We start from the raw sequence: 111687 nt of genomic DNA, 5'->3' as shown, positions 1-111687 counted from the left end.
GGCCCGACATCGCCTCGAAATAGGCATCCGTCAGGTCCAGATGCGGCGCGCCCAGCATCATCGGCAGTGCGCCAAACAGTGGCAGCGTCAGCCAGACTGCCGTCGTGAGAACAAAGCTTTGCTGAATATTGAGCGTGCTGCGCAGCGCATCGCGTGAGGCCAATGACAGCACCGCACCGGCGCTGACCGTCAGAATGGCGCTTTCGACAAAAACCATCCAATGGGGCGATCCATACCCCCAATCCACCGCCGCCGGGATCAGCATCGTTAGCCCCAGCACGGAGAGTAGCATACCGATGATATAGCCTACTGGGCGCAGATCGATCATCCGCCCACCTTGCCCAGCAAACGGGGCTAGTCAATAGTCGGAATCCGACTTTGCAAACTCGCCGCGCATTGCCTGTAAATTTGCCGCGCTTTGCAGATAGGTCTTGCGCTGCGGCGCGGCAACGCTACCGTTTGCGGCGTTCTGGTAGATCGGGAGAGACCCATGTTCAACAAGATCCTTGTGGCTAACCGCGGTGAAATCGCCATTCGCGTGATGCGCGCAGCCAATGAGCTGGGCAAGAAAACCGTCGCCGTTTACGCCGAAGAGGACAAGTTGGGTCTGCACCGTTTCAAAGCTGACGAAGCTTATCGCATCGGTGAGGGGTTATCTCCTGTAGGGGCCTATCTTAGCATTGAGGAAATTATTCGCGTGGCCAAGGAATCGGGCGCGGATGCGATCCATCCGGGCTACGGCCTGCTGTCAGAAAATCCCGATTTCGTCGAGGCTTGCGCCAATGCTGGCATCACTTTCATAGGCCCTAAGGCCGAAACGATGCGCGCATTGGGCGACAAGGCGTCTGCCCGTCAGGTCGCGATCAAGGCCAATGTGCCGGTGATCCCCGCGACCGATGTTCTGGGCGATGATTTCGACGCGATCAAGAAAGAGGCTGCCAAGGTTGGCTATCCGCTCATGCTCAAGGCGTCATGGGGTGGCGGCGGGCGTGGGATGCGCCCGATCAATTCCGAGGACGAGCTGGTCGAAAAAGTTCGCGAAGGCCGTCGTGAAGCCGAAGCCGCCTTTGGCAATGGCGAGGGCTATCTCGAAAAGATGATCATCCGCGCGCGCCATGTCGAGGTGCAGCTTTTGGGCGATACCCACGGCGGACTTTATCATCTGTATGAGCGCGACTGCACCGTGCAGCGGCGCAACCAAAAAGTGGTTGAGCGCGCCCCTGCCCCCTACCTGAGTGACGCGCAACGCGCCGAGGTTTGCGCATTGGCGCTGAAAATCGGCAATGCGGTGGGCTATCAAAACGCAGGCACCGTTGAATTCCTGATGGATATGGACACTGACCAGTTCTATTTCATCGAGGTCAACCCGCGCGTGCAGGTGGAACACACCGTCACCGAGGAAGTGACCGGCATCGACATCGTGCAGGCCCAGATTAAGATCGCCGAGGGCGCGACCCTGACCGAGGCGACCGGCGCTGCCGCGCAATCGGACATCCAGCTTTCGGGCCACGCGTTGCAATGCCGCGTGACCACGGAAGACCCGCAAAACAACTTTATCCCCGATTATGGCCGTCTGACCGCCTATCGCAGCGCCACCGGCATGGGGATTCGCCTTGATGGCGGCACCGCTTATGCGGGCGGCGTCATCACGCGCTATTACGATTCGCTTCTGGTGAAGGTCACGGCTTGGGCGCAGACGCCCGATCAGGCGATCCGCCGAATGGACCGGGCCTTGCGCGAGTTTCGTATTCGCGGCGTGTCCACGAATATTGATTTCGTCATCAATCTGCTCAAGCACCCGACCTTTCTGGATATGAGCTATTCGACGAAATTCATCGACACCACGCCCGCGCTGTTCGATTTCAAACTGCGCCGCGACCGGGGTACGAAAATCCTGACTTATATCGCAGATATTACCGTGAACGGTCATCCTGAAACCGCCGGCCGCCCGAAACCCCATGCCGAGGCGAGAGCGCCCCGCCTGCCCGACCTCAAGGGCACGCCGCAGCCGGGCACGCGTAACCTGCTGGAAGCCGAAGGCCCGCAAGCGGTCGCGGATTGGATGAAGGCGCAAAGCAAGCTGTTGCTGACGGATACGACGATGCGCGACGGGCATCAGTCGCTGCTTGCGACTCGGATGCGCTCGATCGACATGATCAAGGCCGCGCCCGCCTATGCGTCTAACTTAAGTGATCTGTTCTCGGTGGAATGTTGGGGCGGCGCGACGTTCGACGTGGCCTATCGCTTCTTGCAAGAATGCCCTTGGCAGCGGTTGCGCGACATTCGTACCCATCTGCCCAACGTGATGACACAAATGCTGCTGCGCGCCTCAAACGGTGTGGGCTACACGAACTATCCCGATAACGTGGTGGAGTTCTTCGTTAAGCGCGCCGCCGCGACCGGGGTGGATGTGTTTCGCGTCTTCGATTCGCTGAACTGGGTCGAGAACATGCGCGTCGCGATGGATGCGGTAATTGAAAGCGGCAAGGTCTGCGAAGGCACGATCTGCTACACAGGTGATATTCTTGACCCCGATCGCGCGAAATACGATCTGAAGTATTACGTCGGCATGGCCAAAGAGCTTGAGGCGGCGGGCGCGCATGTGCTTGGCCTCAAGGATATGGCGGGGCTGTTGAAACCCGCCGCCGCGCGCCAGTTGATTGCCGCGCTGAAATCCGAGGTCGGCTTGCCAATCCATTTCCACACCCATGACACCAGCGGCATCGCGGGCGCGACCGTTCTGGCGGCCGCCGATGCGGGCGTGGATGCGGTCGATGCGGCGATGGATGCGTTTTCGGGTGGCACGTCGCAGCCCTGTCTTGGCTCCATCGTGGAGGCGCTGGCCCATACCGAACGCGACACCGGGCTTGATATCGCCGCGATCCGGCGGATGTCGAACTATTGGGAGGCCGTGCGCCATCAATATGCCGCCTTTGAGAGCGGGCTGGAGGCCCCGGCCTCAGAGGTCTACCTGCACGAAATGCCCGGCGGCCAGTTTACCAATCTCAAAAGTCAGGCGCGCTCGTTGGGCCTTGAAGAACGCTGGCACGAGGTGGCCCAGGCCTATGCCGATGCCAACCAGATTTTCGGCGATATCGTCAAGGTCACGCCCAGTTCCAAAGTGGTCGGGGACATGGCGCTGATGATGGTGGCGCAGGGGCTGAGCAAGGAAGACGTGCTCAACCCGGCCAAGGATGTCTCCTTCCCCGATTCCGTGATCGACATGATGCGCGGCAATCTGGGCCAACCCCCCGGAGGCTGGCCCGAAGGGATCTCGAAAAAGGTGCTCAAGGGCGAAGTGGCGTCAACAGAACGCCCCGGCAAAAACCTGCCCCCCGTCGATCTGGAAAAGACGCGCAAGGATCTGTCCGAACAGCTTGGCATCGCGATCGATGACGAGGATCTGGCGGGATATCTGATGTATCCCAAGGTCTTCACCGATTACGCCACGCGCCACGACACCTACGGCCCCGTGCGCACCCTGCCCACGCCCACGTTCTTTTACGGGCTGGAACCGCAGACCGAAATCTCGGCGGAAATCGACCCCGGCAAGACGTTGGAAATCCGTTTCCTCACGCAAGGCGATACGGATGAGCTGGGCGAGGTGAAGGTCTATTTTGAACTCAACGGCCAGCCCCGCGCCGTGCGTGTGCCCAACCGTGCGGTCAAAGCCACGACGGCTGCCAAACCCAAGGCCGATCCCGCCAACCCCAACCATATCGGCGCGCCAATGCCCGGCTCTGTGGCGAGTGTGGTGGTTAGCGTGGGCCAATCCGTCAAGCCCGGCGATCTGCTGTTAACGATTGAGGCGATGAAGATGGAAACCGGCATCCACGCCGAGCGCGAGACCACGATCAAGGCGCTCCATGTCACGCCGGGCGCGCAAATCGACGCCAAGGACCTGCTTGTGGAGTTGGAATAAGGGGTCGGCGCTTTTGGTGGCCCGCGACGAAAGCATAGCGTCGAGATCGACAGGATCTCGGCGCGGATCTTATCATCGGTGATAGGGCCTCGCGTGGGTATCCTGCCCTATCGGCTTTGTGCAACAAGCCAGCCCTAAGCGCGCTCACGCCTCCAGCTCGGTATCCCAATACAGGAAATCCATCCAGCTTTCGTGCAAGTGCCCGGGCGGGAAACGCCGCCCCGTGCGCTGCATTTCCTCGGGACTCGGGCGGCGCGCGGGTTTTTGCAATGTCAGCCCCGAGCGCGCCAGTGGCTTGTTGGCCTTGCGCAGATTGCAGGGCGAGCAGGCGGCAACGACGTTCTCCCAGCTCGTCACCCCCCCGCGCGAGCGTGGGATCACATGATCAAAGGTCAGATCGCCCTTGGCCCCGCAATACTGGCATTTGAATTCGTCGCGCAGGAAAAGATTGAAGCGCGTGAATGCCACGCGCTTCTGGGGTCGAACATAGTCCTTGAGCACCACAACAGAGGGGATTTTTATGGCTTGGCGCTGAGAGCGCACCACCTCATCATATTCGGCGAGTATCGTGACCCGATCCAGACACACCGCCTTGATCGCCTCTTGCCAAGGCCAAAGCGAGAGCGGGTAATAGGAAAGTGGCCTGAAATCGGCGTTCAACACCAGCGCGGGATGGCGCCGTAAGGCCGCAGGATCGCGGGTGAATTGCGTTCGAAAATCGCTCCTGTCGCAGTGATCCAGCATGGATTCAATCGTCCTCGCCCTGTTGCCGCTTCTGGCCCAGGGGCGGGGTCCGCCCCTGCCTTGTCACCGACTATATATGGCGTTCGCGATCTGGCAAGCCTCTTGATGTCGCGAATTTCTGCCCTGCGGCATGAATATCAGCGCAAGGTGACAGGCTTATGACGATACGCGCCTTAGTCCGCCAGCTTGTCACGTAAAAACGCCAGCGCCACTTGCAACCCATCGGGCGCGATGCCGTGGCCCGTGCCCTCCATGACATGGCCATAGGTTTCAAACCCCGCCGCGACCAGCGCGTTGCCCGCTTTGGACATGTCCTCGAACGGCACAACCGGATCTTGATCGCCATGCACCAACAGCACGGGCGGTTTTGAAATCGCCTCGGATTCCAGCGCTTCGGGACGCAGCAAACGGCCCGAAAACGCCACTAACGCCGCCACCGGCTCGGCGCGACGCGGCAGTACCTCTAGCGCCAGCATTGTGCCTTGCGAAAAACCGATCACGGCGAGTTTCTTTGCCGCAAGACCGTGTTCCTTTAGCAGGTTATCGAGAAATGCGTTCACATCCGCAGCCGCCATTTGCAGCCCCTGCGCGGCGGCTTCCTCAGAGGAATTATCAATCCACGGGATCGGGAACCACTGCCGCCCCATCGGGCTGCCGTTGCACGGCTCGGGCGCGTCAGGGGCCACGAACAACGTATCAGGTAGATGCGGCCCGAGCGGATCGGCCAGCCCCAACAGGTCCGCGCCATCCGCGCCATAGCCGTGCAGCAGCACGACGATGGATTTCACTTTGCCAGATTGCGGCGCCTTGCGGCCGGCTTGCAGTTTGCGTGTCATGGCGCCACTCCTTCGCGATTTTTGCACGCTGCGTAATAGGCCCAAAGGCCGCGCGCTGCAACCGCGCGCCACGGCGACCAAGCCGCGGACAATGCATTGAATTCCTTGCGCTTGGGGCGCTCGGCTAGATCGAAAAGCAAGCGCGCCGCTTCGGCCAGCGCCAGATCGTCGACCGCGAATACATCCGCCCGACCCAGCGCAAATATCAGATACATCTCGACCGTCCAGCGCCCGATGCCGGGGATTGGCAAAAGCTGCGCGATCACCTCTTCATCGGGCAGGCTACGCAAGGCGTCGAAATCCAAGCCAGAGCCCGCAAGCGCTTGCAAATAGCGCACCTTTTGACGCGACAGGCCACAGGCGCGCAAGTCCTCCTCTGTGCCACCCGCAATCGCATTCGGCGCGCCAAAGCCCGCCTCGATCACCCGGCTCTTGATGGCACTGGCCGCCGCGACCGAAACCTGCTGGCCAATGATCGCATCGCGCAACGCGGCGAACCCGTCTTCACGCCGACGCAGCGGCCAAGGCCCGGTCTGCGCGCAAACCTGCGCAAAGCGCGGCTCGCAGGCGCACAGCCATGCCGTGCCCTCGGCAATGTCGTCGTCACAAGTGATGATGCGGCCAACCATGCCGCACCCTGCCCGATCATAACGGCGCTTGCCAGCCCCCCGCTTGCCCATTCTCTCGCGCCGCGCTAGCAAGCGGTTATGAGCGATATCACCTCCCCCCCCGCCTCGCGCCAAAAGCGCAACACCATTGTGCTGGTTCTGGCTCAGGCGCTTTTGGGCGCGCAGATGCCGATGATCTTCACAATCGGCGGGCTGGCGGGGCAGATGCTGGCCTCCAACCCCTGTTTCGCGACGCTACCTTTGTCGCTGATCGTGCTGGGTTCAGTTTTTAGCGCGCAGCCGATGTCGGAGTTCATGGCAGCTTATGGGCGCCGCGCAGGGTTTATTCTGGCCAATGCGGCGGGCGCGGCAGGGGCGGCAGTGGCGGCCTATGCGCTGTATATAGGGTCATTTCCGGTGTTTATGATGGGGTCCTTCCTGACCGGTATCTATATGTCGGCGCAGGGGTTCTACCGCTTTGCCGCGACCGATACCGCCACGCCGGAATTCCAACCCAAGGCGATTTCCTATGTGATGGCGGGTGGTCTGGTGTCCGCAATTATCGGCCCGCAACTGGTCAAGGCCACCAGTCAGGCGATGCTGGTGCCGTTCATGGCGACCTATCTGGTGATCATTGCGATCAACGCGCTTGGGCCGTTCCTGTTTGCCTTTCTCGACATTCCCGCGCCGGGGTGGCGCAAGAAACACGAGCATCACGAGGGCCGCACGCGGCGCGAATTGCTGCGCGATCCGGTGATCGTAGTGGCGATGATCTGCGGCATGGTGTCCTACGCGCTGATGAATCTGGTGATGACCTCGACTCCCTTGGCCGTGGTCGGCTGTGGCTTTGAGCAGGGCGACGCGGCCAATATCGTCTCGGCGCATGTGCTGGCGATGTATCTGCCCAGCTTCTTCACCGGCTATCTGATTTCGTGGTTTGGCAAAGAGGTGATCGTCGGCGTCGGGCTGGTAATTCTGGCGGCCTCGGGGGCGGTGGCGCTGACCGGGGTGGAGCTGGACAAGTTCTATCTGGCGCTGATGCTATTGGGGGTGGGTTGGAATTTCGGCTTCATCGGATCGACTGCGATGCTGGCCTCAGCCCATGCCCCGTCCGAGCGCGGCCATGTGCAGGGGATGAATGATTTCATCGTCTTTGGTGGAGTGTTTCTGGCCTCGCTATCCTCGGGCGGGCTGATGAACTGCTCGGGCGCGGGCAATACGCAAGCGGGCTGGCAAGCGGTCAATCTAGCGATGCTGCCCTTCCTGACGCTGGCGGGTGCGGCCCTGATCTGGCTGGTGATGCGGCCCAAGGAAACGCGCTAAGGGGGCGCTGCCCCCCGCCCGTTCCGGGCTCCCCCGGGATATTTAAGCAAGAGCGAAGTTCAGTCGCGGATCACCAGATCGGCGGGGCGGCCCTCGCGGGCAATCACGCGGCCATTGGGCAAATCGTTTTCCTCAACTCGACAGGTGATTTCGGCAGGGTCGAGACCGACATCCTGCCAACGTTGCACGAGGCGCTCGCGCAAGGTGGCCTCGGGCGTATCAATTCGGATCGAGAGATAAAAGAGCGGGAAAAAATCGCGCCAACCGGGCTGTGTAAGCAGCAGGTAATTGCCCTCGACCAGCACGAAACGCGCGGTTGCGGGCACGGTGGCGCCGCCCTCGACAACGCCGTCGAGATCTCGATCAAAGACCGGCACGGGCGTATCGGTTTGAGCGGTTTTTAACTGTGCGAGCAGAGTGGCCAATCCCTCGGTATCAAAGGTTTGCGGCGCACCTTTGATCGCGCGCAGGTCGTACGCATCCAGCCAGTCATTATCGCGATGAAACCCGTCCATCGCGACAATCGCAGCATCGGAACCAAGCGCTGCCGCCAACTCGCGCGCCAGATGCGACTTGCCAGATCCCGGCGCGCCGACAATCGCGATCAGGTTGCGCGCGCCGTCAAGCTGGCGGATATGGGCGGCCAGATCGGCGCGCGGCACGCGAAGTTCGGGATGCATGAACGCGCCGTGATCGCCCATCGGCCCGTCGCTATCGCCCAGCCAGCCGGTCATCGGTTTTGCCTCAGCCCATCGCGGAGATATAGCGGCCCAGCGCAGCGACCGGATCGTCTTCGCGCCAGATTTCCTCGCCCAAGGCAAACCAATCGGTGACAGGGGCGTATTGCGCGATCAACTCTTCGTTCAACGCGCCTTCGGCCACCACCGGCACTTCGATCACTTCGGACCACCATTCAAACAAATCGAACTCGACGCGATCCGCCGTGCCAAGCGCGGTTTCCCCGACCGGGCCGAAACAGACGTAATCCGCCCCCGCCTCACCTGCGTTCAGCCCCTCGTGGCGTGAGGCCCCGCAAAAACTACCAACGATCGCCTCTTCGCCCAAGGTCTTGCGCGCATAGCGAATTTGACGCGCGCCATCGAGCAGATGCACCCCGTCCAGCCCGTGACGCTCGGCCAGTTGCACATGGCTTTCGATCACCAGCGCCACATCGCGCGCATGGGCCACCTCGCGCAGCGCATCGGCGGCGCGCCCGATCTCGTGCTCATCCTTGAGCGCGATCGAAAGGCGGATACAGGCCACCTCATGGGCGTCCAGCACCGAGGCGAGTTTCGGGGCGAACTCCGCGACGTCAAACGCGGGCGGGGTAATCAGGTAAATCTGCGGGCGATCTTCGGCCATGGCGCGGCTCCTTTAACGGCTTGCACGCCTCATAGCGCAAGCGCCGCGCCCTTGCCAGAGGCCACGCGCCCCCCTATTGAGCCGCCAGACAAGGAGAGACCATGCCCGATCCCATCCCATCCGCGCCGACCCAGCCCGTCTTTGTTCTTGTGCGTCCGCAGATGGGTGAAAATATCGGGGCGGCGGCGCGCGCGATGCTGAACTTTTCGCTCAGCAAGATGCGGCTGGTCGCCCCTCGCGATGGCTGGCCCAACCCCAAGGCAGAGGCGATGGCCTCGGGGGCGGCGGATAAGGTGCTCAATTACGCAGGCGTGTTTGACGATGTGGCAGGCGCGGTGGCCGACTGCGATTTCGTCTTTGCCACCACCGCGCGCGGGCGCGAATTGGCCAAGCCGATCTACACCCCTGAGGCCGCGATGCTAGAGGCGCGCCAACGCATTCTGGCGGGGCAAAAAGTGGCGATCCTGTTTGGCCCCGAGCGCACGGGTCTGGAAAATGACGACATCACGCGCGCCAACGCGATCATCACGGTGCCGGTGAACCCGGAGTTTTTCTCGCTCAATCTGGCGCAGGCCGTGCTGCTGAGCGCCTATGAATATTCGCGCCACAGCTTGCAGGCGACGCCGCGCGATCCGGGGCTGGCCGCCCATATCCCCGCCACCGCGCAGGATGTCGAGAAACTGGGCGACCATTTCGAAACCCGCCTTGACGAGACCGGGTTTTTCACTCCACCCGAGAAGGCCCCGATGATGAAGCGTAATCTGCGCAACATGTGGACCCGATTTGCCATGACGCGCTCCGAAGTGCAGATGCTCCACGGCGCGCTGCGACAAATTTTCCGCGCCCGCGACTAGGGCTTTGCCAATTGGCGCGCTTGGCCCATCATGCCCGCTATGTGGCGTGCGGTTCGAGTATCATTTCTAGCGATTTGCGCAGGTGGCGTGCTGGGTGTGGGCGCGCTTTTGTGGTTTTATCCGGTGCTGGCGGGCGGAATTTGTCCGCATTGTTTCGGGTTGGAACACGTCACTCCGACGTTATATGTCGAAGCCGAAATGTCGCCAGCCGCGCGGCAGGCGTTGATTGCCATGACCACGAAGGCGCAAGAGCAGGTGGCGCAGTTCTACCCCAAACGCCGCGCCCATATCCGCATCCTTGCGTGCGTAACGACCGCCTGCAATCGCAGGTTAGGCGGGCGTGGCGCTGCTGCGGTGACCTATTCGCTCGGGCCGCTTGCCATCGTGCGCGTGGCCCCGCGCGGGCTGAATGAGACCATCCTCGCCCATGAACTGGCCCATACCGAGACCCACGCAAGGCTTGGCGCGCTTGGCCAGATCCGCGACCAAATGCCCGCGTGGTTCGATGAGGGGCTGTCGGTGCTGATCTCTGATGATCCGCGCTATCTCAACCCCGGCATCGGCGTGGACCGCTGCAAGGCCCTGCCCGCCTCCGACCTGCCCGCCTCGCCGTTTGAGTGGGCCCCACGCGCGGCGCGCGACAACGGGCTTTACGCGCAGGCTGCTTGCGCCGTGCTGATCTGGGCCGCGCATAAGGGCGGCACGGACGCCATCACCGCGCGTTTGAAGACAGGCGCGCGGTTTCCGTGATGCTTTGGGCTTGACCTCAGGCCGCGCGCGCAGAAAAAGAAGTCATGGCAAGTGCATCACTCAAAATCGACCTCGACGCTTTGGCTGCGAATTGGACTGCGCTGGATGCGCGCTCGGGCGCGGGCACCCGCACAGCTGCGGTGGTTAAGGCGGACAGCTACGGGCTGGGCGCTGCACGCGTCGCACAAGCCCTTTACCGCGCTGGCGCGCGCACGTTCTTTGTCGCAATCGCCGAGGAAGGCGCAAGATTACGTCCCTATCTTGCGCCGGATGCGCAGATTTTTGTGCTTTCTGGCCATATGGCCGAAGATTCCGAAACCCTGCGCGATGCCAATTTGACGCCCGTGTTGAATTCGCTCGATCAAATCACGCGCCAGTTTGACACCCTGCCCGATGCGCCCTTTGGCGTGCAACTCGACACGGGCATGAACCGGCTTGGTCTTGAACCCGAGGATTGGGCGCAGGCCGCCCCTGCCCTGTTAGCGCGTAACCCTGCCCTGATCATGAGCCATCTTGCCTGCGCAGACGAACCCGATCACGCGATGAACGCACAACAACTCGCCGCTTTCAAACACATGAGCGATGGCACGGGCGTGACGCGCTCGCTCTCGGCGACGGGCGGGATTTTGCTGGGGCCGGACTATCATTTCGAGCTCACGCGCCCCGGCATCGGACTATACGGCGGGCACCCGTTCGACGCAGCGTTGCCGGTCGCCACGCTCTCGCTGCCCGTGATCCAGACCCGCGAGGTCCAACCGGGCGAGACCGTGGGCTATGGCAACCTCTGGCAGGCTGAGCGCGTGACAAAGATCGCCACCGTCTCGGCGGGCTATGCCGATGGTATTCACCGCGTGTTGTCCAATATCTCCGATCTCTGGGCGGGCGATGCGCCCTGTCCGGTGCGCGGGCGGGTGTCGATGGATCTGATCACCGCCGATGTCACTGATCTGGATGACGTGCCCGATACGCTTGATCTGATCTGCCCCGCGCAGGGGATCGACGCGCTGGCCGAACTGGCAGGCACGATTGGCTATGAAATCCTGACCGCGCTGGGGCCGCGCTACACCCGCAACTACATTGAGCGCGGCGCATGAGTAGCGCAAGCCTGACCACCCCGCTTGCCGCGCTGGGGCGCGCAACCTTGGGGTTGATGGCAGCGGCGGGACGTCTGGCGATGTTTGCCGGATCGGCGATCAGCCACCTGTTCCGCCCGCCGTTCTACATCGCGGAGTTCTGGCGCGCTTGCCTCAATATCGGCTGGCTGTCGCTCCCCGTGGTTGGGCTGACGGCGCTGTTCACGGGGGCCGCACTGGCGCTGCAAATCTATGCGGGCAGCGCGCGGTTTTCGGCCGAACAAGTCGTGCCCTCAATCACCGCGATCGGCATGGTGCGCGAACTGGGGCCGGTGCTGGGCGGGCTAATGGTGGCGGCGCGCGTCACCAGTTCCATCGCCGCCGAGGTCGGCACGATGAAAGTCACCGAGCAGATCGACGCGCTCACCACGCTCTCGACCGATCCGATGAAATATCTCACCGTCCCGCGGATGCTGGCTGCGACGCTTTGCGTGCCGGTTCTGGTGGGCGTGGGCGATGTGATCGGGATCATGGGCGGTTGGATGCTGGGCACCTCGCGGCTGGGGTTTAATTCAACCACTTATCTCAAGGTTACTTGGGATTTCCTGCAATTCTGGGATGTCGGCTCGGGGCTCGTCAAAGGTGCGGCGTTCGGCTTTATCGTCGCGATCATGGGCTGCTATTACGGGATGAATTCGCAGCGCGGCGCGCAGGGCGTGGGGCGGGCGACGAAATCGGCTGTGGTCGCGGCCTCGGTCGCAATCCTGACGGTGAATTATCTTCTCACCGAAGCGTTCTTTTCCGCATGATCGAGATCTCCGCCCTGACCAAATCCTTCGGCCCGAAACAGGTGCTGCGCGGCGTCGATCTGGTCGTGCCGTCTGGCAAATCCACCGTCATCATCGGCGGTTCGGGCACGGGCAAATCGGTGCTGCTGAAATGCATCCTTGGGCTGGTGCATCCCGATGGCGGCAAAATCACACTGGATGGCCAAGACGTCACCAAGGGCGAGCGCGAGGCGTTTCTGACCCGGTTTGGGATGCTGTTTCAGGGCGGCGCGCTGTTTGACAGTCTGCCGGTGTGGCAAAACGTGGCCTTCCGCCTGCTGCGCGGATCATTGGCGCGCCCCAAGGACGAAGCCCGCGCCATCGCCATCGAAAAGCTGCGCCGCGTCGGGCTGGATGCAGATGTCGCCGACCTTTACCCCGCCGAACTTTCGGGCGGGATGCAAAAGCGCGTTGGCCTAGCCCGCGCCATCGCCGCCGAGCCCGAGATCATCTTTTTCGACGAACCCACGACCGGGCTCGACCCGATCATGGCCGGCGTTATCAACGAACTGATCCGCGAAATCGTCACCGAGATGGGGGCGACCGCGATCACCATCACCCATGACATGACCTCGGTGCGCGCGATTGCCGACCGGGTGGCGATGATTCACGCAGGTAAAATCCGCTGGGAGGGGCCAATCGCGGAATTGGACGTGACACCCGACCCTTACGTCCAGCAATTCATCAATGGTCGTGCCGAGGGGCCGATCGAAACTTTGCGCTGAAACGCCCACACAATCGCACCAATATCCCCCCGGAACCCCTTGTTCCTTAATCAAGAGTTGATTTTGAGCGGATTTTCGCCGAGACTCGCCTTATAGGGGCCTGGGGGTTGCTAACATGACAGAGAATTTGGGCGGCAGTGCAGCCGTGACGCGCCTTCACGCGCTGATGGGTAAGGCGCTAAGCGCGGCGGTGTTCGTCTTTGCGCTGACAGCCCTGCTTTGGGTGGCGAGTTCGGCGTTGGGCCTTGCCCCGTGGCTGAGTGTTGAGGCGCAAATCGGCACTGTGCCCATCGCGCATTTCGGGATGTGGGTGCAACTGGCGCTGGCGGCTTTGGGCCTGATCCTGATGCTGTATCTGCCCAGCGCCGCGCGCGTTTCGCGCCTTGAGGGCAGTCATCGAAAATTCCACGTCGCGATGGAGGATGTCACGCAGGCCTATCGCGCCGCGCATGAGATCGACCGCAGCGGGGCCTTTGCGCTGTCAGGCGAGTTTGACGCGATGCGCGAACGCATCACTAATCTGCGCCGCCACCCCGATCTGGGCGGGCTGGAACCCGAATTGCTGGAACTCGCCGCGCAAATGAGCCTGCAAAGCCGCGACCTTGCGCGGGTCTATTCCGACAAGAAACTTAGCCGCGCCAAGACATTTCTGGAACAGCGCCAACAAGAGGCCGACAAGCTGGCCGAGCAGATCAAACTGGCGCGCACTACCTGCGACGAGCTGCGCACATGGCTGACAGATGTCGAGACCGAAGAGCGCAACGTCAACGAGCAATTCCACCTGCTCGAACGCGATCTGCGTGACATCCTGCCCGCGCTCGGCTACGAGTTGGAAGATAACACGCAGCCCAACGTCGTGCCGATGCCCAAGAAATAACGGCGTTTACCGTTCACGGATCGGCCCTAAATCCAGCCCTCAGACGCGGCCTAAACCATGCTGAAAATCGCCAATCTGGCGCTGTTGATCTTGTTTCCCATCGCTTGGGCCGCGCCGCTGCTACGCGCGGGCTGGCTGCCGTTTTTCGATCTCGACACGATCTCGGTGCTATCGGGGCTGCAAAGCCTGTGGCGCACGGATGTATTCCTAGCCGTGACAGTCACGTTTCTGGCGCTGTTTGCGCCCTATTTGAAGGTGATCGGGCTGGCACTAGTGCAGTTTGATTTGGCCTCAGAGCGACTGCGCCCTGCGCTTGGCGTGCTGGGCAAGCTCGCAATGGCTGACATCTTTCTGATCGCGATCTACATCGTCGTCGCCAAGGGCATGGGTCTGGGACGGATCGAAACCGGCTGGGGGCTATATCTGTTCACGCTATGCGTGGCCGCCTCTTTCGCGATCTCGATGTTGGACGCGCGCCGCAGCGCACGCCCTGTCGTATCTTAATGCACCCAAACCGGGGCGAGGTCATTCTCGCGCGCGACCATGAAGGCCACCTTGCGATCCTTGACCAGTGCAAGGCGCTCGCCATCCTCGTTGTGGACGGCGTAAAGATGGTCGATCCCGACCAACTCATCCTGCAATTCCTTCGGCAAGTCGATCACCGCCACTTCGCGGATATAGACGATGCGATCGTCGCGCTCGCCGCCAAAGTCGAATTTCGTTTCCATAGCTGCGTCCTCCTGCCTCATTCGCGTTTTATCGGGATGGTTTGCACAATCCGGTCTGGCGCGGAGCGCATCAGATCAATGTGCAGCAACCCGTTTTCCATCGCCGCGCCTGCCACATCGACCCCATCGGCCAGCACGAAGCTGCGTTGAAAGGCCCGTGCGGCAATCCCGCGATGCAGATAGGCTTTATCGCCTGCCTCTTCGGATTGACGCCCGCGGATCACCAGCGCGTGGTGTTCAAGCGTGATCGACAGATCTCCCTCGCTAAACCCAGCAACCGCAAGCGTAACGCGAAACGCATCCTCGCCGGATTGTTCTATGTTATAGGGCGGATAGGCGTCAGACCCTGCTTTCGCGGTCCGCTCTACCAAACGCTCCAACTGGTCGAATCCCAGCAGATAGGGATGCGCCCCAAAGCTTAATTTTGTCATCAGGCAAGCCCTTATCCAAGCGACATTGCAATTCTACGGACCCCGCGCGTCGGCAGCCCTGTTGCTAGAAATATGGGCAGCCCGGCATGTTACCGCAAGTGGCAGGCCCCCATCGTTCATGTTGATTTTTTACCGCAGAGGCAGGAATTTGGTATAAGACTCCCCTGTCCGCCCAAGTTGAGTCGGGCCTTTTGTCAGTCACAAGCGGATTTACGCATATGAACGCTCGTATCGAGATGGAGCACGATGAGGTGCTACGCGTGGAACTCGAGGTTCTTAAACGCGAACACCGCGATCTGGATGAGGCAATCCACGCCCTGACCGCCACCGTGCATTCCGATCAACTGCGCCTCGTGCGGCTGAAAAAACAGAAGCTGGCGTTGAAAGATCAGATCGCGCGGATCGAAGACCAGCTGACCCCCGATATCATCGCCTAAGCGCCCCGAAACGCCCGCCGCAGGGCTTGCCGCCACGCCCCAGCTTTCTATAGTGCGCTCCTGATCTGCAAGGGGGCGTTTTATGGGCGTGAAAGTGGGAATCATCATGGGAAGCCAGTCCGACTGGCCCACGATGAAAGAGGCAGCAACCGTTCTCGATGAACTCGGCGTGGTCTATGAAAGCCGCATCGTCTCGGCCCATCGCACCCCGGATCGGCTTTGGGAGTATGGCAAAACTGCCGTGGATCGCGGCTTGCAGGTGATTATCGCAGGCGCTGGTGGGGCGGCCCATCTGCCGGGCATGATGGCGTCAAAAACCCGCGTGCCGGTGATTGGCGTGCCGGTTCAAACCCGCGCGCTCTCCGGTGTCGACAGTCTTTATTCGATCGTGCAGATGCCCAAGGGCTTCCCCGTTGCCACGATGGCGATTGGCGCGGCGGGGGCTGCCAATGCCGGGCTGATGGCGGCGGGCATTTTGGCGCTGAACGACCCCGATCTGGCGCAGCGCCTTGATGCGTGGCGCAAGGCCCTTTCCGCCTCGATCCCGCAGGAGCCGCAAGATGACTGAGGTGCTCGCGCAAGGCGCCGTGATCGGCGTTCTCGGCGGTGGCCAGTTGGGGCGGATGCTGTCGGTTGCGGCCTCTCGACTGGGCTTTAAGACCCACATTTTTGAGCCTGGCGCGAACCCGCCCGCCGCCGATGTCGCCCATGCCGTGACCACCGCTGCTTATGAGGACGAGGACGCGCTGCGCACCTTTGCCGCCAGCGTCGATGTGATTACTTACGAGTTTGAAAACGTCCCGACCTCGGCGCTGGACCTGCTGGAAACGCTGAAACCCATCCGGCCCAACCGCCGCGCTTTGGCCATCAGTCAGGATCGTCTGCGCGAAAAGGCGTTTCTGAGCGATCTAGGGCTCAGAACTGCGCCGTATGGTGCCGTCGATGACAGCACCGATCTGGCCGAGGCCATCGCGGAAATCGGCTGCCCGGCGATCCTGAAAACCCGCCGTTTCGGCTATGACGGCAAGGGCCAAGCGGTGATCCGTAGTCCCGAAGATGGCGAAGCCGCGCTGGCGTCGCTGGCCGGGGCACCCGCTGTTTACGAGGGCTTCGTCGCGTTCCAAAGCGAGATCTCAGTGATCGGTGCGCGCGGTTTGGATGGCGCGATTGCCTGTTTCGATCCGGGGCAGAACGTGCATACCGATGGCATCTTGCACACCACCACCGTGCCCGCCGCGATCACGCCCAGTCAGCGCACCGATGCGGTGCTGATCGCCGCCAAGATATTGAACAAGCTGGATTATGTCGGGGTGATCGGGGTCGAGCTATTCGTCACCAAAGACGCGCTGATCGTCAACGAATTCGCCCCGCGCGTGCACAATTCCGGCCATTGGACGCAGGCGGGCTGCGCCGTGGATCAGTTCGAGCAGCATATCCGCGCGATCACCGGCTGGCCCTTAGGCGACGGGTCGCGCCATGTCGACGTCGAGATGGAAAACCTGATCGGGGACGATATGGATCGCGTGCCCGACCTCGCCAGCAAGCCGCGCACCCAAATCCATCTTTACGGGAAGGCCGAGGTCAAGCCGGGTCGCAAGATGGGCCATATTAACCGCATCTTGTAACGCGCCCAGACGTGCATGGCCGGGGGGATAAGCCCCCCGACTCGCCAGCTTACTTAGCTGCGATTTTTGCGCACTATGTCCAGAATTTCCCGCGCCGCCAGCGGGATATTCGTGCCCGGCCCGAAGATTGCCTTCACCCCGGCCTTTTTCAAGAAATCGTAATCCTGCTGCGGGATCACTCCGCCGCAAATCACGATGATATCGCCGGCCCCTTTGGCCCGCAGCGCCTCAATCAGCTTAGGCGCAAGCGTCTTGTGACCCGCCGCCTGCGAGGAAATCCCCACCACATGCACGTCATTGTCGATCGCGTCCTGCGCTGCCTCATCGGGCGTCTGGAACAGCGGCCCCACATCGACGTCAAAGCCGATATCGGCGAATGCGGTCGCGATCACCTTGGCGCCGCGATCATGGCCGTCCTGACCCATCTTGACCACCAACATACGCGGGCGACGGCCCTCTTCCTCGGCGAACGCCTCGACATCTTTCTGGATCTGGGCAAAGCCCTCATCACCGTCATAAGCCGCGCCATAGACGCCCGAAAGCGTTTTGACCTCGGCGCGGTGGCGGCCGAATTCTTTCTCCATCGCCATCGAAATCTCTCCTACGCTGGCACGCGCACGCGCGGCATCCACGGCCGCCTCCAGCAGATTGCCGCCCTCTTTCGTGCGCCGCGTGATTTCATCCAAAGCGGCCTGACAGGCAGCCTCGTCACGGGTGGCCCGCATCTTTTCAAGCCGCGCAATCTGGCCGTCGCGCACCATGACATTATCGATATCAAGAATGTCGAGATCGTCTTCCTTGGCCAAACGATACTTGTTCACGCCCACGATCACCTCTTCGCCCCGGTCGATCATTGCCTGACGCTTGGCCGCGGATTCTTCGATGCGCAGCTTGGGCATGCCGCTGGCGACGGCCTTGGTCATACCGCCCATTTCCTCGACTTCTTCCATCAACGCCCAAGCCTTATCGGCCAGTTCCGCCGTCAGGGTTTCGACGTAATAGCTGCCCGCGAGCGGGTCGACGACATGGGTGATCCCGGTCTCTTCTTGCAAGATCAGCTGGGTGTTGCGCGCAATACGGGCGCTGAATTCGGTCGGCAGCGCGATTGCCTCATCCAAAGCGTTGGTATGCAGAGATTGCGTCCCCCCAAGCGCCGCCGCCATCGCCTCATAGGCGGTGCGCACCACGTTGTTATAGGGGTCTTGCTCGGCCAAGCTGACGCCCGAAGTCTGGCAGTGCGTGCGCAGCATACTTGATCCCGGCTTTTGCGGGTTGAACTCGCTCATCACGCGGGTCCACAGCAGACGCGCAGCGCGCAGTTTCGCCGCCTCCATGAAGAAATTCATCCCGATCGCAAAGAAAAAGCTTAGCCGACCGGCGAATTTATCAACATCCATGCCCGCATTAATAGCGGTGCGCACATATTCGCGCCCGTCCGCCAGCGTGAACGCCAGCTCTTGCACAAGGTTCGCGCCCGCCTCTTGCATGTGATAGCCCGAGATCGAAATCGAGTTGAATTTCGGCATCTCGTCGGCGGTATATTCGATGATATCGGCGATGATGCGCATGCTCGGCTCGGGCGGGTAGATATAGGTGTTGCGCACCATGAACTCTTTGAGAACGTCATTCTGGATCGTGCCCGACAGGACCGAGCGATCCACGCCCTGCTCCTCGCCCGTGACGATGAAATTCGCCAGAATCGGAATGACCGCGCCGTTCATCGTCATGGAAACGCTGACTTTATCCAGCGGGATACCGTCAAACAAGATCTTCATATCCTCGACGCTATCAATCGCCACGCCAGCCTTGCCAACGTCCCCCTCGACGCGGGGATGGTCGCTGTCATAGCCGCGGTGCGTTGCCAGATCGAAGGCCACCGACACGCCCTGCTGCCCCGCCGCCAGCGCCTTGCGATAAAACGCGTTGCTTTCCTCAGCGGTCGAGAAACCCGCATATTGGCGGATCGTCCACGGGCGGCCCGCATACATCGTCGCGCGCGGGCCACGGGTGAAGGGCGCGATGCCGGGCATCGTTCCCAGATGATCAAGGCCCGCAGTATCCGCCTCGGTGTAAAGCGGCTTGACCTCGATCCCTTCCAGCGTCTCCCAGTTGAGATCCTCAATCGCGCGCCCGCGCAATTCCTTCTCGGCGAGCTTACGCCAGTCGGCTTGCTTGTCGGTCATGATAATGTCCTTCTTCCTCTGTCGGCGCGCCGGGGTTGGGCCCCGTGACTTGCGCTGAAACGTCCATCCAGTCGATGCCGGGCGGCGCAGCGCGCAGCCAAGCGAGATCCTCTAGGTAATGCGCCACCATCGCGGCGCGCTGCTCCCCCTCAAAAGGCATCCAGCGCGTCTGATGGGGCTGCGCGGGCCTGTGCCCCGCTGCAATCAGGCGCGTGTGTAAATCGCCCAAACGCGGGGCGGTATTATCTCGCCGCCCCGGCTCATACAGGCCCGCAGGCAGGCCCGCACGCGGCATCATTGCGCCAAGCTGCGCACGGTGATCTGCGCCCATGCCCTCATGGCTCCAGACCGAGACTGGCAAACCCAGCGTGTTCCACACCCCGCCAATCACCTGACGCCAGCCGCGCGGATGGCCCGCCAGCCGCGCCAGCGCGCGCGCATCGGGCACCCGCGCGCCGCGCGCCACAGACACGGCCATCACCGAGGCCCACCACATATCATAGCGCCGGATCGAGACCGCAACCCGGCGTAACTGCGGCCCGATGGCACGCGCCACGCGTTCGATGCGCCCCGCCATATCAGGATACAGCGTCAGCATATCCACGCATTGCGGCATCGCGCCAATCACGTTTTCTTCCGAGATAATCAGCCGTTTCATGCCCTGATCGGACAGCCGGTCCAGCTCCATCGCGATAGCCATGCGAATGCGGCCCGCGTTTTGTCCGTCTTGCGGCGTCACCAGATCGGGGCGCTTGATCAGCCCCGAAAACAGTCCCGCGCGCGTGCGGTCCGGCCCCCAATAAGCCGTGCCACTGACCGCCAAAGCATCGGCATTTTGCAACATCCACGCCTGCATCGCCGTCGTTCCGGTGCGATGCGCCCCGATATGCAGAATGACTTCCATTCCACGCCCCCGATTTTTGCGGCAAGGCGCGTGACGCGCCAAACCCGTTTCACCCGGGGATAAGCTTGCGCAGAAAGGTCTTGCGACGTGCTTAAAGTGCGAATTTTGCGAAAATTGGCGCGATGGGGCGTGGTGCGGGCGCCCCTGTGCCCCTATATCTGGGGCAGGAGAGCAGCGCATGACCCCAAGACGACCCTTTGTAATGACGGCCCTTTTGGCGCTGTGCCTTGGCGGCGCGGGTTTTGCGCAAGACGCACCGGTGTCGGCTACGCCCGCCGCCACAGTGCCCCTGCCCGCCCCCGAAACCGTGGCGCAGGACGAAACCGGATTTGCCCCGATTGCGGGGGCGGATGCCTCGCTTGAGGCGCTGATCTGGCAAAAGCGGCCCATCGTGGTGTTTGCCGACAGCCCGTTCGATCCCGCGTTCAAGGACCAGATGCGTCTGCTAGAGGCGCGCTGGCCGGAACTGGCAGCGCGTGATGTTGTGGTGATCGCCGACACCACGCCAAACCCGCCATCGGACGTGCGCCTGAAGTTGCGCCCGCGCGGGTTCTCGCTGGTGATTATCGCCAAGGATGGCACCGTCAATCTGCGCAAACCCCGACCTTGGGACGCGCGCGAAATCATCCGCTCGATCGACAAAATGCCGATCCGACGCGAAGAGATTCGCAACGGCGCGCAGCAATAAGCGGGGCTATCAGACATCAGCCCCTCCACTGCTTCGCCCCGTCAAAACGCGCGCCGCCACAGCGGTTAGGACGAACTGGCCCCACCCCGACTGTCGCGACGCAACGCTCATCTTATTCGAACTCCATGATGATCTCGTCGACCGCAAGGCTTGCGCCTGCCTCACATTTGATCGACTTGACGCGGCCCTTACGCTCGGCGCGCAGGATGTTTTCCATCTTCATCGCCTCGACGGTGGCCAGCGCCTGGCCGTCTTGCACCTCGTCGCCTTCGCCCACGCTGATTTTCACGACCAGACCGGGCATCGGGCAGAGCAGGAATTTCGAGGTATCGGGCGGCAATTTTACCGGCATCAACTGCGCCAGTTCAGCCTGACGTGGCGTGCGCACATGCACCTTCAGATCCGCGCCACGCAGACGAATACGGAACCCCATCGGGATTTTACCGACCTTAAGCACCAGCGGCGCGCCATCGACCATTAGCTTGGCCAGCGGATCGCCCGGCGTCCAGTCGCTTTCAACGCGCATTTCGGAGCCGTCCTCAAACACAATGGTCGAGCCTTGCTTGTCCGCCTTGACCACCAGTTTGAAGTCCTCGCCTTGCAGCGAAACGACCCAGTCTTTGCCAACCTTGCGTTCGTGATTGCCCAGGGTCCCCGAGATCTTCGTGCGCCGTATTTCCGCCACCCGCTCCATCGCCGCCGTGGCCGCCGCCACGCGACACAGAATATCCTGCGACAGCGTCACACCCTCAAAGCCATCGGGATATTCCTCTTCGATAAAGGCGGTAGTGATGTTGCCGGTCTCGAAACGCTCGTGATCCATCACGGCGGCGCAGAACGGCAGGTTGTGACCGATGCCCTCAACTTCAAACGTATCAAGCGCCAGACGCATCTCCTCAATCGCCTCGGCCCGCGTCGGTGCCCAAGTGCACAGCTTGGCGATCATCGGGTCGTAAAACATCGAAATCTCACCGCCCTCATAAACGCCGGTATCGTTGCGCACGATGCCGCCAGCCTGTGTCTTACCCTCAACAGGCGGACGATAGCGGGTCAGGCGGCCAATCGAGGGCAAAAAGCCGCGATAGGGATCTTCGGCGTAAAGGCGGCTTTCGATCGCCCAGCCATTTATGCCGACATCGCTTTGTTTCATCGGCAGTTTCTCTCCGTCAGCGACGCGGATCATCTGCTCGACCAGATCAACGCCCGTGATCAACTCGGTCACCGGGTGTTCCACCTGAAGGCGGGTGTTCATTTCGAGGAAATAGAAATTGCGCTCGCCATCAACGATGAATTCCACGGTGCCTGCGCTGGTGTAATCCACAGCCTTCGCCAGCGCGACGGATTGCTCGCCCATCGCTTTGCGCGTCGCCTCATCCAGAAACGGGCTCGGCGCTTCTTCAATGACCTTCTGGTTGCGCCGCTGGATCGAGCATTCGCGCTCGTTCAGATAGACACAATTGCCATGCTTGTCAGCGAGCACCTGAATTTCAATGTGACGCGGCTGGGTGACGAATTTCTCGATGAAAATGCGGTCATCGCCAAACGAGTTCGCCGCCTCGTTTTTCGACGACTGAAAGCCCTCGCGCGCCTCTTCATCGTTCCACGCGATCCGCATCCCCTTGCCGCCGCCGCCCGCGCTGGCCTTTAGCATCACTGGATAACCAACCTCGCGGCTGATTTTCACCGCCTCATCTGCGTCCTCGATCAGCCCCATGTAACCGGGCACAGTGGACACGCCCGCCTCTTGGGCCAGTTTTTTCGAGGTAATCTTGTCGCCCATCTTCTCAATGGCACCCGAAGGCGGCCCGATAAAGACGACGCCCTCTTTCTCAAGCGCCTCGGCGAATTTCATGTTTTCCGACAGAAACCCATAGCCCGGATGCACGGCCTCAGCGCCGGTCTGGCGGATCGCGTCCATGATCTTGTCGATCACGATATAAGACTGGTTGGCCGGCGCGGGACCAATATGCACCGCCTCATCGGCCATCTGCACATGCAGCGCGTGACGGTCGGCATCGGAATAGACGGCAACCGTCTTGATGCCCATCTTCTGCGCGGATTTTATGACCCGGCAAGCAATCTCGCCGCGGTTTGCAATCAGGATTTTCTTGAACATTTCCGGTCCTTCCCCTCGGGGCGCGCATGGCCCCGTCTGTCGTGATCTTGAGGTGAGAAATAAGAAAAACCGCCACCGGGGCAATTGACCCCAATGACGGCTTTAACGAAATCCTGCGCGCCCGAAGGCTGCGTCAGGTCTATCTTAGTAGCTGCGCGTACACACGCCCGCGTCGTCGCAATAGGTGCCCGCAAGCGCACCAAGCGCCGCGCCCGCGACGATGTTGTTATCGGTTGCGTCTGCGATGACAGCGCCACCTGCGGCGCCTGCCAGCGCGCGCTGACCGTCGGTTTGCATGCAACCTGCAAGCGCAAGGCCTGCGATGAGGATAAGGATAGGGGATTTGCGCATAGGACACTGCCTCCGTGAGCGGTTATTGTTGCTCGCGAATTTATCGCAAAGTCGTGAAAAGCCAATGCAAATCTTGAATGTGTGTCCCGATCGGCAAAGCACCGCCGATTCGCCCTGCTCCTGACCCGCCCTGAAAAAGAAAGCTGCGACCTGACCCGAAGATCAGGCCGCAGAGAAAGGGAAGGGGTAGGGATAGTAAGTCGTGACCCGCAGGGGTTGGGGACTACGCGAGCCACATCCCCAACCTGAACGTCGCACGCCCCGATTGCAAAGCCGAAATTGCGCACTCCCTCAGGTTCGGCGATTTGCCGCCATTTGGGTGGGGTGAGCGGCGAAATCATGCCCAATCCTCATCATCTTCATCCTCAAAGACAAAGCTGGCAGGATCGGCGAACACCTCAGGAAAGGCCGCCTCGGCGCGCTTTGAGTCAATGCGCAACAGCGCCTCATAGCTTTCGGGGTCAAACGGGTCTTCAGCGGGCACCACCTCGCGGCCGAACAACCAACTGATGCGCCCCGCATCCAGATTGCCCCGCTCGAACGGCTCCTCGCCAAAATGCGTCCAAAGCGCTGCCATAAACCCGGCATCGGCCTTGCGATCAGCTGGGGCGCGATCAGCATAGCGCTCACGCTTGATGATCTTCGTCGCGCCTTTCTTATTGGCGCGCCGAATCGTGAATTGATAATCGGTCGAGGGCAAACGCCCAGGAAAACCGCGATGTTTCAGCATGTTGCGCGCCCCCCGATGTAACGTCGAGGATGGCGTATACTCAGGGTCGCGTCAGGGTTGCTGCGCGCCGGTCGGGTTATTTGGAGTAGTGCCGTTTCCGCCACCACCGGGCCCCCTGTAGGGATCGGGTATACACATGGCTGGCGTCTGCGATGTTGACGCCGCTCCAACCTCACCGGGGCCGCAGTCAAGCGGGCAATCAGGCACGCTAGCGGGGTATTGCGAATCGATGTAGCGCCCCGTGGGACGACAGTCACCAACGGCACCGCCGTATTTACCTGTGTAGACAGGCTCAATCGTGACGGGCTCGGGCTCGGGCTTGGGTGCGCAGCCGAAAAGCGCGACGGATGCGGCAAGCATGAGAATGGTTTTCTGTGCCATGGTCCAACGTCCCTCTGTTCAAAGTACCTCTGTTCAAGAAACCGTGAGGAAGCGTAAGCGCCGTAACCCACTCTCGCTAGGCTATCAATTGATATAGACCGTTCGGCTAGGGCGAGGCGCACGCCCCCCCGCCCCAAGCCGGTCTTACTTGTATTTGCCGGTATAGACCGGCTCTTCTGTGACCGGTGCGGGCATTGGCTCGGGCTTGGGCGCGCAAGCTGCGACAAAGCCAACCAGTGACAGTGCAATGAGAAGTTTCGACATGTCGTTCTCCTGTCCAAGGACACGGTCTGACCCGTTCGGGCAGCACCAGCCGCATCCGGTTTCGTTTGGGAGAAAAGATTCTCTTTCCCCAACGACAGGTTAGCCCGCAATACGGGATCACGAAAGCGCGATTTGTGCGTGATCGCCGCGCCCTGCCCCATTGCTGTTAAAAGAACTGCCATTCGCATTTTCCTTCATCGACAGAAAACGTGTCGAAATATTGTGTTGCCGCGTGATCGACCTCGCCAAAGGGCACGATTCGATCCGACAGGCTGATGACCACTTCCGCGGGCTCTGGCGCAGGGCGCGCAATGCGCGGGGCGACCCAAGTATCGCACAGCGCCGCGATATCGGCCAAAGCGATGTCGGGGCTAAGCGGACTGCGCCCGCCAATCTGCGGCGCGAGAAAGCGAAACCGATAGGTCAATCCTTGCGTCCCCTGAGCCGTATGAATCACGTCAATCCACCAAATCTTTTGCCCTGATGGCACCGCAATCACCTTGCCTTGCGTGCCTTTTGGCCCATCTCCGGGCTCCAGATCATCGGGATGCATCACCACCCCGTAATCCGGCATAGGGCTGACCTCGCGCAGATCTTGGGCACGGGCCGGACAGCCTAGCAGCGCCCCGGCCAAAAGCCCGGAGCCAAGTGCCCTGAAACCGAACTCGATCCGCCCCATCACATCCCCTTACAGCGGTATATTGTCGTGTTTCTTCCATGGGTTGGTCAGTTTCTTGGACCGCAGCGAGGCAAACGCCCGCGCCACGCGCCGCCGGGTCGAGCGCGGCTGGATCACCTCGTCGATAAAGCCCTTTTCAGCGGCCACGAACGGGTTGGCAAAGCGGTGCTCATAATCAGCGGTGCGCTGCGCGATTTTGTCCTTATCGCCCAGCTCGCTGCGATACAGAATCTCGACCGCGCCCTTGGCGCCCATCACTGCGATCTCGGCGGTGGGCCAAGCATAGTTAAAATCGCCGCGCAGGTGTTTGGACGCCATCACGTCATACGCGCCGCCATAGGCTTTGCGCGTGATCAACGTGACTTTCGGCACCGTCGCCTCGCCATACGCAAACAGCAACTTTGCGCCGTGCTTGATCACGCCGCCATACTCCTGCCCGGTGCCCGGCAAAAAGCCCGGCACATCGACCAGCGTCAGGATCGGAATTTCGAACGCATCGCAGAACCGCACGAATCGCGCGGCCTTGCGGCTGGAATCGATATCCAAGCAGCCCGCCAGCACCATCGGTTGGTTCGCAACAACCCCAACCGTCTGCCCCTCAAGCCGGATAAATCCGGTGATGATATTGCCCGCGAAGTCCTTTTGGATCTCAAAGAAATCACCCTCATCGGCGATTTTCTGGATCAGCTCCTTCATGTCGTAAGGCGTATTCGGGTTGCTCGGAATCAGCGTATCCAGCGAGGCCTCAATGCGATCCACATCGTCAAAGAAGGGCCGCACGGGTGCCTTTTCACGATTGGAGAGCGGCAGGAAATCGATCAGGCGACGCGTCTCGATCAGCGCCTCGACATCATTCTCATAGGCCCCATCGGCCACCGAAGACTTCTTGGTATGCGTACCAGCCCCGCCCAGTTCTTCGGCTGTAACCACCTCATTCGTCACGGTTTTCACCACGTCCGGGCCGGTGACAAACATATACGAGCTGTCCTTTACCATAAAGATAAAGTCCGTCATCGCCGGGCTATACACCGCTCCCCCCGCGCACGGCCCCATGATCAAGCTGATCTGAGGCACAACGCCGCTGGCCATGATATTGCGCTGGAACACATCGGCATATCCGGCGAGCGAGGCCACACCCTCTTGAATGCGCGCACCACCCGAATCGTTGATCCCGATCACCGGCGCGCCATTTTGCACCGCCATATCCATGATCTTGCAGATTTTCTCGGCATGGGTCTCGCTTAGCGAGCCGCCAAACACTGTGAAATCTTGGCTGAACACATACACCATGCGCCCGTTCACCGTGCCCCAACCGGTGATCACGCCATCGCCGTAAGGCTTGCTCTCATCCATCCCGAAATCGGTGCAGCGATGGGTTTTGAACATGTCGAACTCTTCGAAAGAGCCCTCATCCAACAGCAATTCAACCCGCTCACGCGCGGTCAGCTTGCCCTTTTTGTGCTGCGCTTCAATGCGCTTTTCACCGCCACCCAATCGCGCCTGCGCGCGCCGGTCTTCAAGCTCTTCCAGGATGTCTCGCATGGGGGTCCTCCGAATATTTCAACGCACAATATACAAGCGCAACGCCGTTACAAAGGGGATTTCAGAAAATTTGCAAAACATTGCCAGACCTCATTTTGCTAATTGCAAAATTGCAAACTCACCACAGCGAACTAACAACCCGGTCTTGGCGGCAAACCGCGCGCGACGTTTGACGACGATGATTTGCAAAGCTACAAACCGATTTGCAAAGGGAGGGCATGATGGCAATTCAGAAACTCTATGCAGGGGTGAAGCTGCGCGAAACCCGCACCCGTCTGGGCCTGACGCAAAAGGCCTTTGCCGAACGACTCGGCGTCTCGTTGCCCTATCTCAACCAGATGGAAAACAATCACCGCCCGGTTTCGGCGCAGGTGGTGCTGGCGCTGGCCTCTGAATTTGGCCTTGATGTTACCGAGCTGTCGGCAGGCGATGCCGAGCGTCTGGTCAGCGACATGCGCGAGGCACTGGCCGATCCGATTTTCTCTGACGGGGCACCGCCACTGGCCGATCTGCGCCTTGCAGCCTCGAATGCCCCCGCCCTCGCGCGCGCCTTTCTGGAAATGCACCGCGCCTATCGCCAGACCCATGAACGCCTTGCCTCACTGGATGAGGCTTTAGGGCGTGACGGGCCGCATATGATCACCAGTCCTTGGGAAGAGGTGCGCGACTTCTTTCACTATTGCGACAATTACATCGACGCGGTGGATCGCGCCGCCGAACGCTATTCCTGCCCCAATGGCACGCGCTTGGAACCCATTCCTCATGCAATCGAGACCCTCGCCAAGCGGGGCGTAAAAGTGCAATTTTCCGACATTGGCCCGTTGCGCGCACTTGATGGCGATCGCCTTGCGATCAACGCCCATGTCGGCAAGCCAACGCAGGCGTTTCAGCTGCTTCATCAGGTCGCTCTGCTCACCCAGAACGAGCTGCTCGAAGCCACTCTCGACCTTGCGCGCTTTCAATCCGACACGGCGCGCGCCATCGCGAAAATCGGTCTGGCGAACTATTTCGCGGGCGCGGCGCTGCTGCCCTATCGTCCCTTCCTCGCCGCCGCCCAAGACACCCGCCACGATCTTGAACGGCTTTGCGACATCTTCACCGCTTCAATCGAGCAAGTCGCCCACCGCCTCTCCACCCTGCAACGCCCCGGTGCCAAGGGCATCCCCTTCTTCTTTGTGCGGGTCGATCAGGCTGGAACGATCACCAAACGCCACTCCGCCACACGGCTGCAATTCGCCCGGTTTGGCGGTGCCTGCCCGCTGTGGAACGTCCACCAAGCCTTTGAAACCCCAACACGTTTTCTGCGCCAACTGGCCGAGACGCCCGACGGGATGCGCTATCTCTGCCTTGCACGCGACGTGTCCAAACCCGGCGGCAGCTTCACCGCTCCCGTGCGGCGCTACGCGATTTGTCTGGGCTGCGAGGTCAGCCACGCGCAGGGCTTGATTTACGCCGACGATATGGAGTTGGGCAATCCCAAGGCCTATGAGCCCATCGGCATTTCTTGCCGGATCTGCGAGCGCAAGAACTGCCATCAACGCTCCGTTCCCCCGCTAGAGCGCCGTTTGCATGTCGATCCCGACCATCGCGGCCTTCTGCCCTACGATATCGCCTAAAAAAAGCGCCCCGAGGTCTCCCCCGAGGCGCATTTCAATCTGGTATCAAACGTCGCGATCAGACGGCGGCTTCGCTCAACATCCGTGCGATCTCGTCTTTCACCGCAGCGCGTTTCTTGCGCAGATCGGTCTCGGTCAACGAATCAACCGGATCAACGTTGGTCTCGGCGCGATGCACCTGATCGTTCAGCACGTCATAGTCTTCCAACAGCTTTGCAAAATGCGCGTTCGAGATTTTCAAAGCGTGCAATTGCTCAAGCTGTTGCGGAAATTCCTCTTGCAGCGTGTGCGGCGTATTGGACATGTCGTCTCCCTCTCCATCAAATCAGATTGATTCTACCGCAGCGGTTACCGCGCCACCTTGATGCGCGTCAAGTCAGCCCCCCGCGCGCCGCCATCCCGCCGCTTTCGCCTGCGTCTCCGAGCAAAACCACCGCTCACCCTTGCGCGTGTTGATCCGCGTGGCCGCGTAAGACCGCATCCCCCGCAGATGATACAGGTGCCCGCGCATCGAAATATTTCCCTTAATCGCACATCCCGCCTGCGGTGGGGGCGCAGCAGAACTGGCCCGCTTTTGCGCGCGCACCAAATCAGGTCGTTCGGCGCTGCCTTGCCAAACCCCGCGCCGTGCCGATTTCGCCTCGGCCTCTTGGCGCACATAGGCCATGGAGTATTTGCGATAGGCAAAGGCCGCCCCGCGCGCCACCATCGCCGCGTTCACATCGCGCCCGCCCGCATGACACACGGCAATCAGACGGCCATAGCGATCCTCTTCATCGCCCGAACAACGCACCCCTTGCTTGGCCAATTCGCGCAAGCTCTGCGTCGCTGCCACCCCGCAAGACCACGCCCCGCCAGAGGCGCGCTGGCATGTTTGTTTCGATTCTGGCGCATCAATGCCAAACAGGCGCACCCGCGTATTTTCAACGACCAAAGTGTCACCATCTACCACGCGCGGCACGCCCGAAACGGTCGAGGCCACGGCCGGCGAGAGCATTGCCAATAAAAGTAAACAAAACCTGAACATGCCCCACATATGGTAGGATACCCACGCAGGATCAATCTATTTCGTGGCGGAAGGTTAATTCGACCCGCGGCTTTTAACGCTGTGCCACCTGCCAGTTACCCGCGACTTCCGGCACCAAATTCTCCCGCGCCAACGGCGCGCGCCCCAACAGATGATCGGCGATTTTCTCGCCCACCATGATCGAGGGCGCATTCAGATTGCCATTGGTGATGCGCGGAAAGACCGAGCTATCGGCCACCCGCAGCCCTTGCACACCAATCACGCTCCCCTCGGGGTCCACCACCGCGCCGGGATCATCGATCGCCCCCATCCGCGCGGTGCCGCAGGGATGATAGGCGCTCTCGGCATGCTCGCGGATGAAGGCGTCAATCTGATCGTCGCTTTGCACATCCGCCCCCGGCTGGATCTCACGCGCGACATGGGTGGCCATTGCGGGCTGGTCGAAAATCTCGCGCGTGAGCCGGATACATTTGCGAAACTCTGCCCAGTCATCGGGATGGCTCATGTAGTTAAAGCGGATCTCGGGCGCCATTGCCGGATCACCGCCCGCCAACCGAACCGAGCCGCGCGATTTCGACCGCATCGGCCCGACATGCGCTTGAAACCCGTGCCCCTCAGCCACCGCGCGGCCATCATAACGCACGGCAATCGGCAGGAAGTGATATTGAATATCAGGATAGGCAATCCCGGCATCCGAGCGGATGAACCCACAAGCCTCAAACTGGTTCGACGCGCCAAGCCCGCGCTTGCCCAACAACCATTGCGCCCCGACCCAAGCCTTGCCCGCAAGGTTCCAATAACGAAACAACGTTATCGGCTCTTTCGCGGAAAATTGCATATATATTTCAAGGTGATCTTGCAGGTTCGCACCCACGCCCACACGATCCGCCAACACCTTAATCCCGTGTTCGCGCAAATGATCCGCCGGGCCAATCCCCGACAGCATCAACAACTTGGGCGTATTGATCGAACTGGCCGCCAACACCACCTCGCGCCCCGCCGAAATCACCTCGACACGGCCCTTGCGCAACACCTCAACACCGACCGCGCGCGCGCCCTCAAACACCACGCGCTGCGCCAACGCACGCACGATACGCAACCGCCCCGTCTTAAGCGCCGGACGCAAATACGCATTGGCCGCCGACCACCGCTGCCCCTTGTAAATCGTGGCCTCCATCGGACCAAAACCCTCTTGGCGCGCCCCGTTGTAATCCTCGCTCACCGGATAGCCCGCCTGCTGCCCCGCTTGGATAAACGCATCAAAGAGCGGGTTTGCCCGCGGCCCGCGCGTCACATGCAATGGCCCGGCATCGCCACGCCACTGCGACGCGCCGCCATGCCAATGCTCCATCCGCTTGAAATAGGGCAGCACATCGGCAAAGCCCCAGCCGCGCGCGCCGCTCTCTTCCCAATGATCGAAATCGCGCGCATGACCACGCACATAAACCATCCCGTTGATGCTGGACGACCCGCCCAGCACCTTGCCGCGCGGCGTGGCCAGCTTGCGCCCGCCCAGCCCCGGCTCTGGCTGACTGGCAAACCCCCAGTCATACATCGCCATGTTCATCGGATAGCTCAGCGCACCGGGCATCTGGATGAACGGCCCCGCGTCAGATCCGCCATGCTCGATCACCAACACATCGCGCCCAGCCTCAACCAGCCGATACGCCAGCGCCGAACCACCCGAGCCAGCGCCTACAATCACAAATTCCGCCTGCACACTCATTTTCATCTGGCCCTAAATACTCCGGGGTCCGGGGCAGCGCCCCGGCGACCTCAAAACGCGCCTCAATACGGGCTTTCCACCGGCCCCATGCCGACATAGACCGACTTCACCTGCGTATAATGCTCAACGGCAGCGCGCGAATTTTCGCGCCCGAAGCCTGACCCTTTAACCGCCCCAAAGGGCATTTCCACCGGCGTCAGATTATAGGCGTTGATCCAGCAGGTGCCCGCCTGCAACTGCCCGATCACGCGATGCCCGCGCGCCAGATCAGCGGTAAACACCCCCGCCGCCAAGCCGAATTGCGTGTCATTGGCGCGCGCGATCACCTCGGCCTCATCGACAAAATCAAGCACCGACATGACGGGCCCGAAAATCTCCTCGCGCGCGATGGTCATACTGTCAGCCACATCAGCAAACACCGTGGGCTGCACGAATAGCGGCCCCTCATTCCCCTGCGCGCCGCCGCAAATCAGCCGCGCACCCTCGGATTTGGCGCTTTCGATATAGCTCAGCACCTTGTCGCGCTGTGCGACTGAAATCAGCGGCCCGAACTGCGTGGTCTCGTCTTGCGGATCACCCGCTTTGATACGTCCCGTGCGCTCGGCCAGCCGCGCCAGAAACGCCTCTTTGATGCCCTTTTGCACAAACACCCGCGTGCCGTTGGAACAGATCTGCCCTGAGGAATAGAAATTCGCCAACATCGTCGCCCCCACGGCGCTTTCCAGATCGGCATCGTCGAAAATAATCAGCGGAGATTTCCCGCCCAGCTCCATCGTGACATGCTTCATGCCCGCCGCCGCTGCCGTGTAAACCTTGCCCCCGGTGGGCACCGATCCGGTCAGCGAGACCTTGGCGATACGCGGATCGCTGGCCAGCGCCGCGCCCACCGCGCCAAAGCCCTGCACCACGTTGAACACCCCCGCAGGCATCCCGGCCTCGACGAAAATCGCGGCCAGTTGCAGCGCGCCAAGCGGCGTCACCTCGGATGGCTTGAACACCATCGCATTGCCCGTAGATAGCGCGGGCGCGGCCTTCCAGCAGGCAATCTGACTGGGGTAATTCCACGCGCCAATCCCCGCGCACACGCCCAAAGGCTCGCGCAAGGTATAGGCGAAATCTCCCCCCAGCGGTATAGTTTCCCCCGTCAAGGTCGGCGCAAGCCCCGCGAAATATTCCAGCGCATCCGCCCCCGAGGGCCAATCCGCCTCGCGCGTTTCGGCAATGGGCTTGCCGGTATCGAGCGTTTCCAACTGCGCCAGTTCCTCGGCCCGTTCGCGAATGATCGCCACGGCGCGACTCAACACGCGCGCACGCTCTACCGGACGCCACGCGGCCCAATCCTTTTGCGCTGCGATAGCCCCCGTGATCGCCGCCTCGATCACCGCAGGCGTGGCTGCATGTAGCCGCGCGATGACCTCGCCGGTGCCGGGATAGGTCACCTCGATCACCTCGCCCGCCCCATCTTCCATCCAATCGCCATTCACGAAATGGCTCGCCTTCGGTTGCGCCTTCATTGCCCGTCCTCCAATTCTTTTTCCAGATGCGCCAGCACCATGTTGCAGGCGTGCTGGCGATCCAGCGCGCCCCCCGCCAAAGCGGCACGAATATAGACGCCGTCGATCAGCGCGCTCAGCCCCTCGGCCACCGCCTCGGCCCGCGCGCCTATAATCGGGCGCAACCCGTAAAGCAGGTTTGAGCGCAGCCGCGATTGATACACCCCCAGCAAGCGCCGCGCAGCGTCGCTAGACTGCGCCAAAACGTAGAAATTCAGCCAAGCCGAGATCGCTTCGCCGCGAAAACTACCCGCCGCAAACGACCCGATCACAACCGCGCGCACCCGCGCGTGGGGGCTGCGCGCCGTGGCCAGCGCCCCGCGCACCTCAGCTGCGTAAAGCGTCAGGATTGAACGCATCGCGGCCAAGAAAATCTGCTCTTTCGAGCCGAAATAATGATGCGCCAAAGCCGAAGACATCCCCGCGCGGCGCGCGATTTGTGCCACCGTCACATCCAGCGTGCCGGCATCGCCCACTGTCTCAATCGTGGCTTTCACCAGCGCCGCGCGCCGTATAGGCTCTGCTCCAAGCTTGGGCATCTGTGTCTCTCGTTTTCCGACGGTTTGCAGTTTTGTCTCAGCTAGAATATGTTTATTGACTCGTCAATCAACAACCGCAACCTTGCGGTTTGACGCTGCGACAGGGAGAAAAATATGAAATTCCGTTCCACCCTTATTGCGATGGGGGCCGCGCTGACGCTGGGCTTTGCGGCCAGCGCACCGGTGCAAGCCGCTGATTGCTCTAGCGTGACCTTCTCGGATGTCGGCTGGACCGACATCACCTCGACCACCGCCGCCGCGACCACGATCCTACACGCGCTTGGCTATGAGACCGACGTCAAAGTGCTGTCCGTGCCCGTGACCTATGAGGCGCTGTCGAAGGGCGATGTCGATGTGTTCTTGGGCAACTGGATGCCGTCGATGGCCGCCAACGTTGATCCCTACACCAAGGATGGCACAGTTGAGACGCTGGGCACCAACCTGACGGGCGCGAAATACACGCTGGCCACCAATCCCACCGGTGCCAAGCTTGGTATCAAGGATTTCGCCGATATCGCCAAACATAAAGACGCGCTCGATGGCAATATCTATGGCATCGAGCCGGGCAATGACGGCAACACGCTGATCCTTAGCATGATTGACAAGAACGAATTCGATCTGGGCGATTTCGATCTCAAGGAAAGCTCGGAACAAGGCATGCTGGCGCAAGTTGCACGCGCTGATAAGGCAGACAAGCCGATCATCTTCCTCGCGTGGGAACCCCACCCGATGAACGCAAATTTCGACATCACCTATCTGGCGGGCGGCGATGATGTGTTTGGCCCCGATTACGGCGGTGCCGAGGTGATGACCAACGTGCGCAAAGGCTTTGTGCAAGACTGCCCCAATGTCGGCAAATTCGTCTCCAACCTGCAATTTACCCTGCCGATGGAAAACGAAATCATGGGCAAGATTTTGGATGATGGCGAGGAGCCCGAGCAAGCAGCCAAAACCTGGCTCGCCGCCCATCCCGAGGTCTGGCAGAACTGGCTTACCGGCGTGACGACCAAAGACGGCGGCGATGCCCGCGCGGCGGTCGAACAGGCGCTTGGCAAGTGAGCCGAGGCGCACAAAGCAAGGGCGCGCGCGGCGCAATCTGCGCGCGCCTTGCCCCCGTGGCGGCGCTGGCACTGCTGGCCCTGCCCGCCCACGCCGCCGAGCCGCTCACCCCCTGCCCGACCAGCGCCGACCTGCACGCCGAGGGTATCATCCTGTCGCGCACCACCCCGCGCATGAGCGAGGCGTTTCGCTATGAAAACGGCCAGCTCATCGGCTATCGCGCCGACGATCCCGACTTGGGCCGCGCGCCGCAGCGCGAAATCTTCGCCCACCCGCTCGCCATCACCACACGCCAATCCGCCGGGCGCGAATTCACTCTGCGCTACACCGATGACCCCAGCGCGCTGAGCACGCTGTCGCAAACGGGCCGATGGACCAGCCCCGTCGCGCTGCTCGTGGACGGCAAACCAGAGCGGCAAGGCACGATCACCTACACCTATCGCGGCCCCGGCACGGTGCAGATTGGCACCTGCACTTATCCCGTCTGGCAAGTGGTCGAACGCGTCGATTTGGGCGATCTGCACTCGTCTTTCCTCAAGGAATTCGCCCCCGATCCCGGCATCGTGATCCGCTCAACCAAGCTGGACCCGAAAACCAGCAAAGCCCTGTCGCAGGTCGCGTTTGACGCAATCACCGTGCGCAAGAAAAAACCAACTGACAAAGGACAGGAATGACCTGGCTGACCGACACCAAGATCCCCGTGGGCCAAACGGCAAAGGCCGTAATCGACTGGCTACAAACCCATGCCGGCCCGTTTTTCGACGCGCTCTCGACGCTGATGCAAGGGTTGATCGACGCGATCTTGTGGGTCTTTGAAGCGCCCCCGCCCGTTGTCGTGATCGCGGCGTTCATGGGGCTGACTTGGTGGCTGCAACGGCGCTGGATTCTGACGCTGCTGGTGGGCTTGGGCTTCGCGTTTATCCTCAACCAAGGCTATTGGGAGGAAACCACCGAAAGCCTTACGCTGGTGCTGTCGGCCTGCGTCGTGTGCATGGGGTTGGGCGTGCCCATCGGTATCGCCACCGCGCATCGCCCGCGCCTTTACAAGGTGATGCAGCCGGTGCTGGACCTGATGCAAACCCTGCCCGGTTTCGTCTACCTGATCCCCGCCATCGTGTTTTTCGGCATCGGCATGGTGCCCGGCCTGATCGCCACCGTGATCTTCGTGCTGCCCGCACCGATCCGCCTGACCCATCTGGGCGTGTCCTCGACTCCGGACACCCTGATCGAGGCCGCCCAAGCCTTTGGCGCCACCAAGCGCCAACTGCTGTGGAAGGTCGAGCTACCCTATGCCAGCCCACAAATCATGGCTGGGCTGAACCAGACGATCATGCTGTCACTCTCGATGGTGGTGATTGCCGCGCTGGTGGGGGCCGATGGGCTGGGCGTGCCGGTGGTGCGTGCGCTGAATACCGTGAACACCCGCTTGGGGTTTGAATCAGGCTTCGTGATCGTGGTGCTCGCGATCATCCTTGACCGGATGCTACGCCGGGAGGGCAAAAAATGAGCGCCCCCACAGACCCCAAGCAACCCGCCGTGCGGTTCGAAAACGTCTCGATCGTGTTTGGCGATGATCCCGCCAGCGCGCTGCCGCTGATGGACGAAAACCTTTCGCGCCCCGATATTCAGGACCGCACCGGCCAAATTCTAGGCGTGCATGACTGCTCGCTGGATGTGGCCGAGGGCGAGATTCTCGTGCTGATGGGCCTCTCCGGCTCGGGTAAATCCACGCTGCTGCGCGCGGTGAACGGGCTGAACCCGGTGTGTCGCGGCGCAGTGCATGTGCATGACGGCAACGGGCTGGTCGATGTGACCCATGCCGATGCGGCCACGCTGCGATCCATCCGGTTGCACCGCGTCGCAATGGTGTTTCAGCAATTCGGCCTGCTACCATGGCGCAGCGTACGCGAAAATGTCGGGCTTGGTCTAGAACTCGGCGGCATGCCAAAACCCGAGCGCCGCGCCCGTGTGGACGAACAGCTTGAAATGGTGGGCCTGTCGCAATGGGCAGACCGCGAAGTGGACGAGCTGTCGGGCGGAATGCAGCAGCGCGTCGGACTGGCCCGCGCCTTCGCGACCGACGCCCCGATCTTGCTGATGGATGAACCCTTCTCGGCGCTTGACCCCCTCATCCGCGCCCGTCTGCAAGACGAGCTTCTCGATCTACAATCCAAACTCAAACGCACCATCATCTTCGTGAGCCATGACCTCGACGAGGCTTTCAAAATCGGCAATCGGATCGCGCTGATGGAGGGCGGGCGGATCGTGCAATGTGGCACCGCGCGCGATATCATTGCCAATCCCGCCAACGATTATGTGGCCGATTTCGTCGCCCATATGAACCCGCTCGGCGTACTGCGCGCCGCCGATCTGGCGCAAGTATCAAATGGCGCAGCTCCAGCGACCTCGGGGGCGCGTGTCGGCCTTGATACGCCAGTGAAAGAAGTGATGGAACGGCTACGCGAGGAGCCCGCCGTCGCGCTTACTGATGGCCGCATCATCACCCGCGAAAGCGTCATCACCGCGCTCATTGACCCCAAGGGCAGCGCCTGAGGGCAGCGGCGGAGTAAGTATTTTTGGCTAGATGAAATTCAAGAAAAGGCTATTTTCATCTAGCGACAAATACTCCCGCCGGAGGCATCCGACCGCAAAATCAAGCGCGCGCTCAGAGCTTGGTCGCAGGCGCGGGCGGGGTGACGGGGCGGCGTTTGATCTGAGATTCGCGCCACGTCATATAGCTGACAGAGGCGATAATGATCCCGCCGCCTAAAATGACGTAAGGATCTGGAACTTCGCCGAAAATCGTCCATCCAGCAATCGCGGCCCAGACCAGTTGCAGAAATATCACCGGCTGTGTCACGCTCACTGGCGCGGCGGCAAAGGCGCGCGTCATCGCGTAATGGCCTGCGGTCGCGAACAGCGCAACCGCGCCCAGCCAAAGCGTGGCCGACAGCGAAATCGGCTGCCACTCCCACAGCGCGAGCGGCGCAAGCGCGACCGTCACCACCAACGTCATCATCGCCACCACCGTGCTGGCGGGCACGAAATCGGTAAGACGTTTGGCCGACAGATAGGCCGCGCCAAAGAACAGCGCCGCGCCGAGTTGGGCGATATGACCGGGTTCGATCTCGCGCACTCCGGGGCGTAGGATGATCAGCGCACCAATCAGTGCCACGCCGATGGCACTGATGCGCCGCCACGCCAGCCCCTCTCCCAGCAGCAGCGCACCGCCCACCGTCACCACAATCGGGTTGAGGTAGTTGATCGCGGTGACATCGGCGATCGGGATATGTGTCATCGCGTAAAACCATAGCACCACCGCGACCGCGTGCAGCACGCCGCGCAGCCCGAACAGCACCCAGACCTCGCGCGTATAGCCGCGCCGCAAAATCCGGTTCAAGGCGGGGGCGACAAAGATCAACCCCCAAGCAAAGCGCACAAAGGCCGATTGCGCGACGGGCACCGAAGCCCCCATCCAATGCACGATGATATTGACGAACACGAAACACAGCGTCGCTGCGAGCATCCAGAGGATGCCGATCAACGGGCGGTTGGCTTTGGGGTTTGCGATCATGCCCCTGTTGGACTGTGAAACGCGCGGCTTCGCAAGGGGCAGCTTTGTAACCGTTACAGCCCACCCATCGCGAGCCGCCACGCGATGGAGCCCATCACCAGCGCGATCAACAGGTCAAAGACGCGCCATGCGGCGGGTTTGGCAAACACAGGCACTAGCAATCTTGCACCGTAAGCCAACGAAAAGAAAAACAAAAAGGAGGCGGTGATCGCGCCTGCCGCGAACGCAAGCAGATGGCCCGAGAATTGCGCCGACACCGCGCCAAGCAGCACCACCGTATCAAGCCAGACATGCGGATTGGCCCAGGTAAATGCCGCCACCGTCGCCAGCACCGCGCGCAGGCTGGGGGCCTTGCCCTGCCCCGCCTCAAGATGTTCGCCCCCCCGGATCGCCGCGATCAGCGCGCGGATCGCATACCAAATCAGGAACGCCACGCCGCCCCAGCGCAAGATCTGGGGCAGCCATGGCAGCGCGGTGCTGGCGGCAGCAAATCCCGACACGCCGATGGCAATCAACAGCGCGTCTGAGAGCGCGCAAAACAGAGCGACCGCAAACACATGTTCACGCCGCAGACCCTGGCGAAGCACAAAGGCGTTTTGCGCCCCGATCGCCACGATCAGCCCCAGCCCCAGTTTCAGCCCCGCCCAAAATACCATTGCCACGCCCCTTTCATTGCGGCTTCCTTTTGGCGTGCCGGGCGGATAAGTTCCACTTAATTTACCTAATCCGAATTAAGTTTTGCTTATGTTCGACTATGCAACCCTAGAGGCGCTGGCCGCCGTGATCGACACCGGATCGTTTGACGCGGCCGCCGCGCGGCTCGGCGTCACTCCGCCCGCGATCTCGCAGCGCATCAAGGCGCTGGAAGAACGCATGGGCACGGCGCTGGTGATCCGCGCCCAGCCCTGTCGCCCGACCGAGGACGGGGCGCGCCTGATCACCCATCAGCGCGAGGTGGCGCTGCTTGAGGCGCAGCTTGCGCCCGCCGACATGCCGCCGGTGTTGCGCATCGCGGTGAGTGCGGACAGCCTTGCGACTTGGGTGCTGCCTGCGCTGAGTGCGCTGGAGGGTGTGTTGTTCGATCTGGTGATCGACGATCAGGATCATGCGCATCACTGGCTGGCGCGCGGCGAGGTGGTGGGCGCGATCACTGCGGACACGGGGCCGGTCGTGGGCTGTGACACGGTGGCGCTGGGGCGGCTGCGTTATATCGCGACGGCCTCGCCTGCTTTCGTGGCGCAGCACTTCCCGGATGGGGTGAATTGCACAGCCCTGCGCGCGGCCCCGGCGTTGCAATTCAATGCCAAGGATCGCCTGCAAGAAGATTGGGCTGCGATGATCTGCGGCGGGCCTGTCAGTCTGCGTGCACATCGTATCGGATCAAGCGAGGGGTTTGTGGACGCGGCTTTGCACGGGCTTGGCTGGGGAATGAACCCCGAGCCGCTGGTGCGTGCGCATCTGGCAAGCGGCGCGTTGGTGGCGCTGGGGCCTGCGCCGCTTGATGTGCCGCTGCATTGGCAAAGCCTGCGTCGCCTCAAGACCCCGCTGGCCCCGCTCAGCGCAGCCGTGCGAAAAGCCGCCAAGACCGTGCTTTTGTAAGACGATGCGCGCGCGCCCCATTGCCCTTGCGCCGCGCGCGCCCTATTGCTGCGTTTTATGAAACTGTTATTTTTAGGCGATGTGATGGGGCGCGCGGGGCGTGCTGCGATCACCGAAAAACTCCCGAAGCTGCGCACCGAGTGGCGGCTCGATTTCGTCGTGGTCAATGGCGAGAATGCCTCGGGCGGGATGGGGCTGACGGGCGAACATGCCAAGCTGCTGCTGGATGCGGGGGCAGATGTGGTCACGCTCGGCGATCATGCGTTCGATCAAAAGGATATGCTGCGGTTCATCGAAGGCGAGCCGCGCATTATCCGCCCGCTGAATTATGCCAAGGATGCGCCGGGGCGCGGTGCGCGGGTGTTTTCGGACGCGCGCGGGCGCAAGGTTCTGGTGGCGCAGGTGCTGGGCAATGTGTTCATGAAGCGCGCCTTTGACGATCCGTTTTCCAACATCGAGGCGGCGTTGAACCGCTATCCGCTGGGCGGCGCGGTGCAGGCCGCGCTGGTCGATGTGCATTGCGAAGCCACGAGCGAGAAGGTGGCGATGGGCCATTGGTGCAACGGGCGCGCAAGCGTTGTCGTGGGCACGCATACCCATATCCCCACGGCCGATGCGCAGATTTTGGACAAGGGCACGGCCTATCTCAGCGATGCGGGGATGTGTGGCGATTACGATTCCGTCATTGGCATGTCCAAGGCCGAGCCAATGCGCCGTTTCGTAACCGGCATGGCCAAAGAGCGCTTTAGCCCGGCACGCGGCGAGGCGACCCTAAGCGGGTTTTACGTTGAAACCGACGATCGCACCGGGCACGCAACACGCGCGGAACCTGTGCGCGTGGGCGGCAGGCTGGCGCAGGCTAGCCCGCTCTGAGACGGAAGTGCCCGGTTTTTTAGGCGAATATCGGCGAAACCGGGCGCGCGGCCTTAACCCGCGCTTGCGGCTGGCCCGCGCGCCGCTAGTATCTCTCTGATGCGCCTGCGCGAGACAAATTTATGATCAATCTGCCCCTGTCCGAGACCAGCACTGCAATTTTCGCGCTGCTGATCGTGATCTGGATGTTTGCAATGTTCCTGCGCGAGCGTTGGCCCCCCGAGGTCACCGCGATTGCGGGCGCTGCGCTGATGCTGGTGTTCAACCTCGCGCCTTATGAAAATGCCGCCGCCGTTTTGTCTAACCCCGCGCCTTGGACGATTGCCTTCATGTTTCTCATCATGGGGGCGCTGGTGCGCACCGGCGCGCTGGATGCCATGACGCGCTATGCCGAGGCGCGCATCGACGAGCGCCCGAAAATGACCGTCGCGCTGATGTTTGCGGTCACGATGCTGGCGAGCGGGGTGATGAACAACACGCCCGTCGTCGCGGTAATGATTCCGGTCTTCATTCAGGTCGCGCGCAAGCTGCGGATTTCGCCCTCGCGGTTCTTGATGCCGCTAAGCTATTTCACGGTGATGGGCGGGATGATCACGCTGATCGGCACCTCGACCAACATCTTGGTTGATGGCGTGGTACGTGCGCGCGGGCTTGAGCCGTTCTCGATTTTTGAGATCGCGCCGCTGGGGTTTGCGATTTGTATTGTCGGCTCGGTTTTTATGGCGGTGTTTGCGCGTCGCCTGATCCCCGAGCGGCAGTCGCTGTCTTATATGCTGGGCGATCGCCCGAAGATGAAATATTTTACCGAGGTTGCGATCCCCGAGGAAAGCGGGTTGATCGGGCAGAACGTGATGGAGGCCGACAGTTTCTCACGCGAGGGGGTGCGGGTGATTGACGTGTTGCGTGGCGATGCGTCTTTGCGCCGCGATCTCTCGACGGTTGATCTGGCTGCGGGGGACCGGGTGGTGCTGCGATCCGAGATGGAAGAGCTGCTGGGGATGCAGAAGAACCGCGATCTGCGCATGGTGGACAAGCTGAGCTCGGTGCAGACCGAGACGGTCGAAGTGCTGATTTCACCCGGATGCCGGATGATCGGGCAGCGGCTGGGCGATATGCGGCTGCGTCGGCGCTATGGCGTGTATGTGCTGGCCGCGCATCGGCGCAACCAGAATATCGGGCGGCAGTTGGATGATCTGGTCGTGGTGGTGGGCGATACGCTGCTACTGGAGGGCGCCCCCGAGGATATCGCGCGTCTGGCCGCCGATATGGATTTGGTTGATGTGTCAAAACCCACCGCGCGGGCCTATCGGCGCAGCCATCTGCCGATTGCGGCAGGCGCGCTGGCGGCGGTGGTGATTTTGTCTGCGATTGGCGTGGCGCCGATTCTGGCGCTGGCGATGGTGGCGGTGGCGGGCATTCTGGTGTCACAATGCATTGATACGGATGAGGCGTTTACCTTTATCGAGGGTCGGTTGTTGGCGCTGATTTTCGCGATGCTGGTGGTTGGTGTCGGGCTGGAGCATGCGGGCGCGGTCAAGATGATCGTGGACGCGGTTGCGCCTTGGCTGAAAACCCTGCCCCCACAAATGGCGCTGATCGTGGTCTATTTCCTTGGGCTGATCATGACCGAGTTGCTGTCCAACAATGCCGTGGCGGTGATTTATACGCCGATTGCGATGTCGCTGGCGCTGGCGCTGGGGCTAGACCCGCGCCCGTTTGCGGTGGCAGTGATGTTCTCCGCCTCGGTCGCCTTTGCTACGCCAATCGGGTATCAAACGCATATGATGGTCTACGGGCCGGGCGGGTATAAGTTCACCGATTTCCTGCGCCTCGGGATACCGATGGATATCGTGACCGGGCTGACCGCCTGCTTCCTGATCCCGCTGATCTGGCCGCTTTGAGGGGCTGACGAGCGAACGGGGCAGCGCGCGCCCGACACGCGCATACCCCTCGGGGCCTTGCCCCCGCGCCCCGATCCGCTTTATATCGGGCCAAATTCGCGACATTGAGACGGAGACTCCCATGGCAGGCCATTCAAAATGGGCCAATATCCAGCACCGTAAGGGCAAGCAGGATGCGGCACGTTCCAAGATGTTTTCCAAGCTGGCAAAGGAAATCACCGTTGCCGCCAAGATGGGTGACCCCGACCCCGAGAAAAACCCGCGTCTGCGTCTGGCGGTGAAGGCGGCAAAATCGCAGTCGATGCCCAAGGACGTGATCGACCGCGCGATCAAGAAATCGCAGGCAGGCGACGGCGATGACTATACCGAGATCCGCTATGAGGGCTATGGCCCCAACGGCATCGCGATCATCGTTGAGGCGCTGACGGATAACCTGAACCGCACGGCATCGAATGTGCGTTCAACATTCACGAAATGCGGCGGGAACTTGGGCACCACTGGCTCGGTGAGCTTCATGTTCGATCATGTCGGCGAAATCACCTACCCGATCGAAGCTGGGGATGCGGACACCGTGATGATGGCCGCGATTGAAGCTGGCGCCGAGGATGTCGAAAGCGACGATGAGGGCCATTGGATTTATTGCCCGATGGAAAACCTGTCGGAAGTGTCGGATGCGCTGGAATCTGAGTTGGGCGAGGCGACCGAGGCCAAGCTGATCTGGAAGCCGCAAAACCGCACCGACGTCGATCTGGAGACCGCGCAAAAGCTGATGCGTCTGATCGATACGCTGGAAGACGATGATGATGTGCAAAGCGTGACGGCAAATTTCGACGTTCCCGAGGACGTGGCCGAGCAGCTTTAACGCGTGTTGCAAGTGAGTTTGGAAAGGCGCCCTGCGGGGCGTCTTTTGCATTTATAACGGCTCGGTTAGTTGCCGACTTTCCGGCCTGCGATCCAGACGCCTGCGATTGCGCGATCATCGCCCATCATAATCGTCGGAAATACAGCCTCCCAGACGTCATTGGCGCGGGTGGCGCGTTGCGCGATCACCGGGGTTGAGGCGAGGTTGATGGCGATGAAATCGGCCTCCATCCCCACGGCTAGCGCGCCGACCTTATTCCCGATGCGCAAGGCCCGCGCCGAGCCTTGCGTTGCCAGCCACCAAAGTTGCGCGGGATGGAGCGGTTGATGCGTGAGTTGGCCGACCTCATAGGCGGCGGCCATGGTGCGCAGCATTGAGAAATTCGATCCGCCCCCGGTGTCGGTGGCCAGCCCGATACGTTGCCCCTCGGCCAGCCGCTTGGGCCAACCAAACAACCCCGAGCCGATAAAGCTGTTTGAGGTCGGGCAATGGATCAGCGCCGCGCCGACCTCGGCTATGCGGGCGGATTCGCGTGGGGTGAGGTGGATCGCGTGGCCGTAAAGCGCGTTTTCCCCCAGAAGACCGTGGGATTCGTAGGTATCTAGGTAGTCGCGGGCCTTGGGGTAAAGCGCGTGCACCCAAGCGATTTCATCGACCTGCTCGGACAGGTGGGTTTGCATCAGGCAATCGGGATGCTCGGCCCAAAGCGCGCCCAGTGCGCTGAGTTGTTCGGGCGATGAGGTGGGCGAAAAGCGCGGCGTGATGACGTAGCCAAGCCGGTCGACGCCATGCCAGCGCGCCAGCAGCGTAGCACTTTGATCATAGGCGGTTTGGGCGGTGTCGCGCAGCCCCTCGGGGGCGTTGCGATCCATGCAGGTCTTGCCCGCCAGCATCCGCATCCCGCGCGCCTGAGCAGCCTGAAAGATCGCGTCCACACTTGCGAGGTGAATCGTGCAATAGGAACAGGCGGTGGTGGTGCCATTGGACAGCGCCAGATCCAGATAACGCCCCGCAACATCGGCCGCATAATCGGGATCAGCGAAACGCATTTCCTCGGGGAACGTGTAGGTATTGAGCCAGTCGATCAGCCGCTTGCCCCAGCTCGCGATAATCGCGGTTTGGGGGTAGTGGACATGAGCGTCGATGAAGCCAGGCGAGAGCAGATGATCGCCGTGATCGAACAGCGCGGCTCCCGGATGGACTGCGCGCAGATCGGCTGCCTCACCGAGCGCGGTGATCTTGCCATCGTCCACCAGCAGCGCGCCGCGAGAGATCACCACGACCGCCTCTGGCCCGTCGACCAGAGGATCGCCTTGATAGACCATCACTTGGCCCAGATGCAGCTCTGCCATTTTGACCCTCGCTTGTGTTGCCCCATGCTAGAAGCCGCGCGCGCCAAGGTAAATCTCTGCCGTGAGGGCATGGTTTTTCGCGCGCGCCCCCTGTGCATCTCATAGAAACCCGCTATGTTTTGCGCGCAAGCAGGCCCGTCCTCGAAACCGGGCGGAAAATCAGGGGAAATATGGCCGAAGCCGAGCTGGAAGAGCAAGAGCGCGAGGAAGAGGACTACCGCCTTGATGGCGAGGTGGTCGACTCGATCCTTGAAGCAACCGAAGAAAACGATGCGACCCGCCTTGCAGAGCTGATGGAGCCGCTGCACGCGGCTGATATCGCTGACCTTCTGGAACAAATCTCGGGGCATGAACGCCGCGCGATCCTGCGTCTTTGGGGCCGTGAGATCGACGGCGAGATCCTAACCGAGATCGACGAATCGATCCGCGAAGAGGTGATCGCCAGCCTGCCGCCCGAAGTGCTCGCAGATGCTGTGCGCGAGCTGGATTCCGATGACGTCGTCGACCTGATCGAAGACCTCGAAGAGCCCCAGCAAGAGCAAATTCTTGGCGCGCTGGATGAGCCCGACCGGATGGCGGTCGAGAAATCGCTGTCCTATCCCGAGTATTCCGCCGGTCGTTTGATGCAGCGCGAGGTGGTGACCGCTCCGGCCCATTGGAGCGTGGGCCAAACTATTGATTTCCTGCGAAAATCTGACTGGCTTCCCGATCAGTTCTACCACGTCATTCTGGTCGATCCCGCGCATCATCCGCAGGGCAATGTCACGCTGGGACGCATTCTGTCTGCGCCGCGCGCCTTGAAACTTAGCGAGATTACGGAACCGGAGTTCCGCACGATATCGGTCTATCAGGACGAGGGCGATGTCGCCTATGCGTTCAACCAGTATCACCTGATTTCTGCCGCTGTGGTGGATGATGATGACCGCCTTGTCGGCGTGATCACGATTGATGACGCGATGGCCGTGTTGGATGAGGAACACGAAGAAGATATCCTGCGCCTCGCCGGTGTTGGCGATGAATCGGCGATCTCGGATACGGTGATGGAAACCGTGCGCCAGCGCCTGCCGTGGCTGATGGTGAACCTGCTGACGGCGATCCTGGCCTCGGGGGTGATCGCGATCTTTGAGGGCACAATTCAAAAGTTGGTGGCGCTGGCGGTGTTGATGCCGATTGTGGCCTCGATGGGGGGCAATGCGGGCACGCAGACGCTGACCGTGGCGGTGCGCGCGATGGCCACCAAAAGCCTGACCGAAAGCAACGTCTGGCGGGTTGTGCGCCGTGAGGCCATCGTGGGGCTGCTGAACGGGCTGGCGTTCGCGGTGGTGATGGGGGTCGTGGCCTCGTTCTGGTTCTCGGGGCCGCATCTGGGCATCGTGATCGCGCTGGCGATGGTAATTAACCTAGTCGTGGCGGCGCTGTCGGGCATATTGATTCCGCTGACGTTGGAAAAGCTGGGGGCGGATCCGGCGCTGGCCTCGGGGACGTTTGTGACGACGATGACCGATGTGGTGGGGTTCTTTTCCTTCCTCGGATTGGCCTCGGTGATGCTGCTATGAAAGAGAGCGCGCGTCAGGCGGCCTTCGCGGCGCGCAAGCTGGCACATGCGCGCGATGAGGGTGCGGCGAGTGCCGCGTTGACACAGGCGCTTGCCGCCTATCCCGATCAACCCTTGGCGGGTTATTGGCCGATCCGCACCGAGCCCGATCCCCGCCCCGCCATGGTCGCCCATCACGGCCCGCTGTGTTTGCCGGTGGTCGTGGGGGCTGGTCAGGCGCTGGCGTTTCGGCGCTGGCATCCGGGGGCTGCGATGGAGCCGGGCGCGTTTGGCGCGGCGATCCCGCGTGATAGGCATGAAATCACGCCGCAAATTCTGATCGTGCCGCTGTTGGCCTTTGACGCGCGTGGCTATCGGCTGGGCTATGGCGGCGGGTTTTATGACCGGACGCTGCAAGGCTTGCGTGCCGCGGGTTCGGTGATCGCGATTGGTTTTGCTTATAGCGCGCAAGAGGTGGCCGAGGTTCCGACCGAGCCGACCGATCAGCCGCTTGATTTCATTGTGACTGAAGCCGGTTTCAGGGCGTTTTAGCCTGCCAGAATGGCAAGGGCTTCGGCGTGAATCTCGGCATTGGCTGCGGCCAGCACCTGCCCGCCGCGATAGGCCGGGCCGCCCTGCCAATTGGTGACGATCCCGCCTGCGGCCTCGATCACTGCAATCGGGGCTGCGACGTCATAGGGAAACAGGCCCGCCTCGATCACGAGGTCGATCTGGCCCGCCGCCACAAGCGCATAGGCATAGCAATCCATCCCGTAGCGGGTCAATTGCACTTGTGCTGCGACGCGGGCAAATGCCGCGCCCTCTTCGGGCGTACCGACCTCGGGGAAGGTCGAGAACAGCGTGGCGCTTGCAAGACCACCTTGCGCGGGGCGCGCTGCCAGCTTGCTTGGCCCGCGCGGGCCGGTCATATCTGCACGCCCAAAGCCGCCGATAAACCGCTCGCCGATATAGGGCTGGTCGATCACCCCCATCAGCGGCGCGCCGGGGCCGTCGGCCTCTTCTTCACACAGCGCGATCAGCACGCCCCACGTCGGCGTGCCCGACATATAGCCGCGCGTGCCGTCAATCGGGTCCAGCACCCAAGTCAGCCCGCTGGTGCCGCGCTTGATCCCGTGCTCCTCGCCGTAAATACCGTCTTGCGGGCGGCGTTCCTGCAAGATCGCGCGCATCGCGGCCTCACCGGCACGGTCGGCCTCGGTCACCGGATCAAAGCCGCTAGCCAGCTTGTTCGCCGCGCCGATCCCACCTTGCGGGCGAAAATGCTGCAAGCTGATCTTGCGCGCGCACTCGGCCAGCTCTTCGGCCAAGGCGATCAGCGCAATCTGTTCGGCGGGGTCTTGCACGGGCATGGCGCTCTCCTGAGGATCGACAAAATGACAAAGGGAGCGGTAAACGCCCCCTTTTGCCGGGTCAAGTCGCCCGTAAAGCTGCGCCCCGATCGGGATGCAGTAGGAACGCGCTTAGGCCGCGTCTGAAAGCACCTTCGCCAAATCAAACAACCGACGACGCTGGGCCTCGGGCATGGCGTAATAGGAGCGCACGAGCGCGAGGGCTTCTTTGTCCGACAGAATGTCACCCTCAACTTGAGGTTGCGCAACACTGTCCTCCGAGAGACCTTCGAAGAAGAACGAGATCGGCACTTCGACCGCGTCAGCAATATCCCAAAGTCGCGATGCCGAGACACGGTTCATGCCCGTTTCGTATTTCTGAATTTGCTGAAATTTGATGCCAACATGATCAGCAAGTTGTTGCTGGGTCATGCCGATCATCCAACGCCGATGTCGAATCCGCTTCCCTACATGCACATCTACCGGATGTTTCATAATTAGCCCTTCGCTTCGTTTTCCTAAACAGAAGCTAACATGTCGCGAAGCTGACCAAAGCGTCAAAATGCAAACCTGTCCTAAAAGACAGGCCGTTAGAAGTTAATCATTAACAAAATCGCGAGGAGACTGCGGAAAACCCCGCTCTCCCCTTGCGTGTTTTCGCATTTTGCAAATCAGCGTGCATTTGACGTTACGTAAACCTTTTCGTTACGCAACCTTACGTTGGCTTAAATTGATTCGCTTTCGCGCTCTGGTGCAGTGCCCTCGGTGGGCTTTATGCCGTCGGCTCGGCTCTGGTTCTGTCGGGCGCACAAAGATAAGATGGCGACGACGACAAAAATGGAGACCGCAATGCGCGCATTTCAAGTTCATAAGATTGGCAGCCCGCCGAACCTGCAAGAGATCGCGCCACCCGCCCCGGTTGCGGATGAGGCGCAGGTGGCGATCCGGGCCTGTGGTTTGAATTTTGCCGACCTGCTGATGATCGAGGGAAAATATCAGGATACGCCCGAGGTTCCCTTCACGCTGGGCATGGAATTGGCGGGCGAGGTGATCGCGGCGGGACCACAGTGCACGCTTGCGCCGGGCACGCGCGTGGCGGTGTTTGCCGGGCAAGGCGGGTTGGCCGAAATCGGCAATTTTCCCCAGGCGCGCTGCACGGTAATGCCCGATGCGATGGGCTTTGATCAAGCGGCGGCATTTCAGATCGCCTACGGGACAAGCCATGTTGCGCTTGAGACGCGCGCCGCGTTGCGCGCGGGCGAGACCTTGGTTGTGCTGGGGGCTGCGGGCGGCGTTGGCCTGACGGCGGTTGAGATTGGCAAGGCGCTTGGGGCGCGGGTGATCGCCTGTGCGCGTGGTGCTGCGAAGTTAGAGACTGCGCGCGCGGCCGGTGCCGATGAGGTGGTTGATGTCGAGACCGACGATCTGAAAGGCGCGCTCAAGGCGCTGGGGGGTGCGGATGTCATCTATGATGCGATTGGCGGACCTGCCGGTGAGGCGGCGTTTCGCGCGCTTAACCCCGGCGGGCGCTATCTGGTGATCGGATTTGCCAGCGGAACCGTGCCTGTGCTGCCGCTCAATCATGCGCTTGTTAAGAATATCGCAATTCACGGGCTGTATTGGGGTGGTTATCAAGCTCTGAACCCCAAGATATTGATCGGTTCGATGCATAAACTGTTTTCGTGGTTTCAAGCGGGCGCGCTGCATCCCCATATCGGCGCGCGCTATCCGCTGGAGCGGGTGAGCGAGGCACTGGAGGATCTGCGCGCGCGGCGTTCGACGGGGAAACTGGTCATTACGATGCCGGATATGGCAGCGAAATAGCGTCAGTCAGGGCGGAATTGCCGCTTTAGTGCCAATTGGCGGAAACTTGTGTGAATGAATGCGGATTTGACGAGTCTGAAATCTTGAATTTCGCGCCCTCTCTGCCAATATCAGAACGGACACCGGTGTGAGGGATCACCGGACAAGAATTGTTGGAGGTTGCTGATGGCTGATTTTGACACGATGCGAACGCCCCAAGCGGGTACGCGTCAGGCTGCGATTGACGAAGGTCTTCGCACACACATGAATAAGGTCTACGGGCTGATGTCGGTGGCGATGCTCGTCACGGGCGCGGTGGCGTGGGCATTGGCGAATTTGGCTGTGACAAGCGATCCGGCGGCGGCTGTTGCTCAGTTCAGGGGCGATATCTATCTGACGCAAATCGGGTCGCTGATCTACACCAGCCCGCTGAAATGGGTCATCATGCTTGCCCCGCTTGGCGTGGTCTTCGCCTTTAGCGCAATGCTGCAAAAGATGTCGACATCGACCGCACAAACGGTGTTCTGGGTCTTTGCCGCGCTGATGGGCGCCTCGATTTCGTCGATCTTCCTCGTCTATACCGGCGTTTCGATTGCGCAGACCTTCCTTGTTACGGCAATCTCGTTCGCGGGACTGTCGCTGTATGGCTACACCACCAAGCGCAACCTGTCGGCGATGGGTTCGTTCCTGATGATGGGTCTGATCGGGCTAATCGTGGCGATGATCGTGAACATGTTCATTGCCTCTTCGGCGCTGACGTTTGCGATCTCGGTAATCGGCGTGCTGATCTTTGCGGGTCTGACCGCTTATGACACGCAAAACATCAAGAACACCTATCTGCAACTGGCTGCGAGCGGTGGACAGGACTTCATGGGCAAAGCCGCAATCATAGGCGCGCTCAAGCTGTATCTGGACTTCATCAACCTGTTCATGTTCCTGCTGCAGTTCATGGGTGATCGCCGCTAACGGCTATTCCCTTAAAGCAATCTCAAAGCCCCGCCATCGTGCGGGGCTTTTTCATGCCATGCGCAGCGCCATATCCAGCATCCGGTTGGAAAAGCCCCATTCGTTATCATACCAGCCAAAGACGCGGATCAACCCGTGATCGGTGATCTTGGTTTCACGCAGCGCCATCACCACGCTTTCGGGTCGCGCGCGTAGATCGGTGGATACAAGCGGTCGATCGGTTGTGCCGATCACCCCGCCTGCGTTTGTGAGCGTGGCGTTGATTTGCGCAACCGTTGCGGGGCGTTTGACGATCACCGCCAGATCCACCGCTGAGACCGAGGCCGTGGGCACGCGCACCGCTTGTGCAATCAACCGCCCGCTGAGATCAGGCAAGACCTGCTCCATCAGCCGCCCCGCCGAGGTCGTCGTGGGCACCATCGACAAGCTGGCAGCGCGCGAACGTTCCATCGCGTCGCGGGGCTGATCGACGGTCGGCTGGCTGGCGGTGTAGCAATGCACGGTGGTCATTGAGCCAGTCACGATGCCAAATGCGCTGTCCATCAAACGCGCCAGCGGGGCCAGCGCGTTGGTGGTGCAACTGGCATTAGATACAATCCGCTGGCCATTCAGGTCGCCATCATTTGCGCCCATGACAACCGTGATTTCCGCCGCCTTTGAGGGGCCCGAGATCAGCACGCGTGAGGCACCCCCGACCAGCCCCTGCCCTGCGATTGCAAGCGTATCGGCGCGCCCGGTGCATTCCATCACCAGATCAATATCGTTCAAATCCAGCGTGGAAACATCGCCCGCCCGGTATAGCGCGATGCGCTTGTCATTGATCACCAGCGCGCCGGGTTCTTGCGCAAGCGTACCCCGCCACGGCCCGAACACGCTGTCATATTCAAGCAGGTAAGCCAGCATATCGGGCGCGGCAATATCGTTGATGGCGACGATGTCGAGCCCCGGCCAAGCATCAGGATTTTGCGCCCATGCCCGCAGCACCGAACGCCCGATGCGACCAAACCCGTTGATGAAAACCCGCATAGCCAGCCCCTTCCATAGGCTTTCGGCTTACTGCGCCATTCGCCAAAGGGGAAGCCTGCGATTGTCACCGATACGCAAGCGTCGTTTAGGTCGCTTCGTGAAAGTCGTCGCTAACCTCGACACCCGCATCGCGCGCCAGACGCCGCGCTTTGAGGCGCGCGCTTTGTTCATCGCGTTCATCGCGCGCATCATCGGTGATCTGACGGGCAGCGGCGGCGGTTTTGTCATGGAGAGATGCGGGACGCTTGGCCGCGCTGGTTTCAAAGACGTCAAGAATCGCTTTGGATTGTGTCATTGCAACCTGCTTTGGGCAAAAGAAAGGCCCGGCCGAAGTCCGGCCGGGCCACGGGTCAAAACCCGAAAATTAAGCGAGTGCCAGATCGGTTGCGGACTCACGTCCGTCACGGCCGCTCTCAAGCTCATAGGTCACGGCTTGGCCGTCATCGAGACGCGAAATGCCAGCGCGCTCAAGCGCCGAGATGTGCACAAAGATGTCTTTGCCGCCATCAGCGGGAGCGATAAAACCAAAGCCTTTGGTGGGGTTAAACCATTTCACGGTGCCATTAGCCATCGTGAGATCTCCTATCTTATAATCTGCCTGCGACATGCAGCAGTTCGGCTCAGTCAGATCATAGATGCAGGCTGAACCCGGTTGCGGAGACAGGCTGCGGCAGAAAAAACGTAGCACGGTCCATATAGAGAAAGATCGGTGATTTTGCAATCCCGCATTTTGCAGGCTGCAAGACATGACACGCGCAAGTTGTGGCGCGGACAGCACATGAAGGTCGTAACTTTGCGATTATTTTCAGAGATTTGTCAGGCGTGGTTGACCGGTTTGGCCTTGAGCGATTGATCGCCCAGCACCCCCGCTGCGATCCACCAATCCGAGTGCGTTGCGCGTAAACGAGTTTCAGCGTCCTGCATCTGGTCTTGGGTTTCAAACAGCGCAAAGCAGGTCGCGCCCGAGCCTGACATACGCGCAAGACGGCAGGCAGGCAGCGCCGTGAGCGCCCCAAGAACCGCGCCGATTTCCGGGGCCAGGGCAATTGCGGGCGTTTGCAGGTCATTGCGCTGCGTGGAGAGCCAGTCGATGCAGTCGGTGGTTCCGGCAAAGCTGGGGAGATGCGAGGGCATCGGGGCGTTGGTTTTGGCGGACAACGTCTTGAAGACGGCGGGGGTTGGAACCCCAATCCGCGGGTTCACAAGAAGTGCTGGCAGTGCGGGAAGCTGTGCCGCTGTAAGCGTCTCGCCAATGCCTTGCACCCGCTGAGGATGGGGCGTCAGACACATCGCGACATCGGCCCCAAGGCACATAACCGATTGCGGATCGGGTGTCACACCAAGGCCGCGCAGCACCGCCGCCGCGTCAGACGAGCCGCCGCCAATACCCGACGCCGCAGGCAGCGACTTATGCAGGTGCAACGCCAGATCCGAGCGCCCCGCCAGCGCCGCCGCCTTGCACACAAGGTTCGAGCCATCCACCGGGACGCCCGCCGCCTCTGGCCCCGAGACCGTCAGCGTCAGCCCCCGACCCACCCCCTGACCCGGTGCGATATCGAGCGTATCGCCCACCGGAGCGAAGGCCACCAAACTGTCGAGCAGATGATAGCCATCGCTGCGCTGCCCAGTGACATGCAGGGTCAGGTTGATTTTGGCGGGCGCGAAAACGCTAGTTGTTGGCATCGCCTACGCCAGTCTCAGGGACAGCTTTGAGCGGCGGCTTGCCCTCATCCTTGAGCACCTGATCCAGCCCGACCGACAGTTTCAGCCGCACCCGGTCCAGGTCAAGGTCTTCGGTGGTTTCCGCCGGATCTTGCTGAGTGCCAAAGCTCAGCGCGCGACTCCATTGAAAACGCGCCTCGCGATGACGCCCGACCGCCCAAAGCACATCGCCGAGATGGTCATTGAGCAGCGGATCGCGGGGTTCCAGTTCGACCGCGCGCTCCATTTCCTTGGCCGCCTCTTGGTAGTGGCCCGTTTTGTAAAGCGCCCAGCCAAGGCTATCGATGATAAAGCCAGCATCGGGGCGCTCTTTGACCGCCTTGCGGATCATATCGAGCGCCTCATCAAGGTTTTCACCCCGATCCACATAGGAATAGCCAAGATAGTTCAGCACCGAAGGCTGGTCAGGCGACAGTTTCAGCGCCTCGCGAAAGCCCTTTTCCGCCGCGTCCCATTCGCCCGAGCGCTCCTGCGCAATTGCGCGCGAATAATAGACGAACCAATCCTCGGGCTTGGGCGGGCCAATGAGCGCGATCGCCTGATCATAGGCTTTCGCCGCCTCGCCAAAGCGTTTTTCGCGCCGCAGCGTGTCGCCAAGTGCGATCCACACGCCCGACATCTTAGGTTGGATGCGCGCAAGGTTTTCCAGCACCTCGATGGCGGCATCATTGCGCCCCGCGCGCACCATCGCCTCGGCGCGGCCAATCTCGGCGGCGTGATAGATCGGGCTTTTGGGTGAGATCGCGGCATAGGCGGCAATCGCAAGGTCATACTGCTTCATCTTATCCAGCAGCGAGGCCGACAGCAGCGTCGCATCGGACATATCGGGCTGCACCAGATTGGCCAGCCGTGTGTGCATCAGCGTGAACGGATCGGGCGCATCGCCAATAAGCGCCTGCGCGACGGAGAAATACACCTCGGCCACGCCATCAGTCGCGTTGCGCACCACCGTGAAGGGCAGCGTTTCGCCCGCGGCAAGCTTGGTGTGCATCGCTTCGAGTTGCGGATCAAGATTGGTGCCAAAGCGGTCCTCGATCAGGGCCAGCGCATCTTTGTCGCGTTCCAGTTGCGACAGGATTTCCGCATGCGCAATCACCCCACGCCGGGTGGAGGTAATCATTGCGCCATGTTCGCCCGACAGGATCTTGTCAGCGCCCTCGTAATCGCCCACCAACGCCAGCGACAGCGCCTTGTGGTAGGCCGCGAATGCACCAAGGGTTTGTTGCTTGCCGATCTTGTCAAAGGCCGCGGCGGCGTCTGACATTTTGCCCTCGCCCACCAGCGCCCAAGCGCGTGTCAGTCCGCCCAGCAGCGGGCCGGGATCGGCACTTTCGTCATCGGCAAGTTTGATCGCAGCCGCCCAATCGCCCGCCTTGGCATCTGCGGCCAGCACCGTCATCGCCGCGATCTGACTGCCCGTCTGCGCCTTGAGCATCTCGCGCGCCAAAGGCACGGCACGATTAAAATCGGCAATTGCGATTTCGGCGACCAGCGTGGCCTCGGCGGTTTCGGCGCTGACGTCGCCTGCGGTCATTAGCTTGCGGTAATAATTGGCCGCCTGCTCGAAGTCGAATTGCTGCGATGCGATGCGCGCTGCCAGATAGGCCCCGGCCTCTTCCGGGGTCGGGTCATTGGCGACATCGGCATCGTCTTTGGCGGCTTGCGCATCAGCGGCAGTGGCAGCGTCTTGCGCGCTTTGCCCGGCGGGGGCCTTTTTATCTTGCGCAAGCGCGGAGGTGATAGCGACAGAGCCCATCAGCAAAGCGATAAAAGCCATGCGAAAAGCAGAGGAATTACTCGACACGAAACAGTCCTCTCATTGAGTTTGGGGCGACCGTAACGAGGCATCTGGTGCATAGCAATGCAGCCCGCGCGCACCAGCCTGCCCCGCTTGGCAAAAACACGCCGTTTTGACTGTTTTCCCAAAGGGACGGGCGATGACGCTTTCGTGATGACCGTGCGTTAATCAAATGCGAGTCACTTTGCGCTTGCGTTTCGTGCGCATTAGCACATATAAAGCCCTCAATCTTAGTTTGAGATTAAATTCCCTCGCGGCTTGACTGGAAGGTCGAGCTGACAGGCCGCTGCACCCGCTGGGTATTTGTGACATCACTGCTTGGTCCGTTGCGTGCGCGCGTCGACCAGCGTGGGCCAAAACCACCGCACCGCACTGCGCCGGGACATCTATACGACGCTGATCGCTTTATTGCTGCTGTTCAGGGGGCTCCTTGGCATGCGGTGCGATCTACAAGACACCGCGCATAGCAGACGGCTTGCGCGCAACCGCCGTAGAATGGAGATATAAATGACCAAGAAAACCAATGAGAAGTCCGCCACTGGCCACGCTCTGCGCAACGAAGATACCAAGCGCGACGTGAAGCTTAATGACAAGGTTGCCGCGCATGAGGCCAATTGGGCCGACACGCGCCACTTGCTGTTTTCCACTTCGGCCTAATTTCGGGCCAAGGCCGGGCGATTGAACGCCCGCTGCCAGTGAGACAATATGAAAAAGCGGGAGGCAAGCCTCCCGCTTTATGCATTTCAGGGGCGTTTGAGCGCCTTACATATTGGGATAGTTCGGGCCATCCCCGCCCTGCGGCGTGGTCCAGTTGATGTTCTGGCTTGGGTCCTTAATATCGCAGGTTTTGCAATGGACGCAGTTCTGGAAATTGATCTGGAACTTTGCGTCTGCCCCCTCACCGATCACCTCATAGACGCCCGCCGGGCAATAGCGCTGCGCGGGTTCGTCATATTTCGGCAAGTTGACCGAAATCGGGATCGACGGGTCTTTCAGATGCAGGTGGCAGGGCTGGCTTTCTTCATGGTTGGTGAAGGAAAAGCTAACATTGGTCAGACGATCAAAGGACAGTTTGCCATCGGGTTTAGGGTAGTCGATCGGCTTGAAATTCTTCGCCTCGCCCGTCGCGGCCGCATCGGTCTTGCCATGTTTGAGCGTGCCAAACAGCGACATCTTGAACACCGAGTTGGTCCACATATCCAGACCACCAAGAACCAGCGAAGGGAACATCCCCCATTTCGACCACATCGGTTTGACGTTGCGCACTGGCTTGAGATCTTTGGCAATCGGACCCGAGCGCAAATCGGTCTCGTATTCGACCAGATCGTCGCCCGCGCGCCCGGCCTTGATCGCGGCTGCCGCGGCGTTGGCTGCAGCAATGCCCGACAGCATCGCGTTATGGTTGCCCTTGATGCGGGGCACGTTCACCAGACCCGCCGCGCAGCCCATCAGCACCACGCCCGGCGCGGTGAGTTTGGGGATCGACTGCCAGCCGCCCTCGGAAATGGCGCGCGCGCCATACGCCACGCGTTTGCCGCCCTCCAGCAGGTTCGCGATCATCGGGTGATGTTTGAAGCGCTGGAATTCCATATAGGGATAGAGATGCGGGTTTTCGTAGTTCAGGTGGACGACAAAGCCGACATAAACTTGATTATTCTCAAGGTGATAAACAAACGAGCCGCCGCCCGCATTGCCACCCAGCGGCCAGCCCATCGTGTGCGTGACAGTGCCCTCTTGGTGTTTGGCGGGGTCGATCTCCCAGATCTCTTTCATGCCGAGGCCGAATTTCTGCGGGCAGTGATCTTTGGAGAGGTTGAACTTCTCCATCACCACTTTGGCCAGCGAGCCGCGCACGCCCTCGCCCAGCATGACGTATTTGCCGCGCAGCTCCATACCCGGCTCATAGCCCGGTCCCTGCGTGCCATCGGGGTTTTTGCCAAATTCACCCGCGACAACACCGGCGACCCGGTCGCCATCCCAGACGATTTCCGAGGCGGACATGCCGGGGAATACCTCGACGCCCAGCGCCTCGGCTTGTTCGGCCATCCAGCGGCAAACATTGGCCATCGAAACGATGTATTTGCCATGATTGCTCATCAGCTTGGGCATCGGCCAGTTCGGAATGCGCAGATGACCGTGCGGGCCAAGCATGAAGAAGTTGTCTTTCTTGACGTCCACTTTGATCGGCGCGCCGCGCTCTTTCCAATCGGGCAGCAGTTTATCCAGACCCGCCGTGTCCAGCACCGCCCCGGACAGGATATGCGCGCCCACTTCCGAGCCCTTTTCCAGCACCACGACCTCAAGGTCTGGGTTGATCTGCTTAAGCCTGATCGCCGCAGACAGGCCAGCCGGCCCCGCGCCCACGATCACTACATCATATTCCATCGACTCGCGTTCGATCTCGGCCATATCCCAAATCCTCTGGCTTGCCGCTACTGGTTGTCGTTCTGCCTAGCCTAGTGCGCGCAATGAGGCAATTGTTACGCAGCGATCGCACGCAATAATGTTGCGTTCCAAGCTGACACCTGCGCCACTTTGGCGACGGGTCGCACAGATTGGCGCCGCCAGCGGTGATTGGCTGTGATCGGCGGGTTTTGGCAAAAATGTGGCTCGAGGCTTGACTTGGGGGGGCAAGAAAAGATTTAGATGCCATGAATTGGAGTTTTCTCCGAGTTCAGGAGCCTTCCATGGAAAAAGTGCCGTTGACGCGCGCGGGTCACGACTCGCTTAGTCAAGAATTGAAAAAACTAAAGTCGCAGGAACGCCCTGCGATTATTAAGGCTATTGCCGAGGCGCGTGAGCTGGGTGACCTGTCGGAAAACGCCGAATACCATTCGGCCCGCGAAAAGCAGGGCTTTATCGAGGGCCGCGTCAAGGAAATCGAAAGCCTGTTGGGCCGCGCCGAGGTGATCGACCCAAGCAAGTTCACCGGTTCGGTGAAGTTCGGCGCCACGGTCGTTATCGTCGACGAAGACACTGACGAGGAAAAAACCTATCAGATCGTCGGTGAGCCCGAGGCCGATCTGGAACAAGGTCGCTTGAACATGAAATCGCCCCTTGCCCGCGCCTTGATTGGCAAAGACGAGGGTGACTCGATTGATGTGCGCACCCCCGGCGGCACGCGCAGCTACGAGATCTTGTCGGTCAAATTCGGCTGATACCGCCCATTTGGGAGCCATGAATGGAAACGCCCACGGAGCAGACCACGCAAACCCCTTCGCCTTTGGGCGGGATGCGCGCGTCGATGGCGCGCGGTGGGGCCATGGCGTCACGCGGGCCCGGTGCGATCGAGTGGATTGCGCTGGCGCTGTCGGTGCTGTGGCTGTTCATGGTGCTGGCGTTCTGGTTCTTCGCGCCCGGCGTGGCCGGGGCTGCGTCACTGTTTAACACGGTTTCGTTGATGGTCGGAATGGCGCTGCCGATTGCGATGATTTGGGTCGCGGCGATCACGGCGCGGGGCGCGCGCGAGATGCGCCGCGAGGCACAGGCGCTCAAGCAGTCGATCGAGGCGATGCGGATGGCGTGGCTTAACCAGCAGGCGCTGCGCAGCGATCAATCGGTCGAGCGCAAGCTTGACGAGATTGCCGCCGTGACCCGTCAGGCCGAAACCACCATCGCGACCTTTGCTTCGCGCCGCGATTCTCATGCCACGCAGCCCTCGGCGGATCGCAAGGCCGCGCTAGTCGCGCCCGCCCCGCTGCGCCCCGACGACACCGAACCGATGCTGGCGCTTGGCACCCCGGCCGAGGAATTGCGTGCCCCAATCTCGATTGCCGATTTCATTCGCGCGCTGAATTTCCCCGACACCCCCGAGGACAAAGAGGGCTTTCGCGCACTGCGCCGCGCGCTTGAAGACCGCTCGACGGCGAAATTGCTGCGCTCGTCGCAAGATGTGCTGAACCTGCTGTCGCAAGACGGGATCTACATGGACGATCTCACGCCCGACCGCGCCCGCCCGGCGTTGTGGCGGCGCTTTGCCAAAGGCGAACGGGGGCGCGAGATTGCCAGTTTGGGCGGGATTCGCGACCGCTCGTCGCTGGCGCTATCGGCGGGACGGATGCGCGGCGACACGATCTTTCGCGACGCCGCCCACCATTTCCTGCGCCAGTTCGACCGCACCTTTGGCGAGTTTGAAAAGAACGCCTCGGATCAGGAAATTGCCGAGCTGGCCGAGACGCGCACGGCGCGCGCCTTCATGCTTCTGGGCCGTGTGACGGGCAGTTTCGACTAAAGCGCGCGGCGCATTTCATGCACGCGGTGAAAGTCGAATGCCAGCCGCGTGAAGATCGAGTGACGTTGCCCGGTAGCAACAAATCCTAGCCGCTCATACAAGGCGCGGGCGCGCATATTGTCCGCGACGACCTCAAGGCAGAGCGCGCGGTATCCTTGCGATTGGGCATAGCTGCACAGGGTCTCGATCAGCTCGGTGCCAACGCCTTGGCCACGCAGCTCGGCACTGACGGCAATGCCATCAACCATCATCGTGCGCGGTTCGAGATCTTGACCTAAAACCCGCAAACATGCTGCACGCCACAGCCCACCGATCCGCCCATAACTGGCGCGAAGGTCGTGTTCTCCGCCGCCCACGAACGAGCCAATCGGGGTGCGAAATCCGATCACACCGATCAGTTCGCCCTGAGAATTTTGCGCAGTGATAGCGAATTGCGGCGCGATCACGCGTTCGATGAAATCCAGCGCACGGGTTTGCGGCCGCATCACCCGGCCAAGCTTGCCACCAAACGCCTGCCAGTAAAGCTGCGCGGCGCGGGCGCGTTGATCGGGGCGCAGCCCGTGATGATAGGTGATTGCGTTCATGGGATGTGTCGCAGCGCAGTTTCCGCATCGGTCAGGTCTTGCGGGGTGTTGAGATTGGCAAACGGGTCGGGATCGGCGCTGAACTCAACTTCGCGTGCGCCCTGTGCTGCCATGCGCAGACGGCGCTCGCCCGCCCCGAAAAGCTGCGCGATTTCGGGGCGCTTCGAGACCGGCCAATAGCCCACGCTGGGATGCGCGCGCCCGTTTGAGCGCGCAATCGCCACCCCCGTCCCGGCCAGCCGCGCCACCAGATCGCGGGGCAAAAACGGCGTGTCTACGGGCGTGCAGACCAGCGCATCCGCGCCCCCCTGCGCCGCCCAATCCAGCCCCGCGAGCAGCCCGGCAAGCGGCCCCTCGCCCAGCGTTTCGGGCGCATCCGGTAACACCAGCAGCGGAGCGAATTGATCGGGGGCACGATTGCTTGATATGGCCAAGCGCGCCACCTGTGGGGCGAGGCGATCTGTGACATGCGCGATCAAAGGGCGACCGGCCAGCATAACCTGCGCCTTGTCCACACCGCCCATGCGACGGCCCTGACCGCCCGCCAGAATCAGTCCGAAAGTCACCTCTGCCACGGGGTTGATTGCCTCCAATACAATCGCATGCTTTGCCATTTCGCGCCGCCTCCTCTAACAGTTTCGCAAGATCTAGGAGGAGACAAGCACGATGTCGCAAACATCTGCCATCAAAGCCGCCTATTGGCGCGGTTTTCGCCACGGCTTGCCGTTCCTGTTGGTGATCGCGCCGTTCGGGTTGCTGTTTGGCGTAGCTGCGACCAAAGCGGGCATGGATTTGGCGCAGGTTATGGGCTTTTCGGTGATGGTGATTGCGGGGGCGGCGCAGTTCACCGCGCTGCAACTGATGGGAGATCAGGCGCCGGTGGTGCTGATCCTTGCGGCCTCGCTTGCGGTCAATCTGCGCATGGCGATGTATTCTGCGGCACTGACGCCGCATCTAGGAAAGGCGCGGGTCTGGCACAAAGCGCTGGTGGCCTATTTCATGGTCGATCAGGTCTATGCGCTGTCGGCTAATGAATATGAAACCCACCCCAAGATGAGCCGCGCCGAGAAGCTGGCTTATTATGCCGGAGCCTGCTCGCCCGTCTGTCCGAACTGGTATGTTGCGACGCTGGTCGGGGCGTTGGTGGGGTCTGCGATCCCGCCGGAATTCGCGCTCGATTTCGCGGTGCCGATTACGTTTCTCGCGATGATCGGCCCGGCCTTGCGCAGTCTTGCCCATGTCGCGGCGGCGGTCGTGTCGGTGGTGGGGGCGCTGGCGCTGTCGTTTTTGCCCTCGGGTGTCGGGCTGATGATCGCGGCATTCGCGGCGATGGTGACGGGCGCTCAGGTTGAGCTTTGGGTCGCGCGCTGCAAAGGAGCCTTGCTATGAGCGGATATTCCGACGCGCTGATCTGGGGTATTATCGTCGCGCTGGGGATTGGCACTTTCGCGCTGCGCTATTCGTTTCTGGGCTTTCTGGGCGATCGCAACCTGCCCGAATGGGCGCTGCGGTACTTGCGCTACACACCCGTTGCCGTGCTGCCGGGGCTGGTCGCGCCCTTGGTGGTGTGGCCTGCCGCCACCGACGGCCACCCCGACCCTGCCCGGCTGATCGCGGCGGTCGCTGCACTGGCGGTAGGGGTGGCGACGCGCAACACGCTTTGGGCGATTGTGGGCGGGCTGAGCGCGCTATATCTGGCGCTTTGGGGGCTTGGTTGAGGGGGTTGGGCTGGGCGAGAATAAGGGCGGTGATTTTGCGCGAAACGTGGGGTCGAGGCGGGTGTCGGCTGTGAGACGATAGCTGATACCATTGATCTACGATACGACTATTGACCAAACAAGCAGGCCACCATTTAGTTGAGAGGTTGGCACAGTTTATCTCTATCAGAAAACAAACAAGTGTTATGGCCGCTCCGATATCGGTGCGCACGCGCCATCAAATCTCAAAACATATATATTCAACGGCGCAGCGCGGTCCTGTTCTCGAACAAGTAGGCCGGGTCTAGAAAGGCTGCGCATCCGAATTCCGTCACCAGTATCATAGAAATAATAAATCGCGGCCCAATTCCCTTCGCGGTCATATCTTTCGTAAGCGCCTTCGCCGACACGTGGAAGGCTCGAGACACTACCGTCTTCGAAGTACCTTATAGCAACTTCGCCGTAAAATTCCCAAGTTAGCGCCCCGAATTTCGTTGGTGTGCTACAGGCTAGTCCTGTCATATTCACTGGCTCAGCAGCAATAGGCGTGGCTAGAGCGATCAATGTTGCAAAGATGACTGGCTTATTCATGGAGCCTGAACCCAAGTAATTATACCCTTCGTTGTCTAACGATTGCCGCCTTCCGTGTCCACGCAGAGCTTGGCACGCCCGATAATGCTCTATCGGACTAACGACCGCTTCGTCCGCCACTGCCACCCGCCCCAAACAAAAACGGCGCGCGAAGTTTCCCTCGCGCGCTGCTCTCGTTGAACGGATATTTTAGCGATTAGCGCCTTGTCGCCATGACCTGCTGCTTCGGCTTTTCCTGCTGGATCATCAGCACGCCGGAATTGTCGTCGGGGTCGTCGTCATAGTGATCTTTGCTGACCACGCCCGGCAATTTTCCGAATGCCTTGGACAGTTTGAGCGGTGAGAAGGTGAACGGGATCTCATTGCGCAGCCACGGCATATCGCGTAGCGCGTCCGACACCGAATCGGCGCACATCATTTTGTTGACCGAGCCGTTGCGCTCGACCCGCGCCATCAACTGATCGGCCTGCGCCATCGTGATCGGGATTTTTTGCGAACGCACATACCAAGTTTCGCGGCTGTGATAGTCGATGTAGAATTTGCGCATCTTCTCGGTGATGCCAAAATGCACATCGTTGCGTTCGGGCGCCCACGGGTGGTTCCAAGTGCCTGCGGGATCAAAGATGATCCGCTCGCGCCCGTTGATCATCAACGCCGAATGCCCGCCCGCGCTCGTTCGCGTGCTGATCACGGTGTATAGCGTCAGTGAGGGCGGCTCATCCGAGACATAGCGATAGCGCGCGACATCGGCATCCGAAGCATAGATATTGTCCGCACCGCAGCCCGCCAGAAACAGCGGCAGCATCAGGCAGACGAGAAGCAGGCGCATCATCAGCCCGATCTCCCTTTCTGGTGATTTCCCGATTGACTGCGCGCGACGCGCCTCAGCCGTTTACCAGAGCGAGAAACACCAGAAACGCAATAATAACAATCACCGCAACAGCGACAAAGCGCGCAAATCCCGCGAATGTTCTCTCTTGGACACGGATATCCATTTCGCCCGGCTTATATTCGGCCATTGCACGTCTCCCTGTTGTGCTGATCTCCCGATGCGAAACCTAGCCGAGCCTGTGCGCGCTGTCACGCCCCTTGATCGGCCAGCGCCCATTCCCATGCGCCATCGTCGCGCAGGGTGCGGGTGATCTCGCCGCGCAGCCAAAGGTGGTTGAGATGGGCCATCGCCTCGACCAGCGCGAGGCCATAGGTGCCTTCGTCGATCTTGCGCTTGAACAGCGGCGCGAAACAGTCACCCGCGACGCGCGGGGTTTGCAGATGCTTGCGCAGACGTTTCAGCCCGCCCTCATGGTTTTCCACCATCTGAATCAGGCGCAGCGGCAACCCGGTGAAGGGCAGTTTGTGACCGGGCAGCACGAGGTGGCGCTCTTCGGCGATTTCGGAAAACCGCGCGCAGGAGGCCAGCCAATCGGTGAGCGGGTCGGCCTCGGGTTCGGTGGCGTAGACCCCCAGGTTGGCCGAGATCGAGGGCAGCAGTTGATCACCCCCCAGAACCAGATCATCGTCGCGCGAAAACAGCGTGGCATGTTCGGGCGCGTGACCGTCGCCCATATACACGTCCCAAACGCGCCCGCCGATGGTGATTTGGTCACCTTCAACAATGCGCGTAAACCCAAGCGGCAGCGGATGCACGCAATCGGCGAAATTGAACGGGCGCTCATCGGCGCGCAGCTCAAGAATTTCAGGGTCCATTCCGGCGCGGCGATAATAGTCCAGCGTCTCGGTGGCAGGGCGATCTTGCGGGTCCAGCACCAGCATACGCGCAAACAGCCATGAGGTGCGCGTGGTCACCAGTTCCGCGCCTTGCGCTTGCAGCCAGCCCGCAAGGCCGATGTGATCGGGGTGGTAATGCGTGACTAGCACGCGCGTCACCGGCTTGCCCGAGAGAGGCCCATCCAGCGCGGCTTGCAGGGTGGCGCGGCATTTGCGCGTGTCGATGCCCGGATCGACCAGCGTCCAGCCATCGCCATCATCGAGCGCATAGCAATTGACGTGATCCAGCGCCATCGGCAGCGGCAAGCGCAGCCACATCACACCCGGCGCAACCTCAATCGCGTCACCGGGGGCGGGTGGCTCTGCCCAAGGGTAGCGGATGCCGGCGAACTCGTCCCTCATGCCTCAAGGTCTTCGACGCTCAGCGCATAAAGCCCCTCAGCCCCTTCGCGTGCCTCGACCAAAGCAGCGGCATAAAGCGGCATCAAGCGACGGATATAGACCGCGGCCAGATGCCCGCGCGCCGAATTGCGCCCCTCGGCCATCGCCGCACGCAGGTGGTAATAGCCCCCCAGCACCCGCGCGAACGCATCAAGATAGGGCACAGCGCCTGCAAAGCGGTCTTGCGCGCCCTGCTTGAGCATCCATTCGGTATGTTCGCGCAGCGCCTCGGCGGCTTGCCAGACATCTTCGGCCAGCACCGGGAAATCACCGCGCGCGCCTTGGGCTTCGTCCTCGACCTCTTGGAGCAGACGACAGGCAGTAGCGCCATCATCCATCATCTTGCGCCCCACAAGATCCATCGCCTGAATGCCGTTGGTGCCCTCATAGATCGTGGTGATGCGCACGTCGCGGGCATATTGCGCGGCGCCCGTTTCTTCGATGAAACCCATGCCGCCATGCACCTGAATACCGGTATTCGCGACGCGGATGCCCATATCGGTACCATATGCCTTGGCAATCGGGGTCAGCAGGGCAGCGCGGGCTTGCCAGCTGTCTTTGCCAGTGGCGCGCCCCATGTCGATCGCAACAGCGCAGGCCAGCGCAATCGAACGCGCGGCAAAGATTTCGGCCTTCATCTCGGCCAGCATCCGGCGCACATCGGCATGCTCGACGATCGGCGCAAATTGCACGCGGTCCTTGGCATAGGCGAGCGCGGCTTGATAGGCGGCCTCGGCCACCCCGATGCCTTGCGCGCCCACATTCAAGCGGGCGTTGTTCATCATCGTGAACATCGCGGCCATGCCCTTGTTTTCCGCGCCAACCAGCCAGCCGATCGCGCCCTCATAGCTCATCACGCAGGTCGGCGAGCCGTGAATCCCGAGCTTATGTTCAAGCGACACGACCTTGAGCGAATTGGCCACGCCGGGCTTGCCGTCATCGTCGGGAATGTACTTCGGCACCATGAACAGGCTGATCCCTTTGGTGCCCGGCGCTGCATCAGGCAGACGCGCCAGCACCAGATGGCACGTGTTTTCAAACACATCCGAGTCGCCCCAAGTGATGAATATCTTCTGGCCCGTGATCGCGTAGGTGCCATCGCCGTTGGGTTCCGCCTTGGTGCGCAGCGCGCCGACGTCAGAGCCCGCGCTCGGTTCGGTCAGGTTCATCGTGCCCGACCACTCGCCCGAAATCAGTTTCGGCAGATACAGATCCTTGATCGCGTCGCTGGCGTGATGTTCGAGCGCCTCGATCTGGCCCTGCGTGAGCAGCGGGCAGAGTTGCAGCGACAGGTTCGCCCCCGACAACATGTCGTTGAAGCCTACGTTGAGCGTTTGCGGCAGACCCATCCCGCCGTGATCAGGATTGGCTGCGATGCCGACCCAGCCACCCTCGGCCAGCGCACCCAGCGCCTCTTTGAAACCGGGCGAGCTACGTACGACGCCGTTTTCCAGCTTGGCGGGGTGCAGATCACCGTTGCGATTGGTCGGCGCGATCACCTCATCGCACAGCCGCCCGGCCTCGGTCAGGATCGCCTCGATCATATCGGGCGTAGCCTCGGCGAACAGTTCGGTATCAGACACCGGCGCGATCGGTACGACATGATCAAGGATAAAGCGGATATCGGTCACGGGTGAGCGGTAGGTCATGGGGTCTCCTCCGGGGCGGCTTGGCAAAGGCCCCGCCCGCGTCTATGTCCTGTCTGCGTTATCACTACCCTACCCGAGCCCCGCATTCCTTCAACCTCAACGCTGCGTCACGATTTCGCCATGAGCCATGAAACCCAAATCCTGACGCCCGATCCTGCGGGTTACGCAAAGGCCGTGCGCCTGCTGCGCGCGGGTTCGTTGGTCGCGCTGCCGACCGAAACGGTCTACGGGCTGGCGGGCGATGCGTGCAATGATCATGCGGTGGCCAGCATCTTTGCCGCCAAGGGGAGGCCGCAGTTCAACCCGCTGATCGTGCATGTCGCCGACATGGCCATGGCCGAGAAAATCGCTGTGTTTTCTGATGGCGCGCACGCCATGGCGCAGGCGTTTTGGCCAGGCCCGCTGACGCTGGTTTTGCCGCTGCGGGCGGGCTGCGGGATCAGCGATCTGGTGACGGCGGGAAATGACAGCGTGGCGATCCGCCTGCCCGCGCATCCTGTGGCGCGCGGCTTGCTCAGCGCATTTGGCGGCCCGCTCGCGGCCCCGTCGGCCAACCCTTCGGGCAAGATCAGCCCGACGACGGCGCGCCATGTGCTTGATGGTTTGGGCGGTAAAATTGCGGCGGTGGTCGATGGTAGTGCGTGCGAGGTCGGTGTCGAATCGACGATCCTGTCGCTGGATCCGCCGCGTTTGTTGCGCCCCGGTGGCTTGCCGCTTGAGGCGCTAGAGGCCGCGCTGGGGCACCCGATTGCCAGCGCAGGCGATGCGGCCAAGCCCAATGCGCCGGGTCAGTTGATCTCGCATTACGCACCGGGTGCGCAGGTGCGCATGAACGCGAATGAGGCGCAGGCGGGCGAGGTGTTTGTCGGTTTCGGGCCAACTGAGCGGGCCGATCTGAGCCTGTCGCAAAACGGCGATATGGTGCAAGCGGCCGCCAATCTGTTTGCCACGCTGCGCGCCGCCGATGCATTGGCCCAAGCCCGTGGCGCGAGCACTATCGCCTTCGCCCCGATCCCCGATCACGGGTTGGGGCGCGCGATTAACGACCGGTTGCGCCGCGCGAGTGCACCGCGCGACTAGCGCGGGTCCTCAGGCGTCACGCTTAGCGCAACGCGATCACCAGAAAACCAACTGATCCCAAATTCAACCGGCGTGCCTTCAAGATCGACGTTGATCGCCTCGGTGCGCAGCAAAGGCGCGCCCTCGGGCAGCTTCATCACGCCCGCTCGTGTGCCGCGCGCAATCACGGCCGTGACCTTGGTGGAGGCACGGGTGTAGTCACCCAAGCCCTGCTCGTGCAGCGCCGCTGTGACGGAGGTCAGACGGCGCAGAGCCTGCGGCAGTTCGGGAAAGCGCGCGGCGGGAAAGACCGAGCGGAACTGCGCCAGCGGTAGATTATCGCCCAGCGAAATGCCCTCGACAACATGCACGCGCGCATCGGGGGATAGCGCCAGCGCCTCGGCCTCATCGGCGCGCGCGGGGCGGGTCTCGATGCGGCTGATTTCGCGTGAGGGGGCGCGACCAGAGGCGATGATATTTTGCTGAAACCTCACCCGCCGCCCGATGGGATATTGTGCAGGTGCGGCTTGGGCGACAAACACACCCGCACCGCGCCGCGAGACCACCAGCCCTTCCTCGGCCAGCGCGCCAAGCGCGTGGCGCACCGTGTGGCGATTGACTCCGAACCGCGCGGCGAGCTGCGCCTCGGTCGGCAGTTTCGCCCCCGCCGGATACAGCCCCTGCGCGATTTCTGCACGCAAAGTGTCTGAAATCTGACGCCAGATCGGGATGCGCGGTGCCATCGATATTTTTCTTGTCGTTTGGATGAGAATCGCGTGATATTTGTCTAGTTGTATAGGAACCTAGACAAATCGGCAAGATGTCCAAACTCACCCCACAACAAGAGGCGCGGCGCAATCGCATGGGCCTTCTGGCGCGTGCAAACCCTGCGCGGCTGGCGCAGCTTTTGCCAGACCTCCCCGCCCATAACCTTTTGCGCCCGCCAGAGACGGGATCCGTGATGGTGCAGGGGCGCACGGGCGCAAGTGGCGCGCCGTTTAACCTTGGTGAGATGACGGTGACGCGCTGCACGTTGACGCTAGGCGATGGCACGGTTGGGCACGCCTATGTGCAGGGACGCGATAGGGATCATGCGCTGCGTGCAGCCGTGCTGGACGCGCTGGACGAGGCAGGTTTGGAGCACGTTGCGCCGTTCCTCGCTGCCTTGCGCGCAGATGAGGCCGAACGTCACCAAAAGCGCGCCGAAAAGGCCGCCGCCACGAAGGTCGAGTTTTTCACATTGGTGCGGGGGGAGGATTGATGCAGAGCGATCTGTCAGGCGGTTTCGCGCAAGCTCCGCAACAGGCGGCACAGGCCTTTCGCGCCTGCCTTGAGGCGATGGCGCGCCCCGGTCAGATGCAAGCGATCACAGGTGCTGCGCCCCCTGCGCCGCTGTCGCCCGCTGCAGGGGCGGTTTTATTGACGCTGGTCGATCAGGCGGTGACGCTGCATCTCGCCCGCTCGCATGACACGCCTGCGATCCGCAACTGGGTGGCGTTTCACTGCGGCGCGCCGCTGGTGAGTACCGAGCGGGCGGATTTCGCGCTTGGCACTTGGGCGGCGCTTGACCCGATTGAACGCTTTGCCATCGGCACGCCTGACTATCCCGACCGCTCGGCGACGCTGATCGTCGAAAACGCGGAGTTCGGCCCCGTGAACGCGCGTCTCAGCGGGCCGGGGATTGCCGTCACGACACCGGCCCCGCTGCCCGCCATCGAGGCGTTCGCGCAAAACCACGCGCAGTTTCCGCTGGGGGTGGATTTTCTGCTGTGCAGCGGGGCACAGGTGTTTGGCCTGCCGCGTTCAACCGAGGTGGAGGCGCTTTAGATGTATGTCGCGACCAAAGGCGGAGAGCGCGCGATCGAAGCGGCGCATGCTTGGCTGACTGAGGAGCGCCGGGGCGACCCAACCGTGCCCGAACTGTCACTGGCGCAGATCCGTGAGCAAATGGCGCTGGCGGTAAACCGGGTGATGGCCGAGGGTTCGCTGTTTGATCCCGACCTTGCGGCGCTGGCAATCAAGCAGGCGCGCGGCGATCTGATCGAGGCGATTTTCCTGATCCGCGCCTATCGCACCACCCTACCCCGGTTTGGCGCAAGCCTGCCCGTCGCGACCGAGGATATGGCGATCACGCGCCGGGTTTCAGCCACGTTCAAGGACATTCCCGGCGGTCAAATTTTGGGGCCAACATTTGACTACACGCACCGGCTGCTGGATTTCAAACTGGCCGCCGAAGGTGCGTCCCCGCCCATTGCCGCGCGCAAACCCGCGCAGGACGAACCCGCGCCCCATATCCTTGCGCTGTTGGATCGTGACGGGCTGATGGAGCCGCTTGAGCGGGGCGATGACACGCCCCCGGATCTGACGCGCGAGCCTTTGGAAATGCCTGCGGGGCGCGCCTTGCGCCTGCAAGCGCTGGCGCGCGGCGATGAGGGATTTTTGCTCTCGATGGCCTATTCGACGCAGCGCGGCTACGGGCGCACACATGCCTTTGTGGGTGAGTTGCGCATCGGCGCGTGTGCGGTTGAAATGGAGATCCCTGAACTGGGTTTCGCGGTCGAGATTGGCGAGGTCGAGCTGAGTGAATGCGAGACCGTAAACCAGTTCACCGGCTCGAAAACCGAACCGCCGCAATTCACCCGCGGTTATGGGCTGGTGTTTGGGCAAAACGAACGCAAGGCCATTTCGATGAGCCTTGTGGACCGCGCCTTGCGTTGGGAAGAGCTGGGTGAAGACGACACCGGCGCGCCTGCGCAGGACGCGGAATTTGTGCTGTATCATTGCGATAACATCCAGGCGACCGGGTTTCTGGAGCATATCAAACTGCCCCATTACGTCGATTTCCAATCCGAACTTGAACTGCTCCGCCGACTGCGGCGCGAGGCCAAAGCGGCCCCAACGCAGGCCGCACCATGAGCGATCAAGCCTATAACTTTGCCTATCTCGACGAGGCGACGAAACGCATGATCCGGCGCGCGATCCTCAAGGGGGTTACGGTGCCGGGCTATCAGGTGCCGTTCGCCAGCCGCGAGATGCCGATGCCCTATGGTTGGGGCACGGGCGGGGTGCAGGTCACCGCCGCCTGCCTGACGCCGGAAGATACGCTGAAGGTGATTGATCAAGGCGCGGATGACACGACCAACGCGGTCTCGATCCGCACGTTTTTTGAACGCACGGCGGGGGTGGCAACCACGACCCATACGGCGCAGGCCAGCATTATCCAGACCCGCCACCGCATTCCAGAAGAGCCGCTGCGCACGGGGCAAATCCTTGTCTATCAGGTGCCGATTCCGGAACCGCTGCGCTTTCTTGAGCCGCGCGAAAGCGAGACCCGCAAGATGCATGCGCTTGCGGAATATGGGCTGATGCATGTGAAGCTTTATGAGGATATCGCGCGCCATGGCGAGATCTCGACAGCCTATGCCTATCCGGTGTGCGTCGAGGGGCGCTATGTGATGGACCCCTCACCGATCCCAAAATTCGACAATCCCAAGCTGGGCAATTGCCCCGCGATCCAGTTGTTCGGAGCCGGGCGTGAACAGCGGATTTACGCGCTGCCGCCTTATTGCGACGTGGTTAGCCTTGATTTTGAGGATCACCCGTTCACACCCTCCAAGGCCGATCACGATTGCGATCTGTGTGGCTGTGCGAGCAGCTATCTGGATGAGGTGATCACGGATGATGCTGGCGGGCGGATGTTTGTCTGCTCGGACACGGATTTCTGCGAAGCGCGGCGCGACGCGGGGCATCGCGGGCGGCTCAGCTCGGAGGAATTGGCATGAGGGATTTTCAGGACACCCCGCTATTGGTGGTCGAGACCCTGACAAAACACTACGGCGCACGCATCGGCTGCGTTGATGTCAGCTTTGATCTCTGGCCCGGCGAGGTGCTGGGGATCGTGGGCGAAAGCGGGTCGGGCAAATCGACATTGCTAAGCTGTCTGGCCGGGCATCTGCGCCCTGATACGGGACGCGTTCTGTATCAGGGGCGCGATACGCTGAGCATAGGCGAACCGCAGCGCCGCACGCTGGCGCGCACCGACTGGGCCTTTGTGCATCAAAACCCGCGTGATGGTTTGCGCATGGGGGTGTCTGCGGGCGGCAATGTCGGCGAGCGGCTGATGGCGGTGGGCGCGCGCAATTACGGCGCGATCCGCGAGGCGGCGAGCGACTGGCTGGGCCGCGTTGAAATTGACGCCACGCGCATTGACGACCGACCGCGCCAGTTTTCGGGCGGGATGCAACAACGCTTGCAGATCGCGCGCAATCTGGTGACCGCGCCCAAGCTGGTGTTCATGGATGAGCCGACGGGGGGCCTTGATGTCAGCGTACAGGCGCGGTTGCTGGACCTGCTGCGCGGTCTGGTGCGCGACATGGGGCTGTCGGTGATTTTGGTGACGCATGATCTGGCCGTGGCGCGGCTGTTGGCGGATCGACTGATGGTGATGCAAGGCGGGCGCGTGATTGAACAGGGGCTGACCGATCAGGTTCTGGATGATCCGCAAGCGCCTTATACGCAGCTTCTCGTGTCCTCTGTGTTGCAGGTTTGAGCGTGATGAATGAACCGATGATCGAGATCGAAAACCTGAGCAAATCCTTCACCTTGCACAATCAGGGCGGCGCGGTGATCGCGGTGATGGCGGGCGCGCATTTGCGTGTGGCGCGCGGCGAATGTGTGGCGCTGACGGGGGCATCTGGGGCGGGGAAATCCACGCTGATGCGGATGATCTGGGGCAATTATCTAGCCTCCTCTGGCGTGATCAGGGTGGGGGATCTGGATGTGGCGCGCGCCTCTGCGCGCGAGATTATCGCCTTGCGACGCGACACGCTGGGCTATGTTAGCCAGTTTCTGCGCGTGGTGCCGCGCGTGCCCACGTTGCGCGTTGTGGCAGAGCCGCTTTTGGCGCTTGGCACGCCCGAGGCGCAGGCCGAGGCCCGCGCGATCGAGTTGCTGGACTTGCTCAATATCCCGCAGCGCCTTTGGCAGCTTTCCCCCACTACGTTTTCGGGCGGCGAGCAGCAGCGGGTGAACATCGCGCGCGGCTTTGCCCATCCTTATCCGGCCTTATTGCTTGATGAGCCGACCGCGTCACTGGACGGCGCGAACCGAGCGGTGGTGCTGGATCTGATCGCGCGCGCCAAGGCGCGCGGCGCGGCGATTGTGGGAATTTTCCACGACGAGGCCGCGCGGGCGCAAATCTGCGATCGCGAGGTCGATGTCACCGCCTTTACACCGATGACTGCGGGCGTCGCACCATGACGCAAGGGGGCAAAACGGGGCGGCTGGTGGCGGTGGTTGGGGCCTCTGGGGCGGGCAAGGATACGTTGATCCGCGCGGCTATGGTGCAAGACCCCGCCCTACACTGGGCGCGCCGCGCGATCACCCGTCCGGCCTCGGGCAGCGAGCCGTTTGGGCCGCTGAGCGACGCCGAATTTGACGCGTGCCTTGCGGCTGAGGAATTCGCGTTGCATTGGCACGCCCATGGCCTGCGCTATGGAATTTCACGCGCAGAACTCGCCCCGCTAAATCAAGGACGCACGGTGATTTTCAACGGCTCGCGCGACGCATTGGCCGAGGCTTGGTCGCAATATCCCGCGCTTTGCGTGATCGAAATCACCGCGCCCAGTGGCTTGCGGGCAAGTCGGCTAGCGGCACGCGGGCGCGAAACGAGCGCCCAAATCGCGGCGCGGATCGCACGCTGCCCCACCCCGGTTCCCAATGGCCTGCCGCTTCGCCAAATCTGCAATGACGGCAACCTTGAAACGGGCCTGCGCCGTTTTTCAAGCGCGCTTTATCCGGATAGCGCGTAGCGATGGATCAGGTGAAACCGACAGCTGCGCGCCTCGCCAAACAGGCAGATATCGCCAATCGGATAGGGCCGCGTCAGATGCGGCATGAAATAGGTCTGCGCGATGGGCAGCAGCGCGGTCAGATCGGGTTCGCTCAGCGCGCCGCTCAGCGTCATGTGCATCTGATAATGTTCAAAAACATAAGGATAGCCAAAGCGTGCGAGAAAATCGCGTTGTCGCGTGTTCAGTTTGTCGGGGTTGCGTTTGGCGATTTGTTCGGGCGTGAGCGGCGTGCGAAATGGTTCCAGCGCCTCGACGACACGCCCTGCCATGGCTTGCAAAGCGGTGACATCGCCAGTCGGGCGCAGCGCGAGAAAATCGCCCAAAGCCGCGACCTCCAGCCCGGCCAAATCGACCGGGGGCAAGGCCTGCGCCAAATCCATCAGTACGGCTGTCAGATCATCGCGCGTAACGCCGGTCGCCAGCGCGAAGGGGGCTTTGATCGTAGCGTGAAACCCGTATTTGCGCGGGGTCTCGGTCAGCTCGGCCAAGGGGCGGGGCAGCGCGTCGAGCGCGGGATGGGTGCATGCGCTGCCAGTCATCGCGTCCCAGCCCAACCACTGCGCGCCCGCCTTGGCCAAACCCGGCTCACGCGGCGCATGATAGATTGCAAATCGTTGAAATTCCGTCATGACCCTGTTCTGACCATCGTGTCCACGAGTGCAACACTCACCCACGCCTTCATTAAGCACAACCCCGCCCACCGGAGCCCGAGATGTCCGATCTGATCCTCGCCAATGCCACGCTTGTTTTGCCGGGGGAGGTATTCACCGGTTCGCTGCTGATCCGCGATGGTGAAATTGCGCAGATCAACCCCGGTGCAGGTGTGGTGAACGGTGCGATGGATTGCGACGGCGATCTGGTGATGCCCGGCTTGATAGAACTGCACACCGACAATCTAGAACGCCATATCGAGCCGCGCCCCAAGGTAAACTGGCCCCATGGCGCGGCGATTATTGCGCATGATGCCGAGCTCGCCTCGGTCGGGATCACGACGGTGTTTGACGCGCTGCGGGTGGGCTCAATTGCGGGCAAAAGCGCGCGCCCGGATTACCTTGAATATGCGCGGCCCTTGGCCAATGAAATTCTGGATTTGCGCGCGCGCGACGCACTGCGCGTCAGTCATTTCCTGCATCTGCGCGCCGAGGCCTGTTCGGAAACCCTGATCGAGGAATTGGCAAGGTTCGGCCCCGAGGATCGGATCGGCATTGTCAGCCTGATGGATCATACGCCGGGCGCGCGACAATTTCGCGATCTTGGCAAGCTGCGAGAGTATGTCTGTGGCAAGCATGGCTTGAAGGACTCGGAATTTGAGGCCCATGTCGCTGACCGGATTGCACTGAAAAAGCGCCTTGGCGCGGGACATTTAAAGGCCGCGATTGCGGCGGCGGCGCGCTATGGCGCGGTGCTGGCCAGCCATGACGACACCACCGCCGGGCAGGTCGCGCAATCGCGCGCGCAGGGCGTGCATTTCGCGGAGTTTCCGACCACGTTCGAGGCTGCGCAGGCCTGTCGCGCCAACGGCATTGCGGTGATGATGGGCGCGCCAAACCTGATCCGGGGCGGGTCACATTCGGGCAATGTCGCCGCACAAGATCTGGCCCGCGCCGACCTGCTGGATATTGTCTCGTCAGATTATGTGCCCTCGGCGTTGCTGTCGGGCGCGCTGATGCTGGGCGATCTTTGGGGCGACATGGCGCGCGGTATCGCAACCGTCACCGCCGCCCCGGCGGATGCCGTAGGGCTGGCGGATCGCGGGCGCATTGAGATCGGCAAGCGCGCCGATCTGATCCGGGTGCGCCCGATTAATGGCACTGGCGCGCTGCGCGGCACTTGGGTCAAGGGCCAGCGCGTCGCGTAAAGCCGTTAACCGTCAATGCGGATGCGCGCGTTGGTGGGGTCATAGGGGCTGTCCTCGGTCACCACCGCATCCCATTCCTTCAGGAACATCTTGACCTTGAGCCTGGTCCCCGGTTCCGCCAGATCGGGGCGCACATAGCCCATTCCGATCTGTTGACCAAAGGCCACCGAATACCCCCCCGAGGTCAACCGCCCGACCTTTTCGTCATTCAGCAACAGCGCCTCTTTGCCCCAAGGATCGGCGTCTGCGGGGCCGTCGATTAGCAGCGTCACGCATTTCGAACGGATGCCGGTGTCAAGCATTGCAGATTTGCCGGTGAAATCCTTGGACAGGTCGATAAAGCGATCCAGACCGGCCTCTTGCGGGGTGGCATCGCGGCCCAGTTCATTGCCAAAGGCGCGATAGGATTTTTCCTGACGCAGCCAGTTTTGCGCGCGCGCACCGACCAGTTTGAGGTCGTGCTTTTCGCCCGCTTTGATCAGCAAATCCCAAAGGTAGCGCGACATCTCGATGGGGTGGTGCAGCTCCCAACCGAGTTCGCCCGTATAGGCCACGCGCACGGCGCGCACGGGGCACATGCCAAGTTCAATGTTGCGCATCGAAAGCCACGGGAAGCGCTTGTTGGACAGCACCGTTTCGGGCTGCGCATCCTTGACGATCTCAGCCAGAATAGCGCGCGCATTGGGGCCTGCCAGCGCGAAGACGCCCCATTGCGTGGTGATGTCGTGGCACTCGACATACTCGCCGCCCTCAGTGCGGAAATCTTCGATCGACTGACGCAGGAAGTCGCCATCGTAATCTGTCCAAGCCCCGGCGGAGATCAGGTAGTATTCGTCCTCGCCCAGCCGCACGATGGTATATTCCGTGCGTGTGGTGCCGGCCTTGGTCAGCGCGTAGGTCAGGTTGATGCGCCCCGTTTTGGGCAGCTTGTTGCAGGTAAAGCGATCAAGGAACGCGGTTGCGCCGGGGCCGCGCACAAGGTGCTTGGTAAAGGCCGTGGCGTCGATCAGACCGGCGGTTTCGCGGATCGCTGCGGCCTCGGATTTGGCATAGTCCCACCATGCCCCACGGCGAAAACTGCGCGAGTCGTGATCGAAACTGGCAGGCGCATCAAGCGGGCCGTAATAGTTCGGGCGTTCCCAGCCATTGACCTGCCCCATCTGCGCGCCCGCCGCGATCTGGCGGTCGTAATTGGGCGCGGTGCGTAGGGGACGACAGGCTGCACGCTCTTCATCGGGGTGGTGCAGAATAAAGACGTGCTCGTAGCATTCCTCGTTCTTGCGCGCGGCGTATTCGGTGGTCATCCAGCTGCCATAGCGCTTGGGATCGAGGCTGGCCATGTCGATCTCGGCCTCGCCTTGCGTCATAAGTTGGGCAAGGTAATAGCCCGTGCCGCCCGCTGCGGTGATACCGAAACTGAACCCCTCGGCGAGCCACATATTGCGCAGGCCCGGCGCGGGGCCAACCAGCGGGTTGCCATCGGGCGTGTAGCAGATTGGGCCGTTGAAATCGTCCTTTAAACCGACTTCCTCGGAACTCGGCAAGCGGTGGATCATCGACATGTATTCTTCCTCGATCCGCTCCAGATCAAGCTGGAACAGATCGGCGCGGAAGCTTTCGGGGACGTCGTAACTGAACCGCGCGGGGGCATTGCGTTCATAAGGCCCCAGAATCCAGCCGCCGCGTTCCTCGCGCACATACCATTTCGCATCGGCATCGCGCAAAACGGGGTGTTCGGAATTGCCCTCGGCGCGCCATTTCACCAGCGCGGGGTCGGGTTCGGTGACGATGAACTGATGCTCGACCGGGATCGCGGGGATCTTGATACCGAGCAGCCGCGCGGTGCGCTGCGCGTGATTGCCCGTGCAGGTCACGACATGCTCGGCGTGAATCTCGATCTCCTCGCCCGAACCGACCAGATTGCCGCCCTTATCCACCATGCGCTCCAGCGTCACGACCCATTCGCTGCCCGTCCAGCGATAGGCGTTGACCTGTAGCTTGCGCGCGATCTCGGCCCCGTGCTGGCGCGCGCCCTTGGCCATCGCTTGGGTCACGTCGGCGGGGTTGATATAGCCATCCTGGGGGTGGAACAGCGCGCCTTTAAGGTCATCGGTGCGCAACAGCGGCCAGCGATCCTTCATCTGCGCAGGCGTCAGAAACTCATGATACACCCCGGCGGTTTCGGCCACCGATGAATAGAGCATGTATTCATCCATGCGCTCATCTGTTTGCGCCATGCGCAGGTTGCCCACCACCGCGAAACCGGCATTTAGGCCCGTCTCGGCCTCAAGGCTTTTGTAGAAATCGACCGAGTATTTGTGGATATGGGTGGTCGCGTAGCTCATGTTGAACAGCGGCAGCAGGCCCGCCGCATGCCATGTCGAGCCCGAGGTCAGCTCGTCTCGTTCTACCAAAAGCGTGCCCCACCCGGCCTTGGCCAAGTGATAGGCGACACCGCAGCCAACCGCGCCACCGCCGACGACCAAAGCTTTGACATGAGTTTTCATAGCGGTGACTCCTGAGGGTTGTTCTTGCGCAGGATGCCCTGTTTCCACGCGCGCGCAATCCGTTACAGCCGACATTCGCGCGACAAAAACGACATGGGCGCATGATGGCGATGCCTTTGAGATGTCACACCCTGACGACGCGCGGGGCGCAAAAAGTTCCCTCAAAAAGCGAAAATATTTCCCATCCACACACAGGAACTGAGCCCCGACTCACGTGTTGAGAGCACATCAAAGGGCAAAGGCGCGCCACACCGCGTCACCGCCCGACAGACATCTAAAGGGAGAAGATGATGAAAAAGCTAGTCACAACCACCGCAATCGGCCTGATGCTCGCGCTGCCCGTTTCCGTGCAAGCGCAAACTAGCACCGACGGAACGGCCACTACCGGAACCGCTCAGGTCGACGTGCAGGCCCAAAGCGCAACCGATATGTTCTTTAAGATGATCCCGCATTCGATCACCGCGTCGGGGCTAATCGGCAAACGGGTTTATGTCTCGGAAGAAGACATGAGCACGAGCGAGCCGATCAAAGCCGCGGATCAGAACTGGGACGATATCGGTGAAGTAAGCGATGTCGTGCTTGGCATGGATGGCAGTGTTGACGCCGTTCTCGTCGATGTCGGTGGCTTCCTTGGGATGGGCGAAAAAACCGTCGCGATCTCGATGAATTCGCTCCGCCTGATCCCCGATGGCGACACCGAAAACGCCTATTTCGTCGTGGTGAAGGGCGACAAGGCCATGTTGGACGCTGCGCCTACCTATGAAGGCAATATGAGCCAACAGGTCATGGATTCGAGTGAAACTGAAGCCACGGCAATGGAGAACACTGCTGCAACGGCAGCATCCAAGGCCGAAGATGGCATGGAACAGGCGGGCGACAATGCCGAGGCAATGGCCACCAACGCCGCCGAGAAAACCAAGCAGATGGCCTCTGACACCGGGCAAACCGTGAAAAATGCTGCGGATAGTGCCGGTGAGGCCACCAAAGATGCGGCTGCAAAAACCGGCTCTGCGATTGATAACGCCGTCGATTCAACCGCCGCTGCCGTCGGCATGACGGGTCAGGCTGACGCGACAGACGGCGTTGCCGTCGATATCGCAACGCTCGACGCTGACACGCTGCATGGCGAAGGCGTCTATGGCCCCAATGACGACAAGGTGGGCGACATCTCGAAGCTGGTGAAAACCTCGGATGGCAAGCTTGAGGGCGTTGTGATTGATGTGGGCGGCTTTATCGGGATCGGTGCAAAACCGGTTGAAATCAAAGCCAACCAGTTGACCGTTCTGAAAAACGACACGTCGATGACGGTGCATACTGGCCTGACCGAAGAGCAGTTGAAATCGCTGCCGAAATACGAGGAGTGATCGCGCCACGCGATGACTTGAACTGCGCTTAACGCGTTCGATAGCGAAGGCCCCGAGAGCGATCTCGGGGCCTTTTGCCGTCTTAAACCATTGCTGGAACGACCAAGTCCGGCGGTCGGTGACCATCGGCGAAAGTCTTGATATTGATCAAAACCTTCTCGCCCATCTCGACGCGACCCTCAACCGTGGCCGAGCCCATATGCGGCAATAGTACCACGTTTTTCTGGGCGCGCAGGCGGGGGTTGATCTCGGCGCCATGTTCGAACACATCCAGCCCCGCGCCGCCCAGCTCGCCCGCGCGCAAAGCCCGCGTCAGGGCATTTTCGTCGATAACCTCACCGCGCGAGGTGTTCACGATCACCGCCTCGGGTTTCATCATTTGCAAACGACGCGCGTTGAGCAGATGGAAGGTCGAGGGGGTATGCGGGCAGTTTACTGAAACCACATCCATCCGCGACACCATCTGGTCGAGGCTGTCCCAATAGGTCGCCTCGAACTCGGCCTCGATATCGGGATGCACCTTTTTGCGGTTGTGATAGTGGATCTGCATGCCGAACGCGCGCGCACGCCGCGCCACCGCCTGACCGATCCGCCCCATCCCAAGAATGCCCAGCCGCTTTCCGCCGATGCGGTGGCCCATGAACGCCGTCGGCGCCCAGCCCTCCCAGTCACCGCTTTGCATATGCGCCAGCCCCTCGGGGATGCGCCGTGTGACCGCCAGAATCAGCGCCATCGTCATATCGGCGGTGTCCTCGGTCACAACGCCGGGGGTATTGGCGACCAAAACTCCACGTTGGCGCGCCGAGGACACGTCAATATGATCGACCCCCGCGCCGTAATTTGCGATCAATTTCAGCCGCTCACCAGCTTGCGCCAGCATGCTTGCATCGATCCGGTCGGTCACACATGGCACCAACACATCGGCGCGTTTCATCGCCTCCACAAGCTGCTCACGGCTCATTTTTGCGTCCTCGGCGCTCAACTCGACCTCAAACAATTCTTTCAGCCGGGTCTCGACGCTATCGGGCAAGCGTCGCGTCACGACAACACTCAGGCGCTCTACGGGCATGTTGAGCCTCTCCTCTCTTCCAAAGCTGGTCTCTTGGGTGCAAAGTGACGTTCAACGGGGACAGGCACAAGACCCTGATCGAGCGAAAATGGCCCGAAGCGACAGGAATGCGTAATTTTATTGCGCAGCCACCGAGAACCATCGGCGGCGCTGACGGTTCAGGCCAAGGGGCAAGAGGCAAATGATGACCAAGGGCACTGTTTTGGCAGCAATTGGCGGCATGGCGATTCTGGGCCTGATGGCGTGGAGCGGCAATCGCGCGGCGCAGGCCAATTCTGATGGCGCATCTGCGAGCGCTCCGGCTGAGAGCGCGCCTACAACCATTCCTCCCACAATGCGTCCGATGACAAAACCGACGCCGCCCGCTCCGGCCCCCTCCGCGCAAGATCCCCTCACGCAAAGCACGATCAGGTTGAGCCCGCCCGATCATCGCGGCCCGGTCACCCATTTGCCGCTGCCACGTTATGTCTCGCTCAAAGGCTCCAAGGGCAATGCACGGCGTGGCCCCTCGCTGTCGCATCGCATCGACTGGGTGTTCACCCATCCGGGGATGCCGCTGAAAGTCACTGCAGAATTCGGCCATTGGCGGCGTGTCGAAGACCGCGATGGTCAGGGTGGCTGGATCCATTACGCGCTGATTTCTGGTGTGCGCCATGTTGTGATCACCCAAGATATGGTGTCCCTGCACGCCCGCCCCGATGAAAAAGCCGAGGTCGTGGCCAAGGCCCAATCGGGCGCGATTGCACGGCTCGACAAATGCAATAGCACGTGGTGCGAAATCGACGCAGACGGGGCCGCTGGCTGGTTGCCCAAGACGGATATCTGGGGTGTCGATGCCGATGAGGCGCGTGACTAGTCAAGCGACTTGCCCTACATCAACGGCACGCAAACAGCGGCGAAACCGATGGCCTATAGTGAAACAGACACGAAACTGAATGCCTCGGCGGGGCTGGCCTCGGTTGGGGTGGCAGCCCTTCTGGTGGCGCTCAAGCTGTGGGCTTTGTGGCAGACCGGGGCGCTGTCAGTGGCCGCGTCGCTGGCAGATAGCGCGGTTGATCTAATCATCTCGGCGGGGGGATTGGCCGCGATCCTGTATGCCGCCAAACCGGCAGATGACGATCACGCCTTTGGCCATTCCTCGGCCGAGGATCTGGCCGCTTTGGGTCAATCTCTGGTCATTCTCGCTTCCGCAGCGCTGATCGGCTATTCCGCAATCCACCGTCTTATGGCCCCTGAACCCCACCCGCTGAGCGCGCAAAGTGCGGGCATCGTGGTGATGGTGATCTCGGCTTTGGTGACGGGGGGGTTAATCTGGTGGCAAAGCCGGGTCGCGCGCGCCACTGGCAATAAGGTCGTGGCCGCAGACCGGCTGCATTACGTCGGCGACCTGTTGCCCACTTTGGGCGCGATTGGCGCGCTCTGGGTTTCGCATGCCTTCGGATGGGGCCAGATCGACAGTATGGTCGCGCTGATCGCCGCTGCCCTGATGATAGCGGGCGCTTTGCGCATCGGGTCGGGGGCGTGGAACGCGCTGATGGATCGCGCCGCGCCAAACGAAGTGATCACCGGAATCGCCGAACTCGCGCGCAATCATCCCGGCGTACGCGGCTTTCACGATCTCAAGACCCGAACGGCGGGAGCACAGATTTTCGTCAACCTCCATATCGAGCTGGATGGCGATCAAACTCTGGAACAGGCCCATGACATCGGCGCTGCGCTGAAACGTAAGATTCTTGCCGCTTATCCCCAGACCGACGTGATCATCCACAAAGACGTCTGGCGCGGCTAGCGCTGAGGGCGCTGCCCCAAGACCCCCGGAGTATTTCTGGCTAGATGAAATAATATGGCTTTCATCTAGCCCTAAGTACTCCTGCCAGAGGCTCCTGCTCTATCTCCAGAATTAGGCCGCTGGATCAAGCAGACCACGCCCCTTGAGCAGCGACTCAACGCCCGGCATCCGGCCCCGAAACGCGGTATAAAGCGCATCTGGCGCGCGCGAATTGCCCGCAGACAGGATGAACTGTTCCAGCTTTTGTGCGGTTTCGGGATCAAACGCATCGCCCGCTTCCTCAAAGGCTTCGAACGCATCGGCATCCATCACTTCGGACCACATGTAGCTGTAATAGCCCGAGGAATAGCCATCTCCCGAGAAGATATGCCCGAAATTCGGCGTCGCGTGGCGCATCCGGATCGCGTGCGGCAGGCCGATAAGCCCGAGCACCTCGTCCTGTTTCGCCATCGGATCAGACGGCGCCGCGCCCTCGTGAAAGGCCAGATCGACCAAGGCCGAGGCCAGATATTCCACCGTGGAAAAGCCCTGATCATAGGTGGTCGCGCCTTTGAGTTTGACGCGTAGCTCGGCAGGCATCGCGGCACCCGTTTTATAGTGGCGCGCGTGGCGTTCCAGCACTTCGGGCATGTCCAGCCAATGTTCATATAGCTGGCTTGGCAATTCGACGAAATCGCGCGCAACAGAGGTGCCCGAGATGAAGGAATAGGTCACATCCGACAGCATCTGATGCAGCGCGTGGCCGAATTCGTGAAACAGCGTGCGCGCATCGTCATGGCTTAGCAGCGCCGGATCGCCATTAGCGAAATTGCACACGTTCAGCACGATCGGAACCGTATCACCGCCCAGTTTCTTCTGGCTGCGCATCGCCGAACACCACGCGCCCGAGCGTTTTGATCCGCGCGCGAAATAATCGCCCATGAACACGGCGAGGGTCTTGCCCTTGCGCGAGACTTCCCAGCCGCGCACATCGGGGTGGTAAAACGTCCCCTCAAGAGGCTTGAACTCTAGCCCGAACAAGCGGTTAGCGGTGTCAAACGCCGCCCCGATCATCGCATCGAGCGATAGGTAGGGCTTGATCTGGCCCTCGTCGAAATCATGCTCTGCGACGCGGCGCTTTTCGGAATAATAGCGCCAGTCCCAAGGCTCCAGATTGCCATTCACCCCGTCTGCATGCATCATCTCAGCCAGCTTTTCGGCATCAGCCTCGGCAGCGGCCTTGGCGGGGGCCCAGACGCGCATCAGCAAGTCGCGCACGGCGGCGGGGGTTTTGGCCATTTCGGGTTCAAGTTTATATTCGGCAAAGCTGGCATAACCAAGCAGCTTGGCGCGTTCCTCACGCAGCTTTAAGATCTCGGCGGCGAGGACACGATTGTCGGTTTCCCCGCCATTGGCACCGCGCGCAACCCAAGCTTCATAGGCGATGCGGCGCAGCTCGCGATTGGGCGAGAATTGCAAAAACGGCACGATCAGCGAGCGCGAGAGCGTCAGCACCGCGCCGTCTTGGCCGCGCTCAGCCCCGGCTGCGCGCGCGGTGTCGATGACGAAATCGGGCAGGCCGGCAAGATCATCGTCAGACATCGGGCGGAACCACTCGCGCTCATCTGCCAGCAGGTTCTGACTGAACTGCGTGGTGATCGTGGCGAGGCGCTCTTTGATCGCTTTCATACGCTGCGCGGTCTCGCCTTCGAGCGCGGCCCCGGCGCGGGTGAACATCTGGTGATAGAGCTCCAGTACCCGCGCTTGCTCAGCGTTCAAGCCGAGATCGTCGCGATTTTGCCAAAGCGTATCAATGCGCGTAAACAGCGCCTTGTTCATCGTGATTTCAGACGAAAATGCCGCCAGTTTCGGGGCGAGATCGCGCATCAAGGCCTCGCGCGCGGGCGTCGCATCAGCCCCAGCGAGGTTATAGAAAACGCCCGCCACCTTATCCAATGCGCCATCGGATTGCTCCATCGCCTCGATCGTGTTGGCAAATGTCGGCACGTCTGCACTATCGGCAATCGCGGCGGTGTTGGTGCGCGCTTCGCTCAGCGCCGCCTCAAAAGCAGGGGCGAAATCGTCATCGGAAATCTGCGCGAAGGGCGGCAACTGATAGGGGCCGGTCCAGTCGATCAAAAGCGGGTTGGTCATGGGAGGTCTCCTTTGAGCACAAACTAGGGCGCGGTTGCTGGAAGGGCCAGTGGGCAACCGCGATTGACGCGACTAGACCTTGGGCGCGGCGCAAATCGCGCAATCGGGATCGCGCCGGATCGTGATCTGGCGGCTTTCCCCCCAAAGCGCGTCGTAAATCATCAGCCGACCGCGCGCCGATTGGCCCGCACCCGTGATCTCTTTGATCGCCTCGGCGGCCATCATCGCGCCCACCACACCAGGCAGCGCGCCCACCACCCCCGCCTCGGCGCAAGAGGGCGCAAGCCCCGGCGCGGGGGCCTGCGGGAAGATGCAGGCGTAGCAGGGGGCGTCATGGGCGGGATCATAAAGCGAAAGCTGCCCCTCCCATTGCGAGATTGCCCCAGATATCAGCGGCTTGCCTTCCGCCACGCAGGCGGCATTGACCAGAGAACGCGTCTCGAAATTATCGGTGCCGTCGATCACCAGATCATAGCCTGCGATCAAATTGGGGGCATCTTGCGCGCTCAGGCGGCGCTGATAGGGCAAGAGCTCAATATGCGGATTAAGCGCGGTAATCGCCTTTTGCGCTGAAAATACCTTGGGCAAGCCGATATCGGCATCGCGGTGAATGACTTGGCGTTGCAGGTTGGAATTGGACACCACATCATCGTCAACGACGCCGATCCGCCCCACACCCGCCGCCGCGAGATACAGCAAGACGGGCGAACCAAGCCCCCCCGCACCGATCACCAGCACCTTGGCGGATTTCAGCTTTTTCTGCCCCGGTCCGCCGATTTCGCGCAGCATGATGTGACGGGCGTAACGATCCAGCTCTGCGCCCGAAAACTGCCCCGGTTTGGCAGGCGCAACGGTCGTTTCGACTGCGCGGGCGCGAATGGCGCGTAGCATCGCGCGATAGGCCAATACCAGCGCCGCAAGCAGACCCAGCCCCAACCAACCCGCCAGCGTCCCGCCCAAAGTTTGCCCCAGCGGCGCCAATCCCTGAACCGGCAGATGCGCGATGATCAACGCCAGCCACACCAGCCCAAGCATCGCCCATACCGCGCGCGCCGAGGCTCGCATGAACAGCCCCAAACCAAGGATCGCGGCCAAAAGGATCAGACCCAGCATCGCCTAGTGCTTTCCGGTGGAGCCAAAGCCCCCCTGCCCGCGCGCGGTGTCGCCCAGCTCGTTAGCGACCTCGAAACAGGCCTGCACCACCGGCGCAATAATCGCTTGGGCGATGCGCGCGCCATGTTCTATCAGATAAGGTTCATGGCCCAGATTGATCAACAACACACCCAAGGGGCCGCGATAATCGGCATCAATCGTGCCGGGCGTATTGGGCAGGCTGATCCCGTGTTTCAGCGCCAACCCCGAGCGCGGACGGATCTGCATTTCAAACCCTTCGGGTATCTCAACGCGCAGCCCCGTCGGGATAATCGCGCGTTGCATCGGATAGAGCGTAAAACCGCTGCCACGATCCTCCGGCACGAGATTGGCGCGAATATCTGCCCCCGCCGCGCCTGCACTTTCATAGCTGGGCAGCGCAATGGCAGGATCGGCCCAATCCTCGCGCAGAACCTTGATCGTCGGTGTGCTCATCTTGCTCTCCCTGCCCTGCCGTGGCGCTTGGGCTTTGCTGTTGGCGGCCTCCGGCGGGAGTATTTATGGCCAGATGAAAGCGTGATCCATTTCATCTAGCTGCAAATACTCCCCGCGAAGCGGCCCTTGTGGTCAACTCGCACCCAATGCTGCGGCAATGCGCGCGGCCAAACGGCGCGCGGTGTCGGCCTTGCTCATGCGCTCCCAATGCTCGGCACCCTGATCGTCGATCACCGTGACCGCGTTTTCACTGCCGCCCATGATCCCGGTCTCGGGGCTGACGTCATTGGCCACGATCCAGTCGCAGCCCTTGCGCGCGCGCTTTGCGGTAGCGTGGCGCTGCACATCATGGGTCTCTGCGGCAAAGCCCACGACAAGTGCCGGACGCCCAGTGGTCATTTGCGACACCTGCGCCAGAATATCGGGGTTTTCGGCAAATTCGAGCGTGGGCAGCGCGCCAGAGCGTTCCTTTTTCATCTTTTTGTTTGCGGCATTTTCTACGCGCCAATCCGCCACGGCTGCGGCAAAAACAGCGGCATCGGCGGGCAAAGCGGCCTGCACCGCGTCCAGCATCTCGCGCGCGGTTTCCACCCGCGTCACCGTCACACCCGCAGGCGGTGGCACACTGGCGGGACCGGTGATAAAGCTGACGCGCGCGCCCAGATCGCGCAGGGCCGCCGCAAGCGCTGTGCCCTGCGCTCCCGAGGAGCGGTTGGCGATGTAGCGCACCGGATCAATCGGCTCATGCGTGGGGCCGGAGGTGACAAGGATGTGGCGACCTTTAAGTGGACCATCCGACAAAGCGACCTCAATTGCCGCCATGATCTCAAGAGGTTCAACCATGCGCCCCGGCCCGAATTCACCGCAGGCCATATCGCCATCCGTTGGGCCTGCAAACAGCACGCCATCCGATTTCAGCGTCGCGATATTGCGCTGCGTGGCAGCATGATCCCACATCCGAACATTCATCGCAGGCGCGATCAGCACGCGTTTGTCGGTCGCCAGCAGCAGCGTCGAAGCCAAATCATTGGCCAGCCCTTGCGCCATTTTCGCCATCAGATCGGCGGTGGCGGGCACGACAACGACCAGATCAGCAGCGCGGCTAAGCTGGATATGACCGATCTCGGCCTCGTGGGTGAGATCAAACAGGTCGCTATGCGCCGCCTCGCCCGCCAGCGACGAAATCGTCAGCGGGGTTACAAACTCGGCCCCCGCGCGCGTTAAAACCGGCGTTACCGCCGCCCCCGCCCCGCGCAAGGCGCGGATCAGCTCGGGAGTTTTAAAGGCTGCGATACCGCCGCCGATGATCATCAGGATGCGTTTGCCCGCGAGCATTTGCCCCTCCGTAATGGGTTGCCTTAGGTCTAAGCGGCAGGGCGGACGCGCGCAAGGATCACTTGAACGCCGCGCAGGGGTCATCGCGCGGGGTTGGCGGCGTGACGATCCAGTAATCAAACGGTTGATCGGGGGATGCGGGGGCGTCTGGTTCTGCCTCAATCTGGCCGATGGATACCACCTTGGCGCTTGGATCAAGCTTTCGCAGCAGGGCTGGCACGGCGAGATCATTGCGCGCATGGCCCGATCCGGTGATCAGCACTACTGGCCCGCCGGTGTCTTGATAGGCCTGCTGAACGGTGCGCGCGAAGGCGGCGTCGCGGTAGCGTTGCGCGGCGACCATACCGGGCAAAAGCTTCTCCGGCAGCGCGTTGCAGTGATCGTCCTGCGCCTCGGCCTCGAGGCGTTTTTGCAGCGTGTCTGCATAGGGCTTATCAAGACCGTAGCGCGCGGCATCTGGGCCAAAGACCTCGGGCAAAGGCGCGGTCATGGCGCTGCGAACAACATCGCGCGGCTCGGCTGCGCCATAGATACGCGCATCGCCCAAGGGTTTGAAAATTGGGTAATATATCGCGAAATCCGGCCAACCTGCCTGTTCCCAGCCTAAGGCTCTATCTAACGCTTTTTCATCGTTCAACAAAGCGAGCGTGGTCTTGGCCGCCTGCGCGGAGCTAAGCATTTCAAACACCACCGCTTTGGGCTTGATCGCCGCAATCGCGCGCGCCTGATTGAGGTGATGCGTCGGATTGTCGTGGATTTCGCCAAGCACGACGATGTCGCCGGAAATATGATCAAGCGCGTCTGCAGAAATCTCCTCAGCATGGGCCGGGGAGATCAGTGTCAAGCTAAGCAGTGCAGCCAAAACGCTCTTCATACGAAGAAGCTTTGCACCTCGCCCTGATGACATTCAAGCGATTTGCGCATCTTGCCAAAAGCCTGCGCCTCAAGCTGGCGGATGCGCTCTTTGGACAGGCTCAGCTCTTCGCCAAGGCTTTCCAGCGTGCGCGGGTCTTCGATGAGGCGGCGCTGCGTGACGATGTATTTCTCGCGGTCGGTCAGACGTTCCATAGCCTCGCCAAGCCAATTTTTCATCGTCAAACCGTCATGGCTTTCAGCAACGCTTTCCTCGGGGTTGGCGCTGTCATCTTCCAGCGTATCCACCCATTCGCGGCCTTCCTCATCGCTTGATTGCGTAGCGTTTAGCGAGAAATCAGAGCCGGACAGACGCCCCTCCATCATCTCGACATCATGGAGCGGCACACCGATCACCTCAGCCACGCGCATCCGCAATTGCAGCGCGTCAAGCTGGATGCCTGCTTGCTGGGCTTCGCGCGCCAATTGCGCCTGAACACGTCGCATGTTGAAGAACAAGGATTTCTGCGAGCTGGTAGAGCCGGTGCGCACCATCGACCAGTTGCGCATCACGAACTCTTGGATCGATGCCTTGATCCACCACACAGCGTAGGTCGAAAAGCGCACACCGCGTTCGGGGTCGAACTTTTCGGCGGCTTTCATCAAGCCAAGTGAGGCCTCTTGGATCAGGTCGTTCATTGGCGCGCCGTAACGGCGGAATTTCGACGCCATCGAAATCGCGAGGCGCATGTAGGCGGTCACCAAACGGTGCAACGCCTGTTCGTCACGGTTGTCACGCCAGGCTCGGGCTAAGGCGACCTCGGTGTCGGCGTCCAGGAATTCCGCGCGCATCGCTTGGCGCGGCAGGGTTTCATCAGTCATACCATCGAGTGCCATTTACCAATCTCCCCGGGTCTCCCGCGCATTGAGCGCGACGTGAACGCGTGTCTGCAGTGCTGACCCAATGTTCTTGGCATGAAAAGGTTCCTCACGGAATTGTTGGTTTTTGCATGTAACTTTGTGCATTCACGCCTCTTGACGCCACCGCCCCAATAAAAGTCTATACTTTTCAGTCCAGTAACGCGGCCGTTCGCAAAAACCTCCATGCGCAAAACCCTAAGCTTGCTCACGATTTCTTGACGTATCTGCAAGCTCTTGCAACAAATCTCTCGACAGGTTGAGCGCGCGCACTATGGCCAGACGCGCCATCCGGAACAGTGTCGCGCCAACTCAACGCCCGCGCCGCGATGTGAGTCTCCCGTTCCGCGTTAACCTTTCTTAAACCATGCGTCTTTACCCCTTGAGACAGCGAGGAAAAGGACGGGATCATGGTCGCCAAGACCTATACTGTGGCGTTTGAGGGCGTTGAGGCGCGCACGGTCGAAGTGCAATGTGCGCTATCCGAAGGGATGCCGGGATTTGCCATTGTCGGCTTGGCGGATAAGGCGGTATCGGAGGCCCGCGAGCGGGTGCGCGCCGCCCTTGGCGCGTTGGCCATCGCGATGCCGATGCAAAAGATCACCGTCAATCTTTCGCCCGCAGACATGCCCAAAGAGGGCTCGCATTTCGATCTTCCGGTCGCGCTGGCGCTGCTGGCCGCCCTTGGTCTGGTGCCGCCAGAACAGGCCGAGGCGGTGGTGGCGATTGGTGAATTGGCGCTGGACGGACGGCTGGTGGGGGTGGCGGGTGCGCTGCCGTCTGCGCTTGCCGCAGCGGAAAACGGGCGCGACCTGATCTGCCCGAAGTCCTGCGGTGCCGAGGCCGCCTGGGTCGGGGCCGCCGATGTGTTCGCCCCTGCCACGCTAAGCGAGGCCATCGCGCATCTCAGCGGGCGCGCCCCGCTGGACCCCGCGCGCCCCGGTCTGCTCGATTCGCCTGTCTTGGCGCGCGAGCTGCGCGATGTGAAAGGACAGGAACGCGCGAAACGGGCGCTGGAAATCGCTGCGGCGGGACGCCACCACATGATGATGATCGGCGCGCCGGGGTCGGGCAAGTCGATGCTGGCGGCGCGGCTGCCCTCAATCCTGCCGCCTTTGACGCCGACCGAGGCGCTGGAAACCTCGATGATCCACTCGCTTTCGGGGCTGCTGGGCGAGGGCGGGATCTCACGCGACCGCCCCTTTCGCGAGCCTCATCATACCGCCTCAATGGCGGCAATGATCGGGGGCGGACGTGGCGCGCGCCCCGGCGAGGTCAGTCTGGCCCATAACGGCGTGCTGTTCATGGACGAGTTTCCCGAATTTCCACGCGCCGTTCTGGAAACACTGCGTCAGCCGATTGAGACCGGCGAGGTCGTGGTCGCGCGCGCCAATGCCCATATGCGCTATCCTTGCCGGTTTCTGTTGATCGCGGCGGCCAACCCCTGCAAATGTGGATATCTTGGTGATCCAGCACGGGCCTGCTCGCGCGCGCCGACCTGCGGCGAAGATTATCTTGGCAAGGTCTCGGGCCCGCTGATGGATCGCTTTGATTTGCGCATCGAAGTGCCCCCCGTCGCCTTCAGTGATCTCGACCTGCCCGCCAGCGGTGAAAGTTCAGCCACTATTGCCCAGCGCGTTCAGAGCGCGCGCGACGTGCAAACCGCGCGCTTTGAGGGGCATACATCGGTGCGGGTCAATGCCGAGGCAGAGGGCGCGCTGTTGGAGGAAATCGCGACGCCGGATGAACAGGGCCGCGATATGCTCTCGAGGATGGCGGCGAAATTCGGGCTGTCCGCGCGCGCCTATCACCGCGTTCTGCGCGTCGCGCGCACCATTGCCGATCTCGATGGGGAAACCGATGTGCGCCAACCCCATATCGCCGAGGCGCTAAGCTATCGCATCACAGCGATGGCGGGTTAAGCATATTTCGCGCCGCCTTGCCTGCATCCTCAAGCGCCTCACGCGCTTCAGGCAGGCGACCATCAAAAAACTGCCAGACATGGGGGGCATTGGGCCAGCTTTGCACCGTCACCTCACCGCCGAAACCGCGCAAACGCTCGGCCATACGCAAGGAATCATCACATAGGATTTCGGCCATCGAATGCTGGATCAGAACCGGCGGCGCGGCGGGAAATTCGGCAAACAGAGGCGAGACCGCAGGATCGTCGCCCGCACGCTCACCACGCGCAAAATAGCTGGATTGCTTGACCCGCTCGCGCGGCAAAATCGCCTCAGTTGCGGCATTGGCGTTAAAACTTTCGCCCGAACAATTTAGATCGGTCCAAGGAGAGAACGCAATCACCCCGGCAGGCGGTGCGCCCGCCGCACAGAGTTTCGCAAGCAACAGCAGCGCCAGACCGCCCCCCGCACTATCACCCGCGATGACGATCCGCTCGGGCGCGTAGCCTGCCGAGATCAATCCCTCCCAAGCGGCATACGCATCTTCAAGCGCCGCTGGCAGCGGGTGTTCGGGGGCCAGCCGATAGTCTGGCAAAATCACATCAAGGCCGGACAGCTTCGACAGCCGACCCGCCAAGGCGCGATACATATGGGGAGAACCTGCGATATAGCCCCCGCCATGAAAATACAGAATCACAGCATCCAACGCGACCGAACCGACCCGCGCCGACAAACATGGCACAGCGCCATATTGCACATGCATAAGGCACAGGTTCTTTGGCTCGATTACAACCCAACTGGCCGCACGCTCGCCTTCGGCACGCACACGCACCGGGTCTGTCATTGCGCGCATACGCCGCTTGGTAACGTTGCGCAAAATCAGGTTCAAAAAGCTCTGTTGTAGTGACACGTCAGCTCCGTTTTGCTTCGATCGCCTCCCAGATTTTGGCAGCGATATTGCCCCCGTCAAAGCGTTCGAGTTCTTGAATGCCCGTAGGCGAGGTTACGTTAATCTCCGTCAGCCAATCGCCGATCACGTCAATGCCGACAAAAACCTGGCCCTTTTCGCGCAGAACCGGTCCGATGGCGGCGCAAATCTTGCAATCACGCGCGGTTAGCGCAACTTTTTCTGGCCGCCCCCCAACATGCATGTTCGAACGCGTCTCCCCTGCCGCTGGCACACGATTGATTGCGCCGACAGGTTCGCCATCGACCAGAATAATACGCTTGTCGCCTTTGGCGACAGCAGGCAGGAATTTCTGCGCAATCAAAGGCTCGTTATTGATCCCCATGAACAGCTCGTGCAGCGAAGACAGGTTGCGGTCATTGGGATCAAGGCGGAACACACCTGCCCCGCCATTACCGTAAAGCGGCTTGAGGATGATGTCGCCGTGAACCTCTTTGAACGCGCGTATCGTGGCTAGATCCCGCGCGATCAGCGTCGGCGGCGTCAAATCGGGAAAGTTCAACACCAACAGCTTTTCAGGAAAATTGCGCACCCAGAACGGATCATTCACCACCAGAGTATCGGGATGGATGCGCTCTAGCAGATGGGTGGTCGTAATATATCCCATGTCAAAAGGCGGATCCTGACGCAGCCAGACAACATCCCAATCGGCCAGATCGACCTCAACCTCTTCTCCGAGCGTAAAATGATTGCCTCGCTCACGACGCACTTCCAGCGGCCAGCCCCGCGCCAGAATGCGACCCTCGCGATACATCAAGCGATCAGGCGTATAATAAAACAGCTCATGTCCGCGCGCCTGGGCCTCTTCGGCGATGCGAAACGTGCTATCGGCGTCAATATTGACCGCCTCAATCGGATCCATTTGAATTGCGACTTTCAAGCCCATTAGCGTCCCCTTTGCGTTCCACCCTTGATGCAATGTGGAGCGCGGGGATGCAATCGCAACTCACATTCCGAAATATGCGTTTTCCAAAATCTTGATCTGGCCCTGTTCATCAACCAGAGCCAGATCGAATCTTACCTTGCGATCGCAATTGGCAGGCGCGGGAAATTTCATCAGATATTCCTGCACCGACACGCAGATGCGTTGCATTTGACGCGGCGACAATCGTTGCACAGCGCGCGCATGTGAGCGTGATTTCTTGACCTCAATGAAGATCACAGTGTCGCCATCGCGCGCGATCAAGTCAATCTCGCCACCATAGCGGCCCCGCCAGCGATGTTCGGAAATCGGCTGACCGGAATCTTCATATTGACGCGCAACCTGCTCTTCAGCCGCCAAACCAGAATAATACGAAAGCGCGCCACTCATGACTTCTTCTCCATTTCAAGGGCGGCCTGATAAACCTCCCGCCGGGGTAGTCCGAGGGCTTGCGACACCTCGGACACTGCATCTTTCATGCTTTGGTGCGCCAAGGCGAGCCGCAGCATCTTATCCAATTCCTCAGGCCCCGCTGCGGGCCCATGCGCGCGATCGACCAGCACGACGATCTCGCCTTTGACAGGCGTTTCTTCCAATCCGAGCGCAATCTCTTGCAGCGTGCCGCGCCGCACTTCTTCAAAGCGTTTGGTCAATTCGCGACACAGCGCCGCCTCTCGATGTTCACCGAACACTCCCACACAATCGTTTAACATCGCATTAACGCGCTTGGGGCTTTCATAAAAAACAAGCGTTGCGGGGATATCGCGGAAGGTAGCCAGCCATTTTTGCCTTGCAGCACCGGTGTTGGGTGCGAATCCCGCAAACAAAAAGCGATCCGTTGGCAGCCCCGAGACCGACAGCGCCGCCAACACAGCCGACGGACCGGGGGCGGCATAGACCCGGTAGCCCTCGGCGATCACGCTGCGGCCAAGCTGAAAGCCGGGATCCGCGACCAGCGGCGTGCCCGCCTCGGAGGCATAGGCCACCGACTGCCCCTCTTGCAGAGCGCGCAGCAGTCGCGGGCGCATCGCTTCGCCGTTGTGGTCGTGATAGGCGATGATTTTGCGCCCCGACAGCGGCACCCCGTGAATTTCCATCAAATGACGCAAACTGCGGGTATCTTCAGCCGCCAAAACATCCGCCGAGCGCAAAATATCAAGCGCGCGCAAGGTGATGTCGCGCGCCGCCCCGATCGGGGTTGCGATAAAATGCAACCCCGGCGCGAGCGGCACCAAGCGGCCCTCGCCCGTCGCGCTTTGTGACTCGGGCAGGATATTGCCAGTTTCGTTCTCTTGCTGCATCACCTGCTCCTTGAAGCGTGAGTATCGTTTACTTCGCGCGACGATCCGAATAGGCTTTCGCCAAGCAATTTCCTGCGCATCGAGCCCGAAGGACCTATCATGTTTGCCCTGATCCGTAACACCCGTGCACGTGCGGCACAAATCGTAGCGCTTCTTTCGGCATTCTGGCTGGCTGCTTGTAACCCGACCGGGCCGATGGGCGCCAATAGCGGCCAGCGCATTGACACCTCTGCCCCCGTCACTGTGGCGCTGCTGTTGCCGGGAGGATCTGGAAAATCGGGCGATGAGACGCTAGCGCGTGCGTTGAAAAACGCCGCTGACATGGCCGTGGCCGATCTGCAAGGTGCCCGCATTGACCTGCGCATCTACAACACAGGCGGTCAGCCCGGTCAGGCGGCTGCGATGGCCACCAAAGCGGTTGATGACGGTGCGAAAATCATTCTGGGTCCGGTTTTTGCGCAATCGGCCAATGCTGCCGCCTTAGCCGTGGCCCCGCGCAATGTGAACGTGCTGTCCTTCTCGAATAACACCGACATCGCGGGCGGCAACCTGTTCGTGCTTGGACCGACCTTCCCCAACACCGCCAATCGGCTGGTGCGCTACGCCACACGTCAAGGCAAGCGCCGGATCATGGTGGTGCATGAGAATACGGGTGCTGGCGCGGTCGGGGCCGCCGCAATCCAGACCGCGATTGCGCGCAACGGGGGAACGCTGGCAGGCGTGACGAATTATCCGTTCTCGCAGCAAGGTGTGGTTTCTGCCGCGCCCAAAATCGCCGAGCGCGTGAAGGCCGGCGATGTGGATGCGGTGTTCCTGACCGCCGATACTGCTGGTGCGCTGCCGCTGTTGTCACAACTTTTGCCGGAAAACGGCGTCAGCTCGCAAAGCACGCAGTTTATCGGCCTGACCCGTTGGGATATTCCGCCCGCAACCCTGTCGCTTCCGGGCGTGCAAGGGGGCTGGTTCGCGGAACCCGACCCCAATCTGCAAGCCCAGTTCGTGCAGCGTTATCAAGCTGCGTACGGCAGCGCGCCGCATCCGATTGCAGGGCTTGCCTATGACGGGATCGCCGCCATCGGTGCGCTGATCAAGTCTGGTAATTCCAACGCGCTGACGCGTCAGGGGCTGACCCAGCCTTCGGGCTTTGTCGGGGTGAATGGCGTGTTCCGCCTGCTCCCCGATGGTACGAACGAACGCGGCCTTGCCATTGCGCAGGTGCGCAACGGGCAGGCCGTGGTCATCGACCCCGCACCGCGCAGCTTCGGTGGGGCCGGGTTTTAACCCTCGGCCACACCCTACCTTCGCCCTCAACCAAGGCCCATTCGGGACGTGACCAAAGCCGTGAGCACCGCGCAGACCCCTCCCCTGACCGAGTCCGGGGACCCGCTTCTTCTTCGAGAGACAGGCATCTTCGAGGCACTCGATACCGCCCTCGAAGGGGTGAACGAGCCGCGCGACATTCGCGCCGCGACCGTGGCCTTTCTGGCAAGCGAGAGCGCCTTGGCACGCAACGTGATTGAGGCCGATTTTGCCACGCATCCGCGTGCCGCACGCGTCACGGTCGAGGCCTATGCGCAGATGACGGATGGGATTGTGCGCTCCGTCTTGCAAGTGGCTACGACGCGGCTGCACCCGATCGGCAGCCCGACCGAGGCCGAACGGTTCTCGGTGCTCGCCGTGGGGGGGTATGGCCGCTCTGAAATGGCGCCCCATTCCGATGTCGATCTGCTGTTTTTGACGCCCTACAAGATCACCGCTTGGGCCGAAAGCGTGATCGAATCGATGCTCTATATGCTGTGGGATCTCAAGCTGAAGGTGGGGCATGCCTCGCGCACACTGGATGATTGCATCCGGCTTGGGCGCGAAGATATCACGATCCGCACCGCATTGTTGGAACATCGCTATATCTGCGGCGACGCCGCGCTGGCCGATGCGCTGTCACAACGCCTGCGCCATGATCTGTTTGAGGGCACGGCAGGCGAATTCATCGAGGCCAAGCTAGAAGAACGCGCCCAGCGCCACCGCCGTCAGGGGGGGCAGCGCTACGTTCTGGAACCCAATATCAAAGAGGGCAAAGGCGGTCTGCGCGATCTGCAAACGCTGTATTGGATTGGCAAATATATTCATCATGTCGGGCGCGCACGCGAGTTGATGGAAATCGGGGCATTCTCGCCCGAGGAATACGCAACCTTTTATGCCGCCGAGGACTACCTTTGGGCGGTGCGCTGTCATCTGCATCTGATCGCGGGGCGCGCTGCCGATCAGCTAAGTTTCGACATGCAGGTCGAGGTGGCCGAGCGCATGGGCTATCGCGATCTGGCGGGTCGGCGCGCGGTCGAAGTGTTCATGCAGGATTATTTCCGCCACGCCACAGCGGTGGGCGATGTGACGCGCATTTTCCTGACCAAGCTGGAGGCACAGCACGTCAAAACCGCGCCGATGTTGCAGCGCATTTTCCGCCGCCGCCGCAAGCTCAAAGCGCCCTACCGCGAGGATACGGGGCGCATCAACGTGGGAGATGAGGCCGCGTTTCTGGCCGATCCCGTCAACCTGTTGCGCATCTTCGAAGAGGCGCTGCGCACCGGCATGTTGATTCATCCCGATGCGATGCGGTTGGTCTCGGCCCATCTCGGTCTGATCGACGACAAGATCCGCACAAATCGCGAGGCGCAAAAGATCTTTTTGGATCTGCTGCTCAAGCACGGCAACCCCGAGCGCGCCTTGCGCCGGATGAACGAGCTGGGCGTGCTGGCCGCCTTCATCCCCGAATTTGAGCCGATCGTGGCGATGATGCAGTTCAATATGTATCACAGCTACACCGTGGACGAGCACACGATTCAAGTGATCTCGACGCTGGCGCAGATCGAGCGAGGCGAATTGATCGAGGATCTACCGCTGTCGTCGAAAATCCTTGAAGAGGGGATCTCGCGGCGGGTGCTATACGTTGCACTGTTGCTACATGATATTGGCAAGGGCCGCCCCGAAGATCACTCGATCCTGGGGGCGAAAATTTCGCGCAAGGTAGCACCGCGTTTGGGGCTGAATGCCGAGGAATGTGAGACCGTGGAATGGCTGATCCGCAATCACCTGTTGATGTCGGATGTGGCGCAGAAACGCGATCTGTCCGACCCGCGCACGATCCGCGATTTTGCCCGTCAGGTGAAGTCGCGCAAACGCCTTGATCTGCTGACCGTGCTGACCGTGTGTGACATTCGCGGTGTTGGGCCGAACGTGTGGAACAACTGGAAAGCGACGCTGCTGCGCAAGCTCCACACGGAAACTGCACGCGCCCTTGAACACGGGCTAGAGGCCGTCAATCGCGATCAGCGCAGCTCTGAGGCCAAGCGCGCCCTACGCATCGTTTTGGAGCAGGCAGGCGATTGGGACGGCAAGGAAATCCGCGCCGAACTGGGGCGCCATTACGATCCCTATTGGCAATCGCTCAACACCACCAATCACACGATCTTTGCAAGGCTGCTGCGCGGTCTGGACGATAGCGAAATTCGCATCGACCTGCACCCCGATGATGATCACGACGCCACGCGGGCCAGTTTCGCATTGGCCGATCATCCGGGCATTTTCTCGCGTCTCGCGGGGGCTTTGGCGCTGGTGGGGGCGAACGTGGTTGATGCACGCACCTATACGTCAAAAGATGGCTATGCGACCGCCGTCTTCTGGATTCAAGACGCCGAGGGTCACCCCTACGAGGCCTCAAAACTGGGCCGTCTGCGCAGCATGATCGAAAAGACGCTGCACGGCGAGGTCGTCGCACGCGAAGCGCTCAAAGATCGCGACAAGATCAAGAAACGCGAGCGCCAGTTCAAATTCCCAACCCATATCGTCTTCGACAATGAAGGCTCGGATATCTACACCATCGTCGAAGTCGATACCCGCGACCGCCCCGGTCTGCTTTATGATCTGACCCGTGCGCTGGCAGCCAATAACATCTCGATCTCAAGCGCGGTGATCGCGACTTACGGGGCGCAGGTGGTGGATAGTTTCTACGTCAAAGACATGTTCGGGCTGAAGCTGCACTCAGAGCCGCGCCAACGGGCATTAGAAAAGCGGCTCCGCGAGGCAATCGCCTCGGGGTCGAAACGGGCGGGCAACTAGGATGAAACCGATCCGGTTGGTGCGCGGCTTCCTCACGGTGGGCGGCTGGACGATGGCGAGCCGCGTGCTGGGATTTGCGCGCGACATGATGATCGCGGCTTATCTGGGTGCCGGGCCCGTGGCCGAGGCGTTCCTGATCGCGTTTTCGCTACCCAACCTGTTTCGCCGCTTCTTTGCCGAGGGCGCGTTCAACACCGCCTTCATCCCGCTCTTCTCGAAAAAGCTCGAAGGCGGCGAGAATGCCCAAGGCTTCGCGCGTGAGGCAATGGGCGGGCTGATTACCGTTCTGATTGCGCTGAGTGTGATCGCCATTGCCGCGATGCCGTGGCTGGTGCTGGCGATGGCGTCTGGGTTCGCTGCGGATGAGCGTTTTGCGCTTGCCACTGAGTATGGCCGCATCGCCTTTCCCTATATCCTGTTCATCTCGCTTGGGGCGCTGCTCTCGGGGGTGCTGAACGCGGCAGGCCATTTCGCTGCTGCGGCCGCCGCGCCGGTACTGCTGAATGTGACTTTCGTTGCGGCGATGGTGCTGGCCGATCACTTTGGCTGGCCGATTGGGCCTGCGCTGGCGTGGGCGGTGCCGATTGCGGGCATTGCGCAACTGACGCTGGTCTGGATTGCGGCGTGGCGTGCGGGCTTCAAGATCGTGCCCGCCCGCCCCCGCCTCAGCCCCGATATGAGGCGCCTGATCCGCATCGCGATCCCTGCGATGCTGGCGGGCGGAGTGGTGCAGATCAACCTGTTGGTGGGTCGCCAGGTCGCCTCGCAATTTGACGGCGCGATTGCGTGGCTCAACTACGCGGATCGGCTGTATCAACTGCCCCTCGGCGTGGTCGGCATCGCGATTGGCGTAGTGCTGCTACCCGATCTGTCGCGCCGCTTGCGCGCGGGCGATGTAGCAGGCGGACGCTATTCGTTTTCGCGTGCCGGAGAGTTCGCGCTGCTGCTAACCATCGGCCCGGCGGTTGCGCTGCTGGTGGCCGCACTGCCCATCGTTTCGGTGCTGTTTGAGCGTGGGCGCTTCACCCATGCCGATACCGTCGCCACCGCGTGGGCCGTGGCGATTTATGGGCTGGGGCTACCCGCTTTTGTGCTGCAAAAGGTACTGCAACCGCTCTATTTCTCGCGTGAAAACACCCGCACGCCGTTCAACTACGCGCTGGTCGCGATGGGGGTGAATGTGGTGATCGCGGTCGGGCTTGCGCCGTTCATCGGCTATCTCTCGGCAGCCGTGGGCACCACGCTCGCAGGCTGGGCGATGGTGGCTCAACTCTGGCTAGGCGCGCGTTCGATGGGCGAAGCGGCGCGGTTTGATGCACGCTTCCTGCGCCGCGTGCCGCGCATCATCGTCTCGGCGGCCGTCATGGGCGCGCTGGTCTGGGCAATCTGCTGGGCGTTCCCAAGCGCATTTACGGCGCCGGGGCTGCGCGGGCTGGCGATGCTGGGCCTCGTGATCTTTGGGATGGCGGTCTATTTCGGGACCGCCATCGCCATCGGCGCGGTGCATTTCGCTGATTTCCGCGCAGCGATGCGTCGGGGCAAAGGCGGCGCTTAACGTTTGCGTATCCGCTGCAGCGCCCGCGTCATGCCGCCAGGCGCGACAAAGAAGCTGAGCGTGAAACCGGCGGCAAAGCCAATCAGATCCGCGATCCAGTCAGGGCGCGCGCCAAACATCATCGCAAAGACCAGCTGGATGCCCATCAGCGCCCCGATCAACGAAAACGCCCGCAGTTGGTTCGCGTGCGCTTGCCCCAACCGCGTCCACAAGATCCAAGTGAACGCGCCGATCAGCCCGTAATCGCCGGGATAGCCGCCATACAGCCCGACCTCCGTGAAGGGCAGCAGGCCATAGATCAGCGCGCCAATCACGCTGGAGCCCAAGAACACCACGGCGACGGCGAGATTGGAAAACAACTCGCCCACCATCTTGCCCAGCGCCAGCAAAAACACGAGCACGAAGATCGCCTGCGTCACGCTGGCGTGCACAAACGGATAGGTGATCAGCCGCAGCACCTGCTGGGGCGGATATTGCCCGGAGTCGATCATCGCGCGCAAAACCTGCGGCGAGAACGCGAATTTCTGCAACGCATCCAGACGCCAGCCCGCGCCTGCACCACTCGCAATCAGCCCAGAGCTGCCCAGCGCAAAGAACAATTCGGTCGCGATGATCGGCAGCGCCAGCAGCCACACGATGGGCGGCAATGGGTTGATCGGATGTTCATTATAACCTTCGTGCATGTGCGCTCCATTTGGGCGCGGGCTTGGTTGACGCCCCGCGCGCTTTAGCGATAAGCGAGCAGAGCGTGGATTTCCACCCCCGCGGGCTTCCACCCCCCGCATTCCCAGGAGCAACAGATGACCGAGACCGCCGCCACCCTCAACGCCAAATTCAAACCCCGGGTCTTTTCCGGCATCCAGCCCTCTGGCGGGCTGACGCTGGGCAATTATCTGGGCGCGTTGAAGCGCTTTGCACAGAAACAGGATGAGGGGATCGAGACGATCTATTGTCTCGTCGATCTGCACGCGATCACGGTCTGGCAAGACCCGCAGGCGCTGCGCCGCCAGACCCGCGAGGCGGCAGCGGCTTTCATCGCCTCGGGTGTCGATCCGGCGCGCTCGATCCTGTTTAATCAAAGTCAGGTTTCGGCCCATGCCGAACTGGCGTGGGCGCTCAATTGCGTGGCGCGTTTGGGCTGGATGAACCGGATGACCCAGTTCAAGGATAAGGCGGGCAAAAACGCCGAGAAGGTCTCGCTGGGGCTTTACGCCTACCCCGCGCTAATGGCGGCTGATATTTTGCTCTATCACGCGACGATGGTGCCCGTGGGCGAAGACCAAAAACAGCACGTCGAGTTGACGCGCGATATCGCGGCCAAGTTCAACCATGACTTCAAGGTCGATTTCTTCCCCACCCCCGAGCCGCTGATCGAGGGCACGGCGACGCGCGTGATGAGCTTGCGCGATGGCACGAAGAAAATGTCGAAATCCGACCCGTCCGATGCCAGCCGCATTAACCTGACCGATGACGCCGACACAATCGCCAAGAAGATCCGCAAGGCCACGACCGACCCGGCGGAACTTCCGGGTGAGATCGAGGGGCTCAAGGACCGCCCCGAGGCGCGCAATCTGGTCAATATCTACGCCGCTTTGGCCGATATGACCCCGGCGCAGGTGCTAGGCGAATATGGCGGCAAGGGGTTCGGGACGTTCAAACCCGCGTTGGCCGATCTGGCGGTCGAAAAGCTTAGCCCGATCAGCACCGAGATGGCGCGCCTGATGGCGGACCCTGCCGAGATTGACCAAATCCTCGGCCAAGGCGCGGACAAAGCCGATGCCATCGCGCGCCCGATCCTTGCGCAGACCTATGACATCATGGGCATGGTGCGCTCGCGCTAAACCTAATCAGGGGGGCGCAACGCCTCCCTTTTCATTCTAAATTTCAGTCACCCCCAGCGATGCCAACAGCGTTTCTATCTGCGCCGATGGCATCGCGGGATCTCTCGTTCACAGCGAAACGATATGATTGTCCCAAGCGCATTCAAGGCGCGCGAGCGGCGCGGGGCCAGTTCGATCAACAGCGATCAGCCCGCCCAAACCGTCGCTTGCAAGATAGCCATTTCCCTGCGGCGCAAGCCCGCAAATATCGGCCCGCGACACCACGCCCAGAAACTTGCCCTCGCTCGAAAACCGGTGCATCCGCCCGCCGCGCGGCGAAGTAATAGCGAGTTCCGTGCTATCCCCGCTAAAGGCGATGCTGCCCGCGTAGCCCTGCATCGCCAGCTCATCGCGCAGCGGCGCCTGCGCCAACACCAGCGCTGCGCCGCGACGGTGCAGGCCGAGCAGCGGCGTGGCAGCCCCCGGCGCGCCCTCCCATTGCATCGCAAACCCGACAAGCCCGTCTGAGCGGATCGCAAGATGGCGGATCGAATTTTGCCATAAATCCGGCTCCAGCTCGACCTGATCCCGAACCGTTCCCGCAAGGCTGAGATAGGTCAAGTTCGGGCGCATCGTTTCAAGGTTAAGCTTTGTGCGATCCGAGGGGTCGGTAGCGATGCCGCCATTGGCAACCACCAGCGTTTTTCCATCCGGCATCAGGCGCAAATCATGCGGACCGATCCCCGCGCTCGCCATTTCACCGATCCGGGTATAGCCCGACCCGACATCCCAGACGCCGATAACGCCTTCGCTTGTCTCGCTTTTCTGCTCACTTGTGAACAGCACAGCGCCCGCGCGGGCGAACACGCCATGACCGTTGAACTGGCGATGCTCGGGCGGGGTAAGGTGGTGCAAAACTGCGCCGCTGACGCAGTCGATGACCAGCGCGAATGTTCCGGGCCTGCGCGCAAAAGCCACCGCTTCGGCACGCTTTGGATGGCCCGCCCCGGCATGGCCGCGCGCGGGAAGCGGCACGCGAAATGTCGCGCGACCTGCCCCGTCAAGACCGTAGAGCGCGAAACCGCCATCGCCCTCGCGCGCGGCTGCCAGATAGGACGGATCGCCCACCGCCGCCCAACCAAGGCGCGGTGCGGCGCCTGCGGCCAATAGCGAGGCAAGAAAACTGCGGCGTGTGGTCATGGTATCAGTCTCCGTCTTGCGCGTTAAAGCCGGGCGTGATGCCAAGGCGCACGCCGATCTCGGTTTCGATGGCAGTGCGTAGCGCACGCACCGATTGCTGCAAGATCTCGACGCGCAGGCGCGCTTGCGGGTCGCCCACATCTTGAAAGGCCGGGTCCGATATGCGCGAAGCGGCCTGATGAACCTGCGCGAGAGCGGCCTTGCTAAGGGGTAGATCCCATTGCACCAGCGACGCGGCAAGATCATAGGCACTGCCGTTGGCCAGCACGACATTGCGCAGGCTGCGCGCCGAACGTCTGGCTTCGGCGCGTGCCGGGCGGGGGCGATCAAAGCGACCCATCGGCTGGCCAAGGCGTTGATCTGCGCTGAATTCCAGCGAAGACAGGATCTGTGTATAAAGCGCGCGCAAAGCCTCATCCGACGTCAGATAGGTCGCATTCCCATCCTCTCCGGCGGTGCGCAGTATGTTGGCGAACCTATCTGTCCAAGCCGCGTCAAGATCATCGGCCTGATGGTTCAAATCCGCTGAAATCGTCGTTACCAATGCGCAGGTGTAGCTGCCCGTGTCATAATCAGCGAACTCCGGATCATAAAGTAGCATCTCCAGCGCAAAAAGCCCGCGCGCCGCAATCGACACATCGCGATAGGCGGTCGGGTCGCGACCGACTGGGTCCTCCTCGGCGACGAGGCGCGCTATTGAGCGTTGGGTAAAGCCGCGCGTATCGGGCCAGAAATAGATCGACAGCGCGCCGGTCTCGGATGGGCCAAGCCGCAGATCCGCGATTTGCATCCACGCATCAAATGTTGCTTGAAACGCGGGGCGCACGGCGTCAGGGCGGCAGTCGCGCGCAGCGGTTTGCGCCAGCGTGTCGCTGGCCTCCGCAAAGTCTTTCAAAGCCGGCAGAACGTGGCGATCAAGCGCGCTGTCAACATCGGCAAAGGCGGCAGTAGCTGCGCCAAGCGCAAGGGTCAGGGCAACAAGCAGCTTCATTGGCTCTCCAGGAATTTGATCAGGGCAGCGCGGTCTTGTGGGGGCATGCTGACGACCGCATCGCGCGCCGTTTGGGCCTCGCCGCCATGCCAAAGCACGGCCTCAATAAGGGAACGCGCGCGACCGTCATGCAGAAAATAGCTGTGGCCCGAGACGGTTTGCGTCATCCCAATCCCCCAAAGTGGAGCGGTGCGCCATTCCCGCCCGTCCGCACGCCCTTCGGGGCGATTGTCGGCCAGCCCGGCGCCCATGTCATGCAGCAGCATGTCGCTATAGGGCCAGATTAATTGGAAGCTGGCGGGGTCGTCGCCCGCCAGCCGCTGGGTGACGTAATTGGGGCGATGGCATGACGCACAGCCCGTGTCGAAAAACACCTGCCGACCGCGCATCACGTCTGGGTCAGCTACCGCGCGCCGCGAAGGCACGGCCAGCGTGCGGCTGTAAAACGTCACCAGATCAAGCCCGATCTGGTCAATCTCTAGCCCGCCTTGTTCCGGGTTGCTGCCATCCAGCGCAGCGGTGCAATCGGCCTGCAAATCGGTGCACTCACCCGAGCCCGCCGGATGCACCGGATTCGATATACCGATGTCACCCGCAAAGGCGCTCGCGGTCTGTTCCAGCACGGTCGGGTTGCCTGCCTTATGGCCAAAGCGGCCCAACATCGGCTGATCATACACCTCTGACCAAACGACCTGCGGGCGGCCTGAAATACCATCATCATCCGCATCATCGGGATCGGCCCAAGCCAGAATATCTTGCGTCGAGATTGCCTCAAGCAGGCCTACGCCGATCATCTGTTGCGCCACGCGCGGGCTAAGCATGGCACCGCGCGCAAGCGGGCCATAGCCAAGATCGGCAGCGGCATAGGTCGGGTGGCGAAGCGTTGCCTTTTCTCCGCCCGAAAGCGGGATTTCGATCTGCTCATAGGTGATCTGCATCTGCGCCTCGGGGGCGTGACCGGGCAAGCTGAAATCCTGTATCTGTGTGCCATAGGTCGGCTCGGGCGCGCTTGGATGGGTGCCCTCAATGTAATGTTTGATCGTTTGCGCGTCGGGCGCGGGGATCGACACGCGCAGGAACATCGACACCGCGCTATCCTGTGGCCCCTCGGGTGGGTGGCCGCGCCCGTCCTTTAGGTGGCAACGCTGGCACGAGCGCGCATTGTAAAGCGGCCCCAGCCCGTCCGAGGCCAGCGTCGACGCGGGCGGCGAAACCCAGATGCGGCGAAACATCCCGTTGCCGACACGAAAATCCAACTCTTGCTGGAATGTCAGATTGGCGGCGGGTTGCGAAAATGCATCGGGCGTGTTGCGCACGCGCACGGTCTGCGCGCCCCCTGCATTTTCCTCAAAGGCCCAAGGGGCGGAAAAGTCGCGCGGCGAGGCCGTGACCGCCGCAATGCGGGCGCGTTCTGCCTCGGTCCTTGGGATCACGTCAAGATGGGCATCCTTCAGCCCACCCCAAGGCGACGCCCCCGACGGTTGCGCCAAGGCAGGCGTGGAGGTAACAAACAGCGCCGTAATTGGCACCAGCGCGAGTGGCATCCATTTCATGGGCATCGGTCCAAACTTGGAGACGCGGGATACGCCGCGCCTCCCGGTTTCACTCACTGAAAAACAGCAGAAGGATTTTCGAGACTGTCCGAGGTCTCAATCGCGACGCCGTCCAGATCCAGCTCACTCACAACGCGTTCAATCGAGCGCGTCTGCGCGATCAGCGCATCTACCCCGCCCATGATCAACCGCTCCCCCGATTCATTGCCCCGTTCAAGCATCTGGTCATAGGCAAACCCCGCTTCCGCCGCCGTTTTGATCCGGCCCAACGCCATCATCGTGGCTGACAGACGCGCACGCATTTCGGCGTCAAGGTCGGGGTTCTTGGCCGCGACCAGATCGGACAGCGACGCGCCCGACACAAGCGATCCATCGACGCGCACATATTCGCCCAGATAGGCGCTTTGGATGCCAAGCCCATCGTAATAATGGCTGTTATGGGTGTTGTCGGAAAAACAATCATGCTCTTCCTCGGGGTCGTTCAGCATCAGGCCAAGGCGCATCCGCTCTCCGGCCTGCTCGCCATATGATAACGACCCCATGCCGGTCAAAATCGCCGTCAGACCCGCGCGTTCATCCCCCGTCAATTCCACGCGCGCGGCCCCGTCCTGCCCCCATTGCGCGGCCATCCAGCCCAGATCAGATACCAGCAGCTCGGTCGCAGCGACCAGATACTGCCCGCGCCGCTCGCAATTGCCGTTCGTGCAGGCATCGCCCGAGGCATAATCGCTCCAGCGGCGATCACCTGCACCATCGCCATGCCCGTTCAGATCCTGCCCCCAAAGCAAAAATTCGATCGCATGATATCCGGTGGCGACATTTGCCTCGATCCCGTCCACCTCGTGCAGCGTGCCTTGTAACAGGGCGGGCGTGATATTCGAGGCGTCGATCTTACTGCCCGACAGCGTGAATTCGGGGTTCGCGATCACGTTCAGCGCCGCAAGTTGGTTTTCATCAGTCGGCCCGCCGTACGCGCCGTCAACATAATCAATCAGCCCCTCATCCAGCGGCCAGGCGTTCACGCGCCCCTCCCAATCATCAACTATCGCGTTGCCGAACCGGTAAACTTCGGTCTGCTGATAGGGCACGCGCGAGGCGATCCAAGCGGAGCGCGCGGCTTGCAGTGCTTCGGCAGAGGGCGATTTGATCAGCGCGTCCACCGCAGTTTGCAACCGACGCGCGGTGCTCAGGCTATCTTCGTATTTCGCGGCGGCAATATCGGCGTAGGTGGCAATCACCTGCGAGGCATCTTGCGCCTGCGCAGCACTTGCCAACCCGACGGCAAACGTCGTTGTGCTTAAAAATATCCGGATCATCTGTGTCTCCCAGAGTGCATTTCCCAATGGCACCGCTACTAGCTTTGACCCCTCCGGCTCCCACCGATGGGTCATGGCGCGACATCAAGTGATCCAGTGCGATCAATCGACGTCCTGCGCGGATGTCGGGGATATAACTGACTTAAACTGTCAGAGAAAACAATAGGCGAGTTTTATACTAAGGTATTCTTCGGCCTGCGATGCAGCCGCTACTTGCCGCGCCGGAAAAACCGCGCGCGATCGTACAGCGATTCTAGCCGCTTCATCCGCGCCGCCGTTTCCTCCCATGTCAGCGATTGCACCGCTGCCATCAACGTCTCGACGAGAACCTGCAACGCGACTGTGCTGTCCCATGCGCTTGGCACCTCGATCTGGGCGGAAAAGCGATAGCGTGCGTGGGCCGCCGCTGGGCTGACCCAAGGGTCGGTCATCAGCACAACCTCAGCCCCCTGCTCTGCCGCCATTTCCACCAGCTGCAGCACGTTGTTTTCATAGCGGCGAATGTCAAAGACCAACAGCACGTCGCCCGCGCGCATCTCTAGCATCGCGGGCGGCCACGCGTTTGAGACCGGCTCAAGCAATTCCACGCCGGGGCGGATCACCTTCATATGGGTGGTGAAATATTGCGCTATAGGCAGGGTGACACGCCCGCCCGTGGCAAAAATCCTCCGCTCGGGATCAGCCAGCAGCGCGGCGGCGGCGTCGAATTGCGCATGATCGATCTGCGCCAATGTGGCCTGCAAATTGCCCAGCACCGCATCGGCAAAGCGGTTGAGGATGTGGGTTTCGGGCGCGGCCTCGGCCCAGCGGTCATGCTTGGCCAGCGGCGAGACCAGCCGCGCCTCTAACTCGTCGCGCACCGCTTGTTGCAGCCCCGGATAGCCGCCAAAGCCCATCTTTTGCGCCAGCCGGACCACCGTGGGTGACGACACCTCCGCCGCCTTGGCCAGCGCCGTCACCGAGCCAAGCAGCGCCACCGGATAATGGCGCAGGATATGGCTGGCAAGCTGACGTTCGGCGCGCGTCATCCCCTCGATGGCGCGCCCGATCTGGTCTTCGATGTTTTGCGTGGCTGCTGCCAAATTGAGCACTCCTTTATCCGCATGCACGAACAAATCGTAACAGATTCAGAAATCCTGAAAAAATCTTGACACAAATGGGGCGCTAAGGCGAGCCTGTTTACACAATACAACGGATACCGGGGCGAGGGAATCGATGGCGGCGGACGACAAGCGCGGCGAAACACCGATCCAGATTGAGGGGGCCGAGCGCGCGGGTCGCTGTGTCCTGGTGTGCGAGCATGCCTCTAACGCGCTACCAGAGCCGTGGGGCGATCTGGGGCTAAGCGGTGCCCAGCGCGCGGCCCATATCGCGTGGGATCCGGGCGCTTTGGGCTTGGCGCGCGCGCTGGCCATGCAGCTTGACGCGCCGCTGGCCTCCGCGTGCCAATCGCGGCTGATCTATGATCTCAACCGCCCGCCGCACCACTCGGGCGCAATGCCTACGCGATCCGAAACGACCGATATTCCCGGCAACCAAGCCCTAAGTGCGCAAGACAGACTGGCACGCACCGTGGCACTGTATCTGCCCTTTCACGCCCAGTTGCGCGCCTTAATCGCGCGTAAGCTGGCGCGAGGAACGCAGCCCGTACTGATCACGGTGCATTCCTTTACGCCCGTCTATTTCGGGCAGCCGCGCAGCGTCGAGTTGGGCGTGATCCATGATGCCGATCCCGCGCTGGCCCAAGGCGTCCTGCAAGAGGCGCAGACGCAAACCAATCTGGATACGCGCCTGAACGATCCCTATTCGGCTGCTGATGGCGTCACGCATACGCTCGCACTACAGGCGACGCCGATGGGCCTGCCCCATGTCATGTTAGAGCTGCGCAACGATCTGATCGCGGATGAGGACGCGCAAATTGCGATGGCAGCGACCCTTGCGCCAGTGCTGCGCGCTGCAATCGCGCGCCTGAGCCAGCAAACCGGGGAGGCCGCCTGATGCCCGCATGGATTTGCGCCTATGTCCGTTTTGTCGAGGGGTTGAACCGCCGCCTCGGCAAGATCACGATGTATCTGCTTTATGTGATCATGGCGATCATGCTGTATTCCTCGATCACCAAAATCGCCCATATCCCCGCGCTTTGGACGCTGGAAATGGCGCAATTCACGCTGGTTGCCTATTACATGCTGGGCGCGCCGTGGACCTTGCAGGGCGACACCAATGTGCGCATGGACCTGTTTTACACGCGATTTTCGCGCAAAGGTCAGGCGTGGTGGGATGCGTTCACCGTGTTTGCGCTGATGTTCTACCTGGGGATCATGGTCTATTCGGCGTTCGATTCCACCGTCTATGCCTTTGAATATGGCGAGCGAAATCCAAGCGCGTGGCGGCCCTACATGTGGCCGATCAAGACCATCATCACCGCCGGGTTCTTTCTGATGTTCCTGCAAGCCACCGTTCTTTTGATCCGCGATATCGCGACGATCCGCGGAGAGGAGATCTGATGGATCACAACACCATCGCGCTTTTGATGTTTTCGACGATGCTGCTGATGATGATCACCGGCCAGCGCGTGTTTGGCGCGATCGGCTTTGTCGCCGTGGTTGCCGCCTTTGCCCTTTGGGGGCCGGGGGGGACGCAGATGGGCTTTGGCTCGGTGATGAAGCTGATGAAATGGACGCCGCTGCTGACGCTGCCGATGTTCGTCTACATGGGCTATGTCATGTCTGAAAGCCGCCTCGCCGAAGACCTGTACCGGATGTTTCACGTCTGGTTCGGGCCGCTGCCGGGGGGCCTTGCAATTGGCACGATCATGCTGATGGTGATGATCTCGGTGATGAACGGGCTGTCGGTGGCGGGCATGGCGATTGGCGCGACCATTGCGCTGCCCGAACTGCTGCGGCGCGACTATGACAAGCTGATGATTTCCGGCGTCATTCAGGCCGGATCGAGCCTTGGCATTCTGATTCCACCCTCGGTCGTGCTGGTGCTGTTCTCGCTGATTGCGCGCCAGCCGGTGTCGGAACTCTGGCTGGCGGGTGCGATTCCGGGGCTGCTGATGGCGACGCTGTTCGTGATCTATATCGTGATCCGCTGCCGGTTGAACCCTAGCCTCGCCCCACCGATGGACGCTGACGAGCGCGCCGCCATCACGATGCGCGAAAAGCTGCGGCTGTTGCGGGCGGGCCTGCTGCCAGTGTTCATTTTCGTCGCGATGATGGTGCCGTTCCTTAAGGGTTGGGCAAGCCTGACCGAGGCCTCGGTGATCGGTGCGCTAGCCGCCGTATTCGCCGCAGTCATCAAGCGCCGCTTTACGTGGCAGGTGTTCCAGACCACCACGCGCCAGACGATGCAGATCACCGTGATGTTCATGCTTATCATCACCGCCGCGCTGTCCTTTGGCGCGGTGTTTGACGGGCTGGGTGCCGGGCGCGCAATCGAGGATTTCTTCACCGAAGGTCTGGGCCTTGGCCCGTGGCAGATCCTGATCCTGATGCAGCTTAGTTTTCTGGTGATGGGGATGTTTCTGGATGACACCGCGATGCTGGTGATCGTGGCCCCCGTCTATGTCAGCCTTGCGCGTCACCTCGGCTTTGATCTGATCTGGTATGGAATCCTTTATACCATCACCTGTCAGATCGCCTATCTGACCCCGCCCTTCGGATATAACCTGTTCCTGATGAAGGCGATGGCACCGCCCGAATTCACCCTGCCGGTAATTTACCGCTCGGTCTTTCCGTTCGTGGGGGTGATGCTGCTGACGCTGATCCTCGTGATGCTCTTTCCACAATTGGCGCTGTGGCTGCCGCATGTGGTTCTTGGACGATAACCAGAGCCCGGAGCAACCGGGCCTTGTAACCAACAAGGAGTGAAAGTGATGACAACCAGAAGAAAGTTTCTAACCACCGGCGCGGTGGGTGCGGCGGCAGCCGGGCTAGCAACCCCGGCCCTCGCGCAAACCACGCCGATCAAATGGCGGATGCAGACCTATGCCGGACCTGCATTGGCCGAACAGGTCGTGGATAACTGCATCAAGACCTTCAACGAAATCGCCGATGGCGAAATGGAGATCGAGCTGTATTACGCCGACCAGCTTGTGCCCACGTCCGAGCTATTTCGCGCTATGCAAGCGGGCACGATTGACGCGGTGCAGTCCGATGATGACAGCATGGCCTCGCCTACCGAAGTCACGGTGTTTGGCGGCTATTTCCCGTTTGGCCTGCGCTATTCGCTGGATGTGCCGACCCTGTTTAACGAATGGGGCCTGAACGAGATCTGGGACGAACAGTATTCAGCCGTGGGTGTGAAACACATCTCGGCGGGCTCGTGGGATCCGTGCAACTTCGCGATGAAGGAACCGGTAAACGCACTGGCCGATCTTAAGGGCAAACGTGTCTTTACCTTCCCGACGGCGGGTCGCTTCCTTGCGCAGTTCGGCGTCGTTCCGGTCACCATCCCGTGGGAAGATGTCGAGGTCGCGCTGCAAACCGGCGAGTTGGACGGCGTAGCGTGGTCGGGCATCACCGAGGATTACACCTCGGGCTGGGGCAAGAACGCGCCCTATTTCCTGACCAATAACATCTCGGGTGCGTGGGTCGGGCATTTCTTTGCCAATATGGATCGCTGGAACGCCGTGCCCGATCGGCTCAAGACGCTGATGAAAACCTGCTTTGATCAGTCCCATTATCACCGCCAATACTGGTATTGGGCAGGCGAGGCCAAGCTTCGCGTGGACGGCACCGAAATGCAGTTGACCACGATCCCAGATGCGGAATGGAAACAGGTCGAAGATGCCGCGCATGTGTTCTGGGATGAGATTGCTGCCGAAAGCCCGCTTAAGGCCAAAGTCGTTGATATCTTTAAGAAATACAACGAAACGATGGGCAAAGCAGGCCCGCCCTACCGTTATGGCTAAGCAATAACCGGGGGCGCGTCGGGGTAAATTTCCTTGCCGCGCCCTCTTTCCCATACGCTGCCCCTTGCCGAGCGCGCCGCCGCGCGGCACTGTCGCGCAGCCCGCTGTCCACCCGGAGGATTCCATGCCCGCCAAGTTCTCATTCGATGCGCTCAAAAAGGCTGTCAAAGCCAATGAGATCGACACCGTGATCGTCGCCCTTATCGACATGCAGGGCCGTCTTCAGGGCAAGCGGTTCCACGCCGCGCATTTTGTCGAAAGCGGCTGGCAAGAAACCCATTGCTGCAACTACCTTCTAGCCACCGATCTTGAGATGGAAACCGTGCCGGGCTATGAGGCCTCAAGCTGGGAACGCGGCTATGGCGATTACGTCATGAAGCCCGATATGGAAACGCTGCGCCTGATCCCTTGGGTGCCCGGAACGGCGCTCGTGTTGTGCGATCTGCTTGATCATCACGGCACGCCCGTGCCCCACGCGCCCCGTTCGATGCTGAAATCGCAGATCGCGCGTGCGAAGTCGCTGGGCTTTGATGTGATGATGGCGACCGAGTTGGAATTCTTCCTGTTCGAGGAAAGCTACCCCGAGTTGTTTGACGCGGGCTACCCCGACCCGACCCCGGCCTCGCGCCAAAATATCGACTATTCGATCTTTGGCAATGCACGCACCGAACCCGCGCTGCGCGACATGCGCAACGCATTGTATCATGCAGGAATCCCGGTGGAATGCTCCAAGGGCGAGGCAGAGCGCGGGCAGGAAGAGCTCAACGTCAAATACGCCCCCGGGCTTGAGACCGCCGACATGCATGTTCTTGTGAAACAATGCACCAAGGAGATTGCGCAACAACACGGGCTTTCGGCGACCTTCATGGCGAAATATCACACCGATAAGGCCGGCTCGTCCAGCCACGTCCACCAATCGCTGTGGAAAGGTGGCAAGAACGCGTTTTTTGACGCTAACGCGCCTCATGGCATGTCAGACCTGATGCGCCATTTCTTGGGCGGGCAACTGAAATACGCCCGCGACATCACCTATTTTCTTGCGCCTTACAC

The 111687-nt window shown here is 61.3% G+C and carries 110 protein-coding genes (2 of these 110 running past the window's edge); 53 read left to right on the top strand and 57 right to left on the bottom strand.

What is annotated here, in order from left to right:
- On the bottom strand, positions 1-328 hold the beginning of the coding sequence (locus ACN0SD_RS06425; RefSeq protein ID WP_417807397.1) for a TrkH family potassium uptake protein. Its footprint begins 1121 nt before the window's first position; only the first 328 of its 1449 coding nucleotides appear in the window; the start codon lies at positions 326-328; its stop codon lies off the left edge, out of view.
- Positions 329-490: 162 nt separating this feature from the next.
- Between ACN0SD_RS06425 and ACN0SD_RS06420 the strand changes: the two genes are divergently transcribed.
- Entirely contained in the window at positions 491-3922 is a 3432-nt protein-coding gene (locus ACN0SD_RS06420; RefSeq protein WP_417807396.1) for a pyruvate carboxylase, read from the top strand.
- Between the two features lie 144 nt (positions 3923-4066).
- On the opposite strand, the gene ACN0SD_RS06415 is transcribed toward ACN0SD_RS06420, so the two are convergent.
- The 3 genes from ACN0SD_RS06415 to ACN0SD_RS06405 all read right to left on the bottom strand — a co-directional run bounded on the left by ACN0SD_RS06415 (position 4067) and on the right by ACN0SD_RS06405 (position 6182).
- A complete protein-coding gene (locus ACN0SD_RS06415) occupies positions 4067-4666 on the bottom strand; it encodes an HNH endonuclease (protein ID WP_417807395.1) in 600 nt (199 codons plus the stop codon).
- A 173-nt stretch (positions 4667-4839) separates the two neighbouring features.
- Entirely contained in the window at positions 4840-5502 is a 663-nt protein-coding gene (locus ACN0SD_RS06410; RefSeq protein ID WP_417807394.1) for an alpha/beta hydrolase, read from the bottom strand.
- Positions 5499-6182 (bottom strand): DNA-3-methyladenine glycosylase family protein, encoded by a 684-nt coding sequence (locus ACN0SD_RS06405; protein ID WP_417807393.1) that lies wholly within the window; start codon positions 6180-6182, stop codon positions 5499-5501. The genes ACN0SD_RS06410 and ACN0SD_RS06405 overlap by 4 nt, the downstream gene beginning before the upstream one ends.
- Before the next feature lie 27 nt (positions 6183-6209).
- Between ACN0SD_RS06405 and ACN0SD_RS06400 the strand changes: the two genes are divergently transcribed.
- Positions 6210-7433, top strand: coding sequence for an MFS transporter (locus tag ACN0SD_RS06400; RefSeq protein ID WP_417807392.1), 1224 nt, complete (start codon positions 6210-6212; stop codon positions 7431-7433).
- Between the two features lie 59 nt (positions 7434-7492).
- On the opposite strand, the gene ACN0SD_RS06395 is transcribed toward ACN0SD_RS06400, so the two are convergent.
- Positions 7493-8167 carry an AAA family ATPase gene (locus tag ACN0SD_RS06395; RefSeq protein WP_417807391.1) on the bottom strand — a complete coding sequence of 225 codons (675 nt, stop codon included), beginning with the start codon at positions 8165-8167 and terminating at the stop codon, positions 7493-7495.
- Between the two features lie 10 nt (positions 8168-8177).
- Positions 8178-8795 (bottom strand): thiamine phosphate synthase, encoded by a 618-nt coding sequence (locus ACN0SD_RS06390; protein ID WP_417807390.1) that lies wholly within the window; start codon positions 8793-8795, stop codon positions 8178-8180.
- A gap of 101 nt (positions 8796-8896) precedes the next feature.
- Here ACN0SD_RS06390 and ACN0SD_RS06385 point away from each other — a divergent pair, with 101 nt between their 5' ends.
- The 7 genes from ACN0SD_RS06385 to ACN0SD_RS06355 all read left to right on the top strand — a co-directional run bounded on the left by ACN0SD_RS06385 (position 8897) and on the right by ACN0SD_RS06355 (position 14405).
- A complete protein-coding gene (locus tag ACN0SD_RS06385) occupies positions 8897-9649 on the top strand; it encodes an RNA methyltransferase (protein WP_417807389.1) in 753 nt (250 codons plus the stop codon).
- Between the two features lie 30 nt (positions 9650-9679).
- Complete coding sequence (locus ACN0SD_RS06380) at positions 9680-10399, top strand: hypothetical protein (protein ID WP_417807388.1); 720 nt, start codon at positions 9680-9682, stop codon at positions 10397-10399.
- Positions 10400-10443: 44 nt separating this feature from the next.
- The gene (alr, locus tag ACN0SD_RS06375) at positions 10444-11493 is read left to right on the top strand and encodes an alanine racemase (RefSeq protein WP_417807387.1); all 1050 of its coding nucleotides are present in this window, start codon (positions 10444-10446) and stop codon (positions 11491-11493) included.
- The gene (locus ACN0SD_RS06370; protein ID WP_417807386.1) at positions 11490-12281 is read left to right on the top strand and encodes an MlaE family ABC transporter permease; all 792 of its coding nucleotides are present in this window, start codon (positions 11490-11492) and stop codon (positions 12279-12281) included. Before alr ends, ACN0SD_RS06370 begins: the two co-directional genes overlap by 4 nt.
- Positions 12278-13024 carry an ABC transporter ATP-binding protein gene (locus ACN0SD_RS06365; protein WP_417807385.1) on the top strand — a complete coding sequence of 249 codons (747 nt, stop codon included), beginning with the start codon at positions 12278-12280 and terminating at the stop codon, positions 13022-13024. The genes ACN0SD_RS06370 and ACN0SD_RS06365 overlap by 4 nt, the downstream gene beginning before the upstream one ends.
- Before the next feature lie 115 nt (positions 13025-13139).
- Complete coding sequence (locus tag ACN0SD_RS06360; RefSeq protein ID WP_417807384.1) at positions 13140-13901, top strand: DNA repair protein; 762 nt, start codon at positions 13140-13142, stop codon at positions 13899-13901.
- A gap of 57 nt (positions 13902-13958) precedes the next feature.
- Entirely contained in the window at positions 13959-14405 is a 447-nt protein-coding gene (locus ACN0SD_RS06355) for a paraquat-inducible protein A (protein ID WP_417807383.1), read from the top strand.
- On the opposite strand, the gene ACN0SD_RS06350 is transcribed toward ACN0SD_RS06355, so the two are convergent.
- Positions 14402-14629 (bottom strand): DUF1150 family protein, encoded by a 228-nt coding sequence (locus ACN0SD_RS06350; protein ID WP_417807382.1) that lies wholly within the window; start codon positions 14627-14629, stop codon positions 14402-14404. The two genes, ACN0SD_RS06355 and ACN0SD_RS06350, sit on opposite strands and share 4 nt — an antisense overlap.
- 17 nt (positions 14630-14646) lie before the next feature.
- Positions 14647-15060 carry an Hsp20 family protein gene (locus ACN0SD_RS06345; protein ID WP_417807381.1) on the bottom strand — a complete coding sequence of 138 codons (414 nt, stop codon included), beginning with the start codon at positions 15058-15060 and terminating at the stop codon, positions 14647-14649.
- 218 nt (positions 15061-15278) lie between these two features.
- Between ACN0SD_RS06345 and ACN0SD_RS06340 the strand changes: the two genes are divergently transcribed.
- The 3 genes from ACN0SD_RS06340 to ACN0SD_RS06330 all read left to right on the top strand — a co-directional run bounded on the left by ACN0SD_RS06340 (position 15279) and on the right by ACN0SD_RS06330 (position 17122).
- Positions 15279-15497 (top strand): YdcH family protein, encoded by a 219-nt coding sequence (locus tag ACN0SD_RS06340; protein WP_417807380.1) that lies wholly within the window; start codon positions 15279-15281, stop codon positions 15495-15497.
- 82 nt (positions 15498-15579) lie between these two features.
- On the top strand, positions 15580-16065 hold the full coding sequence (gene purE / locus ACN0SD_RS06335) for a 5-(carboxyamino)imidazole ribonucleotide mutase (protein WP_417807379.1): 486 nt from the start codon (positions 15580-15582) through the stop codon (positions 16063-16065).
- Positions 16058-17122, top strand: a complete 1065-nt coding sequence (locus tag ACN0SD_RS06330) for a 5-(carboxyamino)imidazole ribonucleotide synthase (protein WP_417807378.1) — start codon at positions 16058-16060, stop codon at positions 17120-17122. Before purE ends, ACN0SD_RS06330 begins: the two co-directional genes overlap by 8 nt.
- 53 nt (positions 17123-17175) lie before the next feature.
- Here ACN0SD_RS06330 and scpA read toward each other — a convergent pair whose 3' ends face one another.
- Both scpA and ACN0SD_RS06320 read right to left on the bottom strand, forming a co-directional pair.
- Entirely contained in the window at positions 17176-19305 is a 2130-nt protein-coding gene (gene scpA, locus ACN0SD_RS06325; protein WP_417807377.1) for a methylmalonyl-CoA mutase, read from the bottom strand.
- A complete protein-coding gene (locus ACN0SD_RS06320; RefSeq protein ID WP_417807376.1) occupies positions 19277-20209 on the bottom strand; it encodes a hypothetical protein in 933 nt (310 codons plus the stop codon). The genes scpA and ACN0SD_RS06320 overlap by 29 nt, the downstream gene beginning before the upstream one ends.
- A 178-nt stretch (positions 20210-20387) precedes the next feature.
- Here ACN0SD_RS06320 and ACN0SD_RS06315 point away from each other — a divergent pair, with 178 nt between their 5' ends.
- The gene (locus ACN0SD_RS06315) at positions 20388-20897 is read left to right on the top strand and encodes a DUF4174 domain-containing protein (RefSeq protein ID WP_417807375.1); all 510 of its coding nucleotides are present in this window, start codon (positions 20388-20390) and stop codon (positions 20895-20897) included.
- Between the two features lie 112 nt (positions 20898-21009).
- On the opposite strand, the gene ACN0SD_RS06310 is transcribed toward ACN0SD_RS06315, so the two are convergent.
- The 5 genes from ACN0SD_RS06310 to ACN0SD_RS06290 all read right to left on the bottom strand — a co-directional run bounded on the left by ACN0SD_RS06310 (position 21010) and on the right by ACN0SD_RS06290 (position 26960).
- The gene (locus ACN0SD_RS06310; RefSeq protein WP_417807374.1) at positions 21010-23013 is read right to left on the bottom strand and encodes an acetyl-CoA carboxylase biotin carboxylase subunit; all 2004 of its coding nucleotides are present in this window, start codon (positions 23011-23013) and stop codon (positions 21010-21012) included.
- Positions 23014-23157: 144 nt separating this feature from the next.
- Positions 23158-23364 carry a hypothetical protein gene (locus ACN0SD_RS06305; protein ID WP_417807373.1) on the bottom strand — a complete coding sequence of 69 codons (207 nt, stop codon included), beginning with the start codon at positions 23362-23364 and terminating at the stop codon, positions 23158-23160.
- A gap of 337 nt (positions 23365-23701) precedes the next feature.
- Entirely contained in the window at positions 23702-24094 is a 393-nt protein-coding gene (locus tag ACN0SD_RS06300) for a hypothetical protein (RefSeq protein ID WP_417807372.1), read from the bottom strand.
- An 811-nt stretch (positions 24095-24905) separates the two neighbouring features.
- A complete protein-coding gene (locus ACN0SD_RS06295) occupies positions 24906-25418 on the bottom strand; it encodes a DUF6497 family protein (protein WP_417807371.1) in 513 nt (170 codons plus the stop codon).
- A 9-nt stretch (positions 25419-25427) separates the two neighbouring features.
- Positions 25428-26960 carry an acyl-CoA carboxylase subunit beta gene (locus tag ACN0SD_RS06290; RefSeq protein ID WP_417807370.1) on the bottom strand — a complete coding sequence of 511 codons (1533 nt, stop codon included), beginning with the start codon at positions 26958-26960 and terminating at the stop codon, positions 25428-25430.
- Between the two features lie 221 nt (positions 26961-27181).
- On the opposite strand from ACN0SD_RS06290, the gene ACN0SD_RS06285 reads away from it, so the two are divergent.
- A complete protein-coding gene (locus ACN0SD_RS06285; protein WP_417807369.1) occupies positions 27182-28576 on the top strand; it encodes a helix-turn-helix domain-containing protein in 1395 nt (464 codons plus the stop codon).
- Between the two features lie 58 nt (positions 28577-28634).
- Here ACN0SD_RS06285 and ACN0SD_RS06280 read toward each other — a convergent pair whose 3' ends face one another.
- From ACN0SD_RS06280 to betI, 5 genes are all read right to left on the bottom strand, one after another.
- The gene (locus ACN0SD_RS06280; RefSeq protein WP_417807368.1) at positions 28635-28880 is read right to left on the bottom strand and encodes a YdcH family protein; all 246 of its coding nucleotides are present in this window, start codon (positions 28878-28880) and stop codon (positions 28635-28637) included.
- Positions 28881-28952: 72 nt separating this feature from the next.
- Complete coding sequence (locus tag ACN0SD_RS06275) at positions 28953-29573, bottom strand: thermonuclease family protein (protein WP_417807367.1); 621 nt, start codon at positions 29571-29573, stop codon at positions 28953-28955.
- A gap of 103 nt (positions 29574-29676) precedes the next feature.
- Positions 29677-31329, bottom strand: a complete 1653-nt coding sequence (gene betA / locus ACN0SD_RS06270; protein ID WP_417807545.1) for a choline dehydrogenase — start codon at positions 31327-31329, stop codon at positions 29677-29679.
- A gap of 62 nt (positions 31330-31391) precedes the next feature.
- Positions 31392-32843, bottom strand: a complete 1452-nt coding sequence (gene betB / locus ACN0SD_RS06265) for a betaine-aldehyde dehydrogenase (protein ID WP_417807366.1) — start codon at positions 32841-32843, stop codon at positions 31392-31394.
- Entirely contained in the window at positions 32840-33421 is a 582-nt protein-coding gene (betI, locus tag ACN0SD_RS06260; RefSeq protein ID WP_417807365.1) for a choline-responsive transcriptional repressor BetI, read from the bottom strand. The genes betB and betI overlap by 4 nt, the downstream gene beginning before the upstream one ends.
- A 114-nt stretch (positions 33422-33535) precedes the next feature.
- On the opposite strand from betI, the gene choX reads away from it, so the two are divergent.
- From choX to choV, 4 genes are read left to right on the top strand one after another with little or no spacing between them, the layout of a single operon-like run.
- Positions 33536-34480, top strand: a complete 945-nt coding sequence (gene choX, locus ACN0SD_RS06255; RefSeq protein WP_417807364.1) for a choline ABC transporter substrate-binding protein — start codon at positions 33536-33538, stop codon at positions 34478-34480.
- The gene (locus ACN0SD_RS06250; protein WP_417807363.1) at positions 34477-35154 is read left to right on the top strand and encodes a hypothetical protein; all 678 of its coding nucleotides are present in this window, start codon (positions 34477-34479) and stop codon (positions 35152-35154) included. Before choX ends, ACN0SD_RS06250 begins: the two co-directional genes overlap by 4 nt.
- Positions 35151-35987: a choline ABC transporter permease subunit gene (choW, locus tag ACN0SD_RS06245; protein WP_417807362.1), complete on the top strand. Its 837-nt coding sequence runs from the start codon at positions 35151-35153 to the stop codon at positions 35985-35987. Before ACN0SD_RS06250 ends, choW begins: the two co-directional genes overlap by 4 nt.
- Entirely contained in the window at positions 35984-37033 is a 1050-nt protein-coding gene (choV, locus tag ACN0SD_RS06240) for a choline ABC transporter ATP-binding protein (protein ID WP_417807361.1), read from the top strand. The genes choW and choV overlap by 4 nt, the downstream gene beginning before the upstream one ends.
- A 112-nt stretch (positions 37034-37145) precedes the next feature.
- On the opposite strand, the gene ACN0SD_RS06235 is transcribed toward choV, so the two are convergent.
- Both ACN0SD_RS06235 and ACN0SD_RS06230 read right to left on the bottom strand, forming a co-directional pair.
- Complete coding sequence (locus ACN0SD_RS06235) at positions 37146-38054, bottom strand: DMT family transporter (RefSeq protein ID WP_417807360.1); 909 nt, start codon at positions 38052-38054, stop codon at positions 37146-37148.
- Between the two features lie 53 nt (positions 38055-38107).
- A complete protein-coding gene (locus ACN0SD_RS06230) occupies positions 38108-38710 on the bottom strand; it encodes a LysE/ArgO family amino acid transporter (RefSeq protein WP_417807544.1) in 603 nt (200 codons plus the stop codon).
- An 88-nt stretch (positions 38711-38798) separates the two neighbouring features.
- Between ACN0SD_RS06230 and ACN0SD_RS06225 the strand changes: the two genes are divergently transcribed.
- The 4 genes from ACN0SD_RS06225 to ACN0SD_RS06210 all read left to right on the top strand — a co-directional run bounded on the left by ACN0SD_RS06225 (position 38799) and on the right by ACN0SD_RS06210 (position 43289).
- The gene (locus tag ACN0SD_RS06225) at positions 38799-39653 is read left to right on the top strand and encodes a LysR family transcriptional regulator ArgP (protein WP_417807359.1); all 855 of its coding nucleotides are present in this window, start codon (positions 38799-38801) and stop codon (positions 39651-39653) included.
- A gap of 57 nt (positions 39654-39710) precedes the next feature.
- The gene (locus tag ACN0SD_RS06220) at positions 39711-40526 is read left to right on the top strand and encodes a TIGR00282 family metallophosphoesterase (protein WP_417807358.1); all 816 of its coding nucleotides are present in this window, start codon (positions 39711-39713) and stop codon (positions 40524-40526) included.
- Between the two features lie 122 nt (positions 40527-40648).
- Positions 40649-42427 (top strand): SLC13 family permease, encoded by a 1779-nt coding sequence (locus tag ACN0SD_RS06215; RefSeq protein WP_417807357.1) that lies wholly within the window; start codon positions 40649-40651, stop codon positions 42425-42427.
- Between the two features lie 121 nt (positions 42428-42548).
- Entirely contained in the window at positions 42549-43289 is a 741-nt protein-coding gene (locus ACN0SD_RS06210) for a YebC/PmpR family DNA-binding transcriptional regulator (RefSeq protein ID WP_417807356.1), read from the top strand.
- 65 nt (positions 43290-43354) lie between these two features.
- On the opposite strand, the gene guaD is transcribed toward ACN0SD_RS06210, so the two are convergent.
- Positions 43355-44641, bottom strand: a complete 1287-nt coding sequence (gene guaD, locus ACN0SD_RS06205) for a guanine deaminase (protein WP_417807355.1) — start codon at positions 44639-44641, stop codon at positions 43355-43357.
- A gap of 170 nt (positions 44642-44811) precedes the next feature.
- Here guaD and mgtE point away from each other — a divergent pair, with 170 nt between their 5' ends.
- Together mgtE and ACN0SD_RS06195 are read left to right on the top strand one after the other, a co-directional pair.
- The gene (gene mgtE, locus ACN0SD_RS06200; protein WP_417807354.1) at positions 44812-46197 is read left to right on the top strand and encodes a magnesium transporter; all 1386 of its coding nucleotides are present in this window, start codon (positions 44812-44814) and stop codon (positions 46195-46197) included.
- Entirely contained in the window at positions 46194-46727 is a 534-nt protein-coding gene (locus tag ACN0SD_RS06195) for a 5-formyltetrahydrofolate cyclo-ligase (protein WP_417807353.1), read from the top strand. The genes mgtE and ACN0SD_RS06195 overlap by 4 nt, the downstream gene beginning before the upstream one ends.
- Here the strand turns inward: ACN0SD_RS06195 and ACN0SD_RS06190 are convergent.
- Positions 46724-47545, bottom strand: a complete 822-nt coding sequence (locus ACN0SD_RS06190; RefSeq protein ID WP_417807352.1) for an inositol monophosphatase family protein — start codon at positions 47543-47545, stop codon at positions 46724-46726. The genes ACN0SD_RS06195 and ACN0SD_RS06190 overlap by 4 nt on opposite strands.
- A 111-nt stretch (positions 47546-47656) precedes the next feature.
- Positions 47657-48019, bottom strand: coding sequence for a helix-turn-helix domain-containing protein (locus tag ACN0SD_RS06185; RefSeq protein WP_417807351.1), 363 nt, complete (start codon positions 48017-48019; stop codon positions 47657-47659).
- A gap of 354 nt (positions 48020-48373) precedes the next feature.
- Here ACN0SD_RS06185 and ACN0SD_RS06180 point away from each other — a divergent pair, with 354 nt between their 5' ends.
- Together ACN0SD_RS06180 and ACN0SD_RS06175 are read left to right on the top strand one after the other, a co-directional pair.
- On the top strand, positions 48374-49348 hold the full coding sequence (locus ACN0SD_RS06180) for an NADPH:quinone oxidoreductase family protein (RefSeq protein ID WP_417807350.1): 975 nt from the start codon (positions 48374-48376) through the stop codon (positions 49346-49348).
- Positions 49349-49513: 165 nt separating this feature from the next.
- The gene (locus ACN0SD_RS06175; RefSeq protein ID WP_417807349.1) at positions 49514-50293 is read left to right on the top strand and encodes a Bax inhibitor-1 family protein; all 780 of its coding nucleotides are present in this window, start codon (positions 49514-49516) and stop codon (positions 50291-50293) included.
- 51 nt (positions 50294-50344) lie between these two features.
- On the opposite strand, the gene ACN0SD_RS06170 is transcribed toward ACN0SD_RS06175, so the two are convergent.
- From ACN0SD_RS06170 to ACN0SD_RS06150, 5 genes are all read right to left on the bottom strand, one after another.
- Entirely contained in the window at positions 50345-51319 is a 975-nt protein-coding gene (locus ACN0SD_RS06170) for a type I glyceraldehyde-3-phosphate dehydrogenase (protein ID WP_417807348.1), read from the bottom strand.
- Between the two features lie 85 nt (positions 51320-51404).
- Positions 51405-51614: a hypothetical protein gene (locus tag ACN0SD_RS06165; RefSeq protein ID WP_417807347.1), complete on the bottom strand. Its 210-nt coding sequence runs from the start codon at positions 51612-51614 to the stop codon at positions 51405-51407.
- Between the two features lie 69 nt (positions 51615-51683).
- Positions 51684-51890, bottom strand: coding sequence for a cold-shock protein (locus tag ACN0SD_RS06160; RefSeq protein ID WP_038127806.1), 207 nt, complete (start codon positions 51888-51890; stop codon positions 51684-51686).
- A gap of 245 nt (positions 51891-52135) precedes the next feature.
- Positions 52136-53002: a 4-(cytidine 5'-diphospho)-2-C-methyl-D-erythritol kinase gene (locus tag ACN0SD_RS06155; RefSeq protein ID WP_417807346.1), complete on the bottom strand. Its 867-nt coding sequence runs from the start codon at positions 53000-53002 to the stop codon at positions 52136-52138.
- Complete coding sequence (locus tag ACN0SD_RS06150; protein WP_417807345.1) at positions 52989-54818, bottom strand: tetratricopeptide repeat protein; 1830 nt, start codon at positions 54816-54818, stop codon at positions 52989-52991. The genes ACN0SD_RS06155 and ACN0SD_RS06150 overlap by 14 nt, the downstream gene beginning before the upstream one ends.
- Before the next feature lie 528 nt (positions 54819-55346).
- On the opposite strand from ACN0SD_RS06150, the gene ACN0SD_RS06145 reads away from it, so the two are divergent.
- Positions 55347-55496, top strand: coding sequence for a hypothetical protein (locus ACN0SD_RS06145; protein WP_417807344.1), 150 nt, complete (start codon positions 55347-55349; stop codon positions 55494-55496).
- A 105-nt stretch (positions 55497-55601) separates the two neighbouring features.
- Here ACN0SD_RS06145 and ACN0SD_RS06140 read toward each other — a convergent pair whose 3' ends face one another.
- Complete coding sequence (locus ACN0SD_RS06140) at positions 55602-57248, bottom strand: 4Fe-4S dicluster domain-containing protein (RefSeq protein WP_417807343.1); 1647 nt, start codon at positions 57246-57248, stop codon at positions 55602-55604.
- A gap of 278 nt (positions 57249-57526) precedes the next feature.
- On the opposite strand from ACN0SD_RS06140, the gene greA reads away from it, so the two are divergent.
- Positions 57527-57997: a transcription elongation factor GreA gene (gene greA, locus ACN0SD_RS06135; RefSeq protein ID WP_417807342.1), complete on the top strand. Its 471-nt coding sequence runs from the start codon at positions 57527-57529 to the stop codon at positions 57995-57997.
- A 23-nt stretch (positions 57998-58020) separates the two neighbouring features.
- Complete coding sequence (locus ACN0SD_RS06130; RefSeq protein ID WP_417807341.1) at positions 58021-59070, top strand: hypothetical protein; 1050 nt, start codon at positions 58021-58023, stop codon at positions 59068-59070.
- Here ACN0SD_RS06130 and ACN0SD_RS06125 read toward each other — a convergent pair.
- Positions 59067-59654, bottom strand: a complete 588-nt coding sequence (locus ACN0SD_RS06125; RefSeq protein ID WP_417807340.1) for a GNAT family N-acetyltransferase — start codon at positions 59652-59654, stop codon at positions 59067-59069. The two genes, ACN0SD_RS06130 and ACN0SD_RS06125, sit on opposite strands and share 4 nt — an antisense overlap.
- Entirely contained in the window at positions 59651-60268 is a 618-nt protein-coding gene (mobA, locus tag ACN0SD_RS06120) for a molybdenum cofactor guanylyltransferase MobA (RefSeq protein ID WP_417807339.1), read from the bottom strand. The genes ACN0SD_RS06125 and mobA overlap by 4 nt, the downstream gene beginning before the upstream one ends.
- Before the next feature lie 52 nt (positions 60269-60320).
- Here mobA and ACN0SD_RS06115 point away from each other — a divergent pair, with 52 nt between their 5' ends.
- Both ACN0SD_RS06115 and ACN0SD_RS06110 read left to right on the top strand, forming a co-directional pair.
- A complete protein-coding gene (locus ACN0SD_RS06115; RefSeq protein ID WP_417807338.1) occupies positions 60321-61043 on the top strand; it encodes an AzlC family ABC transporter permease in 723 nt (240 codons plus the stop codon).
- Complete coding sequence (locus tag ACN0SD_RS06110) at positions 61040-61372, top strand: AzlD domain-containing protein (RefSeq protein WP_417807337.1); 333 nt, start codon at positions 61040-61042, stop codon at positions 61370-61372. Before ACN0SD_RS06115 ends, ACN0SD_RS06110 begins: the two co-directional genes overlap by 4 nt.
- Before the next feature lie 766 nt (positions 61373-62138).
- On the opposite strand, the gene ACN0SD_RS06105 is transcribed toward ACN0SD_RS06110, so the two are convergent.
- The 4 genes from ACN0SD_RS06105 to ACN0SD_RS06090 all read right to left on the bottom strand — a co-directional run bounded on the left by ACN0SD_RS06105 (position 62139) and on the right by ACN0SD_RS06090 (position 65760).
- Complete coding sequence (locus ACN0SD_RS06105; RefSeq protein ID WP_417807336.1) at positions 62139-62774, bottom strand: hypothetical protein; 636 nt, start codon at positions 62772-62774, stop codon at positions 62139-62141.
- A 52-nt stretch (positions 62775-62826) separates the two neighbouring features.
- Positions 62827-62961 (bottom strand): aa3-type cytochrome c oxidase subunit IV, encoded by a 135-nt coding sequence (locus ACN0SD_RS06100; protein WP_417807335.1) that lies wholly within the window; start codon positions 62959-62961, stop codon positions 62827-62829.
- Between the two features lie 61 nt (positions 62962-63022).
- Positions 63023-64072, bottom strand: a complete 1050-nt coding sequence (locus tag ACN0SD_RS06095; RefSeq protein WP_417807334.1) for an MBL fold metallo-hydrolase — start codon at positions 64070-64072, stop codon at positions 63023-63025.
- Positions 64069-65760 (bottom strand): acyl-CoA dehydrogenase, encoded by a 1692-nt coding sequence (locus tag ACN0SD_RS06090; RefSeq protein ID WP_417807333.1) that lies wholly within the window; start codon positions 65758-65760, stop codon positions 64069-64071. The genes ACN0SD_RS06095 and ACN0SD_RS06090 overlap by 4 nt, the downstream gene beginning before the upstream one ends.
- A gap of 120 nt (positions 65761-65880) precedes the next feature.
- On the opposite strand from ACN0SD_RS06090, the gene ACN0SD_RS06085 reads away from it, so the two are divergent.
- On the top strand, positions 65881-66840 hold the full coding sequence (locus ACN0SD_RS06085; protein ID WP_417807332.1) for an L-threonylcarbamoyladenylate synthase: 960 nt from the start codon (positions 65881-65883) through the stop codon (positions 66838-66840).
- Here the strand turns inward: ACN0SD_RS06085 and phnF are convergent.
- On the bottom strand, positions 66837-67562 hold the full coding sequence (gene phnF / locus ACN0SD_RS06080; protein ID WP_417807331.1) for a phosphonate metabolism transcriptional regulator PhnF: 726 nt from the start codon (positions 67560-67562) through the stop codon (positions 66837-66839). The two genes, ACN0SD_RS06085 and phnF, sit on opposite strands and share 4 nt — an antisense overlap.
- A gap of 77 nt (positions 67563-67639) precedes the next feature.
- Between phnF and phnG the strand changes: the two genes are divergently transcribed.
- Genes phnG through ACN0SD_RS06045 form a run of 7 tightly spaced genes read left to right on the top strand, consistent with a single transcriptional unit; the run spans position 67640 to position 72629 of the window.
- Positions 67640-68080: a phosphonate C-P lyase system protein PhnG gene (gene phnG, locus ACN0SD_RS06075; protein WP_417807330.1), complete on the top strand. Its 441-nt coding sequence runs from the start codon at positions 67640-67642 to the stop codon at positions 68078-68080.
- Positions 68080-68646: a phosphonate C-P lyase system protein PhnH gene (gene phnH, locus ACN0SD_RS06070; protein WP_417807329.1), complete on the top strand. Its 567-nt coding sequence runs from the start codon at positions 68080-68082 to the stop codon at positions 68644-68646. The genes phnG and phnH overlap by 1 nt, the downstream gene beginning before the upstream one ends.
- Positions 68647-69735: a carbon-phosphorus lyase complex subunit PhnI gene (locus tag ACN0SD_RS06065; protein ID WP_417807328.1), complete on the top strand. Its 1089-nt coding sequence runs from the start codon at positions 68647-68649 to the stop codon at positions 69733-69735. It abuts the gene before it with no gap.
- Entirely contained in the window at positions 69732-70601 is an 870-nt protein-coding gene (locus tag ACN0SD_RS06060) for an alpha-D-ribose 1-methylphosphonate 5-phosphate C-P-lyase PhnJ (protein ID WP_417807327.1), read from the top strand. Before ACN0SD_RS06065 ends, ACN0SD_RS06060 begins: the two co-directional genes overlap by 4 nt.
- Positions 70598-71368, top strand: a complete 771-nt coding sequence (gene phnK / locus ACN0SD_RS06055) for a phosphonate C-P lyase system protein PhnK (RefSeq protein ID WP_417807326.1) — start codon at positions 70598-70600, stop codon at positions 71366-71368. The genes ACN0SD_RS06060 and phnK overlap by 4 nt, the downstream gene beginning before the upstream one ends.
- Before the next feature lie 17 nt (positions 71369-71385).
- Positions 71386-72078 (top strand): phosphonate C-P lyase system protein PhnL, encoded by a 693-nt coding sequence (gene phnL, locus ACN0SD_RS06050; protein ID WP_417807543.1) that lies wholly within the window; start codon positions 71386-71388, stop codon positions 72076-72078.
- Positions 72075-72629 (top strand): phosphonate metabolism protein/1,5-bisphosphokinase (PRPP-forming) PhnN, encoded by a 555-nt coding sequence (locus tag ACN0SD_RS06045; RefSeq protein ID WP_417807325.1) that lies wholly within the window; start codon positions 72075-72077, stop codon positions 72627-72629. The genes phnL and ACN0SD_RS06045 overlap by 4 nt, the downstream gene beginning before the upstream one ends.
- On the opposite strand, the gene ACN0SD_RS06040 is transcribed toward ACN0SD_RS06045, so the two are convergent.
- Complete coding sequence (locus tag ACN0SD_RS06040) at positions 72611-73300, bottom strand: DUF1045 domain-containing protein (protein ID WP_417807324.1); 690 nt, start codon at positions 73298-73300, stop codon at positions 72611-72613. The two genes, ACN0SD_RS06045 and ACN0SD_RS06040, sit on opposite strands and share 19 nt — an antisense overlap.
- Before the next feature lie 83 nt (positions 73301-73383).
- Between ACN0SD_RS06040 and ACN0SD_RS06035 the strand changes: the two genes are divergently transcribed.
- Complete coding sequence (locus ACN0SD_RS06035; RefSeq protein WP_417807323.1) at positions 73384-74529, top strand: alpha-D-ribose 1-methylphosphonate 5-triphosphate diphosphatase; 1146 nt, start codon at positions 73384-73386, stop codon at positions 74527-74529.
- Positions 74530-74534: 5 nt separating this feature from the next.
- On the opposite strand, the gene ACN0SD_RS06030 is transcribed toward ACN0SD_RS06035, so the two are convergent.
- Positions 74535-77036, bottom strand: coding sequence for a GcvT family protein (locus ACN0SD_RS06030; RefSeq protein WP_417807322.1), 2502 nt, complete (start codon positions 77034-77036; stop codon positions 74535-74537).
- Between the two features lie 290 nt (positions 77037-77326).
- Here ACN0SD_RS06030 and ACN0SD_RS06025 point away from each other — a divergent pair, with 290 nt between their 5' ends.
- The gene (locus tag ACN0SD_RS06025; RefSeq protein WP_417807321.1) at positions 77327-78400 is read left to right on the top strand and encodes a PRC-barrel domain-containing protein; all 1074 of its coding nucleotides are present in this window, start codon (positions 77327-77329) and stop codon (positions 78398-78400) included.
- 82 nt (positions 78401-78482) lie between these two features.
- On the opposite strand, the gene ACN0SD_RS06020 is transcribed toward ACN0SD_RS06025, so the two are convergent.
- Entirely contained in the window at positions 78483-79469 is a 987-nt protein-coding gene (locus ACN0SD_RS06020; protein ID WP_417807320.1) for a 2-hydroxyacid dehydrogenase, read from the bottom strand.
- A 184-nt stretch (positions 79470-79653) separates the two neighbouring features.
- Here ACN0SD_RS06020 and ACN0SD_RS06015 point away from each other — a divergent pair, with 184 nt between their 5' ends.
- A complete protein-coding gene (locus ACN0SD_RS06015) occupies positions 79654-80325 on the top strand; it encodes an SH3 domain-containing protein (RefSeq protein WP_417807319.1) in 672 nt (223 codons plus the stop codon).
- 48 nt (positions 80326-80373) lie between these two features.
- Positions 80374-81258 carry a cation diffusion facilitator family transporter gene (locus ACN0SD_RS06010; protein ID WP_417807318.1) on the top strand — a complete coding sequence of 295 codons (885 nt, stop codon included), beginning with the start codon at positions 80374-80376 and terminating at the stop codon, positions 81256-81258.
- 111 nt (positions 81259-81369) lie between these two features.
- On the opposite strand, the gene ACN0SD_RS06005 is transcribed toward ACN0SD_RS06010, so the two are convergent.
- From ACN0SD_RS06005 to ACN0SD_RS05980, 6 genes are all read right to left on the bottom strand, one after another.
- The gene (locus ACN0SD_RS06005; RefSeq protein WP_417807317.1) at positions 81370-83391 is read right to left on the bottom strand and encodes a M3 family metallopeptidase; all 2022 of its coding nucleotides are present in this window, start codon (positions 83389-83391) and stop codon (positions 81370-81372) included.
- A 72-nt stretch (positions 83392-83463) separates the two neighbouring features.
- Complete coding sequence (locus tag ACN0SD_RS06000) at positions 83464-84504, bottom strand: HesA/MoeB/ThiF family protein (RefSeq protein WP_417807316.1); 1041 nt, start codon at positions 84502-84504, stop codon at positions 83464-83466.
- 3 nt (positions 84505-84507) lie between these two features.
- On the bottom strand, positions 84508-84978 hold the full coding sequence (dut, locus tag ACN0SD_RS05995) for a dUTP diphosphatase (protein ID WP_417807315.1): 471 nt from the start codon (positions 84976-84978) through the stop codon (positions 84508-84510).
- Between the two features lie 132 nt (positions 84979-85110).
- Positions 85111-86313, bottom strand: coding sequence for a bifunctional phosphopantothenoylcysteine decarboxylase/phosphopantothenate--cysteine ligase CoaBC (coaBC, locus tag ACN0SD_RS05990; RefSeq protein ID WP_417807314.1), 1203 nt, complete (start codon positions 86311-86313; stop codon positions 85111-85113).
- Between the two features lie 58 nt (positions 86314-86371).
- Positions 86372-87175, bottom strand: a complete 804-nt coding sequence (locus ACN0SD_RS05985) for a ChaN family lipoprotein (protein ID WP_417807313.1) — start codon at positions 87173-87175, stop codon at positions 86372-86374.
- 8 nt (positions 87176-87183) lie between these two features.
- Positions 87184-88062: an RNA polymerase factor sigma-32 gene (locus tag ACN0SD_RS05980; RefSeq protein WP_417807312.1), complete on the bottom strand. Its 879-nt coding sequence runs from the start codon at positions 88060-88062 to the stop codon at positions 87184-87186.
- A gap of 431 nt (positions 88063-88493) precedes the next feature.
- Here ACN0SD_RS05980 and ACN0SD_RS05975 point away from each other — a divergent pair, with 431 nt between their 5' ends.
- On the top strand, positions 88494-90005 hold the full coding sequence (locus tag ACN0SD_RS05975; protein ID WP_417807311.1) for a YifB family Mg chelatase-like AAA ATPase: 1512 nt from the start codon (positions 88494-88496) through the stop codon (positions 90003-90005).
- Here ACN0SD_RS05975 and ACN0SD_RS05970 read toward each other — a convergent pair.
- From ACN0SD_RS05970 to rsmI, 4 genes are read right to left on the bottom strand one after another with little or no spacing between them, the layout of a single operon-like run.
- Positions 89986-90894, bottom strand: coding sequence for an alpha/beta hydrolase (locus ACN0SD_RS05970; RefSeq protein WP_417807310.1), 909 nt, complete (start codon positions 90892-90894; stop codon positions 89986-89988). The two genes, ACN0SD_RS05975 and ACN0SD_RS05970, sit on opposite strands and share 20 nt — an antisense overlap.
- A gap of 1 nt (position 90895) precedes the next feature.
- Positions 90896-91837 (bottom strand): glutathione synthase, encoded by a 942-nt coding sequence (gene gshB, locus ACN0SD_RS05965; protein ID WP_417807309.1) that lies wholly within the window; start codon positions 91835-91837, stop codon positions 90896-90898.
- A gap of 60 nt (positions 91838-91897) precedes the next feature.
- A complete protein-coding gene (locus ACN0SD_RS05960) occupies positions 91898-92263 on the bottom strand; it encodes a YraN family protein (protein ID WP_417807308.1) in 366 nt (121 codons plus the stop codon).
- Entirely contained in the window at positions 92260-93174 is a 915-nt protein-coding gene (gene rsmI / locus ACN0SD_RS05955) for a 16S rRNA (cytidine(1402)-2'-O)-methyltransferase (protein WP_417807307.1), read from the bottom strand. Before rsmI ends, ACN0SD_RS05960 begins: the two co-directional genes overlap by 4 nt.
- Positions 93175-93273: 99 nt before the next feature.
- Between rsmI and ACN0SD_RS05950 the strand changes: the two genes are divergently transcribed.
- The 3 genes from ACN0SD_RS05950 (at position 93274) to murJ (ending at position 98842) form a co-directional block, all read left to right on the top strand.
- On the top strand, positions 93274-94455 hold the full coding sequence (locus ACN0SD_RS05950; protein WP_417807306.1) for a penicillin-binding protein activator: 1182 nt from the start codon (positions 93274-93276) through the stop codon (positions 94453-94455).
- 84 nt (positions 94456-94539) lie between these two features.
- Positions 94540-97287: a [protein-PII] uridylyltransferase gene (locus tag ACN0SD_RS05945; protein WP_417807542.1), complete on the top strand. Its 2748-nt coding sequence runs from the start codon at positions 94540-94542 to the stop codon at positions 97285-97287.
- 1 nt (position 97288) lies between these two features.
- Positions 97289-98842, top strand: coding sequence for a murein biosynthesis integral membrane protein MurJ (murJ, locus tag ACN0SD_RS05940; protein ID WP_417807305.1), 1554 nt, complete (start codon positions 97289-97291; stop codon positions 98840-98842).
- Here murJ and ACN0SD_RS05935 read toward each other — a convergent pair.
- Positions 98839-99525 (bottom strand): rhomboid family intramembrane serine protease, encoded by a 687-nt coding sequence (locus tag ACN0SD_RS05935; protein WP_417807304.1) that lies wholly within the window; start codon positions 99523-99525, stop codon positions 98839-98841. The genes murJ and ACN0SD_RS05935 overlap by 4 nt on opposite strands.
- A 117-nt stretch (positions 99526-99642) precedes the next feature.
- On the opposite strand from ACN0SD_RS05935, the gene trpS reads away from it, so the two are divergent.
- Complete coding sequence (gene trpS, locus ACN0SD_RS05930; RefSeq protein ID WP_417807303.1) at positions 99643-100683, top strand: tryptophan--tRNA ligase; 1041 nt, start codon at positions 99643-99645, stop codon at positions 100681-100683.
- A gap of 108 nt (positions 100684-100791) precedes the next feature.
- Here trpS and ACN0SD_RS05925 read toward each other — a convergent pair whose 3' ends face one another.
- From ACN0SD_RS05925 to ACN0SD_RS05905, 5 genes are all read right to left on the bottom strand, one after another.
- The gene (locus tag ACN0SD_RS05925; protein WP_417807302.1) at positions 100792-101862 is read right to left on the bottom strand and encodes a DUF1513 domain-containing protein; all 1071 of its coding nucleotides are present in this window, start codon (positions 101860-101862) and stop codon (positions 100792-100794) included.
- A 4-nt stretch (positions 101863-101866) separates the two neighbouring features.
- Entirely contained in the window at positions 101867-102853 is a 987-nt protein-coding gene (locus ACN0SD_RS05920; RefSeq protein ID WP_417807301.1) for an imelysin family protein, read from the bottom strand.
- A complete protein-coding gene (locus tag ACN0SD_RS05915; protein WP_417807541.1) occupies positions 102850-104397 on the bottom strand; it encodes a di-heme oxidoredictase family protein in 1548 nt (515 codons plus the stop codon). The genes ACN0SD_RS05920 and ACN0SD_RS05915 overlap by 4 nt, the downstream gene beginning before the upstream one ends.
- A gap of 62 nt (positions 104398-104459) precedes the next feature.
- Positions 104460-105722, bottom strand: coding sequence for an imelysin family protein (locus ACN0SD_RS05910; RefSeq protein WP_417807300.1), 1263 nt, complete (start codon positions 105720-105722; stop codon positions 104460-104462).
- 209 nt (positions 105723-105931) lie between these two features.
- Positions 105932-106804, bottom strand: coding sequence for a MurR/RpiR family transcriptional regulator (locus ACN0SD_RS05905; protein ID WP_417807540.1), 873 nt, complete (start codon positions 106802-106804; stop codon positions 105932-105934).
- Between the two features lie 133 nt (positions 106805-106937).
- Here ACN0SD_RS05905 and ACN0SD_RS05900 point away from each other — a divergent pair, with 133 nt between their 5' ends.
- The 5 genes from ACN0SD_RS05900 to ACN0SD_RS05880 all read left to right on the top strand — a co-directional run.
- Entirely contained in the window at positions 106938-107720 is a 783-nt protein-coding gene (locus ACN0SD_RS05900) for an N-formylglutamate amidohydrolase (protein WP_417807299.1), read from the top strand.
- On the top strand, positions 107720-108226 hold the full coding sequence (locus ACN0SD_RS05895; protein WP_417807298.1) for a TRAP transporter small permease subunit: 507 nt from the start codon (positions 107720-107722) through the stop codon (positions 108224-108226). Before ACN0SD_RS05900 ends, ACN0SD_RS05895 begins: the two co-directional genes overlap by 1 nt.
- On the top strand, positions 108226-109551 hold the full coding sequence (locus ACN0SD_RS05890; RefSeq protein ID WP_417807297.1) for a TRAP transporter large permease: 1326 nt from the start codon (positions 108226-108228) through the stop codon (positions 109549-109551). Before ACN0SD_RS05895 ends, ACN0SD_RS05890 begins: the two co-directional genes overlap by 1 nt.
- Positions 109552-109599: 48 nt before the next feature.
- Positions 109600-110637 (top strand): TRAP transporter substrate-binding protein, encoded by a 1038-nt coding sequence (locus ACN0SD_RS05885; RefSeq protein ID WP_417807296.1) that lies wholly within the window; start codon positions 109600-109602, stop codon positions 110635-110637.
- Between the two features lie 124 nt (positions 110638-110761).
- Positions 110762-111687 carry the 5' portion of a glutamine synthetase family protein gene (locus ACN0SD_RS05880; protein WP_417807295.1) on the top strand. 436 nt of this gene lie beyond the right edge of the window, so 926 of the gene's 1362 nt are visible here — the first part of the coding sequence; its start codon is at positions 110762-110764; the stop codon falls past the right edge of the window.

It is taken from the genome of Thioclava sp., assembly GCF_048263065.1.
GTDB lineage: Bacteria > Pseudomonadota > Alphaproteobacteria > Rhodobacterales > Rhodobacteraceae > Thioclava.
The sequence above is the reverse complement of the archived record's forward strand: the minus strand, read 5'-3'. Positions and strand labels throughout refer to the sequence as shown.

Excerpts from the sequence above, each read along its gene's own strand:
- dut (WP_417807315.1), bottom strand. The coding sequence starts at position 84,978 with ATGAGCACACCGACGATCAAGGTTCTGCGCGAGGATTGGGCCGATCCT.
- ACN0SD_RS06060 (WP_417807327.1), top strand. The coding sequence starts at position 69,732 with ATGAGCGATCAAGCCTATAACTTTGCCTATCTCGACGAGGCGACGAAA.
- ACN0SD_RS06195 (WP_417807353.1), top strand. The coding sequence starts at position 46,194 with ATGAAAGAGAGCGCGCGTCAGGCGGCCTTCGCGGCGCGCAAGCTGGCA.
- ACN0SD_RS05900 (WP_417807299.1), top strand. The coding sequence starts at position 106,938 with ATGGCGGCGGACGACAAGCGCGGCGAAACACCGATCCAGATTGAGGGG.
- ACN0SD_RS06330 (WP_417807378.1), top strand. The coding sequence starts at position 16,058 with ATGACTGAGGTGCTCGCGCAAGGCGCCGTGATCGGCGTTCTCGGCGGT.
- ACN0SD_RS06130 (WP_417807341.1), top strand. The coding sequence starts at position 58,021 with ATGGAAACGCCCACGGAGCAGACCACGCAAACCCCTTCGCCTTTGGGC.
- phnL (WP_417807543.1), top strand. The coding sequence starts at position 71,386 with ATGATCGAGATCGAAAACCTGAGCAAATCCTTCACCTTGCACAATCAG.
- ACN0SD_RS06370 (WP_417807386.1), top strand. The coding sequence starts at position 11,490 with ATGAGTAGCGCAAGCCTGACCACCCCGCTTGCCGCGCTGGGGCGCGCA.
- ACN0SD_RS06045 (WP_417807325.1), top strand. The coding sequence starts at position 72,075 with ATGACGCAAGGGGGCAAAACGGGGCGGCTGGTGGCGGTGGTTGGGGCC.
- murJ (WP_417807305.1), top strand. The coding sequence starts at position 97,289 with ATGAAACCGATCCGGTTGGTGCGCGGCTTCCTCACGGTGGGCGGCTGG.
- ACN0SD_RS06155 (WP_417807346.1), bottom strand. The coding sequence starts at position 53,002 with ATGCCAACAACTAGCGTTTTCGCGCCCGCCAAAATCAACCTGACCCTG.
- alr (WP_417807387.1), top strand. The coding sequence starts at position 10,444 with ATGGCAAGTGCATCACTCAAAATCGACCTCGACGCTTTGGCTGCGAAT.
- ACN0SD_RS06020 (WP_417807320.1), bottom strand. The coding sequence starts at position 79,469 with ATGCCCGTAGAGCGCCTGAGTGTTGTCGTGACGCGACGCTTGCCCGAT.
- phnH (WP_417807329.1), top strand. The coding sequence starts at position 68,080 with ATGCAGAGCGATCTGTCAGGCGGTTTCGCGCAAGCTCCGCAACAGGCG.
- mgtE (WP_417807354.1), top strand. The coding sequence starts at position 44,812 with ATGGCCGAAGCCGAGCTGGAAGAGCAAGAGCGCGAGGAAGAGGACTAC.
- choW (WP_417807362.1), top strand. The coding sequence starts at position 35,151 with ATGACCTGGCTGACCGACACCAAGATCCCCGTGGGCCAAACGGCAAAG.
- ACN0SD_RS06160 (WP_038127806.1), bottom strand. The coding sequence starts at position 51,890 with ATGGCTAATGGCACCGTGAAATGGTTTAACCCCACCAAAGGCTTTGGT.
- ACN0SD_RS06380 (WP_417807388.1), top strand. The coding sequence starts at position 9,680 with ATGCCCGCTATGTGGCGTGCGGTTCGAGTATCATTTCTAGCGATTTGC.
- ACN0SD_RS06015 (WP_417807319.1), top strand. The coding sequence starts at position 79,654 with ATGACCAAGGGCACTGTTTTGGCAGCAATTGGCGGCATGGCGATTCTG.
- ACN0SD_RS06285 (WP_417807369.1), top strand. The coding sequence starts at position 27,182 with ATGGCAATTCAGAAACTCTATGCAGGGGTGAAGCTGCGCGAAACCCGC.
- gshB (WP_417807309.1), bottom strand. The coding sequence starts at position 91,837 with ATGGGCTTGAAAGTCGCAATTCAAATGGATCCGATTGAGGCGGTCAAT.
- ACN0SD_RS05950 (WP_417807306.1), top strand. The coding sequence starts at position 93,274 with ATGTTTGCCCTGATCCGTAACACCCGTGCACGTGCGGCACAAATCGTA.
- ACN0SD_RS06040 (WP_417807324.1), bottom strand. The coding sequence starts at position 73,300 with ATGACGGAATTTCAACGATTTGCAATCTATCATGCGCCGCGTGAGCCG.
- greA (WP_417807342.1), top strand. The coding sequence starts at position 57,527 with ATGGAAAAAGTGCCGTTGACGCGCGCGGGTCACGACTCGCTTAGTCAA.
- ACN0SD_RS06190 (WP_417807352.1), bottom strand. The coding sequence starts at position 47,545 with ATGCCCGTGCAAGACCCCGCCGAACAGATTGCGCTGATCGCCTTGGCC.
- ACN0SD_RS06405 (WP_417807393.1), bottom strand. The coding sequence starts at position 6,182 with ATGGGCAAGCGGGGGGCTGGCAAGCGCCGTTATGATCGGGCAGGGTGC.
- ACN0SD_RS06315 (WP_417807375.1), top strand. The coding sequence starts at position 20,388 with ATGACCCCAAGACGACCCTTTGTAATGACGGCCCTTTTGGCGCTGTGC.
- ACN0SD_RS06365 (WP_417807385.1), top strand. The coding sequence starts at position 12,278 with ATGATCGAGATCTCCGCCCTGACCAAATCCTTCGGCCCGAAACAGGTG.
- ACN0SD_RS06275 (WP_417807367.1), bottom strand. The coding sequence starts at position 29,573 with ATGCTCTCGCCGGCCGTGGCCTCGACCGTTTCGGGCGTGCCGCGCGTG.
- ACN0SD_RS06105 (WP_417807336.1), bottom strand. The coding sequence starts at position 62,774 with ATGATGCGCCTGCTTCTCGTCTGCCTGATGCTGCCGCTGTTTCTGGCG.
- rsmI (WP_417807307.1), bottom strand. The coding sequence starts at position 93,174 with ATGCAGCAAGAGAACGAAACTGGCAATATCCTGCCCGAGTCACAAAGC.
- ACN0SD_RS05980 (WP_417807312.1), bottom strand. The coding sequence starts at position 88,062 with ATGGCACTCGATGGTATGACTGATGAAACCCTGCCGCGCCAAGCGATG.
- phnG (WP_417807330.1), top strand. The coding sequence starts at position 67,640 with ATGTCCAAACTCACCCCACAACAAGAGGCGCGGCGCAATCGCATGGGC.
- ACN0SD_RS05960 (WP_417807308.1), bottom strand. The coding sequence starts at position 92,263 with ATGAGTGGCGCGCTTTCGTATTATTCTGGTTTGGCGGCTGAAGAGCAG.
- ACN0SD_RS06210 (WP_417807356.1), top strand. The coding sequence starts at position 42,549 with ATGGCAGGCCATTCAAAATGGGCCAATATCCAGCACCGTAAGGGCAAG.
- ACN0SD_RS05935 (WP_417807304.1), bottom strand. The coding sequence starts at position 99,525 with ATGCACGAAGGTTATAATGAACATCCGATCAACCCATTGCCGCCCATC.
- choV (WP_417807361.1), top strand. The coding sequence starts at position 35,984 with ATGAGCGCCCCCACAGACCCCAAGCAACCCGCCGTGCGGTTCGAAAAC.
- ACN0SD_RS06150 (WP_417807345.1), bottom strand. The coding sequence starts at position 54,818 with ATGGCTTTTATCGCTTTGCTGATGGGCTCTGTCGCTATCACCTCCGCG.
- ACN0SD_RS06085 (WP_417807332.1), top strand. The coding sequence starts at position 65,881 with ATGAGCCATGAAACCCAAATCCTGACGCCCGATCCTGCGGGTTACGCA.
- ACN0SD_RS06125 (WP_417807340.1), bottom strand. The coding sequence starts at position 59,654 with ATGAACGCAATCACCTATCATCACGGGCTGCGCCCCGATCAACGCGCC.
- ACN0SD_RS06140 (WP_417807343.1), bottom strand. The coding sequence starts at position 57,248 with ATGGCCGAGATCGAACGCGAGTCGATGGAATATGATGTAGTGATCGTG.
- ACN0SD_RS06355 (WP_417807383.1), top strand. The coding sequence starts at position 13,959 with ATGCTGAAAATCGCCAATCTGGCGCTGTTGATCTTGTTTCCCATCGCT.
- ACN0SD_RS05885 (WP_417807296.1), top strand. The coding sequence starts at position 109,600 with ATGACAACCAGAAGAAAGTTTCTAACCACCGGCGCGGTGGGTGCGGCG.
- scpA (WP_417807377.1), bottom strand. The coding sequence starts at position 19,305 with ATGACCGACAAGCAAGCCGACTGGCGTAAGCTCGCCGAGAAGGAATTG.
- ACN0SD_RS06390 (WP_417807390.1), bottom strand. The coding sequence starts at position 8,795 with ATGGCCGAAGATCGCCCGCAGATTTACCTGATTACCCCGCCCGCGTTT.
- ACN0SD_RS06090 (WP_417807333.1), bottom strand. The coding sequence starts at position 65,760 with ATGACCTACCGCTCACCCGTGACCGATATCCGCTTTATCCTTGATCAT.
- ACN0SD_RS06115 (WP_417807338.1), top strand. The coding sequence starts at position 60,321 with ATGTCGCAAACATCTGCCATCAAAGCCGCCTATTGGCGCGGTTTTCGC.
- betA (WP_417807545.1), bottom strand. The coding sequence starts at position 31,329 with ATGAGTGTGCAGGCGGAATTTGTGATTGTAGGCGCTGGCTCGGGTGGT.
- ACN0SD_RS06220 (WP_417807358.1), top strand. The coding sequence starts at position 39,711 with ATGAAACTGTTATTTTTAGGCGATGTGATGGGGCGCGCGGGGCGTGCT.
- ACN0SD_RS06340 (WP_417807380.1), top strand. The coding sequence starts at position 15,279 with ATGAACGCTCGTATCGAGATGGAGCACGATGAGGTGCTACGCGTGGAA.
- ACN0SD_RS06295 (WP_417807371.1), bottom strand. The coding sequence starts at position 25,418 with ATGGGGCGGATCGAGTTCGGTTTCAGGGCACTTGGCTCCGGGCTTTTG.
- phnK (WP_417807326.1), top strand. The coding sequence starts at position 70,598 with ATGAGGGATTTTCAGGACACCCCGCTATTGGTGGTCGAGACCCTGACA.
- ACN0SD_RS06350 (WP_417807382.1), bottom strand. The coding sequence starts at position 14,629 with ATGGAAACGAAATTCGACTTTGGCGGCGAGCGCGACGATCGCATCGTC.
- ACN0SD_RS06420 (WP_417807396.1), top strand. The coding sequence starts at position 491 with ATGTTCAACAAGATCCTTGTGGCTAACCGCGGTGAAATCGCCATTCGC.
- ACN0SD_RS06345 (WP_417807381.1), bottom strand. The coding sequence starts at position 15,060 with ATGACAAAATTAAGCTTTGGGGCGCATCCCTATCTGCTGGGATTCGAC.
- ACN0SD_RS06395 (WP_417807391.1), bottom strand. The coding sequence starts at position 8,167 with ATGACCGGCTGGCTGGGCGATAGCGACGGGCCGATGGGCGATCACGGC.
- ACN0SD_RS06235 (WP_417807360.1), bottom strand. The coding sequence starts at position 38,054 with ATGATCGCAAACCCCAAAGCCAACCGCCCGTTGATCGGCATCCTCTGG.
- ACN0SD_RS06415 (WP_417807395.1), bottom strand. The coding sequence starts at position 4,666 with ATGCTGGATCACTGCGACAGGAGCGATTTTCGAACGCAATTCACCCGC.
- ACN0SD_RS06225 (WP_417807359.1), top strand. The coding sequence starts at position 38,799 with ATGTTCGACTATGCAACCCTAGAGGCGCTGGCCGCCGTGATCGACACC.
- phnF (WP_417807331.1), bottom strand. The coding sequence starts at position 67,562 with ATGGCACCGCGCATCCCGATCTGGCGTCAGATTTCAGACACTTTGCGT.
- ACN0SD_RS05920 (WP_417807301.1), bottom strand. The coding sequence starts at position 102,853 with ATGAAGCTGCTTGTTGCCCTGACCCTTGCGCTTGGCGCAGCTACTGCC.
- ACN0SD_RS06215 (WP_417807357.1), top strand. The coding sequence starts at position 40,649 with ATGATCAATCTGCCCCTGTCCGAGACCAGCACTGCAATTTTCGCGCTG.
- ACN0SD_RS06065 (WP_417807328.1), top strand. The coding sequence starts at position 68,647 with ATGTATGTCGCGACCAAAGGCGGAGAGCGCGCGATCGAAGCGGCGCAT.
- ACN0SD_RS06030 (WP_417807322.1), bottom strand. The coding sequence starts at position 77,036 with ATGAAAACTCATGTCAAAGCTTTGGTCGTCGGCGGTGGCGCGGTTGGC.
- ACN0SD_RS06230 (WP_417807544.1), bottom strand. The coding sequence starts at position 38,710 with ATGGTATTTTGGGCGGGGCTGAAACTGGGGCTGGGGCTGATCGTGGCG.
- ACN0SD_RS05895 (WP_417807298.1), top strand. The coding sequence starts at position 107,720 with ATGCCCGCATGGATTTGCGCCTATGTCCGTTTTGTCGAGGGGTTGAAC.
- ACN0SD_RS06035 (WP_417807323.1), top strand. The coding sequence starts at position 73,384 with ATGTCCGATCTGATCCTCGCCAATGCCACGCTTGTTTTGCCGGGGGAG.
- ACN0SD_RS06095 (WP_417807334.1), bottom strand. The coding sequence starts at position 64,072 with ATGAGGGACGAGTTCGCCGGCATCCGCTACCCTTGGGCAGAGCCACCC.
- ACN0SD_RS06280 (WP_417807368.1), bottom strand. The coding sequence starts at position 28,880 with ATGTCCAATACGCCGCACACGCTGCAAGAGGAATTTCCGCAACAGCTT.
- ACN0SD_RS06320 (WP_417807376.1), bottom strand. The coding sequence starts at position 20,209 with ATGGAAGTCATTCTGCATATCGGGGCGCATCGCACCGGAACGACGGCG.
- mobA (WP_417807339.1), bottom strand. The coding sequence starts at position 60,268 with ATGGCAAAGCATGCGATTGTATTGGAGGCAATCAACCCCGTGGCAGAG.
- purE (WP_417807379.1), top strand. The coding sequence starts at position 15,580 with ATGGGCGTGAAAGTGGGAATCATCATGGGAAGCCAGTCCGACTGGCCC.
- ACN0SD_RS05910 (WP_417807300.1), bottom strand. The coding sequence starts at position 105,722 with ATGATCCGGATATTTTTAAGCACAACGACGTTTGCCGTCGGGTTGGCA.
- ACN0SD_RS06400 (WP_417807392.1), top strand. The coding sequence starts at position 6,210 with ATGAGCGATATCACCTCCCCCCCCGCCTCGCGCCAAAAGCGCAACACC.
- ACN0SD_RS05975 (WP_417807311.1), top strand. The coding sequence starts at position 88,494 with ATGGTCGCCAAGACCTATACTGTGGCGTTTGAGGGCGTTGAGGCGCGC.
- ACN0SD_RS06145 (WP_417807344.1), top strand. The coding sequence starts at position 55,347 with ATGACCAAGAAAACCAATGAGAAGTCCGCCACTGGCCACGCTCTGCGC.
- ACN0SD_RS06410 (WP_417807394.1), bottom strand. The coding sequence starts at position 5,502 with ATGACACGCAAACTGCAAGCCGGCCGCAAGGCGCCGCAATCTGGCAAA.
- ACN0SD_RS06170 (WP_417807348.1), bottom strand. The coding sequence starts at position 51,319 with ATGCGGGTTTTCATCAACGGGTTTGGTCGCATCGGGCGTTCGGTGCTG.
- ACN0SD_RS06165 (WP_417807347.1), bottom strand. The coding sequence starts at position 51,614 with ATGACACAATCCAAAGCGATTCTTGACGTCTTTGAAACCAGCGCGGCC.
- ACN0SD_RS06025 (WP_417807321.1), top strand. The coding sequence starts at position 77,327 with ATGAAAAAGCTAGTCACAACCACCGCAATCGGCCTGATGCTCGCGCTG.
- ACN0SD_RS06360 (WP_417807384.1), top strand. The coding sequence starts at position 13,140 with ATGACAGAGAATTTGGGCGGCAGTGCAGCCGTGACGCGCCTTCACGCG.
- betI (WP_417807365.1), bottom strand. The coding sequence starts at position 33,421 with ATGCCCAAGCTTGGAGCAGAGCCTATACGGCGCGCGGCGCTGGTGAAA.
- guaD (WP_417807355.1), bottom strand. The coding sequence starts at position 44,641 with ATGGCAGAGCTGCATCTGGGCCAAGTGATGGTCTATCAAGGCGATCCT.
- ACN0SD_RS06310 (WP_417807374.1), bottom strand. The coding sequence starts at position 23,013 with ATGTTCAAGAAAATCCTGATTGCAAACCGCGGCGAGATTGCTTGCCGG.
- ACN0SD_RS06290 (WP_417807370.1), bottom strand. The coding sequence starts at position 26,960 with ATGCGAGACATCCTGGAAGAGCTTGAAGACCGGCGCGCGCAGGCGCGA.
- ACN0SD_RS06385 (WP_417807389.1), top strand. The coding sequence starts at position 8,897 with ATGCCCGATCCCATCCCATCCGCGCCGACCCAGCCCGTCTTTGTTCTT.
- ACN0SD_RS06180 (WP_417807350.1), top strand. The coding sequence starts at position 48,374 with ATGCGCGCATTTCAAGTTCATAAGATTGGCAGCCCGCCGAACCTGCAA.
- ACN0SD_RS06005 (WP_417807317.1), bottom strand. The coding sequence starts at position 83,391 with ATGACCAACCCGCTTTTGATCGACTGGACCGGCCCCTATCAGTTGCCG.
- ACN0SD_RS06300 (WP_417807372.1), bottom strand. The coding sequence starts at position 24,094 with ATGCTGAAACATCGCGGTTTTCCTGGGCGTTTGCCCTCGACCGATTAT.
- ACN0SD_RS06185 (WP_417807351.1), bottom strand. The coding sequence starts at position 48,019 with ATGAAACATCCGGTAGATGTGCATGTAGGGAAGCGGATTCGACATCGG.
- ACN0SD_RS06010 (WP_417807318.1), top strand. The coding sequence starts at position 80,374 with ATGGCCTATAGTGAAACAGACACGAAACTGAATGCCTCGGCGGGGCTG.
- ACN0SD_RS05890 (WP_417807297.1), top strand. The coding sequence starts at position 108,226 with ATGGATCACAACACCATCGCGCTTTTGATGTTTTCGACGATGCTGCTG.
- betB (WP_417807366.1), bottom strand. The coding sequence starts at position 32,843 with ATGAAGGCGCAACCGAAGGCGAGCCATTTCGTGAATGGCGATTGGATG.
- ACN0SD_RS05915 (WP_417807541.1), bottom strand. The coding sequence starts at position 104,397 with ATGCCACTCGCGCTGGTGCCAATTACGGCGCTGTTTGTTACCTCCACG.
- ACN0SD_RS06100 (WP_417807335.1), bottom strand. The coding sequence starts at position 62,961 with ATGGCCGAATATAAGCCGGGCGAAATGGATATCCGTGTCCAAGAGAGA.
- trpS (WP_417807303.1), top strand. The coding sequence starts at position 99,643 with ATGACCGAGACCGCCGCCACCCTCAACGCCAAATTCAAACCCCGGGTC.
- ACN0SD_RS06305 (WP_417807373.1), bottom strand. The coding sequence starts at position 23,364 with ATGCGCAAATCCCCTATCCTTATCCTCATCGCAGGCCTTGCGCTTGCA.
- ACN0SD_RS05925 (WP_417807302.1), bottom strand. The coding sequence starts at position 101,862 with ATGACCACACGCCGCAGTTTTCTTGCCTCGCTATTGGCCGCAGGCGCC.
- ACN0SD_RS06175 (WP_417807349.1), top strand. The coding sequence starts at position 49,514 with ATGGCTGATTTTGACACGATGCGAACGCCCCAAGCGGGTACGCGTCAG.
- ACN0SD_RS06000 (WP_417807316.1), bottom strand. The coding sequence starts at position 84,504 with ATGCTGGGTCTGATCCTTTTGGCCGCGATCCTTGGTTTGGGGCTGTTC.
- ACN0SD_RS06110 (WP_417807337.1), top strand. The coding sequence starts at position 61,040 with ATGAGCGGATATTCCGACGCGCTGATCTGGGGTATTATCGTCGCGCTG.
- choX (WP_417807364.1), top strand. The coding sequence starts at position 33,536 with ATGAAATTCCGTTCCACCCTTATTGCGATGGGGGCCGCGCTGACGCTG.
- coaBC (WP_417807314.1), bottom strand. The coding sequence starts at position 86,313 with ATGCTCGCGGGCAAACGCATCCTGATGATCATCGGCGGCGGTATCGCA.